This is a genomic window from Streptomyces canus, assembly GCF_041435015.1.
Lineage (GTDB): Bacteria > Actinomycetota > Actinomycetes > Streptomycetales > Streptomycetaceae > Streptomyces > Streptomyces canus_G.
In genome coordinates, this window is the sequence record NZ_CP107989.1 from 1536751 (window position 1) to 1650961 (window position 114211).

The window sequence follows — 114211 nt, forward strand, 5'->3', positions numbered from 1 at the left end:
TCGACAGGCCCACCCCGTGGCCGTACTGGAGAGCGAAGGCGGCGGTCTCGTCGGCGAAGCCGAACTCCTCGGCGCGCGGCCAGACGCGCACGATGTCGGCGGTGGTGGCGCCCGGCCGGACCAGCGAGATCGCCTCGTCCATGTACGCACGGCAGCGGACGTAGGCGTCGCGCTGGGCACAGGAGGCGCTGCCCACGGCGAAGGTGCGGTAGTAGCAGGTGCGGTAGCCGAGGTGGCTGTGCAGGATGTCGAAGAAGGCGGGGTCGCCCGGGCGGATCAGGCGGTCGCTGTAGACGTGCGGGTGGGGTGAACAGCGCTCCCCGGAGATGGCGTTGACACCTTCGACGTACTCGCTGCCGAGGTCGTAGAGGACTTTGCTGACCAGTCCCACGCACTCGTTCTCGCGGACACCTGGGCGGAGGTATCCGTAGAGCTCCTCATAAGCCGCGTCGACCATCGCGCAGGCCTGGGCGAGCAGGGAGATCTCGTCGCCGGTCTTGATGCGGCGGGCCTCCAGGAAGACCTGCTGCCCGTCGACGACGTCGATGCCCTCGGCGCGCAGGGCGGCGAGGACCGGCATCTCGGCGACGTCGACGCCGAGCGGTTCGCCGGCGAGGCCGTGGGCGCGGAGTTCGGCGGCGATCTTCGCGGCGACGTCCTCGGCGATGCCGGCCTCCGGGTGGAAGGCGCCCCGCAGAGTGGAGATGCCCGCGCGGGCTCCGGTGGGCGGGCCGCCCTTGCCGTCGCTGTAGTCGAGCCACGGGTTGGAGAGCTGGTGGTGGCGGGCCGCGGAGCCGAAGTCCCAGACGATCGGTTCGCCGCCGCGGACCAGCAGGGCGAAGCGGATCAGCTTGTCCATCGCCCAGGTGCCGATGTGCGTGGCGGTCATGTAGCGAATGTTGGCGAAGTCGAAGCTGAGCACGGCGCCCAGTTCGGAGCGGTTCAGCGTGTCGTGGAGCCGGGCCAGACGCTGTCTGCGCAGCCGGTCCAGGTCGACGCGCTCTTCCCAGTCGACGGCATTGGGGCCGTACGTGCGGATCGCCATCGCGACCACCCCCACTGTCGAGTCAACGACCGTCCGCGAGGAGTGTCAAGCGTCACTGAACAGTTTGGCTCGACACGAACCAGACCCCCACGGCCGGTACGTCGCCGTCGTTGCGGTAGCGGTGCGGGGTCGTGGACTCGAAACTGACGGCGTCGCCGGGGTGCAGGACCTGCTCGTCGAAGCCGAGGGTGAGGACGAGTTCGCCGGAGGTCAGATAGCCGTACTCCGTCCCCGTGTGCCGCATCAGGCCACCCGAACCGGAGGAGGAACCGCCGGGCCGGTAGGTGACGAGCAGGAAGTCGACGTCCGTGCCGGGGACGTGCCCGAGCCGCTCCCACACGACGCCGGAGTCCAGTTCCAGCACATCCCGCTCACCGGGCGTGACCAGGGGGCCGATGCGTCGGCCGGGGTCGGCCGAGAAGGCCGCCAGGGCGTGCAGGACGGTGGCCGAACTCGCCGCCGCGGCGGTCTCCCGCACCTCGAAGAGGGATTCGACGGAGATGCCGAGAGCGGTGGTGATGGCGTACAGGGTGCTGACCGAGGGCTGGCTCTTCCCGGTCTCTATCTGGGAGACCAGGCTCGCGGAGACGCCGACCTCGCGGGCCAGGGCGCGCAGACCCAGGCCGCGCTCCAGACGCGCCTGCCGAATGCGTGCGCCGACCGACACCACGGGGGCAGGGGACACGGGCGGCTCCTCTCGTGTGCAGCTCCATTGAACAACCCGGCCCCTCACCCGCGAAAGACCACCCACGTCACCCGGGACAGATCACCCGCACCACCTCGCGCCAGAGCGCCGCATCGCCCGCGGTGGACCACCCGCAGCTCGCCAGAAACACCGCCAGTGCCCCGGGGCAGCCCCCGCTGGTCCTGACGGGGCCACGTCGGACGGCCCGGCCGCGCTGCACCCGCGAAGACCGCCACGGCCCCCGGGAGAGGCCACCCCCGACACCCCGAAGTGAGCCCGACCCCGCCCACGACAGACCATCCGCGGCACCTCAGAAAGACCCCCACGCCCCCCAGCACAGGACCACCCGCACCCCCCAGGAAAGACCGCCACGGCCCCGCGACAGCCCACCCCCCGACACCCCGGAAACACCGCTGGTCCCGAGGCAGCCACGCCGGACGGGCCGGCCGCGCGGCACCCGTGAAGACCGCCACGGCCCGCGCAACGGCCCACCTCCGACACCCCGAAAAGCCCCCGGACCCGCCCACGACAGACCATCCGCAGCACCTCAGAAAGACCCCCCAAGCACAGCCCACCGCAACACCCCGGAAGGACCGCCACCTCATCCCGGAAAGTCCGCCCGCACCTCCCACCCGTACTCCGCCCGCGGCCCCGCGTGCAGTTCGCCGCCGAGTGCGGTCACTCGTTCCTTCAGGCCGACGAGTCCGAAGCCGCCCCCGTGCGCCGCCGCAGGCAACTGGCCGGCGCCGCGTCCGTCGTCGGACACGGACACCCGCAGACGGGACCGTTCGTAGCGCAGCCCGACGGTGACCTGGGTGGCATCGGCCGCGTGCCGCCGTACGTTGGTCAGGGCCTCCTGCACCACCCGGAACGCGGCCGCCTGCACCTCGTGCGGAAGGTCGTCGGGCACCGACGTCTCGCGCTGCAGGATGGCCTTCTGGACGGGGCTCGCGAAACCCTCGATGAGACCGGCGACACCCGCGAGGTCGCCCACCGGGCGGCGGTCGGCCGGGTCGTCGGTCTCGCGCAGGACCCCGACCGTCCGGCGCATCGACGCCAGCGCCTCGGTCGCGGCACGCTCGATACCCGCGAGGACCGGGTCGAGTTCCTCGGCGCCGGTGTCCGCCATCATGCGGGCCACCTGGGTCTGCACCAGGATGCCGGTGACATGATGGGCGACGAAGTCGTGCAGGTCGGCGGCGACGGCCAGACGTTCGGCCCGCCGGGTCTCGCTGACGGCGACGGTCCGCCGGTAGTCCTGCGAGCGCAGATACGCGGCGAACGCGATCGTGAGGCCGACCAGGAGCAACCCGATCAGCATGAACCCCAGCATGGTGTCCTGCTCGGCCAGAAAGGGCCGTACCGGAAGCGCCAGCACGGCGGCCCCGTCGAGCGCGGCGCACGCCACGACCCAGTTGCGCGGACAGTGCCGTACGGCGACGAACAGCAGGCACAGCAGGATCGCCGGCTCGCCCGGGCCGAACAGGACGCCGGAGCGCGCCACCGAGTCCACCGTGCAGACCAGGGAGGCGACGGCCGGCACGGTCGTACGCAGCTGAGGGGTGAGCCGACGCGGGTGCCGGGCGGCCGGCCACAGCACGGCGACGCTGCCGAGCAGCAGGGTCGCGGCCAACGGCCAGGAGGGACCGTCGCCCTCGGTCGAGTAGGCCACGTCGACGAACGCGGCCGCGAACAGCGCGCCGATACCGGCGCCGCCCGCGCAACCCCGGGCGGATACGGACTTCATGCCGCTCACCGTATGCGCGGCGGTCGCACACGGGATCGGCCGAACGGTCGAGGCGCCGCCGTGCCGGGCCCGAAGATCATGGCCGTTCGGCCGAGGCGGCCGCCCGTGCCCGCGGGTGAGAGTGGAGCCACCTCCCCCACCAGGAGTCCTCCGCCCCCCGGGGGGCCTTACCGCACCGTGGACAGGCCCCTCAGCGTGGTCAAGGCCTCGGCCACGTCACCCGGAGGTTCGACCGCCGGCAGAGAACCGGCTCACGTGATGAACACCGCCCCGGCACCCTCGACCACACCCGCCGAAGCAGCCCCTCCGCAGCCCCCGTCCACAGCCGCTCCGCCCCCTCCTCTCCCTGAGGCATGATCGACCCATGACGCGCCCCACCCCGCCGGCAGCGCCCATCCGCGTGCTGATCGCCGACGACCAGGACATGGTCCGTACCGGCTTCCGCTTCTTCCTGGACGCGCAGCCGGACATCACCGTGGTCGCCGAGGCCGCCGACGGGGAGACGGCGGTGCGGCTGGCCAGGGAGGTCCGGCCCGACGTGTGTCTGCTGGACATCCGGATGCCGAAGCTGGACGGGCTGGAGGCGACGCGACTGCTGGCGGGGCCCGGCCTCGCCGATCCGATGCGCGTGGTCGTGGTCACCACTTTCGATCTCGACGAGTACGTCTACGGCGCGCTGCGCGGCGGTGCCTGCGGGTTCCTGCTGAAGGACTCCGGGCCCACCCTCCTCGCCGAGGCGGTCCGGGCCGCCGCGGCCGGCGACTCACTGGTCTCCCCCTCGGTCACCGTCCGCCTGCTCCGGCACGTCACGGCGGACCCGGCGCCTGAGCCGGTCACCGCGCCCCGCCCCCGCCCTGCCACCGAGCCCCTGACCGACCGTGAGCTCGACGTGGTCCACCTGGTCGCCCTCGGCCGCACGAACGCCGAAATCGCCGCCGAGCTGTACGTCTCCCTCTCCACGGTCAAGACCCACCTCTCCAGCATCCAGCTCAAACTGGCCGCACGGAACCGCGTGGAGATCGCGGCCTGGGCCTGGCAGAACGGGCACGCGCGGAGGGAGGGCTGAGCCGGCCGTCGGACGGGGCGTTCGAGTCGCCGTTTCCGGGACAAGCTGATCATCGGACGGCACAATGGCGGCAACGGCCGCAGGCACGAGAAGGAGCACAGTCGTGAGCGAGAGCCACACCCCGTCGGGTGCGTCGGCGAGGCTGAACACAGGTGTGGCGCACAACGCGCGCGTGTGGAACTACTGGATCGGCGGCAAGGACAACTACGAGGTCGACCAGCGGGTCGGTGATCATGTCGCCGGGATGTTCCCGATCATCCAGGAGATCGCCCGCGCGGACCGCTGGTTCCTGGGCCGCTCGGTGCGCTTCCTCACCGAGGAGCAGGGCATCCGGCAGTTCCTCGACATCGGCACCGGGCTGCCGACGGTGGACAACACCCACGAGATCGCCCAGCGCATCGCCCCCGACGCGCGGATCGTCTACGTCGACAACGACCCGATCGTGCTGGTCCACGCCCGCACCCTGCTGACCAGCACCCCCGAGGGCGTCACGGACTACATCGACGCCGACGTCCACGACCCGGCCGCGATCCTCGAACGCGCCGCGCAGACCCTGGACCTGAGCAAGCCGGTCGCGGTGATGATGCTCGGCATCCTCAACTTCGTCCTCGACACCGAGGAGGCCCGGCGGATCGCGCGGGAGGTCATGGCCGCGATGCCCGCCGGCAGCCATCTGGCCCTGACGCACCCCACGTTCGACGCCGACCTCGGCGGCGAGGGCCAGATCCCGGCCATGAAGTTCTGGAACGAGAACGCCACTCCGCCGATCACGGCCCGCAGCGGCGAGGACATCGCCACGTTCTTCGAGGGACTCGACCTCCTCGAACCGGGCCTGGTCTCCTGCTCGCAGTGGCGTGCCGAGTCCGACTCCCCGGTCGTGGTACCGCAGTTCGGCGCGGTGGCCGTGAAACCGTGACGCGGGATCCGATCCGGCCGAGTCCGTCGTGGAGGACGTATGACCACCCTTGCCGACCCCGTGCCCGGCGGCCGTCCCGGTGACGTGGACCGGGCCACCGCGCTGAGCGACGAGCTGGCCGACAAAGGCGTGCACGGCGTGGTCCTGGCCTACGTCGACACCGCGGGCATCTGCCGGGTGAAGACGATCCCGACGGCGAAGCTGTCCTCCGCCGCGGCCTGGGGCGTGGGCATGTCGCCGGTGTTCGACACGTTCCTGGCGAACGACTCCATCGTCACGACCGACACCCTGGGCTCCCCCGACGGCGATCTGCGCCTCTACCCGGACCTCGACCGGCTCGTGGCGCTGGCCGGGCAGCCCGGCTGGTCCTGGGCGCCGGTCGACCGGATCACACAGGAGGGCGAGCGGCATCCGGGCTGCTCCCGCACGGTCCTCAGGCGGATCGTCACCGAGGCCGCCGAGCGGCACGGGATCACCTTCAAGGCGGGCGTCGAGATCGAGTGGGCGGTGGGCCGGGGCCCGGTGGCGGACGGTGACTTCGTGCCCGCCGTGTCGGGACCGGCGTACGGCGCCACCCGGCAGATCGAGCTCGGCGACTACGCGGCCGACCTGCTGGCGGCGTGCGCCGAGCAGGACATCGAGGTCGAACAGCTCCATCCCGAGTACGCGGCCGGGCAGTTCGAGATCTCGACAAGCGCCCTGGACCCGGTGGCGGCGGCCGACGTCAGCGTGCTCGTACGGCAGACGATCCGGGCGGTGTCCCAGCGGCACGGGCTGGTCGTCTCCTTCGCCCCGGCGGTCTTCGCGGAGGGCGTCGGCAACGGCGGCCATCTCCACCTCTCCGCCTGGCACGAGGGCGTGAACCTGCACTCGGGCGGCAAGGGCCGGTACGGCATGACACGCGAGGCCGAGTCGTTCGTCGCGGGTGTCCTCGCCCATCTGCACGCGCTCACGGCCCTGACCGCGCCGAGCCCGGCCAGCTATCTGCGTCTCCAACCCTCCCAGTGGGCCGGGGTGTTCACCGCCTGGGGCCGCGAGACCCGGGAGGCGGCCGTCCGGATCATCACCGGCACGGCGGGCCGGACCGACCGGGCCGCGAACCTGGAGCTGAAGCCGGTCGATCTGGCCGCCAACCCGTATCTCGCGTTCACCGGTCTGATCGCCGCCGGGCTCGACGGCCTGACCTCGGCCATGCCGCTGCCCAGGGAGATCACCGGCGATCCGGCCCTGCTCGCCGCCGACCGGGCCACCGCCATGGGCGTACGCCGACTGCCGACGTCCCTCTCCCAAGCGGTCCGGGCGTTCCGCGCCGACGAACAGCTGCGCGCCGCGCTGGGTCCGGTCCTCGCCGACGCCGTGGTCGCCGTGCGCTTCGGGGAGAGCGATTCCGTGGCCGACCTGGACGACGAGCAGATCGCGGCGGCGTACCGCTGGAAGTACTGAGCATGAGCGGACGCGTCCACGAGGCCCTCGCCGCCGCCCGGTTGGTGGACCACCACTGCCACGGGGTCGTCGTCGACGGCCTCGACCGGACGGGCTTCGAGTCGCTGCTCACCGAGGGCGCGGCCTGGCCGGGGATCTCGTCCTTCGACAGCCCGGTCGGCGTGGCGGTCCGCCGGCACTGCGCACCCCTGCTGGACCTCCCGCGCCACGCGCCGCCCGACGCCTACCTGGCCCGCCGCGCGGAACTCGGCCCTCAGGAGGTCAACCGTCGCTTCCTGACCGCCGCGGGCACGGACGTGTTCTGCGTGGACACCGGGTACGCGCCGGAACGTCTCACCACACCGGCGGAGCTGGCAGCGGCCGCGGGCGGGACGGCGTACGAGATCGTGCGGCTGGAGGGTGTCGCGGAGGCGGTGGCGGCGCGCGGCGTGGAGCCGGACGCGTACGGGGACGAGTTCCGCGCGGCCGCTCTGGAGGCCGTGGAGCGGCCGGGTGTGGTGGCCGTGAAGTCGGTCGCCGCCTACCGCACCGGCTTCGACCTGGACCCGGCGCGCCCCTCGGACGCGGAGGTCTCCCGTGCCGCCGCCGACTGGCTCGCCCACGGTGGACGACTGGCCGATCCGGTTCTCGTACGGCATCTGCTGTGGACCGCCGTGGACCTGGGGCTGCCCCTCCAGTTGCACACCGGGTTCGGCGACAGCGACATCCGGATGCACCGCGTGGACCCGACCCACCTCACGGACTGGCTGCACCTGACCGCGGGCACGATCCCGGTCCTGCTGCTGCACTGCTGGCCGTATCAGCGGCAGGCCGCCTATCTGGCCGCGGTGTTCGAGCAGGTGTACCTCGACGTGGGCCTCACCCTGCACTACGTCGGCCCCGCACGGTCCCGGGCGATCCTGGCGGAGGCGCTGGAGATCACGCCGTTCCGCAAGCTGCTGTACAGCTCCGACGCGTACGGAGTGGCCGAATTCCATCTGCTCGGCGCGCTGTCGTTCCGGCAGGGACTGGCCGCACTGCTCCAGGAGCGGGTGGACGCCGACGAGCTGAGCCTGCCGGACGCGTTGCGCGTCGCGGCCTGGGCGAGCGGGGACAACGCCCGCCGCCTCTACGGACTTCCCGCCCCGTCCCCCGTCCCACCAGGCGAGCGCGACTGAGCGCCCGCCGTCCCCGGAAAGTATGATCTAGCAATGTCTGACTTGACCGAAACCACGCCCGGCTGGCTGAGCGCCGACGATCTCGAGCAGGCCCGCGCCCGGATGCCCATCCTGTACGTCGAGGCCGTGCCCGTGCGCGTCGACGACAGCGGCGAAGTCACCAGCGTCGGCCTGCTGCTGCGCATCGGACCCGACGGAACGGTCAGCCGGACTCTCGTCTCCGGCCGCGTTCTGCACCACGAGCGGGTCCGGGACGCCCTGTTGCGCCACCTGGAGAAGGACCTGGGCCCTGTCGCCCTGCCCCGGATCTCGCCCTCCCTGCAGCCCTTCACGGTGGCGGAGTACTTCCCCACTCAGGGGGTCACGCCCTACCACGACCCGCGCCAGCACGCGGTGTCCCTCGTCTACGTCGTCCCGGTGAGCGGCGACTGCCAGCCCCGCCAGGACGCCCTGGACCTGGTGTGGTTCAGTCCGCAGGAGGCCCTGTCACCGGCGGTGGAGAGCGAGATGCCCGGCGGTCACGGGGTGCTGCTCAAGCAGGCGCTGGCCCACGTGGGCTGCGCGATCTGAGCTCCCCCGTCAGTCGGTCTCCTTGCGCTGCGTCGTACCGGACTCGCCGCTGTCCCGCGTCCACTCGACGACGAGTTCGTCCTTGCTGCCGAAGCGGACCAGGTGGCTGCCGACGACACCCTCGAGGAGGTCGAGGTGCTCGGACTCCGTCTCCAGCCTCAGCAGCAGCGCACCTTCGGTGGCGGTGAGGGAGCCCTTGCCTCCGTTCTGGAAGAGCAGGCTGCCCTCACCGCTCTCCTCGTCCCACGTGGTGCGGCTGCGACGCCCGAGGTGCGAGGCGAGCTGCTTGGCGTAGCGGTGCGGGCGGTCGGTGGCGACGCGGGCTTCGGAGCGGGGCATGGGTACTCCCAGGAGTGCGGTGGCGCGGTACGAACTCGATGCTGCCGCAACACCGGTCGTCCCACGTCCATTCCGCACCCCTCGCACACCGCAGGGTAGGTGTTCGGTTCAGGCGCGGGTCTTGCTCGTCATGGAGAACTCGTCGGCCTCCGCCAGGTCGAAGTCGCCATGGTCGCTGCCCAGGCCCTGCGCCACCAGCGCCGCCGCGGCACTGCCCAGGATCGCCGCCTCGCGTGGCGTACGGCCCAGGCCCACCCCGCGCAGGAAGCCCGCCGAGAAGGCGTCGCCGCAGCCGGTGGTGTCGACGACGTCGACCTCGAAGGCGGGGATGGTCTCCGTGCCCTCGGCGGTGACCAGGAGGGCGCCGTCGCCGCCACGGGTGACCGCGACCAGGCCCACTCCCCCGGCCAGGAACTTCTTCGCCCCCGTCACCAGGTCCTCTTCCTCGCTGAAGCCCAGGACCTGGTCCTCGTTGGGGAGCAGGAAGTCGACGTACGGGAGCAGCGGTTCGATCTGGTCGAAGGTGCCGAGCTCACCCGGCGCGAGCAGGTCCACCGAGGTGGTGACGCCGTGGTCCTTGGCGTGCGCCAGGATGCGGGCGGCGACCTCGGCGCCGATCAGCTCGGGGCCGCCGAGGTGGAGGTGGCTCGCCTCGGCGACCGCGTCCCAGGGCACGTCGTCGAGGCCGTAGGTGATGTTGGCGCCGAGCAGGTGGAGGGTGGGGCGGTCACCGTTGGGGCGGATGGGCAGGACGGTCGCGGAGGTGGAGGTGTCGATACGGCGCACGAGCAGCTCGGTGTCGATCCCCGCCTTGTCGAGCAGCTGCGTGAGCAGGTCGCCCGTCGGGTCGGTGCCGATCGCCCCGGCGGTGCGCACCGAGGCGCCCAGCTTGGCGAGGGTGAGGGCGGTGCCCGCGGCCGTACCGGCGGCGGTCATGCGGATGTCCTCGACCAGGGTCGCGCCCTGGCCCTCGGGTATCTCCTCGACCGGCCGTACCAGCACGTCCAGCACGTGCACGCCCATGGTGACGACGTTCTGTGCGTTCATCGAGTTCCCTCCTGTGCGGATTGCGTGGTGCCGTAGTTGCGGGCGAGGGCGGCCTCGATCACCGCGATCTGCTGCTGTTCGTCGAGGAAGCGGGGCTGCCCCAGGGCGGCCGCGCGCTGGTAGACACCGCAGGCCCACTCCAGGAGCAGCGCGTGCTCGACCGCCTTGTCGAGCGTCGGGGCGTGGGTGACCGCGCCGTGGTTGGCCATCAGGGCCGCACCGCGCCCCTCCAGCGCGGTGAGGACCGACTCGGCGAGTTCCGGGGTGCCGAAGGTGGCGTACGGCGCGACCCGGACGGTGCCGCCGAGGGCCAGCAACTGGTAGTGGATGCAGGGAAGTTCGTCGAGGACGAGGGAGAGCGCGGTGGCCATCGGGGCGTGGGTGTGCACGACGGCGGCGGTGCCGTAGCGGCGGTAGACACCCAGGTGGAGGTCGAGCTCCGAGGTCGGCAGCAGGCTTCCGGCCACGATCTCTCCGTCGAGGTCCACCACGGTCACCTGGTCCGGGGTGAGCTGGGCCAGGACGGCGCCGGTCGCGGTGATCGCCACGTGGTCCTCGACCCGTACGCTGACATTGCCCGCCGTACCGATGAGCAGGCCCTCGGCCCCCAGACGGCGGCAGGCGTCCGCCACGGCGGCCCGCTCCTCGCTCAGCACCGGGCTTGAGTCGGTCATGCGCGCGACGCTAACCTAAACCTGAAACAAAGTCACGTTCACGTTCGGAGGTTGTCAGGTGAGCGAGCGAAGGTCGTCCCGTGGCTGAGCCCACCCCGGACGCCGAGCCGGCCGCGTGGGTCGGCGCCCTGCGCCGCACTCCCCAACAGGCCCGCAGCCGGGCCCGGTTGGCCAGGGTTCTCGAAGCCGCGGAACGCATCCTGGTCGAGGAGGGCGTCGAGTCGCTCACCACGACCCGGATCGCGTCCGAGGCGCGGGTCTCGGTCGGCTCGCTGTACCAGTACCTGCCCGACCGGGGGGCGATCATCGACGCGCTCGCGGCCGGCTACTTCGCCAAGCTGGAAGCGGCGATGGACGCGCTCGTCGAGGCCGCGGCCGTCGAGCGCTGGGAGGACCCGGTCGGCGTCCTCGTCGACGCGTACGCGGAGATCTACCGCACCGAACACGGCTTCCGCGCCCTGTGGTTCGGCAGCGGACTGACCGAGCGGACCCGGACCGCGGACCGCGAGCACAAGCGCCGGATGGCCGACGGGATCCGCCGCATCCTGCTCGTCCTGCAGCTCGCCGAGGACGACGAGACCCTGGCCCGCGTCTGCCACGCCGCGATCCTCGCCGCCGACGCCCTCGCCCAGGAGGCCTTCCGCCGGGAGACGAAGGGGGACGCGGCGCTGCTCGAGGAGACCAAGATCCTGCTGCGCGGTTATCTCACGGACATCGCGGCGCGGTACAACGGGTCCTGATGTCTTCCGCGCAACGGGGGTTCGATGCAGCTCACCTTCACCGGCCGGGTGATCGAATGGCGCGGCCCGGCGCCCTACTACTTCGTCCCGGTGCCCGACCAGGAGTCCGCCGACATCGGTGAGGTGGCCCGGATGGCCACCTACGGCTGGGGCGTGATCCCGGTCGAGGCCCGGATCGGCGAGGTCACCTTCACGACATCGCTGTTCCCGAAGGACGGCGGCTATCTGCTGCCGCTCAAGAACGCGGTGCGGGGGCCGGAGGGGCTGGGCGCGGGGGACGACGTGAGGGTGGAGATGACGGTCCGCTTCTAGTGGTCACGGCTGCTCATCCGGTCACCGCAGGCCCACCGGATCGCCCTCGACACGGTCTCCGGCACCACGACCATGGGCCTGTGGCCCGACGGCCCGGCCCCTCGCGCCCCTGGACGTGACCACCATCTTCCGCCCTCTCGCGGACGCTTCGCGCCGGCGCACGAGATCCTCGCGGCCGGCTGATCACGACCGCCACGTATCGTGCAGCCGTGACCGAGACCGAGCCCCTGCGGCTGCCCGACATGCCGTTGCACGATCCGTTCGTCGTCGCCGATGCCGAGACGCGGACGTACTACCTCTACACCTCCAACGAGCCGTCCGTGTCGGGGGTGGAGGGCGTCGGGACGATGGTCTACCGCAGTCGGAATCTGCGGGACTGGGCACGGCCCGTCGTCGTGTTCCGGACGGACGAGCAGGAGGGGATCTGGGCGCGGGACGGCGGGTGGGCACCGGAGGTGCACGCATGGGGTGGCAGGTACTACCTGTTCACCACGCTGCACGACGAAAGCCGGGTCCTGCCGGTGCCACCGGCCGGGCGGTGGGGCACCCCCTTCCAGCTGCCGAACCATGCGCGCGGCACGATCACCGCGGTGTCCGACTCGCTGCTCGGACCCTTCACCGCCGTCGACCCGTCCGGGCCCACTCCGCCCGAGCGTCTCATGACCCTCGACGGCACGCTCTACGTCGATCCGGCCGGGCAGCCCTGGATGGTGTACGCGCACGAGTGGCTGCAGACAGTCGACGGGACGATGGAGGCCGTCCGGCTGGCTCCCGATCTGACCGGGACGGTCGGCGAACCCGTCTTTCTGTTCAAGGGCTCGGACGCGTTCTGGCTCGGTGAGCAGATCCCCGCGGGCGTACCGCACCAGCTCGCGCCCTACGTCACCGACGGCCCGCAGCTCCACCGCACCCCTGACGGTGCCCTCCTCATGCTGTGGTCGACGTACGAGAAGAACACGGCCGGTGCGGACGGCACCGTCAGCGGCGGTTACGTGCAGACCTACGCCGTCTCCACGTCCGGTGAGCTGACCGGTCCTTGGGAGCAGCGCCGGCCGCTGGTCCGGGACGACAGCGGGCACGGGATGCTGTTTTGGACCTTCGACGGCCGGTTGATGATGATTCTTCACCGTCCCTTCGAGAACGCGCGCGGGAAGCTGTACGAGATGCAGGTCGAGGGTGACGAGCTGCGGGTGCTGCGGCAGTGCACCGACCTGGACGGCGACGACCTCAGCGCCTGAGGCCCGCGTTCTGCGCGGCGGTGATCACCCGGTCCCGTTCGGTGGTGCTCAACGGCCCTTCCGAGGCCCAGGTGTCGGCGAGAGCGCGTACCGTGCTGCGGGGCCGCGAACAGCGGGTCGAGGTGGTTCATCCCGTTGTCCGTCTCGTACGCGGCGTACGGGACGCGCGAGTCGGCCACGACCTCACGGGCCGCCGAGACGATCGTTCCCTTGGCGTAGCTCGTCCGGAAGGCGTACAGCGGGACGTCCAGGCCTGCGGCGTGCCTCCAGCCGCAGGCTAAGCGAGCGGGCCGTGTCGGCGTAGGGGTCGGTGACGTCGAGGTCGACCGACAGCCGGGCCGGCCACTACCACTCCCATACGGCCGGTTCGGGGCCGCCCGCGTACGCCGCGGCGACCCGGTCGATGGGGGGGTGATGCCCGCGTCGACCCAGCCGCGCGGTTCTCCGCTGTCGGCCTGATGTCCCGAGTGCACGCTGATGTCGTTCGGCCAGCCGACGCCGGCGTCCACCAGGGTGCCCGGGAGGCCCGCGTTGGTGACCGGGACCGGTGGCCGCAGGGCGTCGGGCATACGGGGCTGCAGGACCGAGGGGCCGTCCGGATCGCGATGGGCGTACCAGCCCGCGAGCTGGTACCAGATCTGGGTGCTCTCCGCCCGGTCGCCGAGTCCCACGGCACTCAGAGTCATGTCGAAGACCGCGCCGCCCTCGATGGCCGCCAGCCGCTCCTTCACCTGCTCCGGCGAGTCGGCGACCGGCTCCCCCGTCCCGTCGAACGCTCCGCGCACTCCACCGTCGACCAGCACCAGGGCGGCCACGTCCCGGTACCCGGGGCAGCCGTCGAAGTCCCAGGCGGCGTAGGCCATGGCGGTGGTCGCTCCCCATGAGTGGCCTGCCTCCGAGCACCACCCGGCGGCGAAGGCGGAGGCCGCGGGGTCCTGCGTACGGTAGTGACCGTCGAGGTAGTACGCGGCCGGGTCGGCGGTGCGGAAGCCCGAACGGTCGGCGAGGTTCTCCTCCCGCCGGTCGAACGCCCACACCTGCACTCCCGGCACGGCCGCGACGAGGTCCCGGGCCGCCCGACGGAAGTCGTTCGCCGCCCCGAACATCCCCGGGACCATCACCGGCACCGTGCGGGCCGTGTCGGGGCCGACCTTCAGCACATGGACGCGGTCCGTCCCCACCGGACCGCCCAGCACATGGACGCGGTCCGCCCCCACCGGTCCGCCCCCACCGGCCATACCGCCCAGCACAGCCCTACGGGACGGACTTCCCGTCACTTCCGTCGTCCTCGCAACTGACCGCCCACAGACGCCGGATGACAACGTACGCCCCCCACCTGACGTGCCCGCACCCGGAGTCGGCCGCGCACCTGATCATCCCCGGAGGGGCCCGCAGAGGCCCGCCGGTCTCAGATGGCCTCGCGGATCGCCTGTTCGAAGCCCTCGACGTGGCTGCGGGCGAGCCGCGCCGCCGTGTCGGCGTCTCCGGCGACGATCGCCTCGATCAGCGGTCCGTGCTCCTCGATGTGGCCGGCCATGTCGGCGAGCCGGTCCACGAACAGGCACCAGATGCGGGTGGCCAGGTTGTCGTGGCGGACGAGGGTGTCCTCCAGGTAGGGGTTGTGCGTGGCGGTGTAGATGGCGCGGTGGACCTTGAGGTCCAGGTGCATGAGCTCGCCGGAGTCCCGCCCGGCGGTCCCGGCGGCTTCGAGTTCCCGCCGCAGGGCCGTCAGGTCGGCCCGGTCGGTGGCCGTGGCGCGCCGCGCGGCCTGGGCGGCGGCCAGGGGTTCCAGTTCCTGGCGCACCTCGGAGATGTGCGCCAGGTCGGTGATGTTGACCTCGGTGGCGAAGGTGCCGCGGCGGGGGTAGGTCGTGATCAGGCGCTCGTACTGGAGCCGTTTGAGCGCCTCACGCACAGGCGTGCGTCCGACGCCGAGGGACTGCCCCAGCTGCTCCTCGTTGATCGGCGCGCCGGGGCGGATCTCGAGCATGACGAGCCGGTCCCGGATGGCGCGGTAGGCGCGCTCCGCGAGCGACAGCTCCTCGAGCTGGGTCGCGACCTGCTGCATGGATGCCCCCTTGACCTGTGCGGCGAGCTCCCATACCTTACCGCAGAGGCTGATATATCAGTTGCTCATTAGCTGGCTCTCAGGATGGTGCACAGATGGCAACGAGTACGTCGCTCACCACGCCCACCTCCCCGCTCTCCCTGCCCCTCAGCGAACTCGACCCGGACGTCGCCGCCGCCGTGGCCGCCGAACTGCACCGCCAGCAGTCCACACTCGAGATGATCGCCTCGGAGAACTTCGCCCCGGCCGCCGTGATGGAGGCCCAGGGCTCGGTCCTGACCAACAAGTACGCCGAGGGCTACCCGGGCCGCCGCTACTACGGCGGCTGTGAACACGTCGACGTCGTCGAGCAGTTGGCCATCGACCGGGTGAAGGAGCTCTTCGGCGCCGAGGCCGCGAACGTCCAGCCGCACTCGGGCGCCCAGGCCAACGCGGCCGCGATGTTCGCCCTGCTCAAGCCCGGCGACACGATCCTCGGCCTCGACCTGGCGCACGGCGGGCACCTGACCCACGGCATGCGCCTCAACTACTCGGGCAAGCTCTACAACGTCGTCCCGTACCACGTACGCGAGTCCGACCTGCGCGTCGACATGGACGAGGTCGAACAGCTCGCCCTCGCCCACCGGCCCAAGATGATCGTCGCGGGCTGGTCGGCCTACCCCCGGCAACTGGACTTCGCCGCGTTCCGCCGGATCGCCGACGCGGTGGGCGCGTATCTGATGGTGGACATGGCCCACTTCGCCGGCCTGGTGGCCGCGGGACTCCACCCGAGCCCGGTGCCGTACGCCGACATCGTCACGACCACCACCCACAAGACCCTCGGCGGCCCGCGCGGCGGTGTCATCCTCAGCCGCGCCGACCTGGCCAAGAAGATCAACTCGGCGGTCTTCCCGGGCCAGCAGGGCGGTCCGCTGGAGCATGTCATCGCGGCGAAGGCGGTGGCCTTCAAGGTGGCGGCGGGCGAGGAGTTCAAGGAGCGCCAGCGGCGCACGCTGCGGGGAGCGAAGATCCTCGCCGGGCGGCTGCTGGCCGACGATGTCGCCGAGGCCGGGATCACCGTGCTGACCGGCGGCACCGAAGTCCACCTGGTCCTGGTCGACCTGAGGAACTCCGAGCTCGACGGGAAGCAGGCCGAGGACCGGCTGCACCACATCGGCATCACCGTCAACCGCAACGCCGTGCCCTTCGACCCACGCCCGCCGATGGTCTCGTCGGGCCTGCGGATCGGTACGCCCGCCCTGGCCACCCGTGGCTTCGGCGAGACGGAGTTCCGCGAGGTCGCCGACATCATCGCCGAGACCCTGAAGGGCGAACGGCCCGACGACGAACTGCGCGCCCGGGTCGAGAAGCTCGCCGCCGCCTTCCCGCTCTACCCCCACCTCGACGGAGACCCGGCATGACCGCCGAACCGCTGCCGGAACACCCGGACTTCCTCTGGCGCAACCCCGACCCAGAGCGGTCGTACGACGTCGTCATCGTCGGCGCGGGCGGACACGGTCTGGCCACCGCCTACTACCTCGCCAAGAACCACGGCATCACCAACGTGGCCGTCCTGGAGAAGGGCTGGCTCGCGGGTGGCAACATGGCCCGCAACACCACGATCATCCGCTCCAACTACCTGTGGGACGAGAGCGCGGCGATCTACGAGCACGCGCTGAAGCTGTGGGAGCGGCTCCCGGAGGAGCTGGAGTACGACTTCCTGTTCAGCCAGCGCGGTGTCCTCAACCTCGCGCACACCCTCCAGGACGTCCGCGAGGGCGTGCGCCGCGTCAACGCCAACCGCCTCAACGGGGTCGACGCCGAGTGGCTGGAGCCGGACGAGGTCGCCAAGGTCTGCCCCATCCTCAACGTCTCGTCCCGTACCCGGTATCCGGTGCTCGGCGGCACCTTCCAGCCGCGGGCGGGCATCGCCAAGCACGACCACGTCGCCTGGGCGCTGGCCCGCCGGGCCGACGAGCTGGGCGTGGACCTGATCCAGGGCTGCGAGGTCACCGGCTTCCTCAAGGACGGCGACCGGGTCGTGGGCGTCGACACCAACCGCGGCCGCATCCACGCCGGCCGGGTCGGTCTCGCCGCGGCCGGGCACAGCAGCGTGCTGGCCGAGCGGGCGGGCGTACGGCTGCCGGTGCAGTCCCACCCCCTGCAGGCCCTGGTCTCCGAGCTGCACGAGCCGGTGCATCCGACCGTCGTCATGTCGAACCACGTGCACGTCTACGTCTCCCAGGCCCACAAGGGCGAGCTGGTGATGGGCGCGGGCGTCGACTCGTACAACGGCTACGGACAACGCGGCTCGTTCCATGTGATCGAGCAGCAGATGGCCGCCGCCGTCGAGCTGTTCCCGATCTTCGCGAGGGCGCATGTGCTGCGCACCTGGGGCGGCATCGTCGACGTCACTCCGGACGCCTCGCCGATCATCGGCAGCACGCCGGTCGAGAACCTCTACGTCAACTGCGGCTGGGGAACCGGCGGTTTCAAGGCCACTCCGGCGGCCGGCTGGACCTTCGCGCACACCATCGCCACGGGCGAACCGCATCCGCTGAACGCTCCCTTCGCCCTCGACCGCTTCACGACGGGTGCGCTGATCGACGAACACGGCGCCGCAGCCGTGGCCCACTGAGGCATTGAGGAGAACCCGGTGCTGCTGATCACCTGCCCATGGTGCGGACCACGGAACGAGACCGAGTACCACTACGGCGGTCAGGCCCATGTCCCCCACCCCGAGTCCCCCGCCGACCTCACCGACGAGCAGTGGGCCGAGTACGTCTTCTACCGCGACAACCCCAAGGGCCCCTTCGCGGAACGGTGGATGCACAGCGTCGGCTGCCGCCGCTGGTTCAACGTCCTGCGCGACACCGCCACCCACGAGGTGCTGACCTCGTACCGGCTCGACGAGCCACGCCCGGGAGGGAACCGATGACCGACCAGCGCTTCCGGCTGCCGCGAGGCGGCCGCATCGACCGCGGCACCTTGCTGCGATTCACCGTCGACGGACGGGAGTTGACCGGTCACCCCGGCGACACCCTGGCCTCCGCGATGCTGGCGAACGGGCTCGTCGAGGTCGCCCCCTCGCTCTACCGCGGCCGCCCGCGCGGCATCGTCACCGCTGGTGTCGAGGAGCCGAACGCCCTGGTCCAGCTGGGCGGTTCGTGCTCGGAGGGCATGCTCCCGGCCACGACCGTCGAGCTGTACGACGGCCTGTCCGCCACCACGCTCTCGGGGATGGGCCAGCTCGACCCCACTCCGGATCCCGCCGTCTACGACAAGAAGTACGTCCACACCGACGTCCTGGTCGTCGGCGCCGGGCCGGCCGGTCTCGCGGCCGCCGCCGCTGCCGCCGCCTCCGGGGCCCGCGTGCTCCTCGTCGACGAGCAGCCCGAGCCCGCCGGCCGGGAGCGGGCCGATGAGCTGCGCGCCGCGCTCGACGCCGCGCCCGAGGCCGTCGTACTGCATCGGACCACGGCCTTCGGGTCGTACGACGACAACTATGTGCTGGCGCTGCAGCGGCGCACCGACCACCTCGGCGCGGCCGCCCCCGAAGGCGTCTCGCGGCAGCGGCTGTGGCACATCCGGGCCCGCCAGGTGGTCCTCGCGACCGGCGCGCACGAGCGTCCGCTGGTCTTCGAGGGCAACGACCGGCCCGGCGTGATGCTCGCCGGGGCCGTGCGCACCTGTCTCAACCGGTATGCCGTGGCCCCGGGTTCGCGGGCGGTGGTGAGCACGACCAACGACAGCGCCTACGACACGGTCGCCGATCTGTGTGCCGCCGGGATCCCCGTCGCCGTCGTCGTGGACGCGCGCCCCGAACTGTCCGACCGGGCCAACGAGGTGGCCGCGGCGACCGGGGTGCGGGTGCTGACGGGCAGCGCTGTGGTCGGTACGGCGGGCGAGCACAGGATCACCGGAGTCACCGTGCAGGCTCTCGACCCCGAGGGCCAACTCGCCGGTGAGCCGGAGTCGTTCGACTGCGACCTGCTCGCCGTGTCGGGCGGCTGGAGCCCGGTGGTGCATCTGCACAGCCAGCGCCAGGGGCGGCTGCGCTGGGACTCCGGGCTCGCCGCGTTCGTGCCGGAGGGGGCCGTACAGGATCAGCAGGTCGTGGGGGCGGCCCGGGGGACGTACGACCTCGACGGCTGTCTGGCCGAGGGGGCACGGGCCGGAGCACTGGCGGCGACAGCGGCGGGATTCCCGGTGCCCGTACCGGCCGAGGTCGCACGGCGCGCAAGCGGCCCGACGCGCGCCCTGTGGCTGGTACCCGCCCCCGAGGGCGAGCCCGGCACCTGGGACAGCCACTTCGTCGACCTCCAGCGCGATGTCACCGTCGCCGACGTCTGGCGCTCCACCGGCGCGGGAATGCGCGGGGTCGAGCACGTCAAGCGGTACACCTCGCTCGGCACGGCGAACGACCAGGGCAAGACGTCCGGCGTCAACGCGATCGGGGTGATCGCCGAGGCCCTCGGCGGTTCGCTCGGAGAGATCGGCACCACGGCCTACCGGGCGCCGTACACGCCGATCGCCTTCGCCGCCCTGGCCGGGCGTGAGCGGGGCGAGCTGTTCGATCCGGAGCGGACCACATCCCTGCACAGCTGGCATGTGGCGCACGGCGCGGAGTTCGAGGACGTCGGGCAGTGGAAGCGCCCCCGGCACTACCCGCAGACCGGTGAGGACATGGACACGGCCGTGGCCCGCGAGTGCCGGGCGGCCCGGGAGGGGGTGGCGTTCATGGACGCCTCCACCCTCGGCAAGATCGAGATCTGGGGCGCGGACGCGGGCGAGTTCCTCAACCGGATCTATACGAACGCCTTCAAGAAGCTCAAGCCCGGCTCGGCCCGTTACGGCGTCATGTGCAAGCCCGACGGCATGATCTTCGACGACGGTGTGACCCTGCGTCTCGACGACAACCGCTACTTCATGACGACCACGACCGGCGGCGCCGCGGGCGTCCTGGACTGGCTGGAGGAGTGGCTGCAGACCGAGTGGCCCGAGCTCGACGTGCACTGCACCTCGGTGACCGAGCAGTGGGCGACGATCGCCGTCGTCGGTCCGCGGTCGCGCGAGGTCGTCGCGAGTCTGGCCCCTGACGTCGATCTGTCCGCCGAGGCGTTCCCCTTCATGGCCTTCCGCGAGACGACGCTGGCCTCCGGCGTCCCGGCGCGGATCTGCCGGATCTCCTTCTCCGGTGAACTCGCCTACGAGATCAACGTCTCCGCGTGGTACGGCCTGGCGGTCTGGGAGGAGGTGGACGCGATCGGCCGGCCGTACGGCATCACCCCGTACGGCACCGAGACCATGCACGTCCTGCGGGCCGAGAAGGGCTACATCATCGTCGGCCAGGACACCGACGGCACGGTCACCCCGCAGGACGCGGGGATGAGCTGGGTGGTGTCGAAGCAGAAGGACTTCATCGGCAAGCGGTCCTTCGCCCGCGCCGACACCGCCCGCACCGACCGCAAGCAACTGGTCGGCCTGCTCCCGGCCGACCGCACGACCCGGCTGCCCGAGGGCACTCAACTCGTCGCGGCGGACGTCTCCTTGGAGACGGTGCCCGTGCCGATGCTCGGCCACGTCACCTCCAGCTACCACAGCCCGGCCCTGGGCCGCCCCTTCGCCCTCGCCCTCGTCGCCGACGGACAGGCGAGGAAGGGCCAGACGCTGCTGGCCCCGGTGGGCGAGGCCCTGGTGCCGGTCGAGGTGACCGACTTCGTCCTCTACGACCCCGAAGGGACCCGGCGAGATGGCTGAACCGATCACGGAGGGACCGGTGGCCCTGCGCACGAGCCCCCTGTCCCACCTTCAGGAGCGGATGGGCGCCGCCGCCGTCCGCGGCGCCCGGGGCGTCACCCTGGCCGAGCTGCCGTTCGTCACGATGGTGAACGTGCGGGTCGACCCCGCGTCGGAGGCGGCCGACCGGATCGGCAGGACCCTGGGGGCGCCGCTCCCCCGCCGGTGCGGCGACACCGCCGCCTCGAGCCTCCATACGATCATGTGGCTCGGCCCCGACGAGTGGCTCGTGCTGTCCCGGGCCGACGCGGGCATCGTGACCTCCCAGGTACGGCAGGCCCTCGACGGAGCTCCCGGCTCGGTCGTGGACGTCTCGGCGAACCGCACCACACTCGAGCTGAGCGGACCGGCCGCCCGGGACGTGCTGGAGAAGGGCTGCCCGCTGGACCTGCACCCCCGCTCCTTCGGCCCCGGCCGCGCCGTGTCGACCACGGTGGGCCCGATCGCGGTGCTGCTCTGGCAGCTCGACGACGCTCCGACGTACCGCCTGCTGCCGCGGTCCTCGTTCGCCGATTATCTGGCCCGCTGGCTCATCGACGCGATGAGCGAGTACGGCGGGCCGCGAGTCGCCTGACGGGCGCCCCAGGGAACACGGAAAGGCCGTTTTCTCATCCCTGAGAAAACGGCCTCCGACCCGCGAGAGGGATGAACGCGTCCCCGGCCGTTGCGGCAGCGGCTACGACAAGCTCCTCCGGGTTTACGAACAGCGCCGCCTGATCCCGAAGCGTCTCCAGGTACCCCATCTTGACCGTCAGTGACGGCTTCGCCCACTCCTCCAGCCAGGGAAAGTGAGCAAGGACGGCCTGTGCTCGATGCAGGCTCCGTCCCGCCCCGCGCCAGTGGGCGAAGACAAGGCCCCGCAGCTCCTCTGCGTCCAGCGTTCGTCCTCGTCCGGCTCCGTGTAGGACGGCTCTCCAAAACCCCCGAAGGCCGCTACACGCCCGACCAGGGCCTCCTCTTCCTCGCCTACCTGCGCGACCCCACCCTCTTCACCCGGGTCCGGGAACGCCTCACGACGAGGGACGACCTGCACCCGTACGCGGAACACCGTGCGTCGGCGCTCGCGTACGTCCCCCCGACCCCGGCGCCCGGCGAGTACGTGGGGAAGCGGTTCCTGGACTCATGAGGCTGGGACGCGCCCGCCCGGACGGGCGGTGGTGGCGAGCGCGCCCAGGGCCTCCCTACTCCAGCAGGGCCCCGTCGCGGTCGCGGCTCAGGACGTCAGGCCGGGTCCGCACCGGCCCCCGCCGTGAGCTTCGGCCGGACGTCGGGCGCCGTCGTGTGCCGGATGTCGGCGCCCAGCTTCACCAGGTCCTCGACCAGGTCGCGGTAACCGCGGGCCAGGTGGTGGTGGTTGCGCAGCGTGGTCCGGCCCGGTACCGCGAGCGCGGCGAGCAGCAGGACCGCGGCGGCGCGCAGGTCGGTGGCGTGGAGGTCGGTGCCGGGCCGGTGCGGCGGGCAGGGGCCGTCGACGCGCAGGACCGTGTCGTCGACCGCCGTCCGCATGCCGAGCGCCTCCAGCTCCGGGGCGAAGCCGAAGCGGTGCTCCCAGACGGCCTCCCTGATGTGGGTGGGGCCTTCGGCGTACGCCGCCAGCAGGGCGAAGAAGGGCTGGCTGTCGCTGAACACGCCGCGCGACATGGCGGTGAACTCCACCGGCCGCAACGGCTTCGCCAGCGGGTGCGCGGTCACCTCGTCGGCGCCGACGTCGACGCGCACCCCCATGCGGTCCAGCAGGTCGAACTCGGGCGCGAGCGCGTGGACCGCGCGGTCGATGCCCGGGCCGGTGATCCGCAGCGGCTCGTCCGCCAGCAGGACGCCGGCGCAGATCCAGGTGACCACCTCGATCAGGTCGGGGATCAGCGTGACGTCGGCGGGCCGGTCCAGCGCCTGAGGGCCCCGCCCGTGGATCACCCACGTCTCGGGCCCGGCGAACTCGATGTCGGCGCCGAGGTCACGGAGCACGGTGACCATGTCGGTCACGTCGGGCTTGAGGTACGGGTGGTGCAGCGTGGTCGTCCCCTGCGTGACCGCGCCCATCAGCAGCGCGGTCTTGACCGCACCGCTGTAGCAGGGCCCGCTCATGAGCGCCTTGTTGCGCGTGTAGTCGAGCATGTCGATGGTGCAGGGCGTGAGCCGCTGCGCGGTGAGGTCCACGGAGCCGTCCGCCGTCAGCCGGGTGGTGACCCCGAACCGCCCCATCACGTCCAGCATGTGCTCGACTGGCCTGCCGCGCGGGCCTTCGCCGATCGTGCAGCCGCCGCTCGCGGGCAGCCGGGCCACGCCGTTGCGCGAGACGAGGGCGGGCAGCAAGTAGAGCGAGCCGTGGATGCGGCCGACGAGGTTGGCCGGCAGCTCCGTGCGGTCCCAGGCGGACGCGTCGACGGTGAACGTCTCGGCCGGCCCGTCGTAGTGCGCGTGCGCGCCCGCCGCGCGGAAGATCTCGCCCAGCACCGTCGTCTCGACGATGTCCGGGCAGTTTCCGATACGCACCGGCGCGCTCGCGCTGGCCGCGGCGGCCACCGTGGTGACCAGGGAGTGCTTGAACCCGGAGGTGCGGACGGACCCGGAGAGCCGGTTCCCGCCGTGGATCTCCAGCAGCGGCTCGCCCGGGGCAGCGGGTTCTCGCCGACGGTCCTGCATGGGGGTACCTCCTGCGCTGAGTGGTGACGGGGCGGGCGAAAGGGGCCGGTGCTCGATCGAACGCAGCCACTGCCGCGCTTGACTCGCACTGGTCAGGTGGACGACGGCGAGGCCGGGGTGCAGGCCGAGGAAAGCGGCCGTCTCGGCCCGCCGGGTGGCGTGCTGGGACCAGGCCCAGCGCAGCGGGTGGCGCGGGTTGCGCAGCATCGACCGCCAGGTCTCCCGGTTGCCGTGCCACAGCTCGCGGCCGGTGGCGGCCCGGACCACCGAGCGCCGCAGCACGCGGCTCATGACGGTCCGGCGGGGCAGGTCTAGCCAGACGAACGTGTCGGCGCGCTCGCCGAGCAGGTCGCCGACGACCCAGTGGTACTGGGCGTCGCAGATCCACGCCGGTGTTCGCGTGGCGCGCTCCACGTCGTCCGCGAACTCCGCCCGGTGGGTCCACCCGGGCCCGTGGTAGAGCGCGTCCATCTCGATGTGCCGGATGTCCAGCGCCCGGGCGAGGGCGGCGGCCAGCGTGGTCTTGCCCGCGCCGGAGATCCCGCCGACGACGATCCGCCGCAGCGGCGCGGGTGCGGGCGCCGCTACCGGTCGGGTGGGCCGCGTGAGGAACCCGACCGACAGGGCCGTCCCCGCGCAGACGACGGCCAGGCCGAGCCACAGGACGGTGTTCCCGTGGGCCAGCAGCGCCGTCCCGGCCGCCGGGGCGACGGCGCCCGCGATCCCGAAGGACGTCTGGAAGGTCGCGTTGTAGCGGCCCTCCAGACCGGGCGGCGCGGCGGCGTTCGCCGTCGTGGTGGCGACCGGGGCGAACAGCGCGTCGCCGAGCGTGCCGATCAGCGCCGCGCACAGGACGACCGCGGTGGTGGCCGGCCCCGCCCAGCCGGACGGCGCCATGACGAGGACCGCCAGGGTGAAGAAGCAGCACGCCAGGCGCAGCGCCCGCGGGGCGGGGACACGCCGCGCGTAGGCGACCGCGGGGCGCCGGGCCACGGCCATCGACACGCAGGCGACGGCGATCACCACCCCGGGCACCCACGACGGCTGCCCGAGCACCACGATGGCGACCACCGGGAGCATCGCCGTCAGGCAGTCGGAGACGAACGCCAGCAACAGCGTCAGCAGGCACAGCCGCAGGAAGCCGGGGTCGTCACGCAGGTCGCGCCACCGCCAGGCCCGCCCGTCGGCCGGAGGCTCGGCCGCGAGGGAGGGCCGGACGTGCCGACGCACCGTGAGCACCAGGACCATGGCCGCCGCGTAGGTGAGGCCGTTGGCGTAGGCGACCAGGTGCAGTCCCGTACCGCTGTCGATCAGCAGGCCCCCGGCGGTCGCGCCGATCGCGCCGCCCGCCGCCCACCCGCTGACTTTCAGCACGCTCGCCGTGCTCAGCACGCCGATGAGCGCCTCGGCCGGGACCAGCCGGGCCAGCAGCGGTGTGCTGGCCGTCCAGAACAGCCGGTCCGCGGCGGCCGCGACGACGGCGAGCGCGCCGACCTGCCACGTGGCGGAGACGAAGGGGAACAGCGCGAACGCCCCGGTGCGCACGGCGTAGCTCAGGGCCGCCCCGTTCGCCGGACCCCACCGGTCCACCAGCAGGCCGTTCACCGGTCCCGCCAGCAGGCCGAGGAGCCCGCCGACCGTCAGCGCGGCACCGACGTGCGCCAGGGGGAGGTGCTGCCCCCGGGTGAAGAAGATCAGCGCGACCGGCGTCCACAGGCCGTTGCCCACGCAGTCGACGGTCAGCGCCACCAGGTAGGTGCGCTTCCCGGGCGTCTGCCGCCCCCGGCCGATCCGGAACGGGGTCACGGGCGGACGAAGTGCACGAGCAGCGCCCGCCGGTCCACGGGGCAGGTGTCGGCGACCGGCGGGACGCCGTGCCAGGACCGGTCCGAGCGGACGAGCACGACGGACGTCCCGGTGGTCGGCGCCACCCGCTTCGCGCAGTCGGCCATGTCGGCGCTGCGCAGCAGCCGCAGGTCACCGCTCCACTCCGGGTCCCACCCGTCGTTGAAGTAGAAGAGGTGGGTCACCGCCTTGTCCGGGCGGTCGGTGTGCGGCTCGATCCAGCAGCCCCGGGCGTAGCGGGTCATGCGGGCCTCGACCAGGCACCGCTCCAGGTCCACGCCGGTGAGCGCGGACAGCGCCTCGCGGTAGGGCCGGGAGACGACGTCCGCGACGAGCTGCTGCCAGTTCGCGGGGAGCGTGCGCACCTGGTCCTCGTCGACCGCGCCGGCGGTGACGAGGTTGCGGTTGAACATCCGGTACTGCTTGTCGGACCGGTTCAGGTCGGTGCGCTCGGACTCCTCGAAGCCGTCGTCGCTGAACTCGCCGCGCAGTTTCTCGGCGACGTCGTCCGTGACGAACGAGCGGGGGATCACGGCGTGGCCGAACGGGTCCTGTTCCAGCTCGGCCCGGCTGATGGTCTCGATGTCGACGAGGGACACGTCTTCTTCCTCACAGGTGGACGGGGTGGGTGAACGCGCCGGCGACCGTGCGCAGCCGGGTCTCCTCCCGGAGGCCGTGGAGCGTGAGCAGCCGGGCGACGCTGCCGTGTTCGGCTTCGATCCCGGCGATCAGGGAGCGCATCGTCGCCGCCGGCGTGGAGGTCCGCAGCCGCAGCTGCGCGAGGGTGTCCTCGCGGGTCCAGTTCGGGCGGGCGTCACCGCTGTGCAGGGCGCGGTAGGCGCGGGCGGTCAGGGCGTAGTCCCGGGCGACGTCCGCCGTCCGCACCCCGAGCGCCCGCAGGACCAGGGCGCTGACGACGCCGGTGCGGTCCTTGCCCATCGCGCAGCAGATGTAGACGGGGACCTCCGCCCCGCCGGCGAGCAGGTCCACGATCTCCGCCGCGACCGGTGCCGCCCTGGTCAACATGTCCCGGTAGTTCGCGAGGTAGTCGCTGGGCCGGGGCCGCACATTGCCCCGGATGCGGCTCATGTCGCCGGCCACGGGCCGGGACAGCACGGTCGCTCCGGTGCACTCGGGCCCCCGGTACTGCCGGCGTTCCTCCTCCAGGCGCAGGTCGACGAGGGTACGGATGCCCAGCCCGCCGAGCGCCGGCGCCGTGTCCGGTGACGGCGCGGGCCCCCGGACGAGGAGCCCCCGCCGCAGGTACCCCCCGCCGGGACCGCGCAGCCCGCCCAGATCGCGCACGTTGGGCAGGCCCGGAACCATGATCCTCCGGGTGTTCATGCCACCCCTTCGCGGTACCGGTCGCCCAGGGCGGCGACGACCTGACGGACGACGGCCTCGTTCGCGACCGCGATACGGACCGCGGCCGGCAGCCCCGGCGCACCGGACAGGTCCCGTACGACGATCCCCCGCTCCAGGAGGTGCCGGCTCGCGGCCCCGGCGTCCGCCGGGTCGGGGACGTCCCAGGTGACGAAGTTCCCGCCGCTCTGCCGGGCGTGCCAGCCGGGCACCGCGCGCTCGACCTCGGCCGCGAACCGCTCCCGCAGCCGCCGCACGTCGGCCCAGATCCGGGTGAAGACGTCCTGCTCCTCCAGCGAACGCCGCAGCAGCGCGACCGCCGGAGCGGAGACCGAGCCCTCCGGGTCCAGGTCGAACAGGTGCCGGGCGGTCGCCGGGTGCGCGACCGTCACCGCGATCCGGGCACCCGACAGGCCGTAGGACTTGGAGAACGTGTTGACGCGGACGACGTGCCGCAGACCGGCGAGCCCGCGCACCAGCTCCTCGCCGCCCTCGGTGAACGCCAGGTAGGCGGTGTCCACGACCAGCAGACTGCCGTGCTCCCCCACCGCGTCGGCCAGCTCGGCCAGCTCCTCCCTTCCGTGCACCTGCCCGGTGAAGCTGTGCGGGGTGGTGACGACGACGAACGCCGGCGCACCCGCGCGCAGCCGCCGCGCGAGGTCACGGAGGTCGAACAGCCCGGTCTCGGGGTCCGGGGCCACGGGGTCCAGGACACAGCCCGAGATCGCCGCGAACTTCGCCCAGCCGTCGAAGTTCGGCTGGTGCAGGACGATCCGCGACACCTCCGGGAACGCCCGGGTCAGCAGGTTCAGCCCGGGATCGCTGCCCGCGGTCAGGACGAGGGAGTCGGTGTCCACCCCGAACCGGTCGGCCAGCATGCCGTAGACCGGCTGGAGGACGGGGTAGGTCAGCACGTCGTTCGGGTCGAACTCCGCCAGCGTGGCCCGGTGCACCGCCGCGGCCCGGCTGTCCAGCAGCCCACAGTTCTTGAGGTTGATCTCGTCGGGGACCCGGACGCGCCGGTTGCGGAACCGGCCGGCGCTCTCCCGCAGGAAGGGGGAAGGCGCCCCTTCCTGCTCCGTCACGAGCGTCTCGTCCCTCATGCCGGGCGCAGGGCCGGGCCGGCGGCGCGGGCGGGGATGTTCTCGAACACCTGCGTGACGTCCGGCTGGCTGCCGAAGACGATGTCGTAGCCCCGGGCCAGCTCGTCGTCGGTCAGCGCGTGGGTGCCCGGTACGAACAGCTGCCGGTTGAACGCGGCCATCTCGTGGTCGAGAAGGTCCGGGCCCGCGAGCTCCCAGGGGGCGTACACGGTCGGCCGGGCCCGGCCGCCGCGCTCCTGGACGGCCTCGATGGTCCGCTCGGCACCCTCGATCGTGGTGCCGGGCAGCCCGACGATGACAAAGCAGTTCAGCTCGATGCCCGACTCCTTGCACCAGGCCGAGAGCCGGTCGAGGTCCATCGCGGACTTCTGCTTCGCCCGGGGCAGCAACGCGCCCTCCTGCGGGTCGAGCGTCTCCAGACCGACGCTGATCCGGACGCAGCCGGCCGCCCCCATCGACCGGATCATCCCCTCGCTGAGGTGGTGGACCGTCGTCGCGCACTTCCACGGGTACGGGGAACCGCGGCCGGTCAGCTCCCGGCAGAGCTCCTCCATCCACTTCTTGTCCAGCGTGAACGTCGGGGCGTAGAACGCCACGTACTCGAACGGCGCCGCGGCGAACGACTCATCGATGTACTGGAGCGTCCGCTCGACCGTGAGCCGCCGTTCCTTCCGCGTGTAGATCAGCGGCACCTCGCAGTAGGAGCAGCCGACCGGGCACCCGCGAGCCGCCGGTACGACCAGTTCGCGGCGGCGCGGGATGCCGCAGAACTTGTTCGCGTCGTCGAAGTAGAGGGCGTCGTAGTGCGCGTACGGGATCTCGTCGGGCGTCGGCAGGTACCAGTCCTCCGCCGGGAGCAGGTCACCGCGGCGCTTCGGAGCGGTCCAGGAGCCGTCGCGCCGCAGGTGCACCCCCGCCGCGTCGGCCGCCCGGCCCCGGAAGGTCTCGATCGCGGCGACGACGCCGGACTCGAAGTCGCCGTTCTCCACGATCGCGTCGATGTCGAAGCGCTCGAAGAAGCGGGGGTTGACCCCGGACAGCCTGCCGAACGTGACGATCGGGGCATCCGGGTTCAACGCCCTGGCGTAGGAGACGAGTCGGCGGAATCCGTCGATGCCGTCGAACTCGTTCATCACGGCGATCACGTCGTACCGCTCCTGGAAGAACCTGCTGCCGAGGTCCTTCCACGTCAGCCGCTCGACGCTGGCGTCGATCGCGGTCACCTGGGCGCCCGGGTAGACGGCGCGCAGGTGACCTGCGACCTGGTAGAGCGCGAGGTGGTGCCCCGCGTTGAAGTAGCTGAGCACCTGCGGCGGCCAGATCACGAGGATCTTCCGGGGTTCGTCCACAATCTTTCCCATGGGGGTCCTTTCGGTGCCGGGCGCCGGACGGTCAGTTCTGCGGCCGGTACGCGGAGCCGGCGAGCCCGGTGGTCAGCCAGTACTCGATCTGGACCGTGATCCGCTCGGTCCCCTCCGGGTGCTCGATCTTCGAGACCGCGTGCCACGACTTGTCGGTGGGCGGGAAGGCGAGCAACTGGCCGCCGACCGGGCTGATCTCCTCCGTCGGGCCGGCCTTGGGGGACGCGAAGATCTGGAACTGCCCGCCCGCCTCGATGGGCCAGTCACGGTTCAGGTAGAGGATCACGGTGATCGCCTTGGTCGGCTTGTCCTTGTGCACCGACAGGTAGTCGCCGTTGCGGTGGGTGTAGAGGCCGATGCTGCGCTGCAGGCCGGCCAGTTCGATCCCGGTCGACTTCTCCAGCCAGGCGGTGAACTCGGTGCCGCGCAGGTCCTCCACGAGGTCGCGCCAGATCGCGGGCAGCCGAGGGAAGACCGGGGCTTCCTCTTCGAGGACGACGAGGTCCACGAGGTTCATCCGGTACTGCTTCTCGTGCTTCGGGTCCTCGACCGCGATCTTCGCGACGTCGGCGGTCGGCATGGTGGCGAGCAACTCCTTCAGTTGCCCGTCGTCGAGCAGGTCACGGCCGCGGAAGAGCTGGAACGGCTGGGTACGTTCCTCCAGCGCCGAGTCGAACGTCAGCACCACGGTGCCTCCTTGGGGTCGATGCGGGGGTCCCCGGACGGCCGGGACCCGACCTGGCCACAGCCTGTCCGCGGGCCCCTGCCGACCCCTTGTCGGTTCGCTGCCCGGCCGCTGCCGGGGATCGGCAAGGTCTTCGCAAACCGGCGCGCCATCGCACGGCAAGCGGGACGGTGACACTGGCGGGGCAGCCCTGATACCCGAACCGCCGGTGCACACGCCGGCCGCTGAGAGGTGCGAGTCTTGATCAACCTGGACGTCCGGCTCGAAACGTGGGACCACCCCTTCCGGCACTTCCGCGGCGCCGGTCTGCTCTCCGCGCGAGACCTGGCCGACCTCGGCGCCACCGCGCCGGACGCGGGCCTGTTCCAGCGGATCGACACCTCGACCGGTGACGCACGGCGCCGCTACCGCTCGTCCGTCCTGCCGTTCTCCGACAACAAGACCGGCCTCACCCCCGATGACATCCCCCTGGCGGCGCCGTGGCGCGAACTGGTCACCGGCCTGCTGTCCGAGGAGTTCGCCGACTGGCTCCGCCGCGAGACCGGGGTGGACACCACCGGGCTCCACCGCCGGGCCGAGATCTACCGCCACGTCGACGGCGACTTCGAGGACCTCAACCCCGGCAAACAGCACAAGAGACTCGCCTTCGAACTGCACACCAACGAGCAGTGGCCGGCCGACGGCGGCGGAGAACAGGAGTACTGGTCCGGCCCGGACAGGTCGGCCGGCCCCGCCTCGACGATGCCCCCGACGGGAGGCACCGCCTGGTTCTACTCGGCGTCGCCCTCGTCCTGGCACCAGATGGCGCCGGTCACCGCGGGGCGGGGCCTGGTGCGGCAGTCGGTCACCATGAGCTTCTTCGAGTAGCCGACGAACCCCGGCCGGACACCGACAGCCAAACACCGACGGAAGCCGCCGCCCGAGCTGTCTCGGACGGCGGCTTCCGTCGGTGGAGCCCCTCGCTCCTCCCGGTCACTCCTCGTCGATCCGGAGGGCCGACGACGGGCACAGGTGGACCGCCTGACGGACGGCCGGCCCGTCCGCCCCGGCCGGATCCACCGTCAGCGGCGCGACCAGCCCCTCCTCGTCCTGGTCGAAGACGGCGGGCGCCGCCAGGACGCACTGGGCGGCGCCGACGCACCGCTCCCTGTCCGCGGTGATGTGCACGGGCGTGCCCCTCTCCTCAGCAGTTCACCGGCACCCGGTAGATGCCGTAGATCCCGGCGTCGTCCTTGTACGGCAGCTCCTCGGCCGGCACGGCCAGCGACAGGCCCGGCACCCGGCGCAGCAGCGTCTCGAACACGACCTCCAGCTCCACCCGGGCCAGGTTCTGCCCGAGGCACTGGTGGACCCCGTACCCGAAGGCGACGTGGTGGCGCGCGCCGCGCTCGAAGTCGAGCCGGTCCGGGTGGTCGAAGACCTCGTCGTCCCAGTCGGCGGCGAGCCCGGACACGACGATGCCCTCGTCCTTGCGGATCGTGACGCCGCCGATCTCGATGTCCTCGGTGGCGACCCGGGCGGGCGCGTTCTCCACGACGCTGAAGTAGCGCAGCATCTCCTCGATCGCCGGGGGCAGCAGCGACGGGTCGGCCGCGATCCGTGCCCTGTGCTCCGGGTTCTCCAGCAGGGCCACCACGCCCAGCGAGATCATGTTCGCGGTGGTCTGGTGCCCGGCGATCAGCAGCATGACGGCGGTGCCGACGATCTCGTCGTGCGTCATCACCGGCGTCTGCCGGTTGCGCGCGATGAGCCGGCCGATCAGGTCGTCGGTGGGCTCGCCCCGCTCCTTCTCGGTGACGAGGTCCTCCAGGAAGTCGTTGAGCGCGTCGGAGGCCGCGGCGCGCTCCCGTATCGAGACGGACCGGCTGACCAGCATGCCCGCCCACTCGTGGAAGTCGCGGCGCTGCTCGTGGGGCACGCCCAGCAGCTCGCAGATCACCAGCGACGGCACCGCCTGCGACACGTGCTCGACGAGGTCGGCCGGCTGCGGCGCGGCCAGCATCTCGTCGATGCTCCGGTCGACGATCTCCTGGACACGCGGGCGCAGCGCGGCGATCCGGCGCAGCGAGAACTCGCCGGTGAGGATCTTGCGGTGGGCCCCGTGCTCGGCCCCGTCCAGGTGGATCATGGACCGCCGGGTGCTGAGCCGGCGGACGCGCTCGGTTGCCGCGCGCTGCTCGGCGGTCAGCCGTCCCGGGAACGCCGGGTGCAGGCGATCGGCGCTGACCCGCGGGTCGGCGAGCAGCTTGCGGGCCAGCTCGTGCTTGGTGACCAGCCAGGCCACCTGGCCGTCGGGCATCCGGACCCGGCTGACCGGCTCCCGCCCGCGCAGCTCCCGGTACTCGGCGGGCGGGTGCATGGGGCACGCGCGGGCCATCGGGAACGACGGAATGTCGTGGTCGAGCGTCTCGGTCATGGGGTGGGCTTCCGTTCCTCTCGGGCCTGCCGGTCCGCTGCCGCCGCGCGGAGCGAGACCCGGTTGATCTTGCCGACGCCGATCATCGGGAGGGCGTCCACCACCCTCAATTCCTCGGGCAGTTTGTACGTGGCGATTCCGTGCTCGGTGAGGAAGCGGCGCAGGCCGAGCAGCGTCGGCTGCTTCTCCGGGTCGCAGGGGACGGCGAAGACGCAGACCGTCTGCCCCCACACCGGGTGCGGCATCGCGACCGCCGCGACCGCCCGCAGCAAGGGGTGCTCGGCGAGCAGCGCTTCGATCTCCCCGGCGGAGATCTTCTCCCCGCCGCGGTTGATGACGTCGCCGGTCCGGCCCTCCACCACCAGCCCGCCCGACGGGTGGAGGCGTGCCAGGTCGCCGGTGCGGTAGAAGCCGTCGTCGGTGAAGGCGCGCGCGTCGGCCTCCGGCGCCGCGTAGTACCCGGCGACCGTGTACGGGCCCCTTGTCAGCACCTCTCCCACCTCGCCGGGTGCCATCTCGGTGCCGTCCTCGTTCACGATGCGGATCTCGTCGCCGGGTGAGGCCGGCCGCCCCTGGGTGTGGGCGATGACGTCACCGGGGTCGTCCAGCGCGGTGTAGGTCAGCAGCCCTTCGCTCATGCCGTAGCACTGCTGCACCGTGCAGCCGAGCAGCTTGTGCGCCTCGGCCGCCGGGGCGGGCTCCAGACGGGCGCCGCCGGCCTGCATCACGCGCAGCGACGTCGGCCCGCGGCCCCGCTGCCGGACCTCGTTCAGCCACTGGGTGACCAGCGCGGGCACCAGCGTCGTGTGCGTCACCCCCTCCCGGTCGATGAGGTCGAGCGCCGCCCCGGGATCTCCCGGCGAGCCCAGGACCACCCGGCCACCGAAGGCCAGGACGCCGAACATGCCGGGGCAGTTGAGGACGAACCCGTGCGCCCCCGACATGACGGCGAGGTACACCGTGTCCGGCGACAGCCCGGCCCACCGGGCGGCCGTCCGGATCATGTAGCCGTAGCCCTCGTGGGCGCGCGCGATCGCCTTCGGTGGACCGGTGGTCCCGCTGGACAGCAGGAAGACGGCGGGCTCGTCGGCCAGCGGCGGCCCCAGATCGGGCAGGGGCCTCGCGCCGGGATCGGGACGGCACAGCTCGACCAGGTCCTCGGTGCCTTCGGGAACGGCGTCCGACGTGCGGTCGGCGACCAGGATGCGCCGGATACTCGGGCAGCTCTCCCGCAGTTCCCTCGCCAACGCGACATGGTCGAAGCGCTGCCAGCGGCGCGGTACGGCCACGGCCGTGGGCCGGGTGGCCGCCACGACCGCCAGCAGCTCCCGGCGGCGCAGCGTGGGCACCGCCATCACCGGGTGGGCGCCCAGCCGCATCAACGCCAGCGGCAGGACGACCAGCTCCAGGTCGTTCGGGAGCTGGACCAGGACCCGGTCCCCGCGCGCGATCCCGAGGCCGGCCAGCCGGGCGGCGGCGCCGGCGACCGCGTCCGCCAGCTCGCGCCGGGTCAGCCGGCCGCCGGGACCGCGGACGGCCTCCTTCTCGGGATCCTCGTCCACGTGCCGCAGCACCAGCCGGTCGACCCGCTCAGGACGCCACCACCCGCGGTCGCGGTACTCCCGCGCGCGATCCGGCGGAATCCTCGGGAGGCCGGGATCCTCGGGACGGAATGAACTCACGCCCTGTCACCTTCCTTTCTCGCGGCCACGTCAGAGAGCCGACTGCGGGGCGAGCCGTGAGATGTCGTACGCGGTGGAGTCCTCCACGGCCAGGTCGGCGCAGATCCGGCCGAACAGCGGGACGAACTTGAACGCCCAGCCCGCCCCGTAGACGACGAGCTTCTCCCCGTGCGTCATCAGGTCCCGCGCGGTGCCGAGGAAGAACTGCCGTTCGGGGTCCGTGGGCAGTACGGCCAGGCAGGTCGAGGTCCGCACCGGGTCGGGGTCGACCGTGGGCAGGTGGTCCCTCAGCCAGCCCGAGAGCCGGTCCATCTGGCGCCGGTCGGCGACGCCGGTGGCCGCCGACGGGTGGTCGAGCGGGTCCACCTCGAAGATCGGCCCGCAGCGCACGAACTCCCCGGGCGCCCACGGGTTGTGCCCGAACCCGTAGAACAGGTTGGTGTCCTCCCGCGTCGGCTGCTGGAAGGCGAACCAGAACGGCGCCTCGTCCACCGGCCGGGCCTGCCGGTAGGCCGCGATGGCCATCTCGTACACCGAGTACGCGAGGCGCGCGCCCAGCGGTTCCAGCAGGTCGTTGGTGTAGGGGCCGCAGGCCAGCACCACCTTGCCGGCCCGGTAGGTGCCCCGGTCGGTGGTGACGCTCACCCCGTCCGCGTCCGGCACGAGTTCCGTCACCGTCTCACCGGCGCGCAGGGTGCTGCCGGCCGCCTGGGCGAGGGTGAAGAGCGCCGCCAGCGTCCCCCTGACGTCGATCGTCCCGCCGTCGGGCTGGAGGAACCCCTCGTAGTCCCGGGGCAGGCCGCGGAACCCGAACCGCCGCTCGATGTCGGTGGCCTTGAGCCACTCGTAGCGCACCGAGAGCTTGTCCATCATCGCGGCGGTCCCCGAGATCTGGCCCTCGTTGGTGACCACGTCGGTGTCCCCGAACCAGAGGCTGCCGATCTCGTGGATGAGGCGGCGCTCGCAGCGGCTCTCCAGCGCGCGCCACAGCGGAAGGGTCTCCAGCGTCAGGCGGAACAGGTCCTCCTCGGTGTACTGGAGCCGCCAGTGCCGCTCGGCGCCGCTGGTGCCCCCGCTCTCGTTGAAGAACATGTGCCGCTCCAGGACCAGCACCCGGTGGCCGCGCTCGGCGACCTGCCAGGCGGTGGCCAGGCCCACGGGCCCGCCTCCCACGACCACCACGTCATAGGACTCCGTCATGTCCGGGCCTCCTCGTAACTCGACGTGCCGCCCTTGCCGGTGTCCCGCCGTCCGGTGAGCGCGGACTTCAGGGCCAGCACCAAGTGCTCGACCTGGCCGTCGGTCATCGACGGGTAGCAGGGCAGGTTGACCTGCTCGTGGAACCAGAGCCGCTCGGTGACCGGACACTCGCCGAGCCGGTGGCCCCGGCCCCGCCACTCGGGGCGCAGGTGCAGGGGGAAATAGCGCACCTGCACCTGGACCCCGGCGTCTTCGAGGGCGTGGATCACCTCGTCGCGGCTCACCCCTTGCCCCGGCCGGACCAAGAAGGTGAACAGGTGGTAGGGGTGGTGGATGTCCTCGGGCACGTCGGCCAGCCGCACCTGCGGGAACTCCGCCAGCGTCTGGGCCAGGCGCCCGGCGATCCACCGCCGCCGCCCGGCCAGCTCCCCGAGACGCTCCAGCTGGACGAGCCCCACGGCCGCCCCGGCCTCGCTGAGTGTGGCGTTGCTCCCGGGATGGCGGATGCGCAGGCACTCCTTCTCGTACGAGTCCCCCGCCCACATCATCCAGGGCTCCGAGCGGTCGTACGGCCCGGCCAGCAGCGGTGACGGCACGAGGACCCCGTCGGCGGCGTTGGACCGGATGCGGTCGACGCGCTCGGCCCACTCGGGGTCGTCGAAGGTGAGCATGCCGCCCTCGCCGAGCGTCGTGATGTTCTTGCTGGAGTGGAAGCTGAAGCACCCGATGTCGCCGAGCACGCCCGGCCGCCGGCCGCGGTAGAGGGCGCCCAGCGCGTGCGCGCAGTCCTCGATCACCCGGACGCCGTGCCGGCGGGCCACCCGCATGATCTCGTCCATGCGGGCCGGCCGGCCGCCGTAGTGGACCAGGATCAGGGCCCGGGTCCGCGGGGTGATCAGCGACTCGAACGAGTCGACGTCCACGTTCAGGGTGTCCGGCTCCACGTCGCAGAAGCGGACCGTCACGTCGTGCGCCAGCAAGGGGTCGGCGGTGGCCTTGAAGGTCTGCGGGGTCACGATCACCTCGTCACCGGGGACGAGGTCCAGCAGGTGCACGGCGAGCGCGACGGCGACGGTTCCGCTGGTGACGGTCATCGCGTACCGGCTGCCGACGTGCTCGCGCATCGCCTGCTCGAACGCGTCCCGCCACCGCCCTTGCGAGAGGCTCTCGCCGGAGCGGACGAGCTCGCCGAGCGCGGCCACCTCGGCCTCCCCGAGGATGCTTCCCACAGCGGGGGCCGGCACGAAGTACCGGGAGTTCTCGTTCACGGTCAGCATGAGCCGGTCCCACGGCCCGCCGGGCTTTCCCCGTCCCGGGCGGCGCGCAGGGCCAGCGCCACCTCCACGATCAGGTCCTCCTGGCCCGCGACCACCTGACGCCTGCCGAGTTCGAAGAAGACGTCGCGCGGGTCGACCCCTTCCCGCGCTGCGATGTCGAGCACCGGTTTCTTGAACCCGGAGAACACCCCGGCCAGCCCGCTGACGATGGAGACGGAGTCGATGGTGGGCGGCGCCGGCATCAGCTCCCGCCCCGCGATGTCCGCGGCGTCCAGGAGCCGGTACAGGTCGATGCCCGTCCGGAACCCCAGCCGCTCCAGCACCGGCACCAGGACCTCGAGCTGGGTGTTGCCGGCGCCGGCGCCGAAGCCCCGCGCGCACGCGTCGAGGATGCCGGCCCCCGCCTCCGCGGCGGCGATCGAGTTCGCCACGGCCATCCCGAGGTTGTTGTGCCCGTGGAACATCACCGGCACGTCGACGGCGGCGCAGATGGCCCCGATGCGGGCCGTGACGTCCGAGGGCAGGAAGTGCCCCGAGGAGTCGAGGATGCCCACGCCGGTGGCGCCGTACCCGACCAGGCGCGCGCACTCCTCTGCGAGCTGGTCGGGGCTCGCCATGTGCGTCATCAGGAGGATGCCGTGCGCCTCCACGCCCTCGTCGCGCAGGAAGCCGAGGTGGCGCTCGGCGACGCTGGCCTCGGTGCAGTGCGTCGCGATGCGCACCAGGTCGACCTCGTACGCGAGGGCGTTCTTGATGTCCTGGGTGGTGGCCCAGCCCGGGAACATGAGAACCCCGAGCTTGCTGGTCGTCAGGGTCTCCCGGGCGATCGACATCATCTCGTCGTCGCTCAGCCGGGCCCGGCCGACCTGGAGGGACGAGGCGGCCAGCCCGTTGCCGTGGCCGACCTCGACGACCGGGACGGCCGCGGCGTCCGCGGCCTTCAGATAGGCGCGGAACTGCTCCGCGCCGAGGCTGTGCCGCACGGCGTGCTGGCCGTCGCGCAGCGTCGGGTCGTGGATCTGGACCGGCCTGCCCGCGGCGGCGTCCCGGGCCGCTTCCTGGCTCATGCCGTCTCCCTGCCTGCCAGTGCGAGCCGGTCCGCCGCGTAACACTCGGCGGCCTGGATCGCGGCGGAATTGATGATGTCGAGATTCCCGGCGTAGTGCGGCAGCCGGTCGCCGGACGCGGTGACCTCCACGGAGACGAAGGCCGTGGAGTCGTTGACGGTGCACACGCTGACGCCGAATCCCTTGACGTACGTACGGATCTCGTCAGCGGCTCTCGTCACCAGCGCGCGCACCGAGTCGGTGGTGAGGTCCCGGCCCCGCAGGTACATGGCGACCCGGAAGGTGGCCGCGGGCCGGGCGGGGCTGATGTTGACGAGCGCCTTCACGTCCTCGACGCCGGTGAACCAGCGGATCGCGTCCTGCGTGGTCTGCACGTACTCGTCGAGGTTCAGGCGCGAGGCACGGCCCACGCTCAGGGTGGCGGCCGTGGTCACGACCTCGATGCAGTCGATCTCGTGCGCTCGCGCGATCGCGTGCAGGATCGGTACGCACGCCTGCCCGCCACAGGTCACCATGCTGATGTCGCGGTGGGAGCCGATGTCCTCCCGGTTGACGGTCGGGACGATCATCTGCCCGACTCTGCTGGGCGTCAGATCGACGATCATCGCCCCGGACGCCGCGAGCTTCTCCGCGTGCTCGGCGTGGAACGACGCGTTGGTGGCGTCGAACACCACGTCGAAGTCCTCCTCGGCGTCGATGAGGGACTGGATGCCCCCGGTCGCCACCGGCAGCCCGCGCCGGGCCGCCCGCCGCAGCTCGGCGGCGTCGTGCCGCCCCGCGACGAGCCGCAGGTCGAGACAGTCTGAGCGCATGATCTTGGTCGCCAGGTCCATACCGATGAGTCCGGCGCCGAGGACCGATACGGACAGCCGTCCAGTTGCTTGCATGTACGGTCGCCTTTCCGTCAAGGTGCGGCGTGATCCGCCCTGGGACCGCCCGCGGAGGCCGGCTGCGGTGGTCCCTACGCGGCCCAGCCTGGAACCGGGGCCTTGCCGACGGCTCGCCGTCGCGCTGACCGGTCGCCGCCGCGGGCGGGGCAAGCGAGGCGGCGAGGTCCTTGCAGGGACGCGGCGACATGCTGTGCGGGCACCACCCCCGGGGGCTTCCCCCGCTACAACGCCAGTCCGTACGCCGCACCTTTAGCATCCGAAGGGGACTGCGAGCCGTGGTCAACCCGATTCATGACGACAACGGTGTCTCTCTGGTCCTGGTGAACAGCGAGAACCGGCACGCTCTGTGGGCCGGCGGCCTCGACGTACCGCCGGGCTGGCGCGTCGCGCACCGGGCGGCGAGCCGCCGGGAGTGCCTGGAGTACATCGGCGCCCACTGGCCTGACATCCGGCCCGCGAGACTCCCGGACGCCGGGAAGGACGCGGGCGCCTGCCTCCACGACCTGTTCGCCGCCCAGGCCGCGCGCACCCCCGGGGCGCCGGCTCTGATCTGGCGGGACCAGGATCTGACGTACCGTCAACTCGATGACGATTCCAGCAAGTTGGCCGCACACCTGCGGCAGCGCGGCGTCGGGCCAGGCGCGTTCGTGGGCCTGTGCGTCGAGCGGTCGCCGCAGATGATCACGGCCCTGCTCGGGGTCCTGAAGACCGGCGCCGCCTACGTGCCCCTCGACCCCGAGTACCCGGTCGAGCGGCTGCGGTACGTCCTGTCCGACACGGGCGCACGCCTGCTCCTGACCCAGGAGCCGCTTCGCCCGCTCTTCCCGGACTACGACGGCGAGATCGTCTGCCTCGACCAGCACCGGCAGGACATCGACGCCCTGCCCACCGCGCCCGCGCCGGACAGCCCCGTCCCGCTGCCGTCGGACGCCGCCTACGTCATCCACACCTCCGGCTCCACGGGCCGCCCCAAGGGCGTCCTGGTGACGCACCGCTCCCTGGCGAACCACAGCTCCGCCGTGAACCGGCACTTCGCGTTCGCCCCCGGCGACCGCGTCCTGCAGTGCAGGCCGCTGAGCTTCGACGCCGCCGCCGAGGAAATCTTCCCGCCGCTCCTGCACGGCGCGGCCCTCGTCCTCGGCAGCGACCCCCTGCGCCAGACGTTCCGGGCCCTGACCCAGCAGGTCATCGACACCGGCACGACCTTCCTGAGCGTGCCCACGGCCTTCTGGCACAGCTGGGTCGCGGAGGAGGACTGTCTGCTGCGGCTGGCCACGGAGTCCGCGCTGCGCACGATGATCGTGGCCGGCGAGAAGGCGGCCCGCCAGGCGCTGCTGACCTGGAAGAAACGGGTCGGCGAGGACATCCGCTGGTTCAACGTCTACGGCCCCACCGAGGGCACCATCACCACGACGGTCCACGAGCCGGGCGCCGACTGGGAGGCCGGCGAGTACGGCTCCGTCCCGATCGGCCGCCCCATCGACAACGTCCGCACGTACGTCCTCGACGACGCCCTGCGGCCGGTCCCGGCGGGAACGCCGGGCGAGCTGTTCATCGGCGGGGCGGGCGTGGCCGTCGGCTACCTCAACGCGCCGCAGACCACCGCCGAGCGGTTCCTGCCCGACCCCTTCTCCGGCGTGCCCGGCAGCCGGCTCTACCGCACCGGGGACCTGGTGCGCGCGGACGCCGACGGCTGCCTGGAGTTCCTCGGCCGCCGGGACCACCAGGTGAAACTGCGCGGCTACCGCATCGAACTCGGCGAGATCGAGACCGTGCTCGCCGAGCACCGGGACGTCCGGTCGTGCGTCGCCCAGGTGACCGGCGACGGCCCCGACAGCACCCTCGTGTGCTTCGTGACCGCCGACGAGCGGACCGCACCGCCGGCCGCCGAACTGATCGCCCACCTGCGGAGCCGGCTGCCCTGGTACATGATCCCGACGGCCGTCCACGTCCTGGACGCCTTCCCCATGACCCCCAACGGAAAGATCGACCGGGCCGCCCTGCTCGCCCTCGAACCCGACGACGACGGCGAGGCCGTCCACATCGCGCCGCGCACCCCCGTGGAAGCGGTCCTGGCGGACATCTGGGACGACATCCTCGGCCGCCGCGGCATCAGCGTCGACGCCGACTTCTTCCAGGTGGGCGGACACTCCCTGCTCGCCGCGAGCCTCATCGCCCGCATCCGCGCCCGGTTCGACGTCGCCATGACGGCCCGCGTGCTGTTCGAGTCCCCGACCATCGCCGGGCTCGCCGAAGCCGTCACCCGGGCGACCGGCGACAGCGCGGCGGACCGCGCCGGGCGGAGCTGACCGGCGGTGGCACCGCGACAGATCGCCGCCGCGCGGCCCGACAGCCCCTGGCTGCGCACCTTCGGGCCGCCGGAGCCTTCGGCCCCGGCCCGGCTCGTGTGCTTCCCGCACGCCGGGGGCGCGGCCAGCTACTTCCGGGACTGGGGCGGCCGGGACCTCGCCGGGGCCGAGGTGTGGGCCGTCCAGTACCCGGGCCGCGAGAACCGGATCCGGGAGGAGTTCCCGCCCGACCTGCACACCCTCGCCGACCAGGTCACCGAGGAGCTGCGCGGACTCCTCGACCGGCCCGCCGTCTTCTTCGGGCACAGCATGGGCGCGGTCGTCGGCTACGAGGTCCTGCGCCGCCTCACGGCCGGCAGCCGGGGCGGCGCCGTACGCCACCTCGTGGTCTCGGGGTGCGGCGCCCCCCACCGGGTGCGCCCCTTCGCCGGACAGGAAGGCGCCCACCTCCTGGACGACGACCGGCTCGTGGCCCTCCTCAAGGAGCTGGGCTCCGGCAACGCGGGCCTGCTGGACGACCCGGACATGCGCTCGGCCTTCCTGCCGGCGGTTCGCGGCGACTACCGCATCGTCCAGTCCTACGTCCCGCGCGCCGGCGGCCCGCCCCTGCGGACCGACGTCACCGCGTTCGTGGGCCGCCAGGACGAGGCGGTCGGCGTCGGCGACGCGGGCGCCTGGGCCGGCGCGACCCGGGGCCGCTTCACGCTCCGCACCTTCCCCGGCGGCCACTTCTACCTGGGAGAACACCCGGACGACGTCCTGCACGCCCTGCGCGAGGTCCTCCGTCCCGCCACCACGATCGACACCGGGAGAGCTGATGAACGTTGACGTGTCCGACCCGCTCCTGTATCGGGACTCCGACCCCGGACCGGTCTGGTCGCGGTTGCGCGCCGAACACCCCGTCTACCGCAACGAGCGGGCCAACGGGGAGCACTTCTGGGCGGTGATGACCCACGGCCTGTGCACGGACATGCTGACCGACCCCCGCGTGTTCAGCTCCCAGAACGGGATGCGCCTCGACTCCGACCCGCAGGTCCTCGCCGCCGCGGCCGGCAAGATGCTCAACATCACCGACCCGCCCCGGCACGACAAGATCCGCAAGGTCGTCAGCTCGGCGTTCACCCCGCGCATGGTGAGCCGGCTGGAGGCCACCATGCGCAGGACGGCCGCCAAGGCCATCGACGAGGCGCTGGCCGCAGGGGAGTGCGAGTTCACGCGCGTCGCCCAGAAACTGCCGGTCTCGGTCATCTGCGACATGCTCGGCGTCGCGCCCGCCGACTGGGACTTCATGGTCGAGCGCACCCGCTTCGCCTGGAGCTCCACCGCCCTCGACGAGACCGAGGAGGCGCGCAAGATCCAGGCCCACACCGAGATCCTGCTCCACTTCCAGGACCTCGCCGCGCAGCGCAGGCGGGAGCCGAAGGACGACCTCATGAGCGCCCTGGTGTGCGGCGAGATCGACGGCGCCCCGCTGACCGACCAGGAGATCCTCTACAACTGCGACGCCCTGGTCTCCGGCGGCAACGAGACGACCCGGCACGCCACTGTCGGCGGACTGCTCGCCCTCATCGACAACCCGGACCAGTGGCACCGCCTGCGCGACGAGCCCGCCCTCATGCCCTCGGCGATCCAGGAGATCGTGCGCTACACCTCGCCCGTCATGCACGCGCTGCGCACCGCGACCGAGGACGTCGAGTTCGGCGGCGAGCTGATCAGCGCCGGGGACCACGTCGTCGCGTGGCTGCCCTCGGCCAACCGCGACGAGAAGGTCTTCGACGACCCTGACCGCTTCGACATCGAGCGCGAACCCAACCGCCATCTGGGCTTCATCCAGGGCAACCACTACTGCATCGGCTCCTCGCTCGCCAAGCTCGAACTCACGGTGATGTTCGAGGAACTCCTGGCGCGGGTCGAGGTCGCCGAACTCGCCGGCCAGGTCCGCCGCCTGCGCTCGAACCTGCTGTGGGGGTTCGACTCGCTTCCCGTGAAATTCGTTCCGAGGGCCTGAGGAGAGCTGCCCCATGACCGCGCCGACCACCCCCTCGATCGACAAGTACCTCGGCACCAACGTCCGTCTGCTGCCCCAGACCGACCAACTGTGCGCCCTGCACACCGCGATCCGCGACCGGGACGCCCGCCGCGAGGACTTCGTCCGCTACTCGCGCCGGATCATCCGCCTGCTGATCGAGGCGGGCATGGACCTGCTCCCCTTCGAGCCGCACGAGGTCCGCACCCCGACCGGCGCCGCCTACCAGGGGCTGCGCTTCGCCTCCGGGCTGTGCGGGGTCACCGTGGTGCGCGCCGGGGAGAGCATGGAGGGCGAACTGCGGGACGTCTGCCCGGGGATCAGGATCGGGAAGATCCTCATCCAGCGGGACGAGACGACCAAAGAGGCCCGCCTCTACTACACCGCCCTGCCCGCCGACATCGCCCGGCGGCACGTCCTGCTCCTCGATCCGGTCATGGCGACCGGCGGGACCGCGCTGGCGGCGCTGCGGGTGCTGACCGACCTCGGCGTGCCCGAGGAGAACATCGTCTTCGTCAACTTCATCACCGTCCCCGAGGGCATCACCGCCGTCTGCGAGCAGTACCCGCGGGTGCGGATCGTGACCTCCGCCATCGAGGAGCGGCTGACCGAGGACGCGTGGATGCTGCCCGGCATCGGGGACTTCGGGGACCGCTACTTCGGCACGGACGCCTGACGCGTGCGCGGCCGGCTTCCCCGACCGGCCTGGAAGACCGTGACACGACGACTGATCGAAGGATGCACATGAAGGCCGAACAGGGGCCGTTTCTCCTGCTGAACACCAAGGAGATCGTCTCGCGCCTGCACGAGTGGTTCCCTGACGCCGCGCGGGAGCTGGTCGTGGTGACCACGAGAGCGGACATCCCCTCCGCCGAAATAGCCGCGTACGCACAGCGCTTCCTCCACCTGGAGGTGGTGCCCAACCTCTGGGAGCTGCCGGACGACGAACTCGTGAACCTCGCCCGGCGGTTCGGCGTACGCCGGATCCTGTCGCTCGGCGAGCGCGAGGTGCTGCGCGCGGCGCGCATGCGGGCCGAACTCGGCCTGCCCGGCCAGAGCCTCGCCTCGGCCACGGCGTACCGGGACAAGCACGTCATGAAGTCGACCCTGGCGGCTGCGGGCATCGACGTCGCCCCCATGCGCAAGTTCCGGTCCAACGACGAACTCGCCGAGTTCACGTGGAAGGTCGGCTTCCCGGTCGTCGTCAAGGAACTCGACTCCGGCGCGTCGAACGGCACCGTGGTCCTGATGGACGAAGAGGACCTGCGCGCCCTCCCGGAGCGTGCCACCGGAACCCCCCGGCTGGCCGAAGCCTGGGTCGAGGGCGACTTCTACCACGTCAACGGCCTCATGAAGGACGGCGAGGTGGTGCTGGCGGTGCCCTCCCGCAACCTGTACTCCGACTGGTTCTCGGTCGCCTACGACGCCCCGACCATGACGGGGATGATGCCCGACGAGCACCCCCTGTCCGAGCGGCTGCGCAGCACCGCGCGGCAGGTCGTGGCCGCGCTGCCCGCCGTACCCGACCTGTGCGCCTTCCACCTCGAACTGTTCCACACCGCCGACGACCGCGTGGTCGTCTGCGAGATCGCCTGCCGGGCGGGCGCGGCCCTCGTCACCGACGTCCACGAAACCGTGCTGGGGATGAACTTCTACGGCGCGAGCCTGCTCGGCCAGGCCGGACGCGGTGACCAGGTCGAGATCCGCCCGACCGGCGAACGGCTCGGCTTCGTCTGGTTCCCGCCGGCCAAGGGAGTCCTGCGCGCGCTGCCCGACACGTGCCCGCTGCCGGGGACGGTGAGCTACCGGCCCTGCGGCGACGTCGGACGCCTCTACGGCAGCTCCCCCGGACTCGGCCGGCCCGTCGCCGAGATGGTCTTCCGGCTCACCGAGCCGGACACCGGGGCGGAGCTGCGGCGGATCGAGGAGTGGTGGGACGACAACGTCGTCTGGGAGCACCGGACCAACGCGGTGCCCGAGCGCTGGAAGACGCCCCGAAGGAAGCCGGCCGACGCGTAGCGGCCCGGCGATCGGACCGGAGGACCCGTGTACGAACTGCTGAAGACGATCATGATCGAGGAGCTGGAGGTGGAGGCCGACCAGGTGTCCCCGGACGCGAGCCGCGAGGACGCGGGCCTGGACTCCCTCGCCACCTTCGAACTCTCCCTGGCGCTCAGCCAGCGCCTCGGCGTCACCATCGCCGACGAGGACCTGTTCGGCCTCAAGACACTGGCGGACATCGCCGAGTTCCTGGAGAAGCGCACCGGAGGGGGAGCTCCCCAGGACGCCGGACTCGCCCGGCTGCTCGGCGGCGAGGACGGCTTCCACCCCGACCGCCCCGCCCCCGCCCACCAACTCGCCCGCAACGAAACCCCGTTTCAGCCCCCCGAGTCCGTGCTGGACGCGATCACCCGCGCCGCCACCGAGGCCAACCGGTACCCGGACCCGGCCTGCGGAGAGCTGCGCGCCGCACTCGCCCGGCACTACGACCTCTCCCCGGACCGCGTCGCGGTGGGCGCCGGATCGATCACGCTCCTCCAGGCGCTGCTCACGGTGACCGCCGAACCGGAAGCAGCCGTCGCCTACTCGTGGCCGTCCTTCGACGGCTACGAGGTGCTCGCGGACCTCGCCGGATTCCGCACGGTACGCGTCCCGCTGGCCGAGGACGGGCACGACCTCGACGCCCTGGCCGCGGCGGTCGACGAGCACACCCGCCTGGTGCTGCTCTGCAACCCCAACAACCCCACCGGCACCGCGTCGGGCGAGGCCGACCTCCTGCGGTTCCTCGACGCCGTCCCGCGCACGTGCCTGGTCGTGCTCGACGAGGCGTACTGCGAATACGCGCGGGACCCCGGCCTCGGTGCCCGGCTGCTCACCTCGTGGCCGAACCTGCTCGTCGCCCGCACCTTCTCCAAGGCGTACGGCCTCGCCGGCCTGCGCGTCGGCTACCTGCTCGCGGAGCCCGGCCTGATCTCCCGCGTCCAGCGCATGGTGATGCCGTTGAGCGTCAGCGACGTCGCCCAGGCCGCCGCCGTCGCGTCGCTGGCGGCGGAGAAGGAGCTCCTCGGCCGCGTCCAGGACACGGCCGCCGAACGGGACCGCGTCCGCGCCGCGCTGCTCGCCCTGGGATTCGACGTGCCGCCCTCGCAGGCGAACTTCCTCTGGCTGCCGCTCGGCGCTCGTGCCCAGGAGTTCGCCGCCGCGTGCGCGTCGGCCGGAGTCGACGTACGGCCCTATCCGGGTGACGGCGTGCGCGTGACGACAGGAACCGCTGAGGACAATGACGCGTTCCTGGCAGCGGCCGAGATGAACCGCCCGTGAATTCTGTTTCCCGTGGAAACGGAAGGACATTCGTCGTGACCAGTGTTTCGTCGGATTCCCACATGTGGAACCTCGTTTTTCTCCAGTTATTGCTTGAGGAGAACGGCGGACAGGTGGTCAACCTCGGCGCGTGCACTCCGGACGAACTGGTCATGTCCGAATGCCTCAGAATCCGTCCGGACGCCTTGGTCATCAGCACGGTCAACGGGCACGGCCATATCGACGGCCTACGGCTGATCAGAAAGATTCGCGGGCATTCGGGGCTCGCCTCCATGAAAGTCGTCATCGGGGGAAAGCTCGGCATCCACGGTTCCCGGCACGCGGGGTCCCGGGCGGAACTGGTCGCGAACGGCTTCGACGCGGTGTTCGAGGCGGACGCCGATCTCGACCGGTTCCTCGGCTGCCTCGGACTGGGCACGCCCGCGCCGAAACACGTCGCCTCTACGGAAATCCGGAGTACCTGATGGCACCTCCTACCGGACCCGGACGCTTCACCCGGTTCGTCCGGCGGGCGTCGAGCGAAGGGAAACTGGTCGTCCAGCCGCGCATGGGGTTCGGCACGGTCGAGCAGATGCGCGCGGGACTCGATGCGGTCCGGGACGTCGACGCGGCCACGGTGGGCACCATCACCGTCGACAGCTACACACGGGTGAACGATCACGCCTCGGCCCTTCTCGCTCTGGAGAAGGGCGCGGACCTCAACGGGTTCCCGCTGGTGGCCCACGGCGCGGCGGTGACCCGCGAGGTGCTCGCCGGGATCGCGGGCGACGACTTCCCGGTGCAGGTGAGGCACGGCTCGGCGTTGCCCCGCGAGTTGTTCGAGGGACTGGTGGCGGCCGGCGCCGACGCCACCGAAGGCGGCCCTGTCTCCTACTGTCTGCCGTACAGCCGCGTCCCTCTGGCACAAGCCGTCGACGCCTGGGCGGAATGCTGCGAGATGCTCGCGGGAATCAGCGAACCGGTGCATCTGGAGAGTTTCGGCGGCTGCATGCTGGGACAGTTGTGCCCGCCGAGCCTGCTGATCTCCCTGAGCATTCTGGAAGGCTTGTTCTTCCGCGAACACGGACTGCGGGACATTTCCGTCAGCTACGCCCAGCAGACGAATCAGCAACAGGACATCGAGGCGATCCACGCCCTGCGCGCCCTGGCGAAGGAATGGCTCGGAGACACCGACTGGCACGCCGTCCTGTACACCTACATGGGCGTTTATCCCCGCAGCCGAAAGGGGGCGTACGGGCTGCTCGAAGCGAGTGCGAGGCTCGCCGCCAGATCCGGGACCGAGCGGCTGATCGTCAAGACCGCGGTGGAGGCCAGCAGAATCCCGTCGATCACGGAGAACGTCGACGCCCTGGAACGCGCCGCGAGGGCGGCCGAGCGGGAGGCGGTGGCCGAACCGGCCGGAATTCCGGACTCCGGGATCTACGAGGAGGCCCAGGCGATCATCACGCACACGCTGACCCTCGGCAGCGATGTCGGAAAGGCGCTCGTCCGCGCCTTCGCCCTCGGGCACCTCGACATCCCGTTCTGCCTGCACCAGGACAACGCGAACCGCTGCCGGGCCCGTATCGACGACCGTGGCCGGCTCACCTGGGCCGACCCCGCAGGGGTGCCGATTCCCCGGGCGCGCGATCTGGCCAGGAACCGGCAGCGACTCACCGCCCGGGGCCTCCTCGACATGCTCAGTTACAACGAACGGCGCTACGACCACCCGTCCCGGACCAGCCACCCTCGTTGACGGGCCGCACGGCGAGGAAGATCACGAACTAGGGTTGGAGCGTTCGAGATCCTCCTACCGGGACCAGTGAAGATGAGAGAAGACCAGGATCATCACGTGCGGTTCGCGGTCCTGGGGTCGGTCAAAGTGTGGCGGAGAGGCGCCGAGTTATCCCTCGGGCCACCGAAGCAGCGCGCCTTACTGGCGTTGCTCCTGCTGCACGCCGGAGAGACCGTCGGCCTGAGCCAGATCGTCGACGTCCTGTGGCACGGTGACCCTCCGAACAGCGCCGTGAACGTCGTCCACCGCCACATCGGCTCCTTGCGGAAACTGCTGGAGCCCGACCTCCCGCCCCGCGCCCCGGGCGCCGTGCTGGTGCGCCGCGCCGGGGGGTACGGCATCGACGCCGACGCCACCACCCTCGACCTGCTGCGCTTCCGTGAACTTCGCGCCCGCGCCCGCGACGCCGCCGACGACGGAGAGGTGAGCGCCGCCGCCGAGCTCTACACCCAGGCCCTCTCCCTCTGGCGCGGAGAAGCAGCGCAGGGAGTCTCCCCGGACATCAGGGTGCACCCCCTGTTCTCCGCCGTCGACAGCGAACACCTGGCGGCCCTGCGCGAGGGCGCCGACCTGATGCTGGCGCTGGGCACACCCGCCCCGGTCCTGCCCCTGCTGCACCGGGCGATCGCGCAGTACCCGCTGGACGAGGCGGTGCACGCCCGGCTGATCCAGGCGCTCGCCCGGACGGGGCGTCAGGCGGAGGCGTTCGGCCTGTTCCAGGAGATGAGCCTGCGGCTGCAGAACGAGCTCGGCATCGAGCCGGGCCGCGAGCTCCGCCTCGCCCACGCGAGCCTACTGCGCAGCTCGGAACAGGCCGCGACACCGAAGGAGGGGCGCCGGGAAGCCCCGCCGGCGGAGAACCCCGCGCCGCCGAACGCGCCGGCTGCGGTCCGTCCCACCCAACTCCCGCTGGACCTGCGCACCTTCGTCGGCCGCCGGGACGAACTGGCCCGGATCACCAACGCCCTCGACGGGCTCGACGAAGCCTCCGCGACCAGTTCGGCGGTGATCAACACCATCGAGGGAATGGCCGGCGTGGGCAAGACGACCCTCGCCGTGCACCTCGCCCACCGCCTCGCGCCCCGGTTCCCCGACGGCCAGCTCTACGTCAACCTCCGCGGCTTCGACGCGAGCGGACCCTGCGTCACAGCCGCCGAGGCCCTGCGCTCGTTCCTCATCGCCCTCGGCGTCTCCGCCCGCCACCTGCCCGCCGACCTCGACTCCCAGATGGCCCTCTACCGGAGCATCCTCGCGGACCGCCGGGTTTTGATCGTCCTCGACAACGCGCGCGACTCGCAGCACGTACGCCCCCTGCTGCCGGGCAGCTGCACCTGCCTCGTCGTCATCACCAGCCGCACCCAGCTGCGCGGCCTCGTCGCCACCCACGGAGCCGCCCCCCTGATCCTCGGCCCGCTCAGCGAGGCGGAGTCCCGTGAGGTCCTCGCGCGCCACCTGGGCCAGGACCGCACCGCCGCCGAACCCGAGGCCGTCGACACGATCCTGGAGTTCTGCCACCGCCTGCCCCTCGCCCTCGCGGTCATCGCGGCGCGCGCGGCCACCCTGCCCGGCTTCTCCCTCGCCTCCATCGCCGCCGAACTCCGGGCCGACCACGACAGCCTCGACGCCTTCGCCGACGACGACCCCTACACCGACCTGCGCACCGTCTTCTCCTGGTCCCTCGACGGCCTCGGCCCCGAGGCGGCCAGGCTCCTGCGGCTGCTGTCCCTGCACCCCGGACCCGACCTGTCCGCCTCCGCCGCGGCGAGCCTTGCCGCGCTGCCGCCGCGCCGGACCACGACGCTGCTGGCCAGGCTCGCCGACGCCCACCTGCTGATCCGGCCGCTGCCGAATCGTTTCGTCTTCCACGACATGCTCAAGATCTACGCGTCCGAGCAGCTCCAGGACCACGACGACGCCGACACGCGCGCAGCAGCCGTACGGCGGCTGCTCGACCACTACGCCCACGGCGCCCACGCCGCCACGACCGCGCTGACCCCCGACCGCATCGACGCCGCCCCCGACGCCCCCGCCGAACCGGGCGTCGAACTGGAGCCCCTCACCGGCCCGGCCTCGGCCGCTGCCTGGCTGGAGCGGGAACTGCCCGTGCTGCTGGCCACCGTGGAGCGGGCCGGGAGCACGGGCTACCCGGACCGCGCCTGGCTGCTGGCCCAGACCCTGGAGCTGTACCTGGACCGCAGGGGCCGCTGGCAGGACCAGATCGACATCCAGTCCATCGCCGTGGACGCCGCCCTCGCGCTCCAGGACCGGCGCCGCGAGGCGAAGGCCCGCCGGGCCCTGGGATTCGCGTACGGGCGCCTCGCCCAGGACGACCGGGCCCAAACCGAACTCCAGGAAGCGATGGCCCTGTTCACCGGACTCGGCGATCAGGGCGGCCAGGCCCGCACGCACCGGTCGCTGGCCTTCCTGGCCAACTGCCGCGACGACCACGACGCGGCCCTGCGCCACTACGCGCAGGCCCACGACCTGTACCGGGCGATCGGCAACCTCACCGGACAGGCGCTCGTCCTCAACGAGACGGGTTGGACCCACATCCTGAACGGCGCCCACCAGCAGGCCGTGGCCGTGTGCGCCCAGGCGGTGGCCCTGCACCAGGGGAGCGGCGACACCACCGGCGAGGCCGCGGCCTGGGACAGCCTCGGCTACGCCCACCACCACCTGGGCCACCACGAGGAAGCCCTCCGCTGTTACGAGCGCGCCCTGAAGCTCTACCAGCAGATGAACGACCGCTACCTGGAGGCCGACACCCTCCTGCACATGGGAGACACCCACGAGGCCCGGGGAAACCGCGCCGCCGCCCTGCCCCTGTGGCGGGAGGCGGTGCGGATCCTCGACGGACTCGGCCACCCCGAGGCCGGACAGGCCCGCGCCCGGCTGAGAGGCGAGGGAGCCGACGACCCGGCCGCTACGAAACGGACGTCAGGGGACACAGCCGGGTGAACGGCAGAGTGCGGCTCACATAGGCGAACTCCCCGCGTGACCTGACCTCCGCGGCCGATGACCGCAGCGTCCGCCTGGCGTCCTCGACCGCCCCGCTGCTGTGCTGGGCGTGGGCCAGCAGGCCCAGGTGGAGCGGCAGCCGGATGAGCAGCCGCCGCTCGCGCAGCTCGGCGACCGCCGACTCCAGGCTGTCGAGCGCGCCGGCCTCGCCGGTCTGCTGGAGCGCCCAGCTCCGGCACACCTGGAGCATGGCGGTCCAGTGGCTCAGCCCGTGGGCGCGGGCGATGTCCAGGCCCCGGCCGCTGGAGGCCGCCGCCCCGTGGGGGTCCTCGCCCAGGGCCGCTATCAGGGAGTGGAAGTAGTACGCGCTCGCATGGTCGACCGGCGTGCCGTCCCGGCCGGTGGCCACGAGCAGTTCCTCGCACAGCGCCCGCGCCTCGTCGGTGGCGCCGAGCAGCCACAGGGTGAGGACGCGATGGTTCGTGGCCAGGAACCGGGGGTCGTGCTGGGAGCGGCGGATCATGACCTCACGCTGTTCGGGGGTCAGCTTCTCGGCCATTCGCTCCGCCTCGGTCAGGGAGGTGAGCGCGTCGGCGGTCTCGCTGGGCAGCTGGAGCAGCCCGCGCGCGAACCGCTCGTAGAACCGGATCTCCGGGGCGCCGGACCGCTCGGCGAGGGCGCGCAGCTGCTCCACGTGCCGGGCGCCCTCGGCGTGCCGGCCGGTGACCAGTTCGGCCGTGAACTGCTGCAGCAGCATGGCGCCCTCCTCGGTGGTCCGGCCCGCCGTGGCGGCGGACAGCTTCCGGATGCGCCCGGCCTCGGCCTCCACCTGCCGGTCGCCGTAACCGCGGGTGATGCTCGCCGTGTAGAGGATCGTGGTGCGCAGGTCCAGCGTCTGCTCGGACGCCGCGTCACCGTCCCGGGGCGAGGCGCAGAGCAAGGTGTGCGCGTGCTCGAACCAGGTCTGCGCGCGCCGGTAGTCGCCGTCGCCGATGGCCTGTTCGCCGGCGCGCCTGAGGTGCGGCAGCACGTCCTCGGCCGGCAGGGCCAGCACGGCCTGCCAGGCGTGCTCGGCCATTTGCTCGCTCACCTCGGGGGAGCCGCCGTGGCGGGCGCCGAGGACGCCGACGGCGCGCGCGTGCAGGGCCGCCCGCTCCTGGCAGCGCAGCTCCGCCAGGAGGACATCGCGGATGAGGCCGTAGCGGAAGACGAGCCGGTGCGGGTCGTCGGGGTCGCTGCGCATGAGCCCGGTCCCCAGGACCTCTTCCAGGACGTCGTGGCCGCCCCCGCCGTCGTCCAGCATGGCGGTCAGCGAGGCCAGCGCCGCCTCGCCGCCGAGCACGGCGCAGCACTGGAGGAGGTGCAGGACGCGCGGGGGCAGCTCGGCGAACCGCCGGCGCAGCATGCTGCGGATGCCCGTCGGGATCCCGGCGCGGACGACGTCGGCGGCACGGGGGTCGCGCAGGCGCCGCGCCCCGCCGGCGTCGGCGAGCAACTGGTCGAGGAGGTAGGGGTTGCCGGCGCTGCGCTCGTACAGCGCCCGTACGACGGACGCGTCGACGCCGGGCCCGGCCTGGGCCGTGACCGCGGCCCGGACGTAGTCCTCGGTGAGGTTGTCCAGGTGCACGACCTTGGTGCGTGAGTCGGCCAGGAGGTCGACGAGCGGGCCGTCGCTCTCGGGCCCGGCCCCGAGACCGGGTTCGCGGACCGTGATCACCACGCTGACGGGCCGCCCCTGTGTGCGGCTGCTGAACAGTCCCAGCACGTCGAGCGTGAGCCGGTCCGCCCGGTGCACGTCTTCGAGGACGAGCAGGAGCGGGCTGTCGTCGGCGCACTGGAGGATCGCCTCGCACAGCACGTCCTGGGCGAGGAAGTCCATCTCGTCCGAGGGGGGTCCCGACAGCGTTGTCACCGGATGCCGTTCGGCGCTCTGCTTGCGCAGGTCGTCGAAGGACACTCCGTACAGGATTTCGAGCCGGCGCAGCACCTGCTGCCACACCCAGCCGGCGGGCATCCCCTCGCTGCCGCGGCAGTTGACGCGGATCACCTCCGCCTGCGGGTGCGGCGGCTGCGCCTGATCCGTGGCCCGCGCCACCAGTTCGGTCTTGCCGACGCCCGCCTCGCCGACGACGGCGGTGGTGTGCCCGCTGCCGCGAAGGGCGCCGGTGATGGACGACCGCAGAGCGTCGAGGGCGTCGTCGCGGCAGGGGAAGGCGGACCAGGCCGCCGGTGCCGTACCCCGCTGTCCGGCCTCGGGGACGGCCGCCGGACCGTCCGCCGGCGCGGGCCCCTCCGCCTCCCGCTCGGCCACGGTGCCGGGCCGGACGCGTACCTCGACGGCGGCCGGGGCAGGCGTCTGGTCGTCGAGTTCGTGGCGCAGCAGGGCGAGGTGGACGCGCTGGAGCTCGCGGGCCGGGGCGACCCCGAGTTCCTCGGAGAGGTAGGCGCGCGTCCGGTCGTACAGCTGGAGCGCCTCGGCCTGCCGGCCCAGGCGGTACAGGCCCGTCATGAGGCTGCCGACCAGGCGTTCGTCGGTGGGCTGGAGGGACACCTCGCGGCGCAGCAGCGCGACGGCGTCACCGGCCTCGCCGAGCGCGAGGAGCGTGTCGGCGTGGGCCGCGGCGGCGGTGGTCCGCAGGAGGCTCAGGCGGGCGGCCTCCTCCGCGAGCGGGGTGTAGGCCGCGAGGTCCAGGAAGGGGTCGGCCCGCCATAATCGCAGCGCCTTGTCGAACACGTCGCGGGCGTCCTGGAGCCGGCTGTCGGCCACATGGCGCTGCCCCTGGGAGACGAGGCTCTCGAACCGGGACAGGTCGAACGTGCCCGGCTCCACCGTCAGGACGTACCCGGGTGCCTGGTAGCGCAGCGGGGCGATCGGCCCGTGCCGCCCCGTCAGCACCCGCCGCAGGTGGGACAGGTACGTCTGCAGGGTGGCCTGCGGGCGTCTGGGGAGGCTGTCGCCCCACAGTTCGTCGACGAGTTGATCGGCGGGCACCACCTGGCCCAGCCGGATCAGCAGCAGTCCCAGCACGGCCCGGTGCCGTGGGGGACCGAGAGGCACCTGCTCGGCCCCGCGCCGAGCCGTCATCACACCGAAAGCCTCGAACGACAGATCTGCCAGGGACGCGGTTTGTTGCTCTTGAGCTGTGTACGCCATGCCGGGGGCTCTTGCCTTTCGACGGTCACTTGACGGGCGGTCGATCGTACGGCGGGGCAGGTGCTGAAACAGTGCCGATCAAGTGACGCTCTGAACACGCCATAACACGGACGGGTACGAGCCATGTGCCGGGCGACGGACGGCGGGCGGCGGGCGGCTCAGAACCAGTCGCGGCGCTTGAAGACGACGTACAGGCTCACGCACACCACGCCCATCAGCGCGATGGCGAACGGGTACCCGAACGCCCGGCGCAGCTCCGGCATGTGTGTGAAGTTCATGCCGTCTCCTCCAGGCGCCGGCGTACGGCGGAGAGGCCGGGGGCGTCCGCGTGACGGGCCGTCAGGACGAAGCCGGGGCCCAGGAAGACGTGGAGTTCGCCGAAGTCGATCTCCACGGGCGCGTCCAGCCCTTCAGCGCTACCTGCACCCGGACGTACACAAGATCACGGCCGCCGGGGCGGCGCTCTCCGCGCACCTCAGCGTGCTGCGCACACCAAGCTCACTGCCGAGTCCGATCGTCGTGACCCGCTGACCTCGGTCAAGGACGCCGGTCCCCAACTGGTCCCCAACAATGGTCAAGGGCCGGTTCCGGATGTCTCCGAAACCGGCCCTGACCTGCGACTGTCTCCAGTCGGGACGACAGGATTTGAACCTGCGACCCCTTGACCCCCAGTCAAGTGCGCTACCAAGCTGCGCCACGTCCCGGTGCCCGCCTGACCTGGGGTTTCCCCTGGCCGAACGTGCAGAGAAACCATACCGCACTCGGGTCGGTGGTCGCGCACCCCTTTCGCCCGCCTCACCCCCTGGGCGGATCGGGCAGCCCCAGCCCCGGATACGCGTCGAGCAGCCCGGACGGCGCCGCCTGCCGCCAGGAATCGGCGAGGATGTCCCGCAGTTCACCCTCGTCCTCGATCGCGGCGAGGCGGGCGCGCACCCACGCGAACTGCGCCTCGTGGTCGGCGATCCAGAACTTCCCCGGCTCGGCCAGCACCAACTCGTCGCGCTCCTCCTTCGGACAGCGCACGGCGATGGAGGTCTCGTCCTCGGGCAGCGTGGCGAACATCTTCCCCGCGACCCGGAACGTGGGCATGCTCCAGGCGATCTTCTCCGTCGTGTCCGGCAGGGACAGGGCGACACGACGTACGTCTTCGGCGTCCGGCATGACAGGCACCGTAGCGGCTGCCACTGACAATCACCTGGTCGCAGCGGTCGCCCGGAGACGCTTGTAGTAGAGGGTCGTCGGCCGCAGCACACCGCCGGGATCGGCCGCGTAGTCGGGGATGACTCCGGCGCGGGTCCAGCCGGCGCCGCCGTAGAGGCGCTCGGCGGGGCTGTCGGTCTCGGTGTCCAGGTGGAGCAGGGTGATTCCGGCCGCGCGGGCGGCCTCCTCCGCGGTGCCGAGGAGCCGCCGCCCGAGACCGTGCCCGCGCGCGTCCCGGTGCACCATCAGTTTGACCAGCTCAGCGCGGTGGCGGGAGTTGGGCTTGTCGGGAAAGGCCAGGCTGACGGTGCCGACCGCGCGGTGACCGTTGTCCGCCGCCCACACCGCCAGACACCCCGCGGCCACCGCGCCCGCCCGCTCCTTCCACCAGGCGACGGCCGCCGCCCGGTCCATCGGTGCGAGGAACCCGATGGAGGCGCCGCCGTCCACCGTGTCGACCAGCAGATCGGCCAACTCGTCCACGCGGTGCAGCAGTCGGACCTCGTCAAGGCGGGTGACGATCACGGCAGGACCACCGCCAGCACATACCGCACCGGGTCGGGACCCGCGCACCGGAACCGCGTCGGTCCCCACACCCTCAGCCGCAGACAGTCCCCGGTGCCGAGGTGGTGCTCGGCGTCCAGAGCGGCGACGTCGAGCGCACCCTCCAGAACCCAGATGTGCTGCTCCAGGCCCGGCACGGGCGGCCGGTCGTAGGCGATGTCGGAACCGGCGGCGAGCCGTCCCTCGACGAGTTCGCCGCGCAGCCCGGAGTGCGGCGGCGACACGGATCGCCGTACGAACCCGGAGGCCCGGTCCTCCCACACCGTCTGGTCGGCGCCCCGGATCAGCAGCGCGGGCTCGGCCTCGACCTCGCTGAGCAGCTGGGACATGGTCCGCCCGTACACCCCGCACAGCCGGTTCAGCAGCGAGGCGGTGGGGCTGATCTCGGCCCGCTCGGCGCGGGAGAGGGTGGACCTGCTGACACCGCTGCGTTCGGCCAACTCGCCCAGCGACCAGCCCCGTTCGGCCCGCAGCGCGGCGAGTCGGGCGCCGAGGCGGGTGTCCACGGGGTCGGGCCCGGGTTCGTCGTGTTTCACATTCGGGAAACTATCCCACATACGAGAAGCCCGCCAGTGCGGCCGGCTCCCTACTCCCCGGCAACGGCTCCGAGCGCGTCCAGCACCGGACGGATGAGGGGGTGCTCCTCCGCACCCCGCCGCACGGCCGCGAAGACCCGGCGCGTCGGGGCGACCCCGTCCACCGGCCGTACGACCACCCCGGTGAGATCCATCCCGATCAGCGCCGAACGCGGTACCAACGCCACCCCCGCGTCCGCCGACGCCAGTGCCACCACCGCGCGGAAGTCGTCCGACGAGTGCTCCAGACGCGGCTGGAATCCGGCGTTCTCGCAGGCCAGGACCACGACGTCATGGCAGGGGTTGCCCGGGTAGGGGCCGATCCACGGGTCCTTGGCGAGCTCGGCCAGCGGCACCTCGGCCGCGCCGGCCAGCCGGTGGCTCACCGGGACGACCGCGTCGAAGGGCTCGGCGTACAGGGGCACGTGGGCCAGGCGTGGGTCGTCGGCGGGCGGGGCCCCGCGGTACTCCACGGCGACCGCCACATCGACCTGCCGGTCGAGGACCATCGGCAGGCTGGCGTCGCCCTCGGCGTCCTGGACGCGGAGGTGGATGCCGGGGGCCGTCGAGGCGAGGCGGGCCACCGCGGGCGCCACGACCAGGGCGATCCCGGTCGCGAAGGAGGCGACCGTGACGGTGCCGGCCGCGCCCGAGCTGTAGGCGGCCAGCTCGGCCTCCGCCCGCTCCAGCTGGGCGAGGACCGCGTTGGTGTGGCTGAGCAGGATCTCGCCGGCCGGAGTCAGCCGTACACCCTTCGCACCGCGCTCGACGAGCCGGTGGCCGGTCTCCTGCTCCAGGGCCGTGAGCTGCTGCGAGACGGCGGAGGGGGTGAGATACAGCGCGGCGGCAGCCGCCGTGACCGTGCGGTGGTCGGCCACCGCACGGAGAATGTGGAGCCGCCGCGCTTCGATCATGGGATCGATTATCGCAATACGTCCGGACTAGGCCGCCAGCTCGGCCCTGGCCGCGACGAAGGCGTCGACCGCGCGGTTCACGTCCTCGGTGGAGTGAGCCGCCGAGAGCTGCACCCTGATGCGCGCCTGCCCCTGCGGCACCACCGGGTACGAGAAACCGATCACATACACCCCGCGCTCCAGCAGGAGCTCGGCCAGACGGCCCGCCTCGGAGGCGTCCCCGATCATCACGGGCGCGATGGCGTGATCACCGGGCAGGACGTCGAAGCCCTCCTCGGTCATACGGCGACGGAACAGCGCGGTGTTCTCCCGCAGCCGCACCCGCAGGTCGTCCGCCGACTCCAGCAGGTCGAGGACCTTCAGCGAGGCCGCGGCGATCACCGGGGCGAGCGTGTTCGAGAAGAGGTACGGCCGTGAGCGCTGACGCAGGAGCGCGACGATCTCGGCACGGGCGGCGACGTAACCGCCGGAGGCACCGCCGAGCGCCTTGCCGAGGGTGCCCGTGATGATGTCGACGCGGTCCATGACGCCGTGCAGCTCGGGGGTGCCGCGGCCGCCGGGGCCGACGAAGCCGACGGCGTGCGAGTCGTCGACCATGACCATGGCGTCGTACCGGTCGGCGAGGTCGCAGATGTCCTTCAACGGCGCCACGTAACCGTCCATGGAGAAGACGCCGTCGGTGACGATCAGCTTGCGCCGGGCACTCTCGGCCTCCTTCAACTGCCGTTCCAGATCGGCCAGATCACGGTTGGCGTACCGGAAGCGGCGGGCCTTGGACAGCCGGATGCCGTCGATGATGGACGCGTGGTTCAGGGCGTCGGAGATCACCGCGTCCTCGGGGCCCAGCAGCGTCTCGAAGACACCGCCGTTGGCGTCGAAGCAGGAGGAGTACAGGATCGTGTCCTCCTGGCCGAGAAAGCCGGACAGCCGCGCCTCCAGCTCCTTGTGGACCTCCTGCGTGCCGCAGATGAAACGGACCGAGGCCATGCCGTAGCCCCAGCGGTCCAGGGCGGCGTGGGCGGCGGCTACGACCTCGGGGTGGTCGGCGAGGCCGAGGTAGTTGTTGGCACAGAAGTTGAGCACCTCACCGGGGCGGCCGCCCGCGGAGACGTTCACCGTCGCGGACTGCGGGGTGTCGATCACGCGCTCGGGCTTGTGCAGGCCGGCGGCGCGGATCTCGTCGAGGGTGGCGCGCAGGTCGTCACGCACGGAGTCGAACATCGTCAATCCCTAAGTCAGTTGGTCCAGTCGAGGATGACCTTGCCGCCGCGGCCGCTCGCCGCGTCGGCGAACGCCGCCTCGAAGTCGCGGTAGCCGTACCGGCCGGTGATCACGGGGGCGAGGTCGAGGCCGCCCTCCAGGAGGACCGACATCGCGTACCAGGTCTCGAACATCTCCCGGCCGTAGATGCCCTTGATGGTGATCATCGAGGTGACGATCCGGGCCCAGTCGACCGGGAACTCCGCGGCCGGCAGTCCCAGCATCGCGATCCGGCCGCCGTGCGTCATGTTGGCGATCATGTCGCGCAGGGCCTCCGGCCGACCGGACATCTCCAGGCCGATGTCGAAGCCCTCGCGCAGGCCCAACTCCCGCTGTCCGTCGGCGATCCGCGCCTCCGAGACATTCAGCGCGAGGCTCACGCCGATCTTGCGGGCCAGTTCCAGGCGCTCCTCGCTGACGTCGGTGACGACGACGTTGCGCGCACCCGCGTGCCGGGCGACCGCCGCCGCCATCAGTCCGATCGGGCCGGCGCCGGTGATCAGCACGTCCTCGCCGACCAGCGGGAAGGACAGCGCGGTGTGCACGGCGTTGCCGAACGGGTCGAAGATCGCGGCCACGTCGAGTTCGACGGGGACGCGGTGCACCCACACATTGGCGGCGGGCAGGGCGACGTACTCGGCGAAGGCCCCGTCCCGGCCCACCCCGAGCCCGACCGTGGCCCGGCACAGGTGCCGCCGCCCGGCGAGGCAGTTGCGGCACTTGCCGCAGACGAGGTGCCCCTCGCCGCTCACCCGGTCGCCGATGGCGATCTCCGAGACATCGCGCCCGGTCTCCACGACCTCGCCGACGAACTCGTGCCCCAGGACGAGCGGCGTGCGGATCGACTGCTGTGCCCAGCCGTCCCAGGACCGGATGTGCAGATCGGTGCCGCAGATGCCGGTGCGCAGCACCTTGATCAGGACGTCCCCGGGGCCGACGGCGGGCTCCGGGACGTCCGCGAGCCACAGTCCGGGCTCGGCCTTCTCCTTGACCAGCGCCTTCACGGCATGGCTCCTGTGGGTGCGAGGGGTGGAAACGCCCAGCAATCTGCCGTACGACGCCGTCCTGGTCCATCGAGGATTTCTTAAGCGGTGCCACAGCTCCGCTTCACGCCCGCTGCGGGCCCTGGTCGAGGCGGGAGACCTGCCGGCTGGGAGTCGTGGTACTCGGCGACGCCCCGCCGTCCGACGCTGTAGGGGTGCAGCCCCGGGAAGAGGGCGTCCTCGGTGAAGAGGGCGGCCACGCGCTGCGGTTGGTGGGCGTCGACACTGGTCTTCCCCGGGTGAGGACTCCGCTGAGGATCGTCTTGTGCGGGACCATCCGCCGCACGTGGCCGGTCGGGCGTTCGGCGGGGTGGGCGACGGCATCGCGCTGTCCGGCCTGCCGGTCCTGGTACTGCGGTCCGCCGCCGACTGGAGCACCGCCTGGCGGGCCGCCGCCGTACCGGCCACGCCTAGCGTTCATCGGCGTCAGCTCGCTCGCCCTGGCCACCGGAGCGCACCTGCGGTTCCCCCGCTCGGTCGTGCTGCCGACCGCCGGGTACTCGGTCGGACAGATCCTGGGCCCGCTGGTCGTCGCCCCGCTGCTGCACCACGGCTACCACCGGGCCCTGCTGCCGGCCGCTCTCGTGGTCCTGGTCGCGGCCGCGGCCGCCGCCGTGCTGCGGATCTGTTTTCCGCACCACATGGTCGTAAGGGGGCACACGGTCCCCGAGCAGCAGCGAGAATCGACCGGGGACGCCCGGCCCGCCGCGGCCGGCCCCTGAGCACTCACCGCCGCACCCGGCCGACTGACATGGAGCCGCTGATGACCACCGCACGGGACCTCGCGATCGTCGTCCTCGATGTGGCCGCCGACAAGCCCGTGGAACAGGGCGATCTGTCGCTCGTTCTCGCGGGAGCCGAGGTGCTCGACCTCCTCGACGCCCGCGCCCTCGCCCTGGACGGCGACCGCATCCTGCCCCTGGCCCCGTCCCCCACGGGCGACCGTCTGTTGGACGAGGCCGCCGAGGCGCTCGTACGGCAGGAGCCGTACGAGTCGGTCGAGGACTGGCTGTGGCGCCGGGGCCGCGGGCTGTCCGCGGCGTACGTCGACGACCTGGAGCGGGTCGGGCTGACGGCCCGCTCACGGCGCCGCCGGATCCCGCTGCGGACCGGGCGGACGGAGCTGGTGGACTCGGCGGCGAGACGGCAGGCCGAGGAGCGCCGGGCGGCGGGGGAACCCGTCCTCGCCGCTCTGGTGTCCGCCGCCGGGATCGGTGACGAACCTGGCGGGGAGCTCGCCGACGACGCGGCCACCGTGCTGGCCGCGGTCGGGGACGCGGTGATGGAACTGGAGGCCGTGCGCCAGCGGAAGGTCATCGAGGACGCCGCGTTCGACAACGTCTGGCGCGGTTACTAGGAGCCGGCGACGCCGAGCAGGGCTCGGCGGTTGTCCCACAGGGGGCTCAGGCGCTGGGGGCTGTTGTAGAGCTTGGCGAACATCACCGGGCCCTCCAGTTGGGCCACGACCGCCCGCGCCGCCTCCCCTGGGTCGGACACGGTGGCGTCGCCGTGGTCCCGGGCCTCGGCGACGACCGCCTCGACCGTGTCGACCTGCGCGTCGAAGATCTCCCGCAGTCGTCCGCGCACGGGCTCGGCGTGGTTGCTCAGCTCCAGAGCGAGGTTCCCGAACAGACAGCCCGAGACCCTGCCGCAGCCCTCCTGGACGGCACGCCGGCCGGCCTCGGTCTGCTAGAAGAGCCCGCGCAGCCGCCGCAGGGGGTCCGCGTCCGTGCCCAACACGGTTTCCCGGTCCCGCCGTTGGGCCGCCCAGTGCTCGTCGACGACGGCGAGCGCGAGGGCCTCCTTGGACTCGGAGAAGTAGGAGAAGCTGCCCTTCGGCACCCCGGCCGCCTTGCAGATCTCGGCCACCCCCAGCGCCGAGTATCCGCGCCCCTCGATGAGCGGCTGGTGATGTGGGCCGCCTCGCCCGTCACAGCACAGGGAGGCCGTCGGCCTCCCGTCGCTGCAGACGCGCGGCCAGTTCCGCCGCCGACGACTTGATGGTCTCCAGTCCGGACTTCCCCCACGTCCGGGGCTGCACGTCCGCCGCGCACACCGTGCCCAGCACCATCCCCGCGGAGTCGATGAGCGGCGCGCCCAGATAGGAACGGATGCCGAACTCGTCGACGACCGGGTTGCCCGCGAAGCGTGGGTAGTCACGGACGTCCTCCAGGACCAGCGCCTTGCGGCGGGCGACCACATGGGGGCAAAACCCATGGTCGCGCGCCATATAGCGGCCCACTTCCGGCTTGGCCTCCTCGCCGTCCGCCGGGGTCCGGGCCACGGGAATCCTGAGACCGGCGAAGAACTGCCGGTTCTCGCCGATGAAGTTGACCATGGCGTACGGCGCCCCCGTGCGCTCGGCGAGCCGCTCGGCGAAGGCGTCCAGAGCGGGCTCCGGGCGTTCCCCGAGGTCCAGCAGGCGCAGCCGTCGCGCCCGGTCCGGGGCCTCCTTGTCCTCCGGGGTGAGCAGCAGACGACCGGCCGGGCGTGGTGGGTCGTAGCTCATGGGCGGGTTCCGTCGCTGTGGACGTCGGTCATATGCGGCTCCGTGGAGGTGTGTGCGGGGATCACATGTGGGCGCCATGGCTCGGCGCGGGCGCCGGGCTGTGGGCGATGAGATGCCGTACGAGGGTGAGCAGGGTCTGCACACCGGAACTGGAGATCCGTGCGTCGCAGCGCACGATCGGGATCTCCGGCGGGAGGTCGATGGCGGCGCGGACCTCCTCGGGGTCGTAGCGGTACCCCCCGTCGAACTCGTTGATCGCGACGATGAATCCGAGGCCGCGCTGCTCGAAGAAGTCCACGGCGGCGAAGCAGTCCTCCAGTCTGCGGGTGTCGGCGAGGATCACCGCGCCGAGCGCGCCCTCGGAGAGTTCGTCCCACATGAACCAGAACCGCTCCTGCCCGGGCGTGCCGAACAGGTACAGGACGTGTTCCGGATCGAGGGTGATCCTTCCGAAGTCCATGGCCACCGTCGTCTCGACCTTGTTCTCGATACCGTCGAGACTGTCGGTCGCGGCGCTGACCGTGGTGAGCAGTTCCTCCGTGCTGAGGGGGGCGATCTCGCTGACCGCGCCCACGAAGGTCGTCTTGCCTACCCCGAACCCTCCCGCCACCAGGATCTTCAGTGCGGTGGGAAAGGGATCAGAGCTGTCGTCGTAGTCCATCGAGCACTGCCTCCAGAAGAGCCCGGTCAGTCGGGTTGTGGGTGAACTCGGGTGGCTTGGTGGTCAGCGCCCCGCAGTCGACGAGGTCGGACAGCAGCACCTTGGTGACGACCGCCGGCAGCTTGAGATGGGCGGCTACCTCGGCGACCGAGACGGGCGCGCGGCACAGGTCGAGGGCCTGCGCGTGCTCGGGGCCGAGGTAGCCGATGGGGGTGGCCCCGGTGGCCCTCACGTGCGACAGCAGGTCGAACGCGATGGACGGCCGGGTGCGGCCGTTGCTGACCGTGAAGGGCCGCACCAGCCGCCCGGCCGCGTCGTCGAGCCAGGGCCCGTCGCCGGCCGCCGCCACGCTCAAGGCCTCATCGCCGGGGATTCGACGGCGTGCTGCCGGGGCGCGGTCACCAGGTAGGGACGCACGCTCTTGACGAGCATCGCCATCTCGTAGCCGAGCACCGCCGCGTCGGCCTCACGGCCGGCGAGTACGGCGAGACAGGTGCCGGAGCCCGCGGTGGTCACGAACAGCAGCGTCGAGTCGAGTTCGACGACGACCTGACGGACGTCTCCGCCGTCGCCGAAGCGGACGCCCGCGCTGCGGCCGAGGGAGTAGAGGCCGGAGGCCAGGGCCGCCATGTGGTCGGCGCTGTCCCCGTCGAGGCCGTGGACCGACTTCACGAGCCCGTCGCAGGACAGCAGGACCGCGCTGCTGGTGTGCGGCACGCGCTGCACGAGGCCGCTCATCAGCCAGTCGAGATCGGATACATGGCCGGTCGGCGCTTCGCTCGCCATGGTGGATCGACTCCTTGAGGTACGAAGGTCTGCGGGAGCGCTGGGGGGTGGGGTGAACGCGGGGGTGGTCATCCGGCGGGTGCGCTCCCGTCGTGCCGGGGGGTGGTGCGGTCGAGATCGAGACCGTGCGCCTCGGATATGTGGGGCCGCTCCATGGGAGTTACGTCAATGCGGGCGGCGTCGGTCCTCGGGGCGGCGTCGGTCCTCGGGGCGGCGTCGGTCCTGGGGGCGGCGTCCGTGTGGCTCGCGTCGAGGTCGAAGCCGAAGTCGAAGGAGGCGGACGGGGCGGGGGCCGGGGCGGACTCCGAAGAGGTGTCCGTATGTGTGCGGCCCGTTGTCGCCGTGTCTGGGTGGGCCGATCCCATGTGGGCCGGGTCCATGTGCACGGAGTCCATAGGGGCAGGGATGGGGGTGGAGCTCATAGGGCCGGGGGCCGTGTGCGCGGACACCGTGTGTGCCGGGTCCATGGGGTCGGCCCCCATCCGCGGCGCCGGCAGCGTCGTGGTCGGTTCGCCGGGGGCCGGCTCCAGGTGCTGCTGGGCCTCGGCGAGGCTGATACCGCGCTGGAAGGCCGCCATCAGTCCTGGGTCATGGCCGGCCGGGTACTCGGGGTCCTGCCGTGGCGTCGGGCCGCCGCGCAGTTGGGGTGCGATGTGCTCCTGAGCGCGGCGCCGGGGCAGTTGGGGCTTGCCCATGGTGCCGCGCACGGTCCCGGTACGGGGGGTGGGCGGCGCGGTCACATGCTCCGCGACCAGCCGCCGGTCGTCGGGCCTGATCCCGGGCTTGGCCTCGGCCGGCGTCGGCCGCTCCGCACGGGCCCCACGCACCGGCAGCGGCGCAGGCCGCCCCGAGTGCGCTCCACCGCCCTTCGGCCCGGTTCCACCATCATCGGGCTTCCGACCGGGCACGCCACCGGCCGTGGACCCGCTCCCACCGGACCAGGCCTCGCCACCACCCGGAACGCTCCCACCACCACCCGGCACCCCCGAACCGCCGCCCAGGAAGGACCCACCGCCACTCGACGGAAAGCCACGGCCGCCAGACACCTGCCCCGCACCACCCGGCACCGCTGAGCCGCCGTTCAGAAAGGACCCACCGCCACTCGACGGGAAGTCGCTGCCGCCAGGCACCTGCCCCCGGCCACTCGACACGCTCCCGCCGCCGTCCGGCGAAGAGCCGCCACCCCTCGACAGGCGGTCGCCTTCACTCGGAGCGCTCCCCCCGTTCCCCGGGGCCTCCGAGCCACCGTTCAGAAAGAGCCCGGCGCCACTCGCCAGGGAGTCGCTGCCGCCGGGCCCACGCCTCCCACCGCTCGACGCAGCCCCGCCATCATCCAGCGCAGCCCCGTCGTCGGCCGGTACGCCTCCGCTGCCGTGCGTCAGCGACTCGGCACCTTCGGCCATGGATCCGCTGCCACTCGAGGCGCGGTCACCGTCGCGCGGCGCGCGACCACTTCCGTTCCGTCCGGGCCCGCTGCCGTTTCGCACGACCCGGGCGCCCTGCGGCACCGCTCCGCCGCTCTTCGTCGTCGGCGCCGCACTGCCGTTGAGTCCGGACTCTGTCCCCCGGCGCGGGTCGGTCCCGGGACGCGGCTCGGCGGGCGCGCCCCTGTGCCGTGCCTCATGCCCGGTTCGCGGATGGGCCGGCCCCTGCGCGGATACGGCCCTACCCGCGGTTTCCGGCGACTGCGCACCGATCGCCCCCGGCGCCGAACCCAGCAGCGTCTGCGGCACCACGAGGACGGCCTGGACGCCACCGTAGATGTTCGTCTGGAGCCGGACATGGATCCCGTGCCGCTTCGCGAGCTGTGACACCACGAACAACCCGATGCGCCCGTCGGCGAGCAGGCTCGCGACGTTGACCTGGTCGGGATCCGCCAACAGGGCGTTCATCCGGTGCTGTTCGGTGACGGGCATGCCGAGTCCGCGGTCCTCCACCTCGACGGCGAGCCCGGAGGTCACGAGGTTGGCGCGCAGCAGCACTTGAGTGTGCGGCGCCGAGAACACCGTGGCGTTCTCGACGAGTTCGGCCAACAGATGGATGACGTCGGCGACGGCGTGCCCACGCAGCGTGCCGTCGATCGGCGGCACGAGTTTGACCCGTGAGTACTGCTCGACCTCGGCGATGGCGGAGCGCAGCACCTCGGTCATGGAGACGGGGTTGCTCCACTGCCGACGCGAGACGGCACCGCCGAGGACGGCGAGGTTCTCGGCGTGCCGGCGGATCCGGGTGGCGAGGTGGTCGACGTGGAAGAGCCCCTTGAGCAGGTCGGGGTCCTCGATCTCGTTCTCCAGCTCGTCGAGGATGGAGATCTCGCGGTGCACCAGCGACTGAAGCCGCCTCGCCAGGTTGACGAAGACCTCCAGCTTCTGTTCGCTGCCGGCCTGGCTGGAGAGCTGGGCGGCCTGGACGACGGCGGTGACGGCCCCGTCGTGGGCGCGGGCCAGGTCGGCGGCGAGCAGTTCGAAGTCGTCGGCGTCGTCGGGCGGACCGCTGCGAGGGCCGCGCCCCGGCGGAATCTCCCCGCGGCGCAGCCCCTCGACCAGGACCCGCAGGTCGGCCTCGCGGCGCGCGCTGCTGCGGCGCAACGCGCCGACGCGGTCGCTCACCGTCTTGGCGGCGCGGTCGGCCGCCACGGCGGCGATGACGATGGCCGCGAGGGTCACCGAGACGGCCCCGGCCAGGACTCCCCACAGAATGAGGCTGGGTCGTGCCCCGGTGGAGCGGACGGTGAACAGGACGGCCGCGCAGCCGCTGAGGGCGACCGCGGTCGGTGGGAGCACGGCCAGCCGCAGCAATTGCGGCCGTATGTGCGTCTCCGGCAGCGAGGGGGCGGGGCGGGCGACCGGCCGCCCGTGCCGCCCGCCCTCACGGCGGTCTGCGCGTGCGGCCGGGGCACGGAGGTGAGACATCGGTGTCCTTGTACTGGTCCGTCGGTCCTGTTGGCCGGAGGGTCCCGGGCCGGCCGGCCCGGTTCGGCGGGCTCCGGCGTGTGCCCCTGGGGGCTGCTGGGCGGGGTGCCGAGCGGGGCGCGCGGCGGCATGGTCGTCGGTCACCGGCGCGTCGCCTCCCTCCTCCCCGCACCGCGGCTGTTCGCCGTGGGCATGCGTCATGGCGTACCGGTCGAGAGAACCGAAGGCTTCAACCCCTCGTCGCCCGGCGGACACTGACAGTAGTCGCCAAGGCATCAGGCGCGAGCGGCAGTTGACAAAGTCCCCCGCGGAGCGTCCCGCTCTGGTATGAGGTTTCGCACGACTGCCCGGCAAGCAGATCGGCCAGGAATCCCCGAACGAGTGAATACCGATCAGTCCTGGTCAGAAGCGGTCACGTGCGCGCGGCGAGGCTCCAGGGCATACGCGCACCTCGGCCGTCACGTCGGCCGTCTCCCCGAGTACGGCAGACCCACCGACACCCCTCACGAGCGTTGGCCCGAGCCTTCCCGATTGTCACTGACCGTGTCGGTCCGCCTCAGTCGCCGGCCACGGCAGGAAGAGCCCGTGCCGAAGTCGTGCGGGTGCCCTCGTCCGGGAACGCGATCAGGAGGGGCAACTGCCGCTCGCCGGTGCCGAACCCGACGTACCGCACACGGCTGGAGAGCAACCCGCCGACCCGTAATCCGGCGTCGGTCAACACCGTCGCGGATCTACGGCCGCGTTCCCGACCCGCCCCCAAGGGCATCGCACGGTCCCATACCGGAGAAGGGCTCCAGGACCGGAACGGTCACGAACCCCACCCCAGCCCACACCAGCCAACCCCGATCACACGACACGCGCCCGCACCAGCCACGCCCACACCTATCGACGAAGCGCCCCCCGGCTCGCGTCACACCAGCCAGCCCACGCCCGCGCCGATCACCCATCGACGAAGCACCCCCTGACCCGGAAGATCACAAACGCCACCCTGCCGCAGCCCAACACCGGCCGACCCCCACCACACGGCACACGTCCACACCAGCCACGCCCACACCCGCGCGCGGTCACCTATCGACGTGGGGCCCCTTGACCGAAAGGTCACAAACGTCACCCTGCCCGATCCCCCCGGCCGACCCCCACCACACGACACGCGCCCGCACCACCCGCGGCCCCCACACGGAGACCCACCACATGCGGGCATGGTGCCGAGCCCTCTCAGCGGCGGCGCAACCGAAGCCCCCGCGTCCACCGCGGCGGCGTGCCCCGTCCACAGGGCAAAAGGGGCCCCTCACCCGACTCCCCCCACGCCCCTCAGGTGACTGGGCGCCCCCACCCAGGACCGCGGGTAGACGGCGCCCAGCCACCACGAACCAGCAGCCGCCCCACAACACGGTGAGGCAGATCCGCGTCCGTGGCTCAGACCTCGGCCACAGGTACAGGCTCCTCCGCCACCGTCGGCAACGCCGCCCATCCCCCGGCCGGCGCCTTCGCCACTCCCCGCCACCAAGGATCGACCGCCGGGGCGGCCCCGGGCTCGAACGGCTCCCCCGGCCGAGGCGAGGCCATCGCGATGCCGGCCTTGTGGGCCAGCAGCATCGTCCGATCAGCGGGCTCAGCCCAAGGATGCTGCGCGAGATTGAACGTGCCCCAGTGGATCGGCAGCAGCACCCCCTCCGCCGCGTCCCCACCCTGCAGATCCAGATGAGACTGCACCGCCTCTTCAGGCGTCATGTGAATCTCCGGCCAGAACTCCGAGTAGGCCCCGAGCTGGATCATCGTCGCGTCGAAGGGCCCGAACGAGGCGCCGATGTCCTTGAACCCGTCGAAGTACCCGGTGTCACCGCTGTGGTAGACCCGGTGTTCCCCGCTGGAGACGACCCAGGACGCCCAGAGCGTGTGCTGGGTGTTCCGCAGCCCGCGCCCGCAGAAGTGCCGAGCCGGGGTGGCCGTCAGCGTCAGCCCGGCGACCTGGGTCGACTCGTGCCAGTCCAGCTCACGCAGCCGGTCCGCGGACACCCCCCAGTGCTCGAGATGGGCTCCCACACCGAGCGGCACGGCGAAGACGGTGTCCGTCCCGGCCAGTTGCTTGATCGTGGGCATGTCCAGGTGGTCGTAGTGATCGTGGGAGATGACGATCACGTCGACCGGACCGAGCGCGGCGAGCGGCAAGGGCACGGGGTGCAGCCGCTTGGGCCCGGCGAAGGGGAACGGGGAGCACCGCTCGCCCCATACGGGATCGAACAGCACCCGCCGTCCGTCGATCTCGGCGAGCACGCTGGAGTGCCCCATCCAGGTCAGCCGCAGCCCGGTGACGGGCGGCTTGGAGAGGTCGGCGAGCGTCGTGGCATGGACCGGGATCCGGCCTTGCGGAGCACGCTGCCGCCGGGCGTCGCTGTCGAAGTAGCCCTTGGCGAAGTCGATCGCCGACCCGTCGGGCCGGATCCTGGCGGTTCCGCCGGGGTTCTGGAAGACACCGTCTTTGAAGTGGGGGGATCTGCGGATACGCGCCATGCGCTCACCGCTCGGGTCCGCACCGAAGGCCGCGGGCTGCAGCGCGCGGAGCCCGGAGCTCAGGGGACGGAAGCCGGTCACGGTACCTCCAGGGTGGAGTCTCTGAGGCATCCATTATGGTCCGCCCCTCCGACAGTGCCGGCGTCTGTCCGGTCACACGGGTAAGGACGCCGTCGGAGCGGATCACGTTGACAGGGCGCGGCCGGATGCCAATACTGACTCCCCGTTCAGTAGCCGTCCGCCCGCACCGGAGCCCGTGTGACCACCCCCTTGCTGTCGCTCACCTGGACCGACCACGTCACCGGCCACCAGGGCTTCCTGGTCGTCGACCGGCTGGTACGGGGGGTCGCCAGCGGCGGCCTGCGGATGCGCCCCGGCTGCACCCTGGACGAGGTCACAGGGCTCGCCCGCGGCATGACCATGAAAGAGGCCCTGCACTACGACCCCGAGGCGCGGTACATCCCGCTGGGCGGCGCCAAGGGCGGCATCGACTGCGACCCCCGGGACCCGGCGGCGTACGGCCTCCTCGTGCGCTACCTGCGCGCCATGCGACCGTACGTCGAGAGCTGCTGGACGACCGGCGAGGACCTCGGTCTCAGCCAGGACCTGGTGGACCGGGCGGCCGCGGAGGCCGGCCTGGTCTCCTCGATCCAGGCGGTCTATCCGCTGCTCGACGACGAGGCCACGGCCCGGCGGCGGCTCGCGGACGCGTTCGCCCTCGAGGTCGACGGCATCGGACTCGATGAACTGGCGGGCGGCTGCGGGGTCGCCGAGTCGGTCCTCGCGGCCCTGGACCTGGCCGGGGTGCCGCACGCGGGCACGCGCGTGGCGGTGCAGGGCCTCGGCACCATGGGCGGGGCCACGGCCCGCTTCCTCACGCGCGCGGGGCTCACCCTGGTGGCCGTCGCCGACATCAAGGGCACGGTCTTCAACCCCGCGGGACTCGACGTCGAGACGCTGCTGGCCGCCAGGGACACCTACGGCACCGTGGACCGCTCCGCCCTGCGCCCCGGCGACCGCGAACTGCCCGGCGACGCCTGGCTGTCGCTCGACGCGGAGGTACTCGTGCCCGCGGCGGTGTCGTACACGATCGACACCGGCAACCAGGAGCGGATCAGGGCCCGTTGGATCGTCGAGGCGGCCAACATGCCGGTCCTGCCCGCGGCGGAGGCGCTGCTGGCCGCGCGCGGAGTCACCGTACTGCCGGACGTCGTGGTCAACTCCGGGACCAACGCCTGGTGGTGGTGGACCCTGTTCGGCGACATCGGCGCGGACGCGGACGAGGCCTTCGCGCACATACGGCGTTCCATGCGTGCCCTCGTCGAGCAGTTGCTGGCCCGCGCGGAGTCGGACGGGATCTCGCCGCGCGCCGCCGCCCACGCGCTGGTCGCGGACCGGCTGCCGGTGATCGCGGAACGGTTCGGCTGGTACCGCTGACCTGGCCCCTCGGGGCGGCGCCCCACCGAGCGACGGCTTAGGGTGATCCCGTGGCGAGAGTGCGGTTGACAGTGGCCGAGCGGCGCGAGGAACTGCTGCGGGCCGCCATCGAGCAGATCGAGGCGCGGGGCGTGGCAGCCGTCAGGATCGCCGACGTGGCCTCGGCGCTCGGAGTCAGCAACGCCCTGGTGCTCTACCACTTCTCCACGAAGGAGAAGCTGGTCGCCGCCGCGTTCACCTACGCAGCCGAGGACGATCTGGCCCATCTGCGCAAGCTCCTCGGCCGCCGCACCAGCGCCCTGCGTCGGCTTCGGGCGGCGGTTCGCTGGTATGCGCCGACGGGCCAGGCCAAGGGCTGGCGGCTGTGGATCGAGGGCTGGGCGGTGGCCCTGCGTGAGCCGGCGCTCCAGGAGGTCACCCGCGACCTCGACAGGCGCTGGAAGGCGGCACTCGCGGAAGTGATCGCCGAGGGCGTGGCCGCGGGCGAGTTCCACTGCCCGGACCCGCACGCCACAGCCCTGCGCCTCACCGCCCTCCTGGACGGCCTGGCCGTCCAACTGACGTCCTACGCGGGCGCGGTGCCCAGGTCCCGGGCCCAGGCATGGGTGGACGAGGCCCTGGCCCGCGAACTCGGGCTGGACGGCACGGGGTCCGCATACTGACTTCGGCTCGTCAGGGTGAGGTCGGGTTGCCGAGGGCGAGGCCGGTGCCGGCTATGAAGCCGTCGAGGGTTTCGGGCCGGTACTGGAGTCGTTTGAGCCGGTTGCGGACGAGGGCCTCCAAGCGGTCCAGGGCGACTACGGCGAGGTTGGCCAGGCTGCGCTTGACGTGGGCCCACACGCCCTCGACCGGGTTCAGGTCGGGCGAGTAGGCGGGCAGCAGGAACACCGTCAGCCATTCCCGTGCGTCGATCAACTCTCGCATCGTTCGGGAGACATGGGTGTTGAGCCGGTCCCAGACCAACACGATCGGTGCCTTGATGAGCTGGTGGGCGCCGTCGAGCAGAGCGATGAAGTCGCGCTCGCTCATACTGCGGCGCTTGCCGTTGCCCGCGGGGTGGACAACCAGCCGATGGCACAGCCGGGTCCGTGAGCCGGGCCGCATCGCAATCAGCCCGGCCACCGACAGCCGCCCCGAGCGGCGTCCGCTCACCGTCACGACCGGGGTGTGTCCGCGTCGCCCCCAGGTGCGGCCTCGGGGCGGTCGGCGGGTGGAACCTGCTTCGTCCTCGAAGCAGATGTAGCCCCCGCAGGCCGCCCGGGCCCTTTTACCTCCGCCCAGGTCGCTTCCTTCCACATCTTCACCGCCTCCTCGTCGCGCTCGGCGACCCGCCGCACGGGGGCCTGCAGGGAGAACCCGAGCCGGTGCATCAGCCGGGTGGCGCCTGAGACGCTGTAGGAGACGTGGAACTTCCGGCCGATCAGCGTGGCCACCCGCCCAGCGGTCCACACCTGGTCCTCCACCCAGCCGTGCACGGCCGGCCCCTCCTCCAGATGCGCGGCGAGCTTCTCCAGGCAGCGCGGCGACAGACGGCACCGTGATCCGCTCGGCCCGCGCGATACCAGGGCCTCGATCCCGCCGTCCCGCCACAGCTGGTGCCACTGGTAGGCCGACTTCCGGCAGGGCGAAACCGACACGCCTACGGCCCTCAGCTCGCTGTCGCGTACACGATGAGGTTGTCGACAGGGTGCCCCTGCGCGTCGAAGTCGCCGTCGCACGTGATGAGCCGTAGAGCACGTTCCTGGGTCGGCCCGTAGACCTTCTCCGTCGGGAAGGCGTTCTTGGCGACGCTCTCCGTGGCCGTGACGGTGAAGTGGAGGGCTTTTCCCGTCTTGTCGGTGACGGTGATGTCCGCACCCTCCTTGATCTTCTTCAGGTCGTGGAAGACGGCCTCGCCGAAGCGGGTGTCGTTGTGGCCGATGACGACTGCCGCGCCGATCTCACCGGGCACAGCACCGCCCGTGTACCAGCCCGCGGTCATCCCCTTTTCGGCCGGCGGGACCTCGACCGTCCCGTCCGTGTTGAGGCCCAACTCCATCAGCGAACTGGTGATCCCCACGGAGGGAACGGCCACCTCGGCGGGGGCAGCCGGAGCGTCAGAGGCCGCGGGCTGCCCGGACCTCGGGGTGCCGGGTGCGGAGGCGGAGGGGACGACCCGCACTGTCGGGTCGAGGCCGGCCGAGCAGCCGGTGAGCACGCTGACGAGGGTCAGCAGGGTGAGGGTCGCGAGGCGGGCCCGGGACAGGGCCGGACGGTGTGCAGAGGGCAACGCGGGCTCCAGAACAGGGTGCGGAGGTTCACCGGAACGCGTGGTGGCGCCGCCTGGTGAAGGGCGGCGCCACCGCTTCGTACGAGAGGCAGTGCTGCCAGGTCAGCCTTCGCGGCGGGCCGTGGTGCGGCGGCGCAGTACGTAGGTGCCGGCGCCCGCGAGCAGCAGCGCGCCCGTGGCCGAGCCGATGAGCGTGCCGGTGTTGTCGTCCTTGGCGGGGGCCTCGCCCGCGGCGACACCGCCACGCGGGTAGCCCTTGCCTCCGGTCTTCTGGGCTTCCATGGCCTTCCGGGCCTCGGCCTCTTTGAGCGTCTTGGCGTCCTCGGCCTTCTTCTTCGCCAGGGCCTCCTTGTCGGCCGAGGTCGAGTCGGTCGCGCCCGGCGACGGAGTCGGGTCGGTGGCGAAGGCCGCGGTGGCCGGGACGAGCAGCGCGCCGGCCGCGACGCCGGTCAGGACAGCGATACGCAGCGGGCGCAGGGTGAGACGGCGGGACATGTGAGGGCTCCAGTTCCAGCCCGGCTTGGTCGTTCCTGGTTGCCAATCCGCACCAGGTTCCGGGCGTGGCTTCACCCTGACGGCCACTTGTGAGGAAACTGTCAGAGCGCTGTCGTCATCCCATCAGGGTCGACCGGGACCCTCCGGCTTGGTTGACCCGGCCGTCGGCAGCCGCAGGGTGAAGGTGGCCCCCTCCCCCTCCGTGCTCGCCACGTCCACCGTGCCGCCGTGGGCCTCGGCGAGCTTGAGGACGATCGCCAGGCCGAGGCCGCTGCCGCCGGTGCTGCGGTTGCGGGACTTCTCCGCCCGCCAGAAGCGGTCGAACACGTACGGGAGGTCGCCCGCCGGAATGCCGCTGCCGGTGTCGGACACCTCCACGGCGAGCTCGTCCCCCGGGTCGCTGACGTACCGGCGCAGGGTCACCGTGCCGCCGGCCGGGGTGTGGCGCACCGCGTTGGAGAGCAGGTTGCTGACGGTCTGCCGCAGCCGTACGGGGTCGGCGTCGAGGAGCGGTGGGCGAGGGGTGCCCGGCGGCGGTGTCAGGACCGTGAGGGTGACGCCCGCCGTCTCGGCCAACCCCTGGTGCGCGGCAGCGACCTGGCCGAGCAGCTCGTCGATCCGTACCGGCTTCCGGTGCAGCCGCAGGGCGCCCGCGTCGGCCGCGCCCAGGTCCTGGAGGTCGTTGATGAGGTGCTGGAGCTGCACCGCCTCCTCCAGGAGCGAGGAGACGAACGCGGGGTCCGGCACGGCCAGTCCGTCGTGGGCCGCCTCCAGCCAGCCCCGGATGTTGCTCAGCGGCGTCCGCAGCTCATGGGCGACATCGCTGACCATCACCTTGCGCTGCTCCTCCAGGCGGGCCCGGTACGCGGCCATGTCGTTGAAGGCCGCCGTCAGCCGACCGATCTCGTTGTCGGAGACGACGGGCACGGGCACCGGCGTCGCGTCCAGGCCCTCCCGCATGCGCTGGGCGGCGCCGGTGAGCGCGTGCAACGGGCGTACGAGCCTGGCACCCGCGAGTACCGAGGCGCCGACGGTGAGGGCGAGGACCAGGGCGGTGACACCGGCGATGCGGGCGGTGTTGGATCGGGAGAGGTCGAAACCGGGTACGCCGGCGGCACCGGGGCCGTCGATGAACAGGAGCGCGGGCTCGGCGACATAGCCCATGAGCTGTTCCCGGCGGGCGCTGCCGACACAGTTGGCCACGGCCCGGTCGTACGCGCTGTCGCGGATCTCGGCGGGGGCGTAGTCGAGTGCGCCGCCGGAAGCCGCCTTGCGTTCGGCCGTCGCGGCGTCCTCCGCCTTCTTGGCGGCCAGGGCCTTCGCATTCCGATCACTGAGGCCGTCCTCGGCGACGGAGACCGCGTCGTCCCGCCCGTATGCGTAACTCCGGTCCCACGACAGGTCCAGGTTCAGCTTCACGGCGGTGCGGCCCTGTCGTTTCAGACAGGCGTCAGCCAGTTGGTTGAGGGCGCTCAGGGCCTTCCGCTCGGTCGCGGTGGGACCGACCGGGTAGGACGCAAAGCACTTGGCCTCCATGTCACGGTCGGTGACGCTGTCGGTCCCCTCCCCGGTCTCGTCGCTCACGAACTGGACGCGGGGCCGTCCGCCCGGGCTCTCGACGACGTCGGCGGCGATACCCATCTGGCTGAGGCACGCCACCCTCCCGGCGGCGGCCTTCCGCAGTGCGTCGTGTTCCTTCGCGGGCAGCCGGAAGGGCCCCACGGCCCGTGGATCGACGCGGTCGGCGCCGGCCTTGGCCGCGTCGGGCACCAGCACGGTGTCGACGTTGCGCGGATCCACGACCGCCGAGGCCTGCTGAGCGAGCAGATCGTCGGACGAACCGCCGCTCGCCGAGCGGGAGTCGGCCGAGTCCACGATCGGGCCTCGGCCCGGCGTGGTGAGCACGATCCGGCGCCCGGACTCCTGGGCCAGGTCTCGCACGGTGGCGTCGACGCCGTCCCAGCCGGGGTGGGTGGCCGCGTAGCCGAGGAGGGTGTTGTAGATCTTCGCGTCGGACCTGAGGTTCTGCCCCTGCTCCTGGCGGATGGCGACGGAGGTCGTCTGCACGGCCAGCCAGGCGGTCGCGGCGACCGAGCACGAGGCCACCAGCGCCGTCACGGTCAACAGCCGCCCCGCCAGGCTCTTGCGCAGCGGCAGCCGGGTGGCCCTCGCCGCAACTCCCTTGTCAGGACGACGCATGGCGCACGTTCTTCGCGGGGTCCGTGAGTTTGTAGCCGACGCCGAAGACGGTGATGAGACGGGCCGGCCGTCGTGGGGCGCGCTCGATCTTCTTGCGCAGGTTCATGACGTGCACGTCGACGGTCCGGCCGCTGATGTACTTGTCGAAGCCGTGCAGCTCGTCCAGGAGCCGCGCCCTGGTGAAGACCCGGCCGGGCTCGGCCGCCATCGCCGCGAGGATACGGAACTCACCGGGTGTGCACTCGACGGGCGTCCCGGCGACCGACACCTCGTGCCGCGAGGGATCGACCCTGAGCGCGCCGACCGTCAACGCCTCGTCGTCCGGGGCCGCTTCGGGCTCCGTCGAGGCGGGAGCGGGTACGGTCGCCGGAGCCGGGTCGGGGCCGTGCCGGTTGCGGCGCAGCAACGTCCGTACCCGAGCGGTGAGTTCACGCGGGCTGAACGGCTTGGTCATGTAGTCGTCGGCGCCGAGGTCGAGGCCGAGCAGCAGATCGTCCTCGGTGCTGCGGGCCGTCAGCATCAGCACCGGCACCTCCCGGCGTTCGGCGCGCAGGATCCGTACGACGTCCAGGCCGTCGGCTCCGGGCATCATCACGTCGAGGACGACCAGGTCGGGTTCCTGGTGCCGGACCGTCTCGAGAGCCGTCCGGCCGTCCTCGACGACCGTGACGGCGTGGCCCTCGTGCTCCAGGTAGCGGCGCACCAGTTCGGCCTGCTTCGCGTCGTCTTCGGCGACCACAATGTTTGCGCACACGCCGCAGATCGTAGCGACCACTGGCGCCGGGAGGTCGGAAGTGCCCTTACCGTGAGGGCGGTTCGGTGGTGGACAGGCGAGGGTGCAGGGCCGCCGTCGAGCGTCCCGTGAGGTCGAGGAGCAGCTCGGCGAAGAGGGCGTCGCCCCAGCCGAACCAGGGGCGGGTGAAGGTCGCGGGGTCGGCCAGGGACAAACTCGCGGCAACGGCGTTGACCAGCGCACCATTTACGCGTTGCACGCCTCCATCACCCAGGCGGCTGCGCAAAAGGTCCCGGATGACGTCGTGCAGGCGGACGCGCCCGCCACGGGCCGAGTCCAGCTCCAGAAGGGACAGACCTCCAAGCGCGGAACAGAGGTCTCTGGACTGATACGCGGCGAGCTTCTCCAGGCAGCGCGGCGACAGACGGCACCGTGATCCGCTCGGCCCGCGCGATACCAGGGCCTCGATCCCGCCGTCCCGCCACAGCTGGTGCCACTGGTAGGCCGACTTCCGGCTCACTCGGAGGCGCTGGGCGACCTCCGGCGGCTTGATCTTCTGCTCGAACAGCACGGCCGCCTGCCGCCTTACGGCCTCCCGACGCTGCCGTCCCGCAGCGGTCAGCCCGCCCCCATCCGCATATCGCACACAGCACGAAATACAGCCCGCACCCCTGGCCCAACAGGCACATCGCCAAAGATCACCCTGACGAGCCGAAGTCAGTAACGACGGAGGGGCGAGAACCGACCAGCCCGGGCACCGCGCACGGCTCAAGCCACCGAAGCGATCCGCGTCTTGATGTCGTCCGGCGACAGCACACCCTTGGCCGTCACATGGTCCCCGGAGGACTCCCCCCGCAGCCGGCGCCCGATCCACGGCACCAGATACTCCCGAGCCCAGTGGACGTCGTCCCGTCGCACGTCCAGCGGACCGCGCGGCGGAAGCGGCGGCCACGGCTGGTCCGGGTCGGCCGGGACCTCAAGGCCGAGGACCTGGCCCGCGCGGAGCGCCACACGCGTGTGCCCCTCCGGGGAGAGGTGCAGCCGGTCGCCGTCCCAGGCCCGCCGGTCCTGAATGGTCTTCAGGGACCACAGGTCGAGCACCGGACATCCGTAGCGGTCGGCGACGGCCCGCACATGTCCGTTGTACGTGGCGATCTTGCCGCGCAGATGCTTGAGTACGGGAACGCCACGTGTGTCGAAGCCGGTCGTCACCATGACCCTGCCGCACGCCTCGGTGAGCCGGGAGATCGCCCGCTCGAAGCGCTCGGCGACCTCGTCGGGGTCGGTACCGGGACGGATGATGTCGTTGCCGCCGGCGCAGAACGACACCAGGTCCGGTGCCAGTTCGACGGCCTGCGGAAGCTGATCCTCGACGATCTGGTCGAGCAGCTTCCCGCGTACGGCGAGATTGCTGTACCTGAAGTCGCCCTCGGGCCGCCGGTCCGCGAGAAGTACCGCGAACCGGTCGGCCCAGCCGACGAACGCCCCGTCGGGGCCGGGGTCGCCGACGCCCTCGGTGAAGCTGTCCCCCACCGCCACGTACGACCCGATCACTGAACTGCTGTCATTCTTCGAATCGTCTGCCACAGCCGTTCATGATTCACCTTCGAATGTGACCTACGCGACCGTAGGAAGGGCTTGACGGGCGGTGAGATAAGCCACTCCTAAAGTGTTCGCCAAACGAGGAATAGGTCTCTCATCGGGAATGTTGACGCTGCGACCGCCACACCCTGAAGTCGCTGATCCGGAAGTGGCTCCAGGTGGTGCGGAACGCGAAGTGCCCCTTCGTGTAAGGCTCCCGGTCGCTGTAGTCGAAGACGAGCCGCCCGTTGTCCCACCACTGCACCTTGGAGCCGTCGGAGACGATCCGCACCCGGTTCGGCTCGTTCGCGACGAGCAGCGGCTCGGTGTAGTCGTAGATCAGCGGCCGCACACCGGACTCCCCGACGTATCGGCGCAGCCGTGTCGTGGTGTTGCAGTTGGCGCCGTAGCCCGAGTAGTACGTCTTCAGGTAGTCGTACTCCGCGAGCGCCCCGCCCCGTCGGGTGGCGAAGAGGTCGTCGGGAGACCGGACGTCGACCGCGTTCCAGAAGTTGTTCAGGTCGGACACCCGGTCGTTGGCTCCGCCCTCGGAGACAGGCGTGGCGGTGTACTCCAGGACGTACGGTCCTTCGAGCGGCTGCCTGAACCAGATCGTCGCGCCGGCGGGCACGTCGACCTCCAGCACTCCGCGCTGCGCGGTGACCGTGCCGCCCTGCTCCAGTTCGACGGCCCAGCGGCCGAGGCCGTGGCGGAAGTCGTCGTGGGCGATGAGGCGACGGTGGTGGGGCGACGCGCTCGCACCGGCTGCGGGGGCGAGGGCGGCCAGGGCGGAACCGGCGACGAGGGATCCGAAGGCTCTACGCGTGGTCGTCATGGGAGACGGCTCCTTCCGGGAGCCCGGGCACACGAAGAGTCTGTGCGCCCAGGCGGCAGCTGGTGTACGTGGATTGCGGCGAGCAGCGCACGGTCCGGGCGACTCGGTGATGTGGTCGGCGGGCGCGGAGACGAACCCGCTCAGCGGGGCGGCCCTGGCGTGCATCAGTGCCGGCCTCCGGGAAGGGCCACGATCCGGTCCGCCACCTTGCGGTGCCCTGGGCGCCCGGATGGACGGTGCCGTTGAAGTCTCCTGGCGCCGCGTCGAGCCCGCCCGTTGCCGGCCCGGATCGCCCTCCGCCGCCCGAAGCTCTCAACACAGCGACCTCCGAAAGCCCCAGAAAGCGCTTGCACCACCACGGAGTTCACTCTGTCCCCACCCTCCCCCGCCTGTCGACGCCCTGAGCACGTCTGCCACAAGAACGCAATGAAATGATCATGAAGGCGCAGAGCCGCTCAGCGGGAACACCGAAGGCCGGACCCGGGGATCGGGGTCCGGCCTTCGGTGGCACAGGGGGGCGTTGTCAGCCGACGGCGACGCCCTTCGAGCGGAGGTAGGCGACCGGGTCCACGTCGGAGCCGTAGTCCGGCGTGGTGCGGATCTCGAAGTGCAGGTGCGGGCCGGTGACATTGCCGGTCGCACCGGAGAGGCCGATCTGCTGGCCCTCGGTCACGGTCTGACCGGCCGAGACGGAGAGCTGGGACAGGTGGGCGTACTGCGCGTAGTAGCCGTCGTTGAGCTTGATGACGACCTGGTTGCCGTAGGCGCCGCCCCAGCCCGCGGAGACGACCGTGCCCGCGGCCACGGCCTTCAGCGAGGTGCCGGTCGGGACGACGAAGTCGACGCCGGTGTGGTAGCCGCTGGACCACATGCTGCCCGCCACGCGGTAACCGGTGCCGATGGTGGCACCGGTGACCGGCAGGGTGTAACCGCTGGAGCTGGTGGTGGCGGAGCTCTGGGTGGCGGCCGTCGAATTCGCGGACGACTTCGACTCCGTCTTCTTCGCCTTCGAGGAGGACGAGGAAGCGGAGGACTCGGTCTTCGTCGTGCCCGTCCTGGCCTTCTTGCCGATCGAGAGCTTCAGACCGGGGTGGATCAGTGACGGGTCGTCGCCGATGGCAGAACGGTTGTCGGCGTACAGCTTCTTCCAGCCACCGCTGACGTTCTGCTCATCGGCGATCTTCGAGAGATAGTCGCCGACGCGCACCGAATAGGTGCGCACCGTCGAGGTCTTCGCGGCGTTCTTCTTCGCGGCCGTCTTTTCGGCGGACTTCTGCGTGACAGGAAGCGACTGAACGGCCTTTTCCGACACGGACTGAGAGGTGGCGGCGTGCGCGCCGGTGGCCCCCATGAGCGGGAGGGCGAGAGCGGCGCCTCCGGTTCCGGCGACGGCTATCGAGCGGACGAAGCGCTGGGACTTCGGACGGCGGTGCTTACCCTTCGCGGGCATGGTGAATTCCTCTCCGGCGCCTGCGAGGTGAGCTGTCGGGTGCGGGCTGGAGATGCCCGGCCGCGTCGAGACGCGACTTAACCCCAAGCCGTTCCGGAGACCGGAACAGGCGGAACTACCTGTGGGTCCCCCGCTCCTGCCGTGCACGGGTGAGTGAGTGAGCGGAATCCGTTCGGCGGCAGGATTGGGCGTCCGACCGGATCGGTGGCGAACGTAAGCGAACAAGACGCAAAGGGACAAGTGAGAGGTTCCCTGCGTATGCGTTCCTGTTGATCGCTTAAGAGAATTACCGGTCACCCTGCGTGAATCGGACGCCCGTTACCCGGCCCGAATCCCTTGGAAAAACCTGCGAATTACGTGAACATGACGGGCGACACACCGTCACGGATATGACGCTCCTCACGTCACGAATTCACAGGAACCCTGACTCCGGAAGGAATTGGAAGGAAGCTATTAATTCGGACAGAAGCCCTAGATGCGTCGCAGTCGGATAACCGTCGCATCGAGGTCACCGCGCAAACCGGTACGAAGTCCGTGATGCAGCAGTACGGCCCCTCGGTGCACTTCGCCCGTTTCGGGGCATTCATACGACGCTGTCGGGTCGAGTCCGCGCAGCCGCAGCGCCGGGACGGGCTCGCCGTACTGCTGCGCCTGGAGCCAGGCGAGGACGACGGTCTCGTCTCCGAGGGCGTACTGCACCGCGCTCAGCCCGCCCCGCGGAGGCCGCAGCCGGTAGAGGTCGCCGCGCTGCACCAAGGGCCGGATCTCCTTGTAGAGAGCCACCCACCGTCCGGCCTCGGCGAGCTCCTCCTCGGTCCACTCCGCGAGGTCCCCGCCGACCCCGAGCACCCCGGCCATCGCACTCACGAACCGGAACCGCAGCGAGCTCACCCGGTCGTTGAGCTGGGTGTTGGGGCTGTCGGTGACCCAGGCGGCCATCACGCGCGCGGGGTGGATCTGGCTGAAGCCGTACTGAATGGCCAGGCGGTCGAGCGGGTCGGTGTTGTCCGAGGTCCACACCTGGTCGGTGCGGCTGAGCACCCCGAGGTCGATCCGGCCGCCGCCACCCGAGCAGGACTCGAAGGCGACGCCCGGGTGAGCTTCCCGCAAGCGGTCCAAAAGGGCATAGAAGCCGTGTACATGGTCGACCCACAGACGCTGCGGATAGGGGTCACCGGGCCAGCCCGCGTCCGTGAAGCAGCGGTTGAAGTCCCACTTCACATAGTCGATCGGGGCCGAGGAGAGCAGGGTGTCGAGCTGCCCCCACAGGTACTCCTGGACGTCCTCGCGCGCGAGGTTCAGCACGAGCTGATTGCGGAACTCCGTCCGCTTTCGTCCCGCTTGGTACTGCACCCAGTCCGGGTGGGCACGGTAGAGCTCGCTGTCCGGGTTGATCATCTCCGGCTCGACCCAGATGCCGAACTGCATGCCGAGCCCGTGCACGTGCTCAGCGAGCGGCTTGAGTCCGTTCGGGAAGCGGTCGGGGTTGGGCGCCCAGTCGCCGAGCCCGGACCGGTCGCTGGTGCGGGCACCGAACCAGCCGTCGTCGACCACGAACAGCTCGACGCCCATCTCCGCGGCCCGCCGGGCGAGGGTGCCCTGCTGCTCCTCGGAGATGTCGAAGTTCGTGGCCTCCCAGGAGTTGAACAGCACGGGACGGTCCTCGTCCGCGCCCGGGATGACGTACGCCCGCTGGTAGGCGTGCCAGGCACGGCTCGCCCCGCCGAACCCGCTGTCGCTCCAGAGACCGGCGAAGACAGGGGTCGTGAACGACTCCCCGGCCGCCAGCCGGAGCAGACCCGAGTCGTCGTATCCGGCGCCCCCGGTGATCTGAACGCGCGCGTCGGGCAGTTGCGCGACGGCGATCCGCCAGGACCCCGACCAGCCGAGGGCGACACCGTAGACCTCGCCGCGCTCCTCGGTGGCGTCGGTGTCGAGGGCGACCCAGGGCAGGTGCTGGTGCCCGGTGTGGCCGCGGCGGCTGCCGATGACCTTCTCGCCGTAGGTGAGGGGGGTCTGCGTGAGCAGGGACTCGGCGGCCCAGCGGCCGTGCAGCTGGGAGAGCCGCCAGCCGTCCTCGCGGTCGGGCAGGGTCCAGGTGGCGGAGTCGGCGCGCAGCAGCTCGACGGGTGCCGGGTCCTGGTTGTCCAGGGTCACCCAGCGCTCCAGGACGTCGTGGCGCATCCGGTAGTGCAGCGTGACGGTCAGCCCGCCGTCGCGGAACCGCAGCCGCAGTTCGTCGCCCTCGGTGTCGTACGCCTCGAAGCTCCACTCGGTGCCGCGCCGCTCGTCGGTGCGCACGGACAGGGCCGGGCGTGTGAAGCGGGGGCCGCCCTCGACGGGGTACTCCTCGCGTCCGTCGAGCGGGGCCTCGAAGGGCCGGTAATCGGGCAGCGGGCTCACCGCGAGGGCCTCGGCGTCGGCGAGGGCGATCCGCGGGCCCCAGTGCAGGTGCAGCAGCTCGTCCTCGGCGGTGAGGTGCAGGGCGTAACTGCTGGTCGGCCCGGACAGAATCCATGTACGGCCGTTCTCGGCGATCTCCAGCATCGTGCTTCCCTCACAGATTCGAACAGGTGCCAACAGGTGCACTCAGGCACCAACATCATCAATGGCCACCCGCCCCGGCTGCAACGGCTGTGGACAAGTCATTGCCGGCCCTGTGGACAACTCATTGCCCCAGGAACCCATGTCGTATGGTCGAGAGCGTGCCCGTCGACGAGCAGCGCCGACGGTGCCCGGCTGGGAGGAGCCCCCGTGACGCAGCAGATCCCGTCGACCGAACCGGAGCTGGCAGGTGTCCGCAACTTCCGTGACGTGGGCGGACTGCGGACGGCGGACGGACGGCGGGTGCGGTACGGCGTGCTGTTCCGCAGCGGTCACCTGGCGCACGCGACGGAGGACGACGCGGCCTTCCTGGCCTCCCTGGGTCTGCACACGATCTTCGACTTCCGCAACGCGGCGGACCAGAAGCTGGAGGGCCCGGACGTCGAGCTGCCGGGCGTCGCCAATGTGAACCTGCCGCTGAGCGACCCGGCGGAGGGCACCTGGTTCTGGAAGATGGTCCGCGACGGGGACATAGAGCAGCTGCGCGAACTCCTCGGCGACGGCAGGGCCGCGCAGCGGATGATCAACTCCTACCGCACGATGATCAAGGAGCGCACCGCCGAGCACTCCCAGGTGCTGCGCTCTCTCGCCGAGGACAGCGTGCCCGCCCTCATGCACTGCGCGGCCGGCAAGGACCGCGCGGGGCTGTCCGTCGCGGTGACCCTGCTCGCCCTGGGCGTGGAGCGCGAGGCGATCGTCGCCGACTACCTGGAGTCGAACGCCAAGCACCGCCGCTACAAGGTGCGCCGCACCAGCACCTCCGCCGACGCCTACTCCCCCGAGGTCATGGAGCTGCTCAGTCCCCTGTTCGAGGCGCGCGCCGAGTACCTGTCGGCGGCCTTCGAGACCATCGAGGAGACATGGGGCAGCGTCGAGGTGTATCTGGAGGAGGGCCTCGGCCTGACTCCCGAGATCCGCGAGCGGCTGCGGGACCGGCTGCTCGACTAGAGCCGTACGGCCGCTACTGTCCGGCCCCCACCTCGAAGAGGAAGTAGATGAAGGCCGCGAAGACGTGGCCGACGGCGATGTAGACGATCAGGCGCACCCACAGGGCGCGGGGGAACTTCTCCTCCATGTCTTTCATGGGGTCTCTCCAGGGGTGGGGCCCAGGCACAGCGTGGCCGTGGGACTCTGCAACAGGGTGTGGACGAACAGGAGCTCGACTCCGTCGGGATCCTGGGCGGCGATGCGGTGCGGGGTCAGCGAGTCGAAGTGCGCGCTGTCGCCCGGGCCGAGCCGATGCGTGGTGTCACCGAGGCGCAGCCTGAGCCGCCCCTTGAGGACGTAGAGCCATTCCTCGCCGGGATGCACCCGCACGATGTCGCCCTGCGAACCGTGCGGCACCCGCACCCGCAGGGCCTGCATCCCACGGCCGGGCGCGCCGGCCTGGACGTACGTCCAGCCGCCCGCCTCGGTCGCCTCCATGTCGGCCGCGCGCACGACGGAGTCCCGCTCCGCGACCGTCTCGCCGAGCAGTTCCGAGACCGTCGTACCGTAGATACGGGCCAGCGCGAGCAGCATCGGCAGCGAGGGCTGGCGCTGACCGGTCTCCAGCCGGGAGAGATGGGCGGGTGACAGCCCCGCGGCACCGGCCGCGGCCTCCAGGGTGAGGGAGGCGCGGCGGCGCAGGGCGCGAAGCTGAGGAGCCACCGAGGGCAGCTCCGTGAAGGCTTCCGAAGAGCTCATACCTTCATTGAGCCGGAGTATTGCCTCTAGGGCAATTTTCTTGCCTTAGAGGCAAAAAGCTCCGGACGGGCCGCTACCGGTTGGCCACCGCCTGCTTCACCAGCGTCTTGCCGAAGTCCCACATCAGCCCGCTGCCGCTGTGCGCGTCGTCCATCACGTCGGTGAACGCGTCGACGAACCGGTCCACCTCCTTCTCCCCGACGACCAGCGGCGGAATCAGCTTGATGACCTCCAGATGGTCGCCGGAGACCTGGGTGAGGATCCGGTGCCGCTGCAGGAGGGGGACGACCACCATCTGCGCGAACAGGCCCTTGCGCGCGGCCTGGAGCATGGTCCAGCGGCTGCGCAGCTTCAGCGACTTCGGCCTGCCGAACTCGATGCCGATCATCAGGCCACGGCCGCGGACGTCGGCGAGCAGCTCGTACTTGTCGACCAGCGCCGTGAGCCGGGACCTCAGCAGGTCGCCCGTGACGCGGGCGTTCGCGACGATCTGCTCGTTCTCCATGACCGAGAGGACCGCGAGGCCGGCCGCCATCGCCTGGGCGTTGGATCCGAAGCTCGCCGAGTGCACCAGCACCCGGTCCATCGACGAGTAGACCTTCTTGAAGATCCAGTCCTTGCCGAGGGTGGCGCCGACCGGCACATAGCCGCCGGAGAGCGCCTTGGCCACGCACACCAGGTCGGGCTCGACCCCGTCCTCGTGCTGGTAGGCGTAGAAGTCCCCGGTACGGCCGAGCCCCGTCTGCACCTCGTCGGCGATGAGCAGCGCCTTGTGTTTGCGCAACAGCTCCTGCGCGGCCCGCAAGTAGCCGGGCGGGGCCTCGTGCACCCCCTTGCCCTGGATCGGCTCCACGACCAGGGCGGCCACGTCGCCCTTCTTCAACTCCCGTGCCAGTGCGTCGAGATCGCCGAGAGGAACGGCGGTGTCGGGCAGCAGGGGCGCGAATCCGTCCCGGAAGCCCGACTCGCCGTTGACCGACAGCGACCCGGTGGTCAGCCCGTGGAAGGCATGGTCGCAGTACAGCACCCGGGGCTTCCCGGTGGCGTAGCGGGCGAACTTCAGCGCGGTCTCCACCGCCTCGGTGCCGCTGTTGCCGAAGAACACCCGGTCCAGGTGCGGGCTGTGGGCGAGGAGCTTCTCGGCCAGCAGCCCGGGCAGCGGCTGGCAGTCGAAGCGGGTGAGGTCGGCGAGCTGGGCGTCGAGGACGTCGTGCAGTGCCGTGCGGACGACGGGGTGGTGGCGCCCCAGGCCCATGACGCCGAACCCGGCGAGCATGTCCAGGTAGTCGTTGCCGTCCGCGTCCCAGAAGTAGGCGCCCTCGCCGCGCTCGTAGACCTTGTCGAAGCCGATGGTGTGCAGCATGCGCGGGAGCTGGTGGTTCAGGTACCTGCCGTGCAGCTCGTAGCGCTCGGCTCCGCGCTCGGCCAGGAGTCTGCCGAGATCGAACTCCGTGCTCATTCAGCCTTCTCCCTGACTTCGGTCTGTGCCTTCACGGCCAGACTCGCGCTGATCCGCCCCGCCACCTCGACCGGCGTCAGACCGATGTCGGCGAGCACCTCGCCCCGCTTGGCGTGCGCGAGGAACTGCTCCGGGATCCCGAACCGCCGTACGGGTACGTCGACTTCGGCGTCACCGAGCGCCAACGCGACGGCGGCGCCCACTCCGGCGGCCCGGCTGTTGTCCTCGACGACGGCGACCAGCCGGTGTTCCGCGGCGAGGCCGGGCAGCGAGGGGTCGACGGGTTTGACCCAACGCGGGTCCACCACCGTGCAGTTGATGCCCCGCGCCTCCAGCAGCTCGGCGGCCTGGAGGCACACCGGGGCCATCACACCGACGGCCACCAGCAGCACCTCGGGCCGCTCGCCACGATGCAGCACGTCCAGGCCACCGACCCGGTCGATCGCCGGCATCGAAGGCCCCACGGATTCCTTCGGGAACCGCACCAGGGTCGGCGCGTCGTCCACGGCGACCGCCTCCCGCAGCTGCGCCCGCAGCTGGTCGGCGTCCCGAGGAGCGGCGATCCTCAGTCCGGGGACGACCTGGAGGATCGACATGTCCCACATGCCGTTGTGGGAGGCCCCGTCGACGCCCGTGACCCCGGCCCGGTCCAGGACGAACGTGACCCCGCAACGGTGCAGGGCGACGTCCATCAGGAGCTGGTCGAAGGCCCGGTTCAGGAAGGTCGCGTACACGGCGACGACCGGATGCAGCCCACCGGTGGCAAGACCCGCGGCGGAGACGGCCGCGTGCTGCTCGGCGATTCCGACGTCCCACACCCGGTCGGGGAAACGCGCCGCGAACTTCCCGAGGCCCACCGGGTGCAGCATGGCCGCCGTGATCGCCACGACGTCCTCCCGCTCCTCCCCGATCGCGACGATCTCGTCGCCGAACACCGAGGTCCAGGAGGGCCCGTTGGACGGCGCGAGCGGCTCACAGGTGAGGGGGTCCATCACACCGACGGTGTGGAAGTGATCCTCTTCATGGGCCAGGGCGGGCTCGTAACCGCGCCCCTTCTCCGTCAGGCAGTGGACGAGAACCGGTCCGTGGAAGCGCTTGGCGCGCCTCAGCGCCGACTCCACGGCCCCGATGTCGTGTCCGTCGATCGGGCCGACGTACTTCAGCCCGAGGTCCTCGAACATGCCCTGCGGTGCGAAGGCGTCCTTGAAGCCCTTCTTCGCGCCGTGCAGGGACTCGTAGACGGTGTTGCCGACCAGGGGGGTTCTGAGGAGTACGTCCTTCCCCCAGGCCAGCACCTTCTCGTAGCCGTCGGTCGTGCGCAGCGTGGCCAGGTGGTTGGCGAGCCCGCCGATGGTCGGCGAGTACGACCGCTCGTTGTCGTTGACGACGATGATCAGCGGCCGGTCCTTGGCGGCCGCGATGTTGTTCAGCGCCTCCCAGGCCATGCCGCCGGTGAGCGCGCCGTCGCCGATGACCGCGACGACATGCCCCTTCGCCCCCTGCACCTGGCGGGCCTTGGCGAGCCCGTCGGCCCAGCCGAGCGCGGTGGAGGCGTGGCTGTTCTCGACGATGTCGTGCTCGGACTCCTCGCGCGAGGGGTAGCCGGACAGGCCGCCCTTGCCGCGCAGCTTGGAGAAGTCCTGACGTCCCGTCAGAATCTTGTGCACATAGCTCTGATGACCGGTGTCCCACACGATGCGGTCGACCGGTGACTCGAAGACCCGGTGGAGCGCGATGGAGAGTTCCACCACCCCCAGATTGGGCCCGAGGTGTCCGCCGGTCCTGGCGACCGCGTGCACCAGGAACTCCCTGATTTCTTCGGACAGTTCGCCGAGATCCGACTCGGACAGCGCCTTCAGGTCGCGTGGTCCCCGGATGTTCTCCAGAATGGTCACGCTCGGGCCCCCTTCGGTCCGTGCTGTTCAACTCACGGTGACGGCCGGCTCCCCCGACGCGACGCCGTCCTGCTCCATCTGTTCGGCGATCTTCATCGCCTCCTCGATGAGGGTCTCCACGATCTTCGACTCCGGGACGGTCTTGATGACCTCGCCCTTCACGAAGATCTGCCCCTTGCCGTTGCCGGAGGCGACCCCGAGGTCCGCCTCCCGTGCCTCGCCGGGACCGTTGACCACACATCCCATCACCGCGACCCGCAGGGGCACTTCCATGCCCTCGAGACCCGCCGTGACCTCGTCGGCCAGCTTGTAGACGTCGACCTGCGCACGCCCGCAGGACGGACACGACACGATCTCCAGCCGGCGTTGCCGCAGGTTCAGCGACTCCAGGATCTGGATGCCGACCTTGACCTCCTCGACCGGCGGGGCACTCAGCGACACCCGGATGGTGTCGCCGATCCCCCTGCTGAGCAGCGCGCCGAAGGCCACCGCCGACTTGATCGTCCCCTGGAAGGCGGGCCCGGCCTCCGTGACCCCCAGATGCAGCGGGTAGTCGCTCTGCTCGGCGAGCAGCGTGTAGGCGCTGACCATCACCACGGGATCGTTGTGCTTGACGGAGATCTTGATGTCCCGGAAGCCGTGTTCCTCGAACAACGATGCTTCCCACAACGCCGATTCGACGAGCGCCTCCGGAGTCGCCTTCCCGTACTTCTGGAGCAGTCTCCTGTCCAGCGACCCGGCGTTGACCCCGATCCGGATCGGTGTGCCGTGGTCCTTCGCGGCCCGCGCGATCTCCTTGACCTTGTCGTCGAACTGCTTGATGTTGCCGGGATTGACGCGTACGGCCGCACAGCCGGCCTCGATCGCCGCGAAGACGTACTTGGGCTGGAAGTGGATGTCCGCGATCACCGGGATCTGCGACTTGCGCGCGATGGTCGCCAGGGCGTCCGCGTCGTCCTGCGTGGGACAGGCGACGCGGACGATCTGGCAGCCGGACGCGGTGAGCTCGGCGATCTGCTGGAGCGTGGCGCCGATGTCCGACGTACGGGTCGTCGTCATCGACTGCACCGACACCGGGGCCCCGCCCCCGACCGCCACCGGTCCGACGTGGATCTGCCGCGACAGGCGCCGCTCGGCGATCGGCCGGACCGGCACCTCGGGGACGCCCAAGGAAATGGCGGTCATGACGCTACTCGCGGTTTCCGGAGACCGTCTCGCGCATGGCGCGCAGCGACTCCTTGAGCGAGCCCATCGTGGCGAGAACGGCGGTGGGCTCGTAGCCGCAGTGCGCCATGCAGTTGGCGCACCGCGGGTCCTTGCCGCGGCCGTACTTGTCCCAGTCGGTCTCCTCGATGAGTTCGCGGTACGTCGGCACGTATCCGTCGCTCATCAGGTAGCAGGGCCGCTGCCAGCCGAACAGGGAGTAGTTCGGGATCGCCCAGGCCGTGCACGGGAAGTCGACCTTGCCCTCCAGGAAGTCCAGGAAGAGCGGGGAGTGGTTGAGCCGCCACTTCTTGCGGTTGCCGCCCGCGAAGGCCTTCTTGAACAGCTCACGGGTCTGCTCCACGCCCAGGAAGTGCTCCTGGTCGGGCGCCTTCTCGTAGGCGTAGGCGGGCGAGATCATCATCTCGTCGACCTTGAGGTCGTCGTTGAGGAAGTTGAGCACCTCGATGATGGTCTGCGGGGTGTCGGTGTTGAAGAAGGTCGAGTTGGTGGTGACCCGGAAGCCGCGCTGCTTTGCCTCCTTGATCGCCTCCACGGCCTCGTCGAACACGCCCTCCTTCGCCACGGACTCGTCGTGCCGCTCACGCAGCCCGTCGATGTGCACCGCGAAGGCGAAGTAGGGGGAGGGCTTGAACTTGTCCATCTTCTTGCGCAGCAGCATGGCGTTGGTGCAGAGGAAGACGTACTTCTTCTTCGCCACCAACTGCCGGACGATCTCATCGATCTGAGGGTGCATCAGCGGCTCACCGCCGGCGATGGACACCATCGGCGCACCGGACTCCAACACCGCCCCGACGGCCTGCGCCACCGGCATGCGCTGCTTGAGGACACCCGCCGGATGCTGGATCTTGCCGCAGCCCTCGCATTTGAGATTGCACGCGAAGAGAGGCTCCAGCTCCACGATCAGCGGGAACTTGTCCCGCTTGCGGAGCTTTTGTTCGGCCAAGTATGTAGCGACCTTGATGGACTGGCGCAGCGGCATGGCCATCTGGCTCACCTCCTGGGGAGCAGCAAGGAACGGTGCCATTCATGGAAAGCTGGAAGAACGGAACGAAGGACGCGGAAGGCTGATATTCCACCGCGTACCGTGCCGATCCGGACGAGTTCATGTTGTGGAGCATCCACGACCACCCGGACGGCCGCAACAGGGTGCTCGCCGGCGCGCACGGCGCTCAGGAGCGTGGCCGCGGACTCCATGTCGACCGCGATCGCACCGGTCGCGAGCAGATCCGACCGCTCGTGACCGCGGACGACGTGATCGGAGCCGGTGAGCGGTCCGGTGTGCACGGTACGTCCCGGTACGGCCCGTACGAGCTCCTTGACCAGTAGGTCGGTCTCCACACAGGGAACGGTTCCGTCCGGATCCCGGGTCTCCTCGGCGACCACCAGATCGCCGGGGTGCATCCCGGGGGCGAGCCCCGCGCAGAAGCCGGTGGCCAGGACGGCGGCCCCGGCGAGCGCGGGGTCGGCCAGGCGCCGGGTGACGGACCGTTCCGCCGCCTTGGGGCCCATGCCCGTCCTGAGCAGGGTGACCGGCCCGCCGGCCCCGCCGCGGTCGCCGGTGCGCAGGGCGAGGTGCTCGATGCCGAGAGCGCAGGCGATCAGCAGCGGGGCGGTGGCGGGCTGGGTGCTCATCAGGGGGCCTCGGTCCGGGAGAACGGTTCTCCGTGGACGTACCGGCCCAGGGCGGTGAGCGGGAAGACCTGTCGGTAGAGGTGGTAGTTGATGGAGAAGTCCGAGGGGAAACCGGTGCCGGTGAAGTAGGGCTCGTCCCAGGAGCCGTCCTCGCGCTGGGTGCTCGCGAGCCACTCGATGCCGCGCTCGACGGCCTTGGAGTCCTTCTCCTCCGCGGCCAGCAGCGCCATCAGCGCCCAGGCCGTCTGCGAGGCCGTGGAGGCGCCACGGCCGCTCCACTCCTTGACGTACTTGTAGGAGCGCAGGTCCTCGCCCCAGCCACCGTCGTCGTTCTGCACCTTCTCCAGCCAGGCCACCGCCCGCCGGATCGCCGGGTGCGAGGCGGGCAGACCGGCGGCGGTCAGCGCGGGCACCACCGACCCGGTGCCGTAGACGTAGTTGACGCCCCAGCGTCCGAACCACGAACCGTCCGGCTCCTGTTCGGCGAGCAGCCACTCGATGCCGCGCCGGGTGCGCGGGTCGTGGGAGAGCCCCTCGAACGCGAGCATCTCCACCACGTGCGCGGTGACGTCGGCTGACGGCGGGTCGATGACCTCGCCGAAGTCGCAGAACGGCAGCCGGTTGGGGAACGGGCTGGTGTTGTCGACGTCGAAGGCGCCCCAGGCGCCGTTCTTCGACTGCATCCCGAGGTTCCAGCGCACTCCGCGTCCGATGGCCTTCTCCACCCGCTCGGGGTCGTGGTGCCTGACCCGGCGCAGGGCGAGGACGACCTCGGCGGTGTCGTCGATGTCGGGGTAGTTGTCGTTGTGGAACTCGAACGCCCATCCACCCGGCGGGAGTTGCGGTCTTTTGACGGCCCAGTCGCCGGGCCGGACGATCTCCTCGCCGAGCATCCAGTCCGCGGCCTTGACGAGCTGCGGGTGATCGGCGGGCACACCCGCGTCGGCGAGCGCGATGGTGGCGAGGCAGGTGTCCCACACCGGCGACTGGCAGGCCTCGATCATCCGGGACCCGTCCTCGCGCCAGATGGCGAAGCGGTCCAGGGACTCCAACCCGGCCCGCATGACCGGGTGTTCGAGGTCGTAGCCGAGCAGGTGCAGCGCGATCACCGAATAGACGGCCGGGGGCTGGATACCGCCCCAGCAGCCGTCGTTCTCCTGCCGCTCGATGATCCAGCGGGCCGCGCTGTTCATCGCGGCTCTGCGCAGTCGGCGCGGGGCGACCTTGCGCAGCTGGTGCAGCGCCTTGTCGAGACGCTGGAAGGCGCCGTCCCAGCTCGCCACCGGGGCGAGGGGCTTGGCCGGGTTCGGGTCGGCCGGGTCGATGTGCAGCTCGTCGAGCGGGAAGGGTGCGGGCCGGACCGGGCGCTTCGCGGAGACGATCGTCAGCGGGACGATGGTCTGGCGGGCCCAGCAGCCGAAGTCGTAGATGTTGAGCGGCATCCACCGGGGGAAGTAGATGAGCTCCGGCGGGAGTTCGGGCAGGTCCTCCCACTTCCACCAGCCGAACAGGGCGAGCCAGATCCGGGTGAACACCCGGGCCGCGGCGATACCGCCCTGAGCGCGGATCCAGGCGGAGGCCTTCGCCATGTGCGGGGCGTCGGGCGCGTCGCCGTCCAGGCGCAGAGCGACGTACGCCTCGATGGTGGTGGAGAGTTCGCCGGGCCCGCCGTAGAAGCCGGCCCAGGCGCCGTCCTCGCGCTGCTCGCCGCGGATGAACTGGGCGGCGGCACGGGTGGTCGACTCGTCGCGGATGCCCAGGAACTGTCGGAGCAGCAGGTCCTCGGCGTCCATCGTGACGTTGGTCTCGAGGTCGCCCTTCCACCAGCCCTCGGCGTCCTGCCGGGCGAGCAGGTGCTCGGTGGCGCGCTGTACGGCACGTACGGCGGCTTCTTGTATCCCGGCCGCCACGGGGGTGTCGAGGTGGGTTTCGCTGGCCGCGGCAGCGCGGGGCGGCAGGGCCCCGGTGCTTCCGTCGGTCGTCGCTGTCATGGCTTCCCCTTCGTGCAGTGTGCAATGTGGTGCTCTGCTGTGGGTCCGCCGTCGGCCGGTGCTTTTCCTTTCCTCGCAGCACCGGCCGGCGACTACGCGAGGGCTATTCGACCGATAGTGATCATCTCTTTCGTACGACGACGAAGTCGGCGAGCGCCGTGAACCGGTCCCGCACCCGGTCGGGCATGTCGATGGCGTTCAGGGCCTCGATGGCGACGGTGTGCTGACGGCGGGCCTCCGCCGCCGTCCACTCGCGGCCTCCGGCCTCCTCGATGAGGGCGGCGCGGGCCGCGAACTCCGCCTCGGAGAAGTTCTCGAAATCGCTGCTCTTGGCGTCGGCGGCGAGCATCTCTCCGAGCCGCTCGGAGGCGGCACCGCCCGCCGCGAGCGCGGCCACGACCGGCAGGGACTTCTTGCGCTGGCGCAGATCGCTCCAGGTCTGCTTGCCGGTGGAGACCGGGTCGCCCCAGATGCCGAGGAGGTCGTCGACGGCCTGGAAGGCGAGGCCGAGGTGGTAGCCGTACTTCTCCAGGGTGTCGGCGGTGCGGTCGTCGGCGCCGCCGAGCACCGCGCCGATGGAGGAGGCGCAGGCGAGCAGGGCGCCGGTCTTGTTGCCCTCCATCTCCAGGCACTCCTCGACGCTGACGCGGTCGCGGTGCTCGTAGGAGATGTCCTGGGCCTGGCCGTCGATCAGGGCGCGGGTGGCGGTGGTCAGACGGCGGGTGGCGCGGCCGGCCTCGGCCGTGCCGAGCTCGAGCAGCACCTCGTTGGCCAGGGCGAACAGGGCGTCGCCGACCAGGATGGCCTGGGCGGGGCCGTGCACCTTCCACACGGTGTCGCGGTGGCGGCGCTGCTCGTCGCCGTCCATCAGGTCGTCGTGCAGCAGAGAGAAGTTGTGGACCAGTTCGACGGCGACGGCGCCGGGGATGCCGGTCTCGGGCGGGGCGCCGGTGACCTCGGCCGAGAGCACCGCGAGAGCGGGGCGCACGGCCTTGCCGCCGTCTCCGTCCGCGGGGTTGCCCTGGGCGTCGATCCAGCCGAAGTGGTAGGCGGAAACGGTGTCCATCGGGGGTGCCAGGCGGTCGACGGCCGCCTTCAGCTCCGGTGTGGCCAGGGTCCGGCCGCGCTCGAGGAGCGCGGTCACGTCCACCGCGGTCCTCGCAGCGGCTGTCTCTGCCGGGGGCACAGTGGGCACAGTCTCTCCTCTTGTTGCGGTACCGGAGGTGCTGGGGCCTGACGCGCCGTGCTGATCGAGCATCACGCGGCCTCCTCGAACTCGAAGAGGCGGGCGGGGCGGGGCCGGCCCAGGGCAGCGAGGGCGGCATCCGCCGCACTCACACCGCTGCGGACCGCACTCTCCATGGTCGCGGGCCACCCTGTGGCGGTCCACGCGCCGGCCAGGTAGAGGCCGGGGGCTTTCGTACGGGCGCCGGGCCGCAGCCGTCCGACGCCGGGGGCCGGGGCGAACGTCGCCGTGCGCTCCCGGGTCACGAAGAAGTCCTTCACCTCGGCGCCGCGCGCGAGCGGAAGAAGCCGCTCCAGCTCGGGCAGATAGCGCTCGCGCAGCGCGGCCACCGGCTCGTCGATCTCGTGGTGCGCGGCCGACTGGGACAGGGCGAGGTACTGGCCCTCGCGCAGCCCGGAGGCGTCGGTGCGGTCGAAGACCCACTGCACCGGAGTGCCGAGGGCCGCGAAGAACGGCTTGTCGAGCACCTTGCGGTCGTAGACGACATGGACGTTGAGGATCGGCGCGGTGCCGATCTCCCGAAGATTTTCCGGGACGTCCAGCGCGCCCTTCGGCAGCAGGTCACACGCCTCGTTCTGGGCCACGGCGAGGACGACCGCGTCGGCGCGGAGCGTCTCCCCGGGAACCTGAACGCTCCAAGTGCCGTTCTCGTCAGTAGAGATGGAGGTGACGCGTGTACGGACCTCGGTACGCACGCCCGCGGAGTCGAGCGCCTTGCGGGCGAGCCGGTCATGCAGGTCACCGAGCGGGACGTGCGCCCAGCCGATGTCGGCCGCGCCCGGGTCGGACAGCAGACCGGTCTTGAACACCATCGCGGCGAGCCCCAGCGAGGCGTCGCCCGCGACCGCGTTGAGGGTGGCGACCCCGACCAGGTCCCACAGGGCCTCGACGGCACGCGCCGACTGACCGTGCGCGGTCAGCCAGCTGCCGAAGTCCTGTGCGTCCAGGCTCGGATCGGCGAGGTCGAGCCCCTTGAGCGCGAGCGCGGCACGCCCCACCCTGGCCCGCTCGGCGAGCGAGAGATGCGGATAGGTCGCGAGGCTGCGCCCCAGATGCAGGGGCACCGGCAGCGCGTCACGCCGGAGTCTGCCGAGCCGTCTGCCTTCGGGCCGGGCCACGTCGAGTACGGGCACGTCGAGCCGGTCCTGCAGTGGCGCCAGCGCCGTTCCCTCGATGCGGTCGAGGAACCAGCGGTAGGCGGTGCAGCAGCGCAGGTAGACGTGCTGCCCGTTGTCGACGGTCAGTTCGCCGCGCTGGAAGGAGAAGGCGAGCCCGCCCAGGCGTGGTCTGCCTTCGAGCAGGGTGACACGCACCCCGGCGTCGGCGAGCGCGAGCGCGGTGGTGATACCGGCGAGCCCACCGCCGATCACGACGGCGTCCCGCCCGGACTGCTGCCCGTCGGTCATCGCACACCCTCCCCTGCGCGGACGCCGTGGTGCTTGAACGATGCACGGTCGGCCGTTGCAGTCAGGGACGCCGTCCTCGAGCGGAGGGTTGCGTGCCACTTTTCTCCGGCGGCATCACCTTGGACCGAATTGTCCATCAGGCGCGCCTCCTGACGGTCTGCCGCGTCACATGCCGTGCGTCCAGGCCGGACAGCCCGCGGACGGCGACATACGCCTTCTCACGTCCGGGCAGGGAGACCCGGCCGCGCAGCACCGCCTCGGGGTCGCGCTCGATGCGGTCGAGCAGGCGGCGGTAGATGCCGGCCATGGCGGCGACACAGGCCCCGCTGCGCCGGTCGAGCATGGGGAGCAGCCGGTAGCCCTCGGCGAAAAGGGCGCGGGCCCGTCGCACTTCGAAGTGCACGAGGCCCGCGAAGTCGGCGCCCTCCGGTGGCTTCGGCCCCTTGAAGCCGGCCGAGCAGCCGAACTTCGCGAGGTCGTCGGCGGGCAGATAGACGCGTCCGCCCTCGGCGTCCTCGCGGACGTCTCTGAGGATGTTGGTGAGCTGGAGCGCAAGACCGAGCGTGTCGGCATACTCCGGCGCGCGTTCGGCGGCGCGCGCCCCGGGTTCGGTGCCGAACACACCGAGTGAGAGCCTTCCGATGGCGCCCGCCACACAGCGGCAGTACACCTTCAGGTCGTCCCAGGTCTCGTAGGTCTCGCCGCGTACGTCCATCAGGACGCCGTCGATCAGTTCGTCCAGGCCGCCGAGCGGGATCGGGAAGGTCTGTGCGGCATGGGCGAGGGCGACGGCCACCGGATCGGTGTCGTCCTCGTCGACCGAGCCCTCCCGCACCCGGGTCAGCATCGCCCGGGTGTCCTCGAGTCTCGCGGTCTTCACGTCGTCCGCCAGCGCGCCGTCGCCGATGTCGTCGACGCGCCGCGAGAACGCGTAGAGCGCCGACATCGCACGCCGCTTGGACGTGGGCAGCAGCCTGATGCCGTACGCGAAGTTGCGCGCCTGCTGCCCGGTCACGGTCTCGCAGTAGCTGTAGGCGGCGAGTACCGGTGCGGACACATGCGGTGATGGCTCCACGGTCCGGATCACCCCTCTCCTCGCAGAGTGACGCCCACCTCGCGCAGCAGCTGGAGCTTGCCGGGCTTGGGCGGGCCGGGAAGTACGTCGTGTTCTGCGGCAGCGATCGCGCGGAGCGCCGCCCTTCCCCCCGCCACGAACCCTGCGAGCAGCAGCTTCAGTCTGCCGTGGACGCTACCCACCAGGGGGGCGCCTTCATTCAGGAGTTCGCGGGCGCGTTGTGCTTCGTATGCAACCAGAGCGCGCACCGATGCGCTCGCGGTTTTCGCGGCGAGATCCGCTTCCTGGACGTGAAAGCGCTTCATGTCCTCGGCGGGCAGATAGATCCGGTCGCGGCCGAGGTCCTCGGCGACGTCCTGAAGGTGTTCGACGATCTGGAGAGCCGTGCAGATCGCGTCCGAGAGACGGATCCGCTCGGGGGTCGAGGAGCCGGTGACGGCGAGCACGAGACGGCCTACCGGGTTGGCGGACAGCTCGCAGTAGGCGAGCAGGTCGTCGTAGGTCTCGTAGCGGGTGACGAGCTGGTCCTGGCGGTTGGCGGCGATCAGGCCGTGGAAGGGCTCGGGGGTGAGCGCGCGGCGGCGGACCGTGGCCTGGAGGCGGCGCAGCAGGGGATGGGCCGGGGTTCCGTCGAAGACCCGGTCCAGATCGGCCTCGAAGGCGTCCAGGAGGAGCAACCGGTCCTCGGCCTCCTCGGACGACACGCCGAGCAGCCGGGCGTCGGCTCCGCCGGGGGCCAGGTCGCCGTCGCCGATGTCGTCGACGAGCCGGGCGAAACCGTAGACCGCGACGAGGTCGGTGCGCCAGTCCCTGGGCAGGAAGAACGGAGCCACGGGGAAGTTCTCCCCCGCGGCCTTGTCGAGCGTCCCACGCTCCGGATCGCCGGCGCGCGCCGTACCGGTTCCCGTCACCGCTCGCTGCCCGGGGCAGGGACGGCACGAGCTGGGCGGAGCTGGGGATCTTCGGTCGCCATTGCCGTCACATCTCCCGTTCTACACCGCAGACCCAATACAGACTATTTCGGACACGCCGCCCGGCCGTCCGCGCAGCGCCCCAGTGATCGGGTGTCGCGCATTATCGCCCCACTTGCCGCGATTAGGCACCCGTACAGCTTACGTTGTACAACGCGGCAAGGATCGTCGGGGTGTCCTGCACATCACAACAACACACCGATTGGCCCCAAGATTCCTAAGGGGGCCCGAAGTTGACGTTTCCTTTGCAGACGCGGGGCCCCGCCGGAACAGTTCCGGCGGGGCCCGGTCAAGCGGAGCGGCCCTGTTCGTCCGCGGCGCGGTGGACTACTTGCCCGTGAACTTCTCGTACTCCTTGATGACCTCGTCGGTCGGGCCGTCCATGCGCAGCTCGCCACGCTCCAGCCACAGGACGCGGTTGCAGGTGTCACGGATCGACTTGTTGTTGTGACTGACGAGAAACACCGTGCCCGCGGTCTCACGCAGCTCGCGGATGCGGGCCTCCGAGCGCTTCTGGAAGGAACGGTCGCCGGTGGCCAGGGCCTCGTCGATCATGAGTACGTCGTGGTCCTTGGCGGCGGCGATGGAGAAGCGCAGACGGGCCGCCATGCCGGAGGAGTACGTGCGCATCGGCAGGGTGATGAAGTCGCCCTTCTCGTTGATCCCGGAGAAGTCGACGATCTCCTGGTAACGCTCCCTGATCTGCTCCCGGGTCATACCCATGGCGAGCCCGCCCAGGATGACGTTCCGCTCGCCGGTGAGGTCGTTCATCAGGGCCGCGTTGACGCCGAGCAGGGAGGGCTGGCCGTGGGTGTAGACGCGGCCGCTCTCGGCGGGCAGCAGACCCGCGATGGCACGCAGGAGGGTCGACTTGCCGGAGCCGTTGGAGCCGATCAGTCCGATCGCCTCGCCCTTGTAGGCGACGAAGGAGACGCCCTTGACGGCGTGCACCCGGCGCACCCCGCGCGCCGCCTCGTCGGAGCCTCGCTTGAGGATGCGGCTGAGCGCGGCGGTCGCGCTGCCCTTTCCGGTCTTGGCGCCGTTGACGCGGTAGACGATGTGCAGCTCGTCCGCGATGACGGTGGGGGTGTGCTCGTCCGCGATGACGGTGGGGGTGTGCTCGTCCGCGACGGCGGGGGTGTGCTCGTCCCTGATGTCCTCAGCCACGGCCGTACCTTTCCTCCGCCTTCCAGAAGTACACGAAACCGCCGAGCGCGAAGAGCGCGGCCCAGCCGCCCGCGGCCGCCCAGACGTGGTCCGGCAGGTTCTCGGCGCCGTACTCGTCGATCAGGGCGAAGCGCATCAGGTCCATGTAGATGGCCGCCGGGTTCCACTGGAGCACCGTGGCGAGCCACTGCGGCTTGTCGGCCAGCATGATCGGGATCGAGAACATCACGCCGGACGCGTACATCCAGGTACGCATCACGAACGGCATGAGCTGCGCCAGGTCGGGGGTCTTGGCACCAGCGCGGGCCATGATCAGCGCCAGGCCGGTGTTGAAGAGGAACTGAAGGATCAGCACCGGGACGATCAGCGCCCAGGACAGGTCCGGGAAGTGACCGAAGCCGATCACCACGGCGAACAGCACGACCATCGAGAACAGCAGCTGCTGGAGCTGCTGGAGCGCGAAGGAGATCGGCAGGGAAGCGCGCGGGAAGTGCAGCGCGCGGACCAGGCCGAGGTTGCCGGAGATGGCGCGGACGCCCGCCATGACGGAGCTCTGCGTGAAGGTGAACACGAAGACACCCGTGACCAGGAACGGGATGTACACGTCCTTCGACATGCCCCGGCTGGCGTTCAGGATGACGCCGAAGATGAAGAAGTACACGGCCGCGTTCAGCAGCGGCGTCGCCACCTGCCACAGCTGGCCGAGCTTGGCCTGGCTGTACTGGGCGGTCAGCTTCGCCCGCGAGAACGCGAGGATGAAGTGGCGCCGGTCCCAGAGCTGGCGGACGTACTCGACGAGTGAGGGCCTGGCGCCGCTCACGGTCAGGCCGTTCCGGGCGGCGAGCTGTGCCGCCGTCAGGCCTTCGTCGGGCGGCACGGGCGCGCTCACCGCGACCGTGCCGTCATGCGTTGTCTCACTCACTGATGGATAGCTTTCCTCTTCGGGATGCGCGGCCTGTGGGGGGCAGGGCATGAGCGTGGGGCCGCGGTGCGGCCCGGTCGCTCTCAGGAACGAGCTTGTCAGATGACCGGGGGCCGGCCCAGTCGGGTCAGGCGCCAGACGGTACGCCACTTCATCGGCCTGCGCGGTCCGCACGGCGTGCTCCAGCCCTCCCGGAAGCCGCCGAACCAGGCCTTCAGGGCGGGCCGCGAGGGGCGGCGCAGCAGGGTGAGGAGCAGCCAGACGCCGAGATAGACCGGGACCAGGGGCGCGGGCAGGTTGCGGCGGGCGAGCCAGACCCTGTTGCGGGCGACCATGCGGTGGTAGACCGCGTGCCGGGAGGGCGCGGTCGTGGGGTGGTACAGCACCATGTCGGACCGGTAGTCGATCATCCAGCCCGCATCGAGGGCCCGCCATGCGAGGTCGGTTTCCTCGTGGGCGTAGAAGAACTCGTCCGGGAGGCCGCCGACTTCGGCGAAGACCTGGGTGCGTACGGCGTTGGCGCCGCCGAGGAAGGTGGTGACCCGGGAGGAGCGCATCGGGTCGGCGGCCCGCAGCCGTGGGACGTGCCGCCGCTGGGTGACCCCGGTGTCGGGGTCGGCGATGCGGAAGCTGACGATGCCGAGCCTCGGGTCGGCCTCGAAGGCCTGGCGGCACAGTTCGGCGGTGTCGTGGTTCGGGAGGAGACCGTCGTCGTCGAGGAAGAGCAAGATGTCGACGTCGCGGCCGCTGGGACCGAAGGCCTCGATGCCGACGTTGCGGCCGCCGGGGATGCCGAGGTTCTCCGGCAGTTCGATCGTGCGGACGCCGTCGGGGACGTCCGGGACGGGCGAGCCGTTGCCGACGACGACCACCTGGACCGGGTCGCCGTCCTGCTTGGCGACCGAGTCGAGCAGGGCGCGCAGCTCCTCGGGGCGGTTGCCCATGGTGATGATGACCGCGCCCACCTTCATGCCGGTGCTCACTTCAGCCTGCTGGAGGCGAGGATCGACACGAGGTGCAGCAGGGTCTGGAGCAGGGCGATACCCGCGAGCACCGCGACGCCGAGCCGCGAGAAGAACAGGTCGTCGCGCAGCTGGTCCGCTATCGCGAGGACCAGGATCAGCAGGGAGGCCTCGATGCCGAGGATCAGCCGGTGGAACTTGAACGCGGCGGCGGCCCGGCGGGCCAGTGCCATGCCGGAGGAGCGCATCTCCGCGGCCGCCTCCTTGACCGGGGGCAGTCCGCCCTGGTGGCGCGCGACGCCGACCAGGTCGGTCTCGGCCTTGATCAGGATGGCGCCGAGGGCGGCCAGGGTGCCGAGGAAGGCCCACAGCCAGTCGATACGGCCGCTGCCGAACACGTCGGCGGCGCGCAGACCGAAGCCGACGAGCACGGCGGCGTCGGTCAGGTAGGCGCCGACCCGGTCGAGGTACACGCCGTTGAGCGAGTACTGCTTCTTCCAGCGCGCGATCTCGCCGTCGACGCAGTCGAGGAGCAGGTACATCTGGACGCACACCACGCCGAGCACGGCTCCCGGGATCCCCGGCACCAGGAGCGCCGGGGCCGCGAGGACACCGAAGACGGTCATCAGGTACGTGAGCTGGTTGGGCGTGACCTTGGTGTTCACCAGGTAGCGGTCCACCCGCAGGGACACCTCACGCATGTAGAGGCGTCCCATCCAGTGCTCACCGCTGCGCCGGTCCTTGACCCCTGCGGGGTGGACGACCGGACGGAGTTCAGCTACCGATGGCCTTGACATAGTCGGTGTAGATGTCCTTGATCTGGTCGGTCTTGAGGTCGAGGTGTTCGAGGATGGTGTAGCGGCCGGGGCGGGTCTGCGGGGCGAACTCCACGGCGCGGACGAACTCCGCGGGCGTGAAGCCGATCTCCTCCGGCAGGACGGGCAGTCCGTGCCGGCGCAGTACCTGGGCCATGTACGCCGATTCCTCGTGGGCTCCGCGCAGGTACATCGCGAAGGCCGCGCCCAGGCCGCACTGCTCGCCGTGGGCGGCGGCGCGCTTGGGGTAGAGCAGGTCGAACGCGTGGTTGATCTCGTGGCAGGAGCCGGACGCGGGCCGTGAGTCGCCCGAGATCGACATCGCGACGCCGGTGAGGACGAGGGCCTCGGCGAGCACCTGGAGGAAGTTGTTGTCGCCGACACCTCCCGGGTGCCGGAGCACGGCCTCGCCGGCCTGGCGGGCCATGGCGGCCGCCAGTCCGTCGATCTTCTCGCCCTTGACGCGGTTCGCCAGCTCCCAGTCGGCGATCGCGTTGATGTTGGAGACCGCGTCGCCGATGCCGGCGCGCACGAAGCGCACCGGGGCCTCGCGGATGACGTCGAGGTCGATGACGGCCGCTATCGGGTTGGGCACGCCGTACGAGCCGCGGCCCGCGTCGTTGTCGAGGGTCGCGACGGGCGAGCACAGGCCGTCGTGCGCGAGATTGGTCGGTACGGCGACCAGGGGCAGGCCGATGCGCGCCGCGGCGAACTTGGCGCAGTCGATGATCTTGCCGCCGCCGAGTCCGACGACCGCGTCGTAGTGGCCGGCCTTCATCTCGCCGGCCAGCCGGATCGCGTCGTCGAGGGTGCCGCCGCCGACCTCGTACCAGGTGGCGCCGGGCAGGGCGGGAGCAATCCGCTCCTTCAGCTTGGCGCCGGAGCCGTTGCTGACGGCGACGGCCAGCTTGCCCGAGTGCGAGATCCGCTCGTCGGCGAGCACACCTGCCAGGTCGTCGAGGGCACCGGGGCGGATGTCCACGACGACCGGCGAGGGAATCAGTCTTGTCAGTAGCGGCACGCGATCTCCCGTCCGCGGGCGAGATCGTCGTGGTTGTCGATCTCCACCCACTGGACGTCACCGATCGGCGCGACGTCGATGCGGAAGCCGCGGTGCACAAGCTCCTGGTAGCCGTGCTCGTAGAACTGCTGCGGGTCGGTCTCCCAGACCGTCTTCAGGGCGTCGGCCAGTTCCGGGGCGGCGGCGCCCTCGATGAGGGTGACACCGATGTACTCGCCGGTGGCCTCGGCCGGGTCCATCAGCTTGGTGATCTTCGTCATGCCCTTCTCGGCGTCGACGACGACCTTCATCTCCTCGTCGGCGAGGGACTTCACGGTGTCGAGAGCGAGGATGATCCGCTTGCCCTCGCCGCGGGCAGCGAGCAGCGTCTTCTCGACGGAGACCGGGTGCACGGTGTCGCCGTTGGCGAGGATCACGCCGTCCTTGAGGGCGTCACGGCCGCACCACAGGGAGTAGGCGTTGTTCCACTCCTCGGCCTTGTCGTTGTCGATGAGGGTGAGCTGGAGGCCGTACTTCGCCTCCAGCGCCGCCTTGCGCTCGTACACGGCCTCCTTGCGGTAGCCGACGATGACCGCGACCTCGGTCAGACCGATCTCGGCGAAGTTGCCGAGGGTCAGGTCCAGAACCGTGGGTTCGCCCTCTATGCCCGCGGGGCCCACCGGCACCAGAGCCTTGGGAAGGCTGTCGGTGTAGGGGCGCAGACGGCGTCCGGCGCCGGCCGCCAGCACAAGGCCGATCATGCGGGTTCTCCTTCATCGTGTACGGCGGGCGCCCCTGCGGACACCCAGAAGCGGATGCTCTCGACGAGCACCAGCAGGGCCACCGCCACGGCCAGGACCGTGAGCGCGACCGTGAACTGCGAAGCGGTGAGCAGCGCGGCCAGGACGGTGACGAGCAGCGTCCGTCCCTCGTGCCCCCCGATGGCGCGCACCAGCCAGGCCGGGGGCGCTCCGGCGTTGCCGCGGATGCGGTACACCGTGTCGTAGTGATGGTAGGCGACGGCGGCCACCAGGCCGAAAGCCGCAGGGAGAGCTCCGTTCACGTCCGCTGCGGCCGCGAGGATCAGCACGGTGCCGTATTCGGCGGCGCGGAAGAGCGGGGGGACGAGCCAGTCGAGGGCGCCCTTGAGGGGGCGGTACAGGGTTTGACCGGCGGCGACGGCGTAGACGAACGCACCGGCGACGGGCGCCCAGGTCACGCCCGAGAACAGGGCCACGGCCAGGACCACGATGCCGCCCACCGCTGCCACGAGCGGGCCTCCGAGAGGTACGTGCGCGACCCTTGCCAGTAGTCCGGCCGCCGGCCCGTTGTCCGCGAGGTCCACCAGCGCCTGCGCCGCCCGGTCCGTGCGCTGCGCCTTGCGGGTCAGCGACCGCAGGACCCGGCCCGCCGTCGTGTAGGTCGCCGCGAAGGCGCACCCGATGAGAAGGGCGTAGAAGGTGATACGAGGCGTGGTGGCCGCCGTCAGGACCGCGATCATCGCCCAGCGCTCACCGATCGGCAGGACGATCATCCGCCGTACCCACACCGTCCAGCCGACGCTGTCGAGCTTGTCCGAAAGGGCCGCCGTGGGGCTGGTGTTGGCGGTCGCGTCATGGTTGGCCTCGTTGAACGAGAAGTCGACGACGTGCCGGCAGGTCTGCAGGATCATCGCGCCCAGCGCCAAGGCCCACACATCGTCGCCCCCGCGGGCCGCCCCGAGGGCGAGGCCCGCGTAGTAGGCGTATTCCTTGGCCCGGTCGAAGGTGGCGTCGAGCCAGGCGCCGAGCGTGGAGTACTGGAGGGAGTAGCGGGCGAGCTGGCCGTCGGTGCAGTCCAGGACGAAGGACGCGATGAGCAGGACGCCGGCGGCGATGAACCCGCCGCGGGTACCGGTGGCCGCGCAGGCCGCCGCTATGAGCGCGGTGATCAGCGAGGCGGTGGTGACCTGGTTCGGGGTCAGGCCCCGGCGGGCGCACCAGCGTGCGAGGTAGCGGGAGTAGGGGCTGATGAAGTGGGTGGTGAAGAAGCCGTCCCGGGACTTCACGGCCGACTTCAGGCGTACGGCCTCGTCGTCGACGTCCGCGACGGCCTGCCGTGCCTCGTTGCGGGCCTGCGGGTCGGCGGGGACGGCGGCGACCAGGCTGCCGAGGTCGGGGCGGTACACCTCGGCGGCGTCGTCGGCCAGCGCGGTGACGATGCGGTCGGGGAGGCTGTCCACCGCCAGCACCGTGCCGCCGCCCGCGGAGTTCTCGCGGGCCAGCGCCCGGGTGAGCGTCGCGCGGCCTTCGGGCTGCGCGGTGAGGGCACCGGGCACGGCGGCGAGCCGGAAGCGGGGGTCGGTGAGGCCGAGCCGCAGGGCGTGCGCGTGGCCGACGAAGCGGGCGTCGACGAGGGCGACCCGCTGCTCGCAAGGTACCTCGGCGACCAGCCGCTCGGCGTCGGCGGCGTCCACGGCGACCCGCACGTCGAAGCCGAGAGACCGCAGATCACCCTCGATCGACGATCCGGGGACCGGCTGACCGGTGAGGATGGCGGTCGACAACCGAACTCACTCCCTGGGTGCCGACGCGCGGGCGCCGGTCATGTGCACGATGGGGGCGCCCCTTGGCTGCACCAGGCGGGCGGCATGTCGGCAGAGGCTATCGGATGCCAAGAAGACCGCGTTCACCGCCCGTTAACGGGCCGATCAACGCCGCCTCCCCCGGCCTTTGCCGCGATCATCATCGGTGATCCGGGCCCCCGCTCACAAACCGCGCCCCACAGAGCGGACATCCAGGACATCGCGGGGAGCCCGGAGCGTCGGCATAGGGTGGGCGACCATGACGTGGCTGATCACCGGCGGTGCCGGGTACATAGGGGCGCATGTGGCGCGGGCCATGACGGGGGCCGGGGAGCGGGTGCTCGTCCTGGACGACCTCTCGGCGGGCGTGCCCGCGCGGCTTCCCGCCGAGGTGCCGCTGGTGCGGGGCTCCTCGCTCGACGGCGGCCTGCTCAAGCGGGTGCTGGCCGACCACGCGGTGACGGGTGTGGTGCATCTCGCGGCGCGCAAGCAGGTCGCGGAGTCGGTGGCACAGCCGACCCGCTACTACCAGGAGAACCTCGGCGGCCTCGCGACCCTCCTGGAGGCGGTCGCGGAAGCCGGTGTCGAGCGCTTCCTGTTCTCCTCGTCGGCGGCCGTCTACGGCAACCCCGATGTGGAACTGATCACGGAGGAGACGCCGTGCGCCCCCGTGAACCCGTACGGCGAGACGAAACTCGCCGGGGAGTGGCTGGTGCGGGCGGCCGGGCAGGCACACGGGATCTCCACCGTCTGTCTGCGCTACTTCAACGTCGCCGGGGCCGCGACGCCGGAACTCGCGGACACCGGCGTCTTCAACATCGTCCCGATGGTCTTCGACCGGCTCACGCGCGGCGAGGCCCCGCGGATCTTCGGTGACGACTACCCGACGCCGGACGGCACCTGCGTCCGTGACTACATCCATGTGTCCGACCTGGCCGAGGCGCATCTCGCGGCGGCCCGGCGGCTGTCCGAAGGCGGACAGCGCGGTGACCTCACGGTCAACATCGGTCGCGGCGAGGGCGTCTCCGTACGCGAGATGGTCACGGTGATCGGCGAGGTGACCGGAGACCGACGACCGGCCGTCGTGGAGCCCCGGCGTCCGGGAGACGCTCCCGTGTCGGTGGCCTCGGCCGCCCGGGCCGCCGAGACGCTCGGCTGGAGCGCGCGGCGAGGGGTGCGCGAGATGATCGACTCCGCCTGGCGGGGCTGGCTGCTGCACCACCGCTGAGGGTGCCCTGACCTGCAATTCGTTTCCGCAGGTCAGGGCATATGACAACGGTGTTCAGTGCCGCGTTGCCGGATACCCCCTACCCGTAGTTCACTGTGATCCCGGACGGGCTGTTCCGGGCCAAACGCGTAGGAGGCGGCTTCCATGGGGGCAGGGCACGATCACGGGCACTCGCATGCGCCGGCCCGCGGTACGGCGACCGCTGCGTACGTGGGCAGATTGCGGGTGGCGCTGTCGATCACCCTCACCGTCATGGTGGTCGAGATCGTCGGCGGCTTCCTCGCGGACTCCCTCGCCCTGGTCGCCGACGCGGCGCACATGGCGACGGACGCGCTGGGCCTGGGCATGGCCCTCCTGGCGATCCACTTCGCGAACCTCCCGGCGACCGGCAACCGCACCTTCGGGTACGCCCGCGCCGAGATCCTCGCCGCCCTCGCGAACTGTCTGCTGCTGCTCGGCGTCGGCGGCTACGTCCTGTACGAGGCGATCCAGCGGTTCGTCACGCCGGCCGACACCGAGGGCGGGCTGACCATCGTGTTCGGCGCCATCGGTCTGGTCGCGAACATGATCTCGCTGACGCTGCTGATGCGCGGCCAGAAGGAGAGCCTGAACGTGCGCGGGGCGTTTCTGGAGGTCGCGGCGGACGCGCTGGGCTCGCTCGCGGTGATCGTCTCGGCCGTGGTGATCCTCACCACGGGCTGGCAGGCCGCCGACCCGATCGCGTCCCTCGTCATCGGCCTGATGATCGTGCCGCGCACGGTCAAGCTGCTGCGCGAGACCCTCGACGTCCTGCTGGAGTCGGCCCCCAAGGACGTCGACATGACGGAGGTGCGCACGCACATCCTGGCCCTGGACGGCGTGGAGGACGTCCACGACCTGCACGCCTGGACCATCACCTCGGGCATGCCGGTCCTCTCCGCGCACGTCGTCGTGCGCTCCGACGTCCTCAGCGCGATCGGCCACGAGAAGATGCTGCACGAACTCCAGAACTGCCTCGGCGACCACTTCGACGTGGAGCACTGCACCTTCCAGCTGGAGCCGAGCGGGCACGCGGAACACGAGGCACGGCTGTGCCACTGACACACGTGTACGGTGCATGAAACGCCCGTTCTGACGGAATGCAGCGATCCGGCGCACCTTTGCGTCCTCCACCCCACAGCACCGCCCCGAGCGGTTCCCCGCCCGCCGCGCCGGGCACGATCAACTGCCGGGAGTGCCGATTCCGTGCGGCACACTTGGGGCGCGAAGACCGATGTGAAGGATGGGTATGCCGACCACACCTGCCACCACGACGCACACTCCGTCGAACGGCGCCGCGAACGCGATCCTGCTGGAACTGGTCGACGAGCACGGTGTGACGATCGGCACCGCGGAGAAGCTCGCCGCCCACCAGCCGCCGGGGCAGCTGCACCGCGCCTTCTCGGTGTTCCTCTTCGACGAGCGGGGCCGGCTGCTCCTCCAACAGCGCGCCCTGGGCAAGTACCACTCCCCCGGTGTGTGGTCCAACACCTGCTGCGGCCACCCCTACCCGGGCGAGGCGCCCTTCGCGGCGGCGGCCCGGCGGACGTACGAGGAGCTGGGCGTCTCTCCGTCGCTGCTCGCCGAGGCGGGCACGGTCCGCTACAACCACCCGGACCCCGACTCGGGCCTGGTCGAGCAGGAGTACAACCACCTCTTCGTCGGCATGGTGCAGACCCCGCTCGGCCCGGACCCGGAGGAGGTCGGCGCGACGGCGTTCGTGACGCCGGACGAGCTGGCGGAGCGGCACGCGAAGGATGCCTTCTCGTCCTGGTTCATGACGGTGCTGGACGCGGCCCGCCCCGCGGTCAGGGAGCTGACGGGCACCGCGGCCGGCTGGTGACCGCCCTCAGGACACGCGCAGGGACTTGAGCGGCAGGGCGGCCCAGATCACCTTGCCGCCGCTGGACGTGTGCTCGACGTCGCATACCCCGCCCGCCTCCCGGGTGACCTCACGGACCAGCAGCAGCCCCCGGCCCCCGGTCTCGCTGTGGGCGGCCTCCAGAGCGGTCGGCCGGTAGGGGTGGTTGTCCTCCACGGACACCCGCACCCACTCCGCGCCCACGGCCACCTCGACGCCGAGCATCGGCGAGAGCAGGGCCGCGTGCCGGACGGCGTTCGTGACGAGTTCGGACACGATCAGCAGGAGGCCCTGGACCAGGTCGTCCGAGACGGGCACTCCCTGGCGGTACAGCAGGTCCCGCACGGCGTGTCGCGCCTGCGGGACCGACGCGTCGACAGCGGGTGCGGTGAACCGCCACACACCCTCGTACGGCAGCGGATCCGGTGTGCCCGGGTCGAGGGGGTCTTCTCCGCTGTCCGGTGGGCGAGGGCCGGACCCGCGCCCATGGTCGTCCATTCTTCGGTCGCCACCCTTGCGCTCGATTGTCACCACATGTCGAGTGTTGGCAGCGCGTCACTCCCCCCGGATGTCTGAACAGAAGTCAGCGGATATCGAATGCCCCTGACCGACTCCGCGCAGAACTATTCGAGACGTGTCGGTTTGGCGGCCGCTTCATGCTGCTCCGTGACCATTCCGACGATCTTGCGGCCACCGAAGCCGGTGGCGATGAGGCCGAGACCGTCGAAGAGCAGGCCGAGCGAGAAGAAGCAGCCGATCACGTATTTGCTGCTGCTCGGCCAGGAGGCCAGTACCAGGATGCCCAGCAGCAGACCGAAGGCGCCCTGCACGAGGGTCCAGCCGAACTGCGGTCCGCGCACCACCAGGCTGCCGGCCAGCCGGAACACCCCGCCGGTCAGGAAGAGCAGCGCGGCGAACATGGTCAGGGCCGCGGCCGCGGCCTCCGGGCGCACGATGACGACGACGCCGGCCGCGATGTTCAGGGCGGCGACCACGACACCGAGCCAGAAGAAGTTGGAGCCCCGGGCCTGGACCGCGTGCAGCAGTCCCACGACGCCGCCGATCAGCAGGAGCCAGCCGAACAGGATCATCGAGGTGAGCGTGGCCACACCGGTGTAGATCAGCCCGACGAGTCCGGCGAGCACCAGGATCACACCGAGCGCCGCGAGCCAGCCGAAATCGCGGCTCAGCCTGGCCGTCTCGGGGTTCTCCGCCTTGTTCACCGCCATGCGGGGCCTCCTCGCGCCGCGGCCCCTTCTTGATCGTGCGGTCGGGGCATACGACTAGCATCCGACGCTATGGAGCTCTCGGAGCCGCAGCTGCTGCACACCGTCACCGACTCGGTCGCTACCGTCGTAGTCCACCATCCGGCCAAGCGCAATGCCATGACGGCCTCGATGTGGCGGTCGCTGCCGCCGCTGCTGGACACGCTGGCCGCCGATCCGGGGGTACGGGCGCTCGTGCTGACCGGGGAGGGCGGAACGTTCTGCGCGGGCGCCGACATCTCCACGCTGCGCCGGTCGCCCGAGGAGGCGCAGGGGCTCGCGGTGCACGCCGAAGAGGCCCTCGCCGCGTTCCCGAAGCCGACGCTGGCGGCGATCCGGGGGCACTGTGTGGGCGGCGGGTCGCAGCTCGCGGCGGCCTGCGATCTGCGGTTCGCCGAGGAGGGCTCGCTGTTCGGGGTGACCCCGGCGAAGCTCGGGATCGTGTATCCGGCTTCCTCCACCCGGCGGTTGGTGTCGCTGGTCGGCCCGGCCGCCGCCAAGTACCTGCTGTTCTCCGGCGAGTTGATCGACGCGGAGCGCGCGCTGCGCACGGGCCTGGTCGACGAGGTGCTGCCCGAGGGTGAACTAGCCAAACGGGTCGGTGAGTTCACCCGGATCCTGGCGTCCCGCTCACAGCTGACGCAGGCGGCGGCGAAGGAGTTCGCGAACGGCCGCACGGACCGGGACGCGTACTGGACCGGGCAGGCGCGGGGCAGCGGCGACACCGCGGAGGGGGTCGCCGCGTTCCTCGAGCGCCGTCAGCCGCGGTTCACGTGGTCGGTGCCTGGCCGAGGATGAACCGGCTCCTCGACCGGATCAGCTCGACGACGTCCGCGGGCGCCTTCTGCGGGGCTCCGGCGTCGTAGGGCGGCTGCGGGTCGTACTCGATGCCCAGTTGCACGGCCTGGGCCACGAAGTCGCCGGAGATCCGGCCGAGCAGGGCGAGCCCCATGTCGATGCCGGAGGACACCCCGGCCGCGGTGACGTACTTGCCGTCCGTCACGACCCGCTCCCCCGTCGGCTCGACCCCGAACTTCCTCAGTTCGTCGAGCGCCAGCCAGTGCGAGGTCGCACGACGCCCTTCGAGGCGGCCCGCGGCCGCGAGCAGCAGGGAGCCGGTGCACACGGACGTCGTCCAGGTGCTGGTGGTGTCGGCGACGCGGATCCAGTCGAGGAGCGCCTCGTTCGTCATCTGCGGGGTCTGCCCCGGGCCGCCCGGGACGACCACCACATCGGGGTTCGGCACCTCGCCCAGGGTCCTGTCGGCGATCAGCGCGAGGTGCCCGCTGTCGGTGCGCACGGGGCCGGTCTCCTCGGCGACGAAGACGACCTCGGAGTCGGGGAGACGGCCGAGGGTCTCGTACGGTCCTACGGCGTCCAGGGCGGTGAACCGGTCGTAGAGCACGATGGCGATCTGCACGGGACTCCTTTCAGTGGGCCGGGGTCGGGTGAAAGCGGCGGCGGTACTCGGACGGGGCCGTGCCGAGGGCTTTGACGAAGGCGCGGCGCATCCCCTCGGGGGTGCCGTAGCCGCAGGCGCGGGAGATCTCCTCGATGCCGTCGGAGGTGTCCTCCAGGAGACGGCGGGCGTGTTCCAGCCGGACCCGGTCGACGTAACGGCCCGGCGTCATGCCGGTCTCGGTCTGGAAGGCGCGGGCGAAGTGGCGGGGCGAGAGACGGGCCCGAGCGGCGAGAGTCTCGACGCTCAAGTCGCCGGCGGGGTGCTCGGTGATCCAGTGCTGAACCTCGCGCAGCGGCTCGCGCCGGGCGGTCTGGGCGGCGAGCTGGGCGCTGAACTGGGCCTGGTTGCCCGGCCTGCGCAGGAAGACCACCAGGTGGCGGGCGATGGCGAGGGCGGTGTCCCGGCCCAGGTCCTCCTCGACCAGGGCGAGCGCGAGGTCGATGCCCGAGGTGACGCCGGCGGACGTCGACACCTGCCCGTCGCGCACATAGATCGGGTCGGGGTCCACCTCCACGGCCGGGTGGTCGCGGGCGAGCTTGTCGCTGTACGCCCAGTGCGTCGTGACGCGGCGCCCGTCCAGGAGCCCCGCCTCGGCGAGCCGGATGGCGCCGGTGCACACCGAGACCAGCCGCTCGGCCCGGGGGCCGTGCTCGCGCAGCCAGTCGGTGAGGCGCACATCGGGACGCCGGGTGCCCTGGCCGCCGGGCACCAGGAGGGTGTGCGGGGCCTCGGCCCGCGCGAGGGTTTCGTCCGGTACGACGGTCAGGCCGCTGGAGGTGCGTACGGGAGCGCCGTCCAGAGAGGCGGTACGGAGGCGGTAGGTGCCCGGCGTGTGCTGCTCGGCCCCGGCGAAGACCTCCAGCGGGCCGGTGACGTCGAGGCTCTGCATGCCGTCGAAGAGGACGAAGAGAACGGTTCGCTGGGCCATGCCTCCGATTCTTGGGGGCGCCGACGATGGCGGCAATGACGAGTTCCCCACCTTTTCTGCCATCGGGAGCTCCCCCGTAGAGGGGATACCAAGCGGTCGGTAACCTGCACGCCATGACTACTGCCGTCCTGGAACCGCGCGCCGGCCGCCGCTGTCACAACCCGCTCAACTCCCTGCATGCCGCGCACTACTTCTCTCCCGACCTGGGCAGGGAGCTGGCCGCGATCGGTGTCACGCACCCGAGGGCCGTCAACTTCGCGGTGCGGGCCGCGGCCCTGGGGCCGGTCGGCCCGGGGGCGGTGACGGCCGCGTTCTACAACTACAAGCACGAGCTGGTGGCGGAGCACGTGCCCGCGGTGTGGCGGACCGCCGCGCCCGAACAGGTCCTCGCGGCACGCACGCGTGCCGTCGACGCGACACTGCGCCGCCTGCTGGGTGAGCAGGCCGTGGCATCCGACGAGATGGCCGAGGCCGCGCGGCTCGCTCTCCGCGCCACCGAGGCCTGCTCGCGCGCCGCCCGCCCGCTGTACTCCGCGCACGCCGACCTGCCGGTGCCCCAAGAGCCCCACCTGGCGTTCTGGCACGCCGCGACCCTGCTGCGCGAACACCGGGGCGACGGGCATCTCGCTGCCCTGATGTCCGCGGGGCTCGACGGCCTGGAAGCCCTGGTGACCCACACCGCGACGGGCAGGGGCATGACGCCGTCCTGGGTGTTCACCACGCGCGGATGGACCCGGCAGGAGTGGGACGCGGCCGTGGGACGGCTCCGGGAGCGCGGGCTGCTGGACGCCGACGGCGAGCTGACGGAGCGGGGTGTCGCCCTGCGGGACGAGATCGAGGCCGAGACCGACCGGCTGGACCGGGCCCCGTACGAGCACCTCGGAGCCGAGGACGTGCGGCGGCTGACGGAGCTCGCGATCGGGTTCGCGCGTACCGCGATGGCCGCGGGGGCCTATCCCGCGGACCTGATCGGCAAGCGCTGAGCCACGACGGCCCAAGTCCGCGCATCGAAGATTGCCGGGCCGTCACGGAGGTACCCGTTCTTCTCCCGGTCGTGGTGGCCGGGAGAGGAAAGGGGATGCACATGTTCCGCGCGATCGCAGACGTACTGCGCCAGATCGGTGGCGCCATCGCCACCGTGGTGACGCTGCCGTTCCGGGCGGTGGCCCGGCTCTTCGGCGGTGCGTCCAGCTCCACGAGGAGCCGCAGGGCCTGATGACCACGGCCGGATGACCGCGCCCTGAGCCCCGACTGTCGGTGCCGCCTGCCACAATTGCCGCGCAACCTCAGTGAGAAGGCGGTACGGGATCGTGACGACACCCGGGTCCAGCGGGTCCATCAACGCAGGGTCGATTTCGATCGAAAGCAGGATCGCCGAGGAACTCGGCGTACGGGAGCGGCAGGTCAAGGCTGCCGTGGAACTGCTCGACGGCGGTTCCACGGTTCCCTTCATCGCCCGCTACCGCAAGGAAGCGACCGAGATGCTCGACGACGCGCAGCTGCGCACGCTCGAGGAGCGGTTGCGGTATCTGCGGGAGCTGGAGGAGCGGCGGACCGCGATCCTCGACTCGGTGCGTGAGCAGGGAAAGCTCACCGAGGAGCTGGAGGCGCGGATCCGGGGCGCGGAGACCAAGGCGCGCCTCGAGGACATCTATCTGCCGTTCAAGCCGAAGCGCCGTACCAAGGCGCAGATCGCGCGCGAGGCCGGCCTCGAGCCGCTCGCCGAGGGCCTGCTCGGGGACCCGGGCGTCGCTCCGCTCGCCGCGGCCGCCGCGTTCGTGGACGCCGACAAGGGCGTGCCCGACGCGCAGGCCGCGCTCGACGGTGCCCGGGCGATCCTGACCGAGCGCTTCTCGGAGGACGCCGACCTGATCGGCGAGCTCCGCGAGCGCATGTGGGTGCGCGGCCGTCTGGCCGCCAAGGTGCGCGACGGCAAGGAGGAGGCGGGCGCCAAGTTCGCCGACTACTTCGACTTCGCCGAACCCTTCACGAACCTGCCCTCGCACCGGATCCTGGCGATGCTGCGCGGCGAGAAGGAGGAGGTCCTCGATCTCGTCCTGGAGCCGGAGGAGGCCGCGGAGGGGCCTTCGTCCTACGAGGGGATCGTGGCCCACAGGTTCGGGATCGCCGACCGCGGCCGTCCCGGCGACAAGTGGCTGACGGACACGGTCCGCTGGGCCTGGCGGACCCGGATCCTCGTGCACCTCGGCATCGACCTCAGGCTGCGGCTGCGTACGGCCGCCGAGGACGAGGCGGTCAACGTGTTCGCGGCCAACCTCCGCGACCTGCTGCTCGCGGCCCCGGCCGGCACGCGCGCGACGCTCGGCCTGGACCCCGGATTCCGTACGGGTGTGAAGGTCGCCGTGGTCGACGCGACCGGCAAGGTGGTCGCCACCGACGTCATCTACCCGCACGTCCCGGCCAACAAGTGGGACGAGGCGATCGCCAAGCTGGCCCGCCTCGCCAAGGAGCACGCGGTCGACCTGATCGCGATCGGCAACGGCACGGCGTCCCGCGAGACCGACAAGCTCGCCGGTGAACTCATCACCAAGCACCCCGAGCTGAAGCTCACCAAGGTGATGGTGTCCGAGGCGGGCGCCTCCGTGTACTCGGCCTCCGCGTTCGCCTCGCAGGAGCTGCCCGACATGGACGTGTCGCTGCGCGGCGCGGTCTCCATCGCGCGCCGGCTCCAGGACCCGCTGGCCGAGCTGGTGAAGATCGACCCGAAGTCGATCGGCGTCGGCCAGTACCAGCACGACCTGTCCGAGGTGAAGCTGTCGCGTTCGCTGGACGCTGTGGTGGAGGACTGTGTGAACGGCGTGGGGGTCGACGTGAACACCGCGTCCGCCCCGCTGCTCGCCCGGGTCTCCGGGATCACCTCCGGACTCGCCGAGAACATCGTGTCGCACCGGGACGCCAACGGTCCCTTCAAGGCGCGCACCGAGCTGAAGAAGGTGGCCCGGCTGGGTCCCAAGGCGTACGAGCAGTGCGCGGGC

General features: G+C 71.4%; 103 protein-coding genes, 1 tRNA gene, 3 pseudogenes and 1 riboswitch (2 of these 108 running past the window's edge). Of the genes and pseudogenes, 36 read left to right on the top strand and 71 right to left on the bottom strand.

Annotation, left to right across the window (positions count from 1 at the left end; genetic code table 11):
* The 3 genes from OG841_RS07180 to OG841_RS07190 all read right to left on the bottom strand — a co-directional run.
* Positions 1-1045, bottom strand: the 5' portion of a protein-coding gene (locus OG841_RS07180; RefSeq protein ID WP_371564081.1) for a M24 family metallopeptidase. Its footprint begins 293 nt before the window's first position; only the first 1045 of its 1338 coding nucleotides appear in the window; it begins with the start codon at positions 1043-1045; the stop codon falls past the left edge of the window.
* Between the two features lie 52 nt (positions 1046-1097).
* On the bottom strand, positions 1098-1730 hold the full coding sequence (locus tag OG841_RS07185; protein WP_328642217.1) for a helix-turn-helix domain-containing protein: 633 nt from the start codon (positions 1728-1730) through the stop codon (positions 1098-1100).
* A gap of 601 nt (positions 1731-2331) precedes the next feature.
* Entirely contained in the window at positions 2332-3477 is a 1146-nt protein-coding gene (locus tag OG841_RS07190) for a sensor histidine kinase (RefSeq protein ID WP_328642216.1), read from the bottom strand.
* 364 nt (positions 3478-3841) lie between these two features.
* Between OG841_RS07190 and OG841_RS07195 the strand changes: the two genes are divergently transcribed.
* From OG841_RS07195 to OG841_RS07215, 5 genes are all read left to right on the top strand, one after another.
* On the top strand, positions 3842-4543 hold the full coding sequence (locus OG841_RS07195) for a response regulator transcription factor (RefSeq protein WP_328642215.1): 702 nt from the start codon (positions 3842-3844) through the stop codon (positions 4541-4543).
* Positions 4544-4646: 103 nt separating this feature from the next.
* Complete coding sequence (locus OG841_RS07200; protein ID WP_355748562.1) at positions 4647-5459, top strand: SAM-dependent methyltransferase; 813 nt, start codon at positions 4647-4649, stop codon at positions 5457-5459.
* Positions 5460-5498: 39 nt separating this feature from the next.
* Positions 5499-6902, top strand: coding sequence for a glutamine synthetase family protein (locus OG841_RS07205; RefSeq protein WP_371564084.1), 1404 nt, complete (start codon positions 5499-5501; stop codon positions 6900-6902).
* 2 nt (positions 6903-6904) lie between these two features.
* Positions 6905-8059: an amidohydrolase family protein gene (locus OG841_RS07210; protein ID WP_371564086.1), complete on the top strand. Its 1155-nt coding sequence runs from the start codon at positions 6905-6907 to the stop codon at positions 8057-8059.
* Between the two features lie 33 nt (positions 8060-8092).
* Positions 8093-8629 carry an NUDIX hydrolase family protein gene (locus tag OG841_RS07215; RefSeq protein ID WP_328642211.1) on the top strand — a complete coding sequence of 179 codons (537 nt, stop codon included), beginning with the start codon at positions 8093-8095 and terminating at the stop codon, positions 8627-8629.
* A 9-nt stretch (positions 8630-8638) separates the two neighbouring features.
* Here OG841_RS07215 and OG841_RS07220 read toward each other — a convergent pair whose 3' ends face one another.
* The 3 genes from OG841_RS07220 to OG841_RS07230 form a co-directional block, all read right to left on the bottom strand.
* Positions 8639-8968: a DUF2218 domain-containing protein gene (locus OG841_RS07220; protein WP_328642210.1), complete on the bottom strand. Its 330-nt coding sequence runs from the start codon at positions 8966-8968 to the stop codon at positions 8639-8641.
* A gap of 108 nt (positions 8969-9076) precedes the next feature.
* Positions 9077-10015 carry a carbohydrate kinase family protein gene (locus tag OG841_RS07225; protein ID WP_371564088.1) on the bottom strand — a complete coding sequence of 313 codons (939 nt, stop codon included), beginning with the start codon at positions 10013-10015 and terminating at the stop codon, positions 9077-9079.
* Complete coding sequence (locus OG841_RS07230; protein ID WP_371564090.1) at positions 10012-10689, bottom strand: class II aldolase/adducin family protein; 678 nt, start codon at positions 10687-10689, stop codon at positions 10012-10014. The genes OG841_RS07225 and OG841_RS07230 overlap by 4 nt, the downstream gene beginning before the upstream one ends.
* A gap of 80 nt (positions 10690-10769) precedes the next feature.
* Between OG841_RS07230 and OG841_RS07235 the strand changes: the two genes are divergently transcribed.
* The 3 genes from OG841_RS07235 (at position 10770) to OG841_RS07245 (ending at position 12979) form a co-directional block, all read left to right on the top strand.
* Positions 10770-11429, top strand: a complete 660-nt coding sequence (locus OG841_RS07235; RefSeq protein ID WP_328642207.1) for a TetR/AcrR family transcriptional regulator — start codon at positions 10770-10772, stop codon at positions 11427-11429.
* A 24-nt stretch (positions 11430-11453) separates the two neighbouring features.
* On the top strand, positions 11454-11741 hold the full coding sequence (locus OG841_RS07240; protein ID WP_266556771.1) for a DUF1905 domain-containing protein: 288 nt from the start codon (positions 11454-11456) through the stop codon (positions 11739-11741).
* Positions 11742-11983: 242 nt separating this feature from the next.
* Positions 11984-12979 (top strand): glycoside hydrolase family 43 protein, encoded by a 996-nt coding sequence (locus OG841_RS07245; RefSeq protein ID WP_328643719.1) that lies wholly within the window; start codon positions 11984-11986, stop codon positions 12977-12979.
* Here OG841_RS07245 and OG841_RS07250 read toward each other — a convergent pair.
* Positions 12865-14256 (bottom strand): alpha/beta fold hydrolase, encoded by a 1392-nt coding sequence (locus OG841_RS07250; protein WP_371564093.1) that lies wholly within the window; start codon positions 14254-14256, stop codon positions 12865-12867. The two genes, OG841_RS07245 and OG841_RS07250, sit on opposite strands and share 115 nt — an antisense overlap.
* 131 nt (positions 14257-14387) lie before the next feature.
* Positions 14388-15047: a GntR family transcriptional regulator gene (locus OG841_RS07255; RefSeq protein ID WP_328642205.1), complete on the bottom strand. Its 660-nt coding sequence runs from the start codon at positions 15045-15047 to the stop codon at positions 14388-14390.
* A 95-nt stretch (positions 15048-15142) separates the two neighbouring features.
* On the opposite strand from OG841_RS07255, the gene glyA reads away from it, so the two are divergent.
* From glyA to OG841_RS07285, 6 genes are all read left to right on the top strand, one after another.
* Complete coding sequence (gene glyA / locus OG841_RS07260) at positions 15143-16447, top strand: serine hydroxymethyltransferase (RefSeq protein WP_371564095.1); 1305 nt, start codon at positions 15143-15145, stop codon at positions 16445-16447.
* Positions 16444-17664 carry a sarcosine oxidase subunit beta family protein gene (locus OG841_RS07265; protein WP_328642203.1) on the top strand — a complete coding sequence of 407 codons (1221 nt, stop codon included), beginning with the start codon at positions 16444-16446 and terminating at the stop codon, positions 17662-17664. Before glyA ends, OG841_RS07265 begins: the two co-directional genes overlap by 4 nt.
* Positions 17665-17682: 18 nt before the next feature.
* Entirely contained in the window at positions 17683-17964 is a 282-nt protein-coding gene (locus tag OG841_RS07270) for a sarcosine oxidase subunit delta (protein WP_328642202.1), read from the top strand.
* Complete coding sequence (locus OG841_RS07275) at positions 17961-20786, top strand: sarcosine oxidase subunit alpha family protein (protein WP_371564098.1); 2826 nt, start codon at positions 17961-17963, stop codon at positions 20784-20786. Before OG841_RS07270 ends, OG841_RS07275 begins: the two co-directional genes overlap by 4 nt.
* Complete coding sequence (locus OG841_RS07280; RefSeq protein WP_371564100.1) at positions 20779-21399, top strand: sarcosine oxidase subunit gamma; 621 nt, start codon at positions 20779-20781, stop codon at positions 21397-21399. Before OG841_RS07275 ends, OG841_RS07280 begins: the two co-directional genes overlap by 8 nt.
* Positions 21400-21630: 231 nt before the next feature.
* Positions 21631-21951, top strand: a complete 321-nt coding sequence (locus OG841_RS07285) for a hypothetical protein (protein WP_328642199.1) — start codon at positions 21631-21633, stop codon at positions 21949-21951.
* A 95-nt stretch (positions 21952-22046) separates the two neighbouring features.
* Here OG841_RS07285 and OG841_RS07290 read toward each other — a convergent pair whose 3' ends face one another.
* Genes OG841_RS07290 through OG841_RS07315 form a run of 6 tightly spaced genes read right to left on the bottom strand, consistent with a single transcriptional unit; the run spans position 22047 to position 29827 of the window.
* Positions 22047-25274: an MFS transporter gene (locus OG841_RS07290; RefSeq protein ID WP_371564102.1), complete on the bottom strand. Its 3228-nt coding sequence runs from the start codon at positions 25272-25274 to the stop codon at positions 22047-22049.
* On the bottom strand, positions 25271-25912 hold the full coding sequence (locus tag OG841_RS07295) for a prolyl hydroxylase family protein (RefSeq protein WP_371564104.1): 642 nt from the start codon (positions 25910-25912) through the stop codon (positions 25271-25273). The genes OG841_RS07290 and OG841_RS07295 overlap by 4 nt, the downstream gene beginning before the upstream one ends.
* A gap of 10 nt (positions 25913-25922) precedes the next feature.
* Entirely contained in the window at positions 25923-26657 is a 735-nt protein-coding gene (locus OG841_RS07300) for a tyrosine-protein phosphatase (RefSeq protein WP_328642196.1), read from the bottom strand.
* Positions 26654-27760 (bottom strand): pyridoxal phosphate-dependent aminotransferase, encoded by a 1107-nt coding sequence (locus OG841_RS07305; RefSeq protein WP_328642195.1) that lies wholly within the window; start codon positions 27758-27760, stop codon positions 26654-26656. Before OG841_RS07305 ends, OG841_RS07300 begins: the two co-directional genes overlap by 4 nt.
* Positions 27761-27774: 14 nt before the next feature.
* Positions 27775-29139: a B12-binding domain-containing radical SAM protein gene (locus OG841_RS07310; protein WP_371564107.1), complete on the bottom strand. Its 1365-nt coding sequence runs from the start codon at positions 29137-29139 to the stop codon at positions 27775-27777.
* Positions 29140-29170: 31 nt separating this feature from the next.
* Positions 29171-29827: a 2OG-Fe(II) oxygenase gene (locus OG841_RS07315; protein WP_328642193.1), complete on the bottom strand. Its 657-nt coding sequence runs from the start codon at positions 29825-29827 to the stop codon at positions 29171-29173.
* 237 nt (positions 29828-30064) lie between these two features.
* On the opposite strand from OG841_RS07315, the gene OG841_RS07320 reads away from it, so the two are divergent.
* Positions 30065-30691 carry a 2OG-Fe(II) oxygenase gene (locus tag OG841_RS07320; RefSeq protein ID WP_328642192.1) on the top strand — a complete coding sequence of 209 codons (627 nt, stop codon included), beginning with the start codon at positions 30065-30067 and terminating at the stop codon, positions 30689-30691.
* A 105-nt stretch (positions 30692-30796) separates the two neighbouring features.
* On the opposite strand, the gene OG841_RS07325 is transcribed toward OG841_RS07320, so the two are convergent.
* The 7 genes from OG841_RS07325 to OG841_RS07355 are packed head-to-tail and all read right to left on the bottom strand — an operon-like array spanning position 30797 to position 38353.
* The gene (locus OG841_RS07325) at positions 30797-30991 is read right to left on the bottom strand and encodes a ferredoxin (protein WP_030313923.1); all 195 of its coding nucleotides are present in this window, start codon (positions 30989-30991) and stop codon (positions 30797-30799) included.
* 16 nt (positions 30992-31007) lie between these two features.
* A complete protein-coding gene (locus OG841_RS07330; protein ID WP_328642191.1) occupies positions 31008-32240 on the bottom strand; it encodes a cytochrome P450 in 1233 nt (410 codons plus the stop codon).
* The gene (locus OG841_RS07335) at positions 32237-33922 is read right to left on the bottom strand and encodes an AMP-binding protein (RefSeq protein WP_328642190.1); all 1686 of its coding nucleotides are present in this window, start codon (positions 33920-33922) and stop codon (positions 32237-32239) included. The genes OG841_RS07330 and OG841_RS07335 overlap by 4 nt, the downstream gene beginning before the upstream one ends.
* 30 nt (positions 33923-33952) lie before the next feature.
* On the bottom strand, positions 33953-35122 hold the full coding sequence (locus OG841_RS07340) for an FAD-dependent oxidoreductase (RefSeq protein ID WP_328642189.1): 1170 nt from the start codon (positions 35120-35122) through the stop codon (positions 33953-33955).
* On the bottom strand, positions 35119-36399 hold the full coding sequence (locus OG841_RS07345; RefSeq protein ID WP_365119122.1) for a DegT/DnrJ/EryC1/StrS aminotransferase family protein: 1281 nt from the start codon (positions 36397-36399) through the stop codon (positions 35119-35121). Before OG841_RS07345 ends, OG841_RS07340 begins: the two co-directional genes overlap by 4 nt.
* Positions 36393-37466, bottom strand: a complete 1074-nt coding sequence (gene dmpG / locus OG841_RS07350; protein WP_328642187.1) for a 4-hydroxy-2-oxovalerate aldolase — start codon at positions 37464-37466, stop codon at positions 36393-36395. Before dmpG ends, OG841_RS07345 begins: the two co-directional genes overlap by 7 nt.
* Positions 37463-38353 carry an acetaldehyde dehydrogenase (acetylating) gene (locus OG841_RS07355; RefSeq protein WP_328642186.1) on the bottom strand — a complete coding sequence of 297 codons (891 nt, stop codon included), beginning with the start codon at positions 38351-38353 and terminating at the stop codon, positions 37463-37465. The genes dmpG and OG841_RS07355 overlap by 4 nt, the downstream gene beginning before the upstream one ends.
* A 278-nt stretch (positions 38354-38631) precedes the next feature.
* Between OG841_RS07355 and OG841_RS07360 the strand changes: the two genes are divergently transcribed.
* The 9 genes from OG841_RS07360 (at position 38632) to OG841_RS07400 (ending at position 50744) form a co-directional block, all read left to right on the top strand.
* The gene (locus OG841_RS07360; RefSeq protein ID WP_328642185.1) at positions 38632-40665 is read left to right on the top strand and encodes an amino acid adenylation domain-containing protein; all 2034 of its coding nucleotides are present in this window, start codon (positions 38632-38634) and stop codon (positions 40663-40665) included.
* 6 nt (positions 40666-40671) lie between these two features.
* The gene (locus OG841_RS07365) at positions 40672-41493 is read left to right on the top strand and encodes a thioesterase II family protein (protein ID WP_328642184.1); all 822 of its coding nucleotides are present in this window, start codon (positions 40672-40674) and stop codon (positions 41491-41493) included.
* On the top strand, positions 41483-42673 hold the full coding sequence (locus OG841_RS07370; protein WP_371564114.1) for a cytochrome P450: 1191 nt from the start codon (positions 41483-41485) through the stop codon (positions 42671-42673). The genes OG841_RS07365 and OG841_RS07370 overlap by 11 nt, the downstream gene beginning before the upstream one ends.
* Before the next feature lie 13 nt (positions 42674-42686).
* Positions 42687-43367, top strand: a complete 681-nt coding sequence (gene upp, locus OG841_RS07375; protein ID WP_328642182.1) for a uracil phosphoribosyltransferase — start codon at positions 42687-42689, stop codon at positions 43365-43367.
* 68 nt (positions 43368-43435) lie between these two features.
* Positions 43436-44710: an ATP-grasp domain-containing protein gene (locus tag OG841_RS07380; RefSeq protein WP_328642181.1), complete on the top strand. Its 1275-nt coding sequence runs from the start codon at positions 43436-43438 to the stop codon at positions 44708-44710.
* 27 nt (positions 44711-44737) lie between these two features.
* A complete protein-coding gene (locus tag OG841_RS07385) occupies positions 44738-46012 on the top strand; it encodes a histidinol-phosphate transaminase (RefSeq protein ID WP_371564117.1) in 1275 nt (424 codons plus the stop codon).
* A 35-nt stretch (positions 46013-46047) separates the two neighbouring features.
* Positions 46048-46476 (top strand): cobalamin B12-binding domain-containing protein, encoded by a 429-nt coding sequence (locus OG841_RS07390; protein ID WP_328642179.1) that lies wholly within the window; start codon positions 46048-46050, stop codon positions 46474-46476.
* Complete coding sequence (locus OG841_RS07395; protein ID WP_328642178.1) at positions 46476-47747, top strand: methylaspartate mutase; 1272 nt, start codon at positions 46476-46478, stop codon at positions 47745-47747. The genes OG841_RS07390 and OG841_RS07395 overlap by 1 nt, the downstream gene beginning before the upstream one ends.
* Positions 47748-47819: 72 nt before the next feature.
* Positions 47820-50744 carry an AfsR/SARP family transcriptional regulator gene (locus OG841_RS07400; RefSeq protein WP_328642177.1) on the top strand — a complete coding sequence of 975 codons (2925 nt, stop codon included), beginning with the start codon at positions 47820-47822 and terminating at the stop codon, positions 50742-50744.
* Here the strand turns inward: OG841_RS07400 and OG841_RS07405 are convergent.
* From OG841_RS07405 to tdh, 9 genes and pseudogenes are all read right to left on the bottom strand, one after another.
* Positions 50710-53898 carry a BTAD domain-containing putative transcriptional regulator gene (locus OG841_RS07405; protein WP_328642176.1) on the bottom strand — a complete coding sequence of 1063 codons (3189 nt, stop codon included), beginning with the start codon at positions 53896-53898 and terminating at the stop codon, positions 50710-50712. The two genes, OG841_RS07400 and OG841_RS07405, sit on opposite strands and share 35 nt — an antisense overlap.
* A gap of 158 nt (positions 53899-54056) precedes the next feature.
* A pseudogene (locus OG841_RS07410) lies at positions 54057-54179 on the bottom strand (CorA family divalent cation transporter); the annotation flags it as partial.
* Between the two features lie 349 nt (positions 54180-54528).
* Positions 54529-54602, bottom strand: a tRNA-Pro gene (locus OG841_RS07415).
* Positions 54603-54693: 91 nt separating this feature from the next.
* Positions 54694-55059 (bottom strand): MmcQ/YjbR family DNA-binding protein, encoded by a 366-nt coding sequence (locus OG841_RS07420; RefSeq protein WP_326661737.1) that lies wholly within the window; start codon positions 55057-55059, stop codon positions 54694-54696.
* A 30-nt stretch (positions 55060-55089) separates the two neighbouring features.
* Complete coding sequence (locus OG841_RS07425; protein ID WP_328642174.1) at positions 55090-55623, bottom strand: GNAT family N-acetyltransferase; 534 nt, start codon at positions 55621-55623, stop codon at positions 55090-55092.
* A complete protein-coding gene (locus OG841_RS07430; RefSeq protein WP_328642173.1) occupies positions 55620-56198 on the bottom strand; it encodes a helix-turn-helix domain-containing protein in 579 nt (192 codons plus the stop codon). The genes OG841_RS07425 and OG841_RS07430 overlap by 4 nt, the downstream gene beginning before the upstream one ends.
* Positions 56199-56248: 50 nt before the next feature.
* Complete coding sequence (locus tag OG841_RS07435; protein WP_328642172.1) at positions 56249-57151, bottom strand: LysR family transcriptional regulator; 903 nt, start codon at positions 57149-57151, stop codon at positions 56249-56251.
* 27 nt (positions 57152-57178) lie between these two features.
* Complete coding sequence (locus OG841_RS07440) at positions 57179-58372, bottom strand: glycine C-acetyltransferase (protein ID WP_328642171.1); 1194 nt, start codon at positions 58370-58372, stop codon at positions 57179-57181.
* A gap of 14 nt (positions 58373-58386) precedes the next feature.
* Positions 58387-59415, bottom strand: coding sequence for an L-threonine 3-dehydrogenase (tdh, locus tag OG841_RS07445; RefSeq protein WP_328642170.1), 1029 nt, complete (start codon positions 59413-59415; stop codon positions 58387-58389).
* A 194-nt stretch (positions 59416-59609) separates the two neighbouring features.
* Here tdh and OG841_RS07450 point away from each other — a divergent pair, with 194 nt between their 5' ends.
* Together OG841_RS07450 and OG841_RS07455 are read left to right on the top strand one after the other, a co-directional pair.
* Positions 59610-60176 carry a hypothetical protein gene (locus tag OG841_RS07450; RefSeq protein ID WP_328642169.1) on the top strand — a complete coding sequence of 189 codons (567 nt, stop codon included), beginning with the start codon at positions 59610-59612 and terminating at the stop codon, positions 60174-60176.
* Positions 60177-60217: 41 nt separating this feature from the next.
* Positions 60218-60811: a GPP34 family phosphoprotein gene (locus OG841_RS07455; RefSeq protein WP_328642168.1), complete on the top strand. Its 594-nt coding sequence runs from the start codon at positions 60218-60220 to the stop codon at positions 60809-60811.
* On the opposite strand, the pseudogene OG841_RS07460 reads toward OG841_RS07455, so the two are convergent.
* The 7 genes and pseudogenes from OG841_RS07460 to OG841_RS07490 form a co-directional block, all read right to left on the bottom strand.
* Positions 60808-61395: pseudogene (locus tag OG841_RS07460) on the bottom strand (TetR/AcrR family transcriptional regulator). The gene OG841_RS07455 and the pseudogene OG841_RS07460 overlap by 4 nt on opposite strands.
* Positions 61385-61963, bottom strand: coding sequence for a GAF domain-containing protein (locus OG841_RS07465; RefSeq protein ID WP_328642167.1), 579 nt, complete (start codon positions 61961-61963; stop codon positions 61385-61387). The pseudogene OG841_RS07460 and the gene OG841_RS07465 overlap by 11 nt, the downstream one beginning before the upstream one ends.
* A 61-nt stretch (positions 61964-62024) precedes the next feature.
* Complete coding sequence (locus OG841_RS07470; protein WP_007386183.1) at positions 62025-62624, bottom strand: GTP-binding protein; 600 nt, start codon at positions 62622-62624, stop codon at positions 62025-62027.
* Positions 62602-62973, bottom strand: a complete 372-nt coding sequence (locus OG841_RS07475; RefSeq protein ID WP_057610221.1) for a DUF742 domain-containing protein — start codon at positions 62971-62973, stop codon at positions 62602-62604. Before OG841_RS07475 ends, OG841_RS07470 begins: the two co-directional genes overlap by 23 nt.
* Positions 62974-62975: 2 nt before the next feature.
* The gene (locus tag OG841_RS07480; RefSeq protein ID WP_123994033.1) at positions 62976-63410 is read right to left on the bottom strand and encodes a roadblock/LC7 domain-containing protein; all 435 of its coding nucleotides are present in this window, start codon (positions 63408-63410) and stop codon (positions 62976-62978) included.
* Between the two features lie 68 nt (positions 63411-63478).
* The gene (locus tag OG841_RS07485) at positions 63479-66322 is read right to left on the bottom strand and encodes an ATP-binding protein (RefSeq protein ID WP_371564127.1); all 2844 of its coding nucleotides are present in this window, start codon (positions 66320-66322) and stop codon (positions 63479-63481) included.
* Between the two features lie 1416 nt (positions 66323-67738).
* The gene (locus OG841_RS07490; protein ID WP_371564129.1) at positions 67739-68914 is read right to left on the bottom strand and encodes an MBL fold metallo-hydrolase; all 1176 of its coding nucleotides are present in this window, start codon (positions 68912-68914) and stop codon (positions 67739-67741) included.
* Between the two features lie 177 nt (positions 68915-69091).
* Here OG841_RS07490 and OG841_RS07495 point away from each other — a divergent pair, with 177 nt between their 5' ends.
* Both OG841_RS07495 and OG841_RS07500 read left to right on the top strand, forming a co-directional pair.
* Positions 69092-70270 carry a Glu/Leu/Phe/Val dehydrogenase dimerization domain-containing protein gene (locus OG841_RS07495; RefSeq protein ID WP_371564131.1) on the top strand — a complete coding sequence of 393 codons (1179 nt, stop codon included), beginning with the start codon at positions 69092-69094 and terminating at the stop codon, positions 70268-70270.
* A 50-nt stretch (positions 70271-70320) separates the two neighbouring features.
* Positions 70321-70932: a TetR/AcrR family transcriptional regulator gene (locus tag OG841_RS07500; RefSeq protein WP_328642161.1), complete on the top strand. Its 612-nt coding sequence runs from the start codon at positions 70321-70323 to the stop codon at positions 70930-70932.
* 10 nt (positions 70933-70942) lie between these two features.
* Here the strand turns inward: OG841_RS07500 and OG841_RS48615 are convergent.
* The 10 genes and pseudogenes from OG841_RS48615 to OG841_RS07555 form a co-directional block, all read right to left on the bottom strand.
* Positions 70943-71988, bottom strand: a protein-coding gene (locus OG841_RS48615) for an IS630 family transposase (protein WP_442759696.1) whose coding sequence is annotated in 2 segments (ribosomal slippage) — positions 70943-71536 and positions 71539-71988 — 1044 coding nt in all. Because the reading frame shifts where the segments join, the coding sequence is not laid out codon by codon here.
* Entirely contained in the window at positions 71919-72539 is a 621-nt protein-coding gene (locus OG841_RS07515) for a class F sortase (protein WP_371564136.1), read from the bottom strand. Before OG841_RS07515 ends, OG841_RS48615 begins: the two co-directional genes overlap by 70 nt.
* Positions 72540-72641: 102 nt before the next feature.
* Positions 72642-73034 (bottom strand): hypothetical protein, encoded by a 393-nt coding sequence (locus tag OG841_RS07520; RefSeq protein ID WP_057608497.1) that lies wholly within the window; start codon positions 73032-73034, stop codon positions 72642-72644.
* Positions 73035-73157: 123 nt separating this feature from the next.
* Complete coding sequence (locus OG841_RS07525; RefSeq protein ID WP_371564139.1) at positions 73158-75233, bottom strand: sensor histidine kinase; 2076 nt, start codon at positions 75231-75233, stop codon at positions 73158-73160.
* Positions 75220-75987 (bottom strand): response regulator transcription factor, encoded by a 768-nt coding sequence (locus OG841_RS07530; protein ID WP_328642157.1) that lies wholly within the window; start codon positions 75985-75987, stop codon positions 75220-75222. The genes OG841_RS07525 and OG841_RS07530 overlap by 14 nt, the downstream gene beginning before the upstream one ends.
* 367 nt (positions 75988-76354) lie before the next feature.
* Positions 76355-76612, bottom strand: a pseudogene (locus OG841_RS48620) (helix-turn-helix domain-containing protein); the annotation flags it as partial.
* A gap of 122 nt (positions 76613-76734) precedes the next feature.
* On the bottom strand, positions 76735-77520 hold the full coding sequence (locus tag OG841_RS07540; protein ID WP_328642156.1) for an SGNH/GDSL hydrolase family protein: 786 nt from the start codon (positions 77518-77520) through the stop codon (positions 76735-76737).
* Positions 77521-77662: 142 nt separating this feature from the next.
* Positions 77663-78382, bottom strand: coding sequence for a DUF6250 domain-containing protein (locus tag OG841_RS07545; RefSeq protein WP_371564142.1), 720 nt, complete (start codon positions 78380-78382; stop codon positions 77663-77665).
* 523 nt (positions 78383-78905) lie between these two features.
* Complete coding sequence (locus OG841_RS07550; protein ID WP_328642154.1) at positions 78906-79832, bottom strand: M23 family metallopeptidase; 927 nt, start codon at positions 79830-79832, stop codon at positions 78906-78908.
* A gap of 2 nt (positions 79833-79834) precedes the next feature.
* Positions 79835-80006, bottom strand: a riboswitch (cyclic di-AMP (ydaO/yuaA leader).
* Between the two features lie 297 nt (positions 80007-80303).
* On the bottom strand, positions 80304-82379 hold the full coding sequence (locus OG841_RS07555) for an alpha-galactosidase (RefSeq protein ID WP_328642153.1): 2076 nt from the start codon (positions 82377-82379) through the stop codon (positions 80304-80306).
* A 207-nt stretch (positions 82380-82586) separates the two neighbouring features.
* Between OG841_RS07555 and OG841_RS07560 the strand changes: the two genes are divergently transcribed.
* Positions 82587-83384 (top strand): tyrosine-protein phosphatase, encoded by a 798-nt coding sequence (locus tag OG841_RS07560; RefSeq protein ID WP_328642152.1) that lies wholly within the window; start codon positions 82587-82589, stop codon positions 83382-83384.
* A 13-nt stretch (positions 83385-83397) separates the two neighbouring features.
* On the opposite strand, the gene OG841_RS07565 is transcribed toward OG841_RS07560, so the two are convergent.
* The 20 genes from OG841_RS07565 to OG841_RS07660 all read right to left on the bottom strand — a co-directional run bounded on the left by OG841_RS07565 (position 83398) and on the right by OG841_RS07660 (position 104435).
* Complete coding sequence (locus OG841_RS07565; protein ID WP_266510521.1) at positions 83398-83520, bottom strand: DUF6126 family protein; 123 nt, start codon at positions 83518-83520, stop codon at positions 83398-83400.
* On the bottom strand, positions 83517-84122 hold the full coding sequence (locus tag OG841_RS07570) for a helix-turn-helix domain-containing protein (RefSeq protein ID WP_328642151.1): 606 nt from the start codon (positions 84120-84122) through the stop codon (positions 83517-83519). Before OG841_RS07570 ends, OG841_RS07565 begins: the two co-directional genes overlap by 4 nt.
* Positions 84123-84195: 73 nt before the next feature.
* Positions 84196-85581, bottom strand: coding sequence for an aspartate aminotransferase family protein (locus tag OG841_RS07575; protein WP_328642150.1), 1386 nt, complete (start codon positions 85579-85581; stop codon positions 84196-84198).
* Positions 85578-87476: a 1-deoxy-D-xylulose-5-phosphate synthase gene (dxs, locus tag OG841_RS07580; protein WP_328642149.1), complete on the bottom strand. Its 1899-nt coding sequence runs from the start codon at positions 87474-87476 to the stop codon at positions 85578-85580. The genes OG841_RS07575 and dxs overlap by 4 nt, the downstream gene beginning before the upstream one ends.
* A 27-nt stretch (positions 87477-87503) precedes the next feature.
* Positions 87504-88661 carry a flavodoxin-dependent (E)-4-hydroxy-3-methylbut-2-enyl-diphosphate synthase gene (gene ispG, locus OG841_RS07585; protein ID WP_328642148.1) on the bottom strand — a complete coding sequence of 386 codons (1158 nt, stop codon included), beginning with the start codon at positions 88659-88661 and terminating at the stop codon, positions 87504-87506.
* A gap of 4 nt (positions 88662-88665) precedes the next feature.
* The gene (gene hpnH / locus OG841_RS07590; protein ID WP_057610205.1) at positions 88666-89688 is read right to left on the bottom strand and encodes an adenosyl-hopene transferase HpnH; all 1023 of its coding nucleotides are present in this window, start codon (positions 89686-89688) and stop codon (positions 88666-88668) included.
* 5 nt (positions 89689-89693) lie between these two features.
* Positions 89694-90335 carry a phosphorylase family protein gene (locus OG841_RS07595; protein ID WP_062048098.1) on the bottom strand — a complete coding sequence of 214 codons (642 nt, stop codon included), beginning with the start codon at positions 90333-90335 and terminating at the stop codon, positions 89694-89696.
* Positions 90335-92326 (bottom strand): squalene--hopene cyclase, encoded by a 1992-nt coding sequence (gene shc / locus OG841_RS07600; protein WP_371564147.1) that lies wholly within the window; start codon positions 92324-92326, stop codon positions 90335-90337. The genes OG841_RS07595 and shc overlap by 1 nt, the downstream gene beginning before the upstream one ends.
* 121 nt (positions 92327-92447) lie before the next feature.
* Positions 92448-93512, bottom strand: coding sequence for a polyprenyl synthetase family protein (locus tag OG841_RS07605; RefSeq protein WP_328643716.1), 1065 nt, complete (start codon positions 93510-93512; stop codon positions 92448-92450).
* Positions 93513-93583: 71 nt separating this feature from the next.
* Positions 93584-94978 (bottom strand): hydroxysqualene dehydroxylase HpnE, encoded by a 1395-nt coding sequence (gene hpnE / locus OG841_RS07610; protein ID WP_328642145.1) that lies wholly within the window; start codon positions 94976-94978, stop codon positions 93584-93586.
* A complete protein-coding gene (locus tag OG841_RS07615) occupies positions 94975-95115 on the bottom strand; it encodes a DUF6380 family protein (RefSeq protein WP_328642144.1) in 141 nt (46 codons plus the stop codon). The genes hpnE and OG841_RS07615 overlap by 4 nt, the downstream gene beginning before the upstream one ends.
* Positions 95115-96065, bottom strand: a complete 951-nt coding sequence (hpnD, locus tag OG841_RS07620) for a presqualene diphosphate synthase HpnD (protein WP_328642143.1) — start codon at positions 96063-96065, stop codon at positions 95115-95117. The genes OG841_RS07615 and hpnD overlap by 1 nt, the downstream gene beginning before the upstream one ends.
* Complete coding sequence (gene hpnC / locus OG841_RS07625) at positions 96062-96964, bottom strand: squalene synthase HpnC (protein ID WP_365119103.1); 903 nt, start codon at positions 96962-96964, stop codon at positions 96062-96064. Before hpnC ends, hpnD begins: the two co-directional genes overlap by 4 nt.
* Positions 96965-97351: 387 nt before the next feature.
* Complete coding sequence (locus tag OG841_RS07630) at positions 97352-98128, bottom strand: ABC transporter ATP-binding protein (RefSeq protein WP_328643715.1); 777 nt, start codon at positions 98126-98128, stop codon at positions 97352-97354.
* Between the two features lie 55 nt (positions 98129-98183).
* Entirely contained in the window at positions 98184-99113 is a 930-nt protein-coding gene (locus OG841_RS07635) for an ABC transporter permease (RefSeq protein WP_328642141.1), read from the bottom strand.
* A 98-nt stretch (positions 99114-99211) separates the two neighbouring features.
* Complete coding sequence (locus OG841_RS07640) at positions 99212-100084, bottom strand: glycosyltransferase family 2 protein (RefSeq protein WP_371570604.1); 873 nt, start codon at positions 100082-100084, stop codon at positions 99212-99214.
* 8 nt (positions 100085-100092) lie between these two features.
* Positions 100093-100872 (bottom strand): CDP-alcohol phosphatidyltransferase family protein, encoded by a 780-nt coding sequence (locus OG841_RS07645; protein WP_266556869.1) that lies wholly within the window; start codon positions 100870-100872, stop codon positions 100093-100095.
* Positions 100850-101911, bottom strand: coding sequence for an iron-containing alcohol dehydrogenase family protein (locus OG841_RS07650; RefSeq protein WP_326661794.1), 1062 nt, complete (start codon positions 101909-101911; stop codon positions 100850-100852). The genes OG841_RS07645 and OG841_RS07650 overlap by 23 nt, the downstream gene beginning before the upstream one ends.
* Entirely contained in the window at positions 101899-102651 is a 753-nt protein-coding gene (locus OG841_RS07655; protein WP_365119100.1) for a phosphocholine cytidylyltransferase family protein, read from the bottom strand. Before OG841_RS07655 ends, OG841_RS07650 begins: the two co-directional genes overlap by 13 nt.
* Entirely contained in the window at positions 102648-104435 is a 1788-nt protein-coding gene (locus tag OG841_RS07660; protein WP_365119098.1) for a DUF5941 domain-containing protein, read from the bottom strand. The genes OG841_RS07655 and OG841_RS07660 overlap by 4 nt, the downstream gene beginning before the upstream one ends.
* 277 nt (positions 104436-104712) lie before the next feature.
* Between OG841_RS07660 and galE the strand changes: the two genes are divergently transcribed.
* The 3 genes from galE (at position 104713) to idi (ending at position 107542) form a co-directional block, all read left to right on the top strand.
* On the top strand, positions 104713-105681 hold the full coding sequence (galE, locus tag OG841_RS07665) for a UDP-glucose 4-epimerase GalE (protein WP_328642137.1): 969 nt from the start codon (positions 104713-104715) through the stop codon (positions 105679-105681).
* 144 nt (positions 105682-105825) lie between these two features.
* Complete coding sequence (locus tag OG841_RS07670) at positions 105826-106761, top strand: cation diffusion facilitator family transporter (RefSeq protein ID WP_328642136.1); 936 nt, start codon at positions 105826-105828, stop codon at positions 106759-106761.
* Between the two features lie 187 nt (positions 106762-106948).
* On the top strand, positions 106949-107542 hold the full coding sequence (gene idi / locus OG841_RS07675) for an isopentenyl-diphosphate Delta-isomerase (RefSeq protein WP_371564153.1): 594 nt from the start codon (positions 106949-106951) through the stop codon (positions 107540-107542).
* 6 nt (positions 107543-107548) lie between these two features.
* Here idi and OG841_RS07680 read toward each other — a convergent pair whose 3' ends face one another.
* Together OG841_RS07680 and OG841_RS07685 are read right to left on the bottom strand one after the other, a co-directional pair.
* On the bottom strand, positions 107549-108058 hold the full coding sequence (locus OG841_RS07680; protein WP_371564155.1) for an ATP-binding protein: 510 nt from the start codon (positions 108056-108058) through the stop codon (positions 107549-107551).
* Between the two features lie 125 nt (positions 108059-108183).
* Positions 108184-108789, bottom strand: a complete 606-nt coding sequence (locus OG841_RS07685; RefSeq protein WP_328642134.1) for an HdeD family acid-resistance protein — start codon at positions 108787-108789, stop codon at positions 108184-108186.
* Positions 108790-108858: 69 nt separating this feature from the next.
* On the opposite strand from OG841_RS07685, the gene OG841_RS07690 reads away from it, so the two are divergent.
* On the top strand, positions 108859-109623 hold the full coding sequence (locus OG841_RS07690; protein WP_328642133.1) for an enoyl-CoA hydratase/isomerase family protein: 765 nt from the start codon (positions 108859-108861) through the stop codon (positions 109621-109623).
* Here the strand turns inward: OG841_RS07690 and OG841_RS07695 are convergent.
* Both OG841_RS07695 and OG841_RS07700 read right to left on the bottom strand, forming a co-directional pair.
* Complete coding sequence (locus OG841_RS07695) at positions 109595-110245, bottom strand: DJ-1/PfpI family protein (protein WP_328642132.1); 651 nt, start codon at positions 110243-110245, stop codon at positions 109595-109597. The two genes, OG841_RS07690 and OG841_RS07695, sit on opposite strands and share 29 nt — an antisense overlap.
* Positions 110246-110255: 10 nt before the next feature.
* Positions 110256-111215 (bottom strand): GlxA family transcriptional regulator, encoded by a 960-nt coding sequence (locus OG841_RS07700; protein WP_328642131.1) that lies wholly within the window; start codon positions 111213-111215, stop codon positions 110256-110258.
* A 113-nt stretch (positions 111216-111328) separates the two neighbouring features.
* On the opposite strand from OG841_RS07700, the gene OG841_RS07705 reads away from it, so the two are divergent.
* From OG841_RS07705 to OG841_RS07715, 3 genes are all read left to right on the top strand, one after another.
* Positions 111329-112198, top strand: coding sequence for an SCO6745 family protein (locus OG841_RS07705; protein WP_328642130.1), 870 nt, complete (start codon positions 111329-111331; stop codon positions 112196-112198).
* 101 nt (positions 112199-112299) lie between these two features.
* Positions 112300-112431, top strand: coding sequence for an LPFR motif small protein (locus tag OG841_RS07710; protein ID WP_256122763.1), 132 nt, complete (start codon positions 112300-112302; stop codon positions 112429-112431).
* 94 nt (positions 112432-112525) lie between these two features.
* Positions 112526-114211, top strand: the 5' portion of a protein-coding gene (locus OG841_RS07715; RefSeq protein ID WP_328642129.1) for a Tex family protein. 684 nt of this gene lie beyond the right edge of the window; the window shows 1686 of its 2370 coding nt (coding positions 1-1686); the start codon lies at positions 112526-112528; its stop codon lies off the right edge, out of view.

Excerpts from the sequence above, each read along its gene's own strand:
- OG841_RS07190 (WP_328642216.1), bottom strand. The coding sequence starts at position 3,477 with ATGAAGTCCGTATCCGCCCGGGGTTGCGCGGGCGGCGCCGGTATCGGC.
- OG841_RS07195 (WP_328642215.1), top strand. The coding sequence starts at position 3,842 with ATGACGCGCCCCACCCCGCCGGCAGCGCCCATCCGCGTGCTGATCGCC.
- OG841_RS07205 (WP_371564084.1), top strand. The coding sequence starts at position 5,499 with ATGACCACCCTTGCCGACCCCGTGCCCGGCGGCCGTCCCGGTGACGTG.
- OG841_RS07210 (WP_371564086.1), top strand. The coding sequence starts at position 6,905 with ATGAGCGGACGCGTCCACGAGGCCCTCGCCGCCGCCCGGTTGGTGGAC.
- OG841_RS07215 (WP_328642211.1), top strand. The coding sequence starts at position 8,093 with ATGTCTGACTTGACCGAAACCACGCCCGGCTGGCTGAGCGCCGACGAT.
- OG841_RS07220 (WP_328642210.1), bottom strand. The coding sequence starts at position 8,968 with ATGCCCCGCTCCGAAGCCCGCGTCGCCACCGACCGCCCGCACCGCTAC.
- OG841_RS07225 (WP_371564088.1), bottom strand. The coding sequence starts at position 10,015 with ATGAACGCACAGAACGTCGTCACCATGGGCGTGCACGTGCTGGACGTG.
- OG841_RS07230 (WP_371564090.1), bottom strand. The coding sequence starts at position 10,689 with ATGACCGACTCAAGCCCGGTGCTGAGCGAGGAGCGGGCCGCCGTGGCG.
- OG841_RS07240 (WP_266556771.1), top strand. The coding sequence starts at position 11,454 with ATGCAGCTCACCTTCACCGGCCGGGTGATCGAATGGCGCGGCCCGGCG.
- OG841_RS07245 (WP_328643719.1), top strand. The coding sequence starts at position 11,984 with ATGCCGTTGCACGATCCGTTCGTCGTCGCCGATGCCGAGACGCGGACG.
- OG841_RS07255 (WP_328642205.1), bottom strand. The coding sequence starts at position 15,047 with ATGCAGCAGGTCGCGACCCAGCTCGAGGAGCTGTCGCTCGCGGAGCGC.
- glyA (WP_371564095.1), top strand. The coding sequence starts at position 15,143 with ATGGCAACGAGTACGTCGCTCACCACGCCCACCTCCCCGCTCTCCCTG.
- OG841_RS07265 (WP_328642203.1), top strand. The coding sequence starts at position 16,444 with ATGACCGCCGAACCGCTGCCGGAACACCCGGACTTCCTCTGGCGCAAC.
- OG841_RS07275 (WP_371564098.1), top strand. The coding sequence starts at position 17,961 with ATGACCGACCAGCGCTTCCGGCTGCCGCGAGGCGGCCGCATCGACCGC.
- OG841_RS07280 (WP_371564100.1), top strand. The coding sequence starts at position 20,779 with ATGGCTGAACCGATCACGGAGGGACCGGTGGCCCTGCGCACGAGCCCC.
- OG841_RS07300 (WP_328642196.1), bottom strand. The coding sequence starts at position 26,657 with ATGAACACCCGGAGGATCATGGTTCCGGGCCTGCCCAACGTGCGCGAT.
- OG841_RS07310 (WP_371564107.1), bottom strand. The coding sequence starts at position 29,139 with ATGGGAAAGATTGTGGACGAACCCCGGAAGATCCTCGTGATCTGGCCG.
- OG841_RS07330 (WP_328642191.1), bottom strand. The coding sequence starts at position 32,240 with ATGACCGAGACGCTCGACCACGACATTCCGTCGTTCCCGATGGCCCGC.
- OG841_RS07340 (WP_328642189.1), bottom strand. The coding sequence starts at position 35,122 with ATGACGGAGTCCTATGACGTGGTGGTCGTGGGAGGCGGGCCCGTGGGC.
- OG841_RS07345 (WP_365119122.1), bottom strand. The coding sequence starts at position 36,399 with ATGCTGACCGTGAACGAGAACTCCCGGTACTTCGTGCCGGCCCCCGCT.
- dmpG (WP_328642187.1), bottom strand. The coding sequence starts at position 37,466 with ATGAGCCAGGAAGCGGCCCGGGACGCCGCCGCGGGCAGGCCGGTCCAG.
- OG841_RS07355 (WP_328642186.1), bottom strand. The coding sequence starts at position 38,353 with ATGCAAGCAACTGGACGGCTGTCCGTATCGGTCCTCGGCGCCGGACTC.
- OG841_RS07370 (WP_371564114.1), top strand. The coding sequence starts at position 41,483 with ATGAACGTTGACGTGTCCGACCCGCTCCTGTATCGGGACTCCGACCCC.
- upp (WP_328642182.1), top strand. The coding sequence starts at position 42,687 with ATGACCGCGCCGACCACCCCCTCGATCGACAAGTACCTCGGCACCAAC.
- OG841_RS07380 (WP_328642181.1), top strand. The coding sequence starts at position 43,436 with ATGAAGGCCGAACAGGGGCCGTTTCTCCTGCTGAACACCAAGGAGATC.
- OG841_RS07395 (WP_328642178.1), top strand. The coding sequence starts at position 46,476 with ATGGCACCTCCTACCGGACCCGGACGCTTCACCCGGTTCGTCCGGCGG.
- OG841_RS07400 (WP_328642177.1), top strand. The coding sequence starts at position 47,820 with ATGAGAGAAGACCAGGATCATCACGTGCGGTTCGCGGTCCTGGGGTCG.
- OG841_RS07405 (WP_328642176.1), bottom strand. The coding sequence starts at position 53,898 with ATGGCGTACACAGCTCAAGAGCAACAAACCGCGTCCCTGGCAGATCTG.
- OG841_RS07420 (WP_326661737.1), bottom strand. The coding sequence starts at position 55,059 with ATGCCGGACGCCGAAGACGTACGTCGTGTCGCCCTGTCCCTGCCGGAC.
- OG841_RS07435 (WP_328642172.1), bottom strand. The coding sequence starts at position 57,151 with ATGATCGAAGCGCGGCGGCTCCACATTCTCCGTGCGGTGGCCGACCAC.
- OG841_RS07440 (WP_328642171.1), bottom strand. The coding sequence starts at position 58,372 with ATGTTCGACTCCGTGCGTGACGACCTGCGCGCCACCCTCGACGAGATC.
- OG841_RS07455 (WP_328642168.1), top strand. The coding sequence starts at position 60,218 with ATGACCACCGCACGGGACCTCGCGATCGTCGTCCTCGATGTGGCCGCC.
- OG841_RS07465 (WP_328642167.1), bottom strand. The coding sequence starts at position 61,963 with ATGAGCTACGACCCACCACGCCCGGCCGGTCGTCTGCTGCTCACCCCG.
- OG841_RS07470 (WP_007386183.1), bottom strand. The coding sequence starts at position 62,624 with ATGGACTACGACGACAGCTCTGATCCCTTTCCCACCGCACTGAAGATC.
- OG841_RS07480 (WP_123994033.1), bottom strand. The coding sequence starts at position 63,410 with ATGGCGAGCGAAGCGCCGACCGGCCATGTATCCGATCTCGACTGGCTG.
- OG841_RS07485 (WP_371564127.1), bottom strand. The coding sequence starts at position 66,322 with ATGTCTCACCTCCGTGCCCCGGCCGCACGCGCAGACCGCCGTGAGGGC.
- OG841_RS07520 (WP_057608497.1), bottom strand. The coding sequence starts at position 73,034 with ATGTCCCGCCGTCTCACCCTGCGCCCGCTGCGTATCGCTGTCCTGACC.
- OG841_RS07525 (WP_371564139.1), bottom strand. The coding sequence starts at position 75,233 with ATGCGTCGTCCTGACAAGGGAGTTGCGGCGAGGGCCACCCGGCTGCCG.
- OG841_RS07545 (WP_371564142.1), bottom strand. The coding sequence starts at position 78,382 with ATGACGACCACGCGTAGAGCCTTCGGATCCCTCGTCGCCGGTTCCGCC.
- OG841_RS07550 (WP_328642154.1), bottom strand. The coding sequence starts at position 79,832 with ATGCCCGCGAAGGGTAAGCACCGCCGTCCGAAGTCCCAGCGCTTCGTC.
- OG841_RS07555 (WP_328642153.1), bottom strand. The coding sequence starts at position 82,379 with ATGCTGGAGATCGCCGAGAACGGCCGTACATGGATTCTGTCCGGGCCG.
- OG841_RS07565 (WP_266510521.1), bottom strand. The coding sequence starts at position 83,520 with ATGAAAGACATGGAGGAGAAGTTCCCCCGCGCCCTGTGGGTGCGCCTG.
- OG841_RS07570 (WP_328642151.1), bottom strand. The coding sequence starts at position 84,122 with ATGAGCTCTTCGGAAGCCTTCACGGAGCTGCCCTCGGTGGCTCCTCAG.
- OG841_RS07575 (WP_328642150.1), bottom strand. The coding sequence starts at position 85,581 with ATGAGCACGGAGTTCGATCTCGGCAGACTCCTGGCCGAGCGCGGAGCC.
- ispG (WP_328642148.1), bottom strand. The coding sequence starts at position 88,661 with ATGACCGCCATTTCCTTGGGCGTCCCCGAGGTGCCGGTCCGGCCGATC.
- hpnH (WP_057610205.1), bottom strand. The coding sequence starts at position 89,688 with ATGGCCATGCCGCTGCGCCAGTCCATCAAGGTCGCTACATACTTGGCC.
- OG841_RS07595 (WP_062048098.1), bottom strand. The coding sequence starts at position 90,335 with ATGAGCACCCAGCCCGCCACCGCCCCGCTGCTGATCGCCTGCGCTCTC.
- shc (WP_371564147.1), bottom strand. The coding sequence starts at position 92,326 with ATGACAGCGACGACCGACGGAAGCACCGGGGCCCTGCCGCCCCGCGCT.
- hpnE (WP_328642145.1), bottom strand. The coding sequence starts at position 94,978 with ATGACCGACGGGCAGCAGTCCGGGCGGGACGCCGTCGTGATCGGCGGT.
- OG841_RS07615 (WP_328642144.1), bottom strand. The coding sequence starts at position 95,115 with ATGGACAATTCGGTCCAAGGTGATGCCGCCGGAGAAAAGTGGCACGCA.
- OG841_RS07640 (WP_371570604.1), bottom strand. The coding sequence starts at position 100,084 with ATGAAGGTGGGCGCGGTCATCATCACCATGGGCAACCGCCCCGAGGAG.
- OG841_RS07645 (WP_266556869.1), bottom strand. The coding sequence starts at position 100,872 with ATGTCAAGGCCATCGGTAGCTGAACTCCGTCCGGTCGTCCACCCCGCA.
- OG841_RS07655 (WP_365119100.1), bottom strand. The coding sequence starts at position 102,651 with ATGATCGGCCTTGTGCTGGCGGCCGGCGCCGGACGCCGTCTGCGCCCC.
- galE (WP_328642137.1), top strand. The coding sequence starts at position 104,713 with ATGACGTGGCTGATCACCGGCGGTGCCGGGTACATAGGGGCGCATGTG.
- OG841_RS07670 (WP_328642136.1), top strand. The coding sequence starts at position 105,826 with ATGGGGGCAGGGCACGATCACGGGCACTCGCATGCGCCGGCCCGCGGT.
- idi (WP_371564153.1), top strand. The coding sequence starts at position 106,949 with ATGCCGACCACACCTGCCACCACGACGCACACTCCGTCGAACGGCGCC.
- OG841_RS07680 (WP_371564155.1), bottom strand. The coding sequence starts at position 108,058 with ATGGACGACCATGGGCGCGGGTCCGGCCCTCGCCCACCGGACAGCGGA.
- OG841_RS07685 (WP_328642134.1), bottom strand. The coding sequence starts at position 108,789 with ATGGCGGTGAACAAGGCGGAGAACCCCGAGACGGCCAGGCTGAGCCGC.
- OG841_RS07690 (WP_328642133.1), top strand. The coding sequence starts at position 108,859 with ATGGAGCTCTCGGAGCCGCAGCTGCTGCACACCGTCACCGACTCGGTC.
- OG841_RS07700 (WP_328642131.1), bottom strand. The coding sequence starts at position 111,215 with ATGGCCCAGCGAACCGTTCTCTTCGTCCTCTTCGACGGCATGCAGAGC.
- OG841_RS07705 (WP_328642130.1), top strand. The coding sequence starts at position 111,329 with ATGACTACTGCCGTCCTGGAACCGCGCGCCGGCCGCCGCTGTCACAAC.
- OG841_RS07710 (WP_256122763.1), top strand. The coding sequence starts at position 112,300 with ATGTTCCGCGCGATCGCAGACGTACTGCGCCAGATCGGTGGCGCCATC.